This is a genomic window from Streptomyces plumbidurans, assembly GCF_019857225.1.
In the GTDB taxonomy this organism is placed as follows: Bacteria; Actinomycetota; Actinomycetes; order Streptomycetales; family Streptomycetaceae; genus Streptomyces; species Streptomyces plumbidurans.
In genome coordinates this window covers 54,931-143,760 of record NZ_JAFJSY010000028.1, presented here as the reverse complement: position 1 = coordinate 143,760, position 88,830 = coordinate 54,931, and the positions used below count along the sequence as shown (strand labels likewise).

The 88,830-nt window shown below is 71.5% G+C and carries 79 protein-coding genes, 2 pseudogenes and 1 riboswitch (1 of these 82 only partly in view); of the genes and pseudogenes, 46 read left to right on the top strand and 35 right to left on the bottom strand.

The features are described 5' to 3' along the window. The 6 genes and pseudogenes from JYK17_RS20040 to JYK17_RS20015 form a co-directional block, all read left to right on the top strand. A pseudogene (locus tag JYK17_RS20040) lies at nucleotides 1-295 on the top strand (hypothetical protein); the annotation flags it as partial. A gap of 73 nt (nucleotides 296-368) precedes the next feature. Beyond that, nucleotides 369-788: a phage holin family protein gene (locus JYK17_RS20035; protein ID WP_222810920.1), complete on the top strand. Its 420-nt coding sequence runs from the start codon at nucleotides 369-371 to the stop codon at nucleotides 786-788. Beyond that, nucleotides 785-1,306 carry a DUF3618 domain-containing protein gene (locus JYK17_RS20030; protein ID WP_108013578.1) on the top strand — a complete coding sequence of 174 codons (522 nt, stop codon included), beginning with the start codon at nucleotides 785-787 and terminating at the stop codon, nucleotides 1,304-1,306. The genes JYK17_RS20035 and JYK17_RS20030 overlap by 4 nt, the downstream gene beginning before the upstream one ends. Before the next feature lie 105 nt (nucleotides 1,307-1,411). Beyond that, complete coding sequence (locus JYK17_RS20025; protein WP_128803395.1) at nucleotides 1,412-2,113, top strand: antibiotic biosynthesis monooxygenase; 702 nt, start codon at nucleotides 1,412-1,414, stop codon at nucleotides 2,111-2,113. A 77-nt stretch (nucleotides 2,114-2,190) separates the two neighbouring features. Continuing rightward, nucleotides 2,191-2,802: an ArsR/SmtB family transcription factor gene (locus JYK17_RS20020; RefSeq protein WP_222810919.1), complete on the top strand. Its 612-nt coding sequence runs from the start codon at nucleotides 2,191-2,193 to the stop codon at nucleotides 2,800-2,802. Nucleotides 2,803-2,815: 13 nt separating this feature from the next. After that, nucleotides 2,816-3,550: an SRPBCC family protein gene (locus tag JYK17_RS20015; protein WP_128803397.1), complete on the top strand. Its 735-nt coding sequence runs from the start codon at nucleotides 2,816-2,818 to the stop codon at nucleotides 3,548-3,550. Between the two features lie 11 nt (nucleotides 3,551-3,561). Here JYK17_RS20015 and JYK17_RS20010 read toward each other — a convergent pair whose 3' ends face one another. Next, a complete protein-coding gene (locus JYK17_RS20010; RefSeq protein ID WP_222810918.1) occupies nucleotides 3,562-5,388 on the bottom strand; it encodes a DUF8508 domain-containing protein in 1,827 nt (608 codons plus the stop codon). A 278-nt stretch (nucleotides 5,389-5,666) separates the two neighbouring features. On the opposite strand from JYK17_RS20010, the gene JYK17_RS20005 reads away from it, so the two are divergent. The 5 genes from JYK17_RS20005 (at nucleotide 5,667) to JYK17_RS19985 (ending at nucleotide 12,422) form a co-directional block, all read left to right on the top strand. Continuing rightward, nucleotides 5,667-7,109 (top strand): hypothetical protein, encoded by a 1,443-nt coding sequence (locus JYK17_RS20005; protein WP_108013583.1) that lies wholly within the window; start codon nucleotides 5,667-5,669, stop codon nucleotides 7,107-7,109. 172 nt (nucleotides 7,110-7,281) lie between these two features. Beyond that, complete coding sequence (locus JYK17_RS20000) at nucleotides 7,282-8,724, top strand: alkaline phosphatase PhoX (RefSeq protein WP_108013584.1); 1,443 nt, start codon at nucleotides 7,282-7,284, stop codon at nucleotides 8,722-8,724. Between the two features lie 386 nt (nucleotides 8,725-9,110). Next, nucleotides 9,111-10,694 carry a TROVE domain-containing protein gene (locus JYK17_RS19995; RefSeq protein ID WP_222810917.1) on the top strand — a complete coding sequence of 528 codons (1,584 nt, stop codon included), beginning with the start codon at nucleotides 9,111-9,113 and terminating at the stop codon, nucleotides 10,692-10,694. A 46-nt stretch (nucleotides 10,695-10,740) separates the two neighbouring features. Next, nucleotides 10,741-11,385, top strand: coding sequence for a GntR family transcriptional regulator (locus tag JYK17_RS19990; protein ID WP_222810916.1), 645 nt, complete (start codon nucleotides 10,741-10,743; stop codon nucleotides 11,383-11,385). Between the two features lie 20 nt (nucleotides 11,386-11,405). Further along, a complete protein-coding gene (locus JYK17_RS19985) occupies nucleotides 11,406-12,422 on the top strand; it encodes a 1-aminocyclopropane-1-carboxylate deaminase (RefSeq protein WP_222810915.1) in 1,017 nt (338 codons plus the stop codon). Between the two features lie 79 nt (nucleotides 12,423-12,501). Here the strand turns inward: JYK17_RS19985 and JYK17_RS19980 are convergent, their stop codons facing one another. From JYK17_RS19980 to JYK17_RS19950, 7 genes are all read right to left on the bottom strand, one after another. After that, the gene (locus tag JYK17_RS19980) at nucleotides 12,502-13,689 is read right to left on the bottom strand and encodes a TerD family protein (RefSeq protein WP_222810921.1); all 1,188 of its coding nucleotides are present in this window, start codon (nucleotides 13,687-13,689) and stop codon (nucleotides 12,502-12,504) included. Nucleotides 13,690-13,780: 91 nt separating this feature from the next. Next, the gene (locus JYK17_RS19975) at nucleotides 13,781-14,770 is read right to left on the bottom strand and encodes a zinc-dependent alcohol dehydrogenase family protein (RefSeq protein ID WP_108013589.1); all 990 of its coding nucleotides are present in this window, start codon (nucleotides 14,768-14,770) and stop codon (nucleotides 13,781-13,783) included. Continuing rightward, on the bottom strand, nucleotides 14,767-15,624 hold the full coding sequence (locus JYK17_RS19970) for a carbohydrate ABC transporter permease (RefSeq protein ID WP_108013590.1): 858 nt from the start codon (nucleotides 15,622-15,624) through the stop codon (nucleotides 14,767-14,769). Before JYK17_RS19970 ends, JYK17_RS19975 begins: the two co-directional genes overlap by 4 nt. Continuing rightward, a complete protein-coding gene (locus JYK17_RS19965; protein ID WP_222810914.1) occupies nucleotides 15,621-16,559 on the bottom strand; it encodes a carbohydrate ABC transporter permease in 939 nt (312 codons plus the stop codon). Before JYK17_RS19965 ends, JYK17_RS19970 begins: the two co-directional genes overlap by 4 nt. Continuing rightward, a complete protein-coding gene (locus JYK17_RS19960) occupies nucleotides 16,556-17,926 on the bottom strand; it encodes an ABC transporter substrate-binding protein (RefSeq protein ID WP_108013592.1) in 1,371 nt (456 codons plus the stop codon). The genes JYK17_RS19965 and JYK17_RS19960 overlap by 4 nt, the downstream gene beginning before the upstream one ends. Nucleotides 17,927-18,005: 79 nt before the next feature. Beyond that, the gene (locus tag JYK17_RS19955) at nucleotides 18,006-18,785 is read right to left on the bottom strand and encodes a DeoR/GlpR family DNA-binding transcription regulator (RefSeq protein WP_108013593.1); all 780 of its coding nucleotides are present in this window, start codon (nucleotides 18,783-18,785) and stop codon (nucleotides 18,006-18,008) included. A 296-nt stretch (nucleotides 18,786-19,081) separates the two neighbouring features. Further along, entirely contained in the window at nucleotides 19,082-19,906 is an 825-nt protein-coding gene (locus JYK17_RS19950) for an NAD-dependent epimerase/dehydratase family protein (RefSeq protein WP_108013594.1), read from the bottom strand. 240 nt (nucleotides 19,907-20,146) lie between these two features. Between JYK17_RS19950 and JYK17_RS19945 the strand changes: the two genes are divergently transcribed. Beyond that, the gene (locus JYK17_RS19945) at nucleotides 20,147-21,085 is read left to right on the top strand and encodes a 5-dehydro-4-deoxyglucarate dehydratase (protein ID WP_108013595.1); all 939 of its coding nucleotides are present in this window, start codon (nucleotides 20,147-20,149) and stop codon (nucleotides 21,083-21,085) included. Further along, nucleotides 21,082-22,305 (top strand): hypothetical protein, encoded by a 1,224-nt coding sequence (locus JYK17_RS19940; protein ID WP_234547589.1) that lies wholly within the window; start codon nucleotides 21,082-21,084, stop codon nucleotides 22,303-22,305. Before JYK17_RS19945 ends, JYK17_RS19940 begins: the two co-directional genes overlap by 4 nt. A gap of 47 nt (nucleotides 22,306-22,352) precedes the next feature. Here the strand turns inward: JYK17_RS19940 and JYK17_RS19935 are convergent. Further along, nucleotides 22,353-23,429: pseudogene (locus tag JYK17_RS19935) on the bottom strand (MFS transporter); the annotation flags it as partial. A 131-nt stretch (nucleotides 23,430-23,560) separates the two neighbouring features. Here JYK17_RS19935 and JYK17_RS19930 point away from each other — a divergent pair. The 19 genes from JYK17_RS19930 to JYK17_RS19840 all read left to right on the top strand — a co-directional run bounded on the left by JYK17_RS19930 (nucleotide 23,561) and on the right by JYK17_RS19840 (nucleotide 44,379). After that, entirely contained in the window at nucleotides 23,561-23,968 is a 408-nt protein-coding gene (locus tag JYK17_RS19930; protein ID WP_128803404.1) for a DUF6010 family protein, read from the top strand. Between the two features lie 88 nt (nucleotides 23,969-24,056). Continuing rightward, nucleotides 24,057-24,650 (top strand): TIGR03086 family metal-binding protein, encoded by a 594-nt coding sequence (locus JYK17_RS19925; protein ID WP_108013599.1) that lies wholly within the window; start codon nucleotides 24,057-24,059, stop codon nucleotides 24,648-24,650. A gap of 136 nt (nucleotides 24,651-24,786) precedes the next feature. Then, nucleotides 24,787-25,443, top strand: coding sequence for a GntR family transcriptional regulator (locus tag JYK17_RS19920; RefSeq protein WP_108013724.1), 657 nt, complete (start codon nucleotides 24,787-24,789; stop codon nucleotides 25,441-25,443). After that, a complete protein-coding gene (locus JYK17_RS19915) occupies nucleotides 25,440-26,351 on the top strand; it encodes a dihydrodipicolinate synthase family protein (RefSeq protein ID WP_108013600.1) in 912 nt (303 codons plus the stop codon). The genes JYK17_RS19920 and JYK17_RS19915 overlap by 4 nt, the downstream gene beginning before the upstream one ends. Continuing rightward, on the top strand, nucleotides 26,348-28,069 hold the full coding sequence (araD, locus tag JYK17_RS19910) for an L-arabinonate dehydratase (RefSeq protein WP_164932278.1): 1,722 nt from the start codon (nucleotides 26,348-26,350) through the stop codon (nucleotides 28,067-28,069). Before JYK17_RS19915 ends, araD begins: the two co-directional genes overlap by 4 nt. Nucleotides 28,070-28,173: 104 nt before the next feature. Then, nucleotides 28,174-29,100 (top strand): carbohydrate ABC transporter permease, encoded by a 927-nt coding sequence (locus JYK17_RS19905; protein WP_222810912.1) that lies wholly within the window; start codon nucleotides 28,174-28,176, stop codon nucleotides 29,098-29,100. Next, the gene (locus JYK17_RS19900; RefSeq protein ID WP_222810911.1) at nucleotides 29,097-29,981 is read left to right on the top strand and encodes a carbohydrate ABC transporter permease; all 885 of its coding nucleotides are present in this window, start codon (nucleotides 29,097-29,099) and stop codon (nucleotides 29,979-29,981) included. Before JYK17_RS19905 ends, JYK17_RS19900 begins: the two co-directional genes overlap by 4 nt. A 109-nt stretch (nucleotides 29,982-30,090) precedes the next feature. Further along, nucleotides 30,091-31,233, top strand: a complete 1,143-nt coding sequence (locus JYK17_RS19895; protein WP_128803407.1) for a Gfo/Idh/MocA family protein — start codon at nucleotides 30,091-30,093, stop codon at nucleotides 31,231-31,233. Beyond that, a complete protein-coding gene (locus tag JYK17_RS19890) occupies nucleotides 31,233-32,078 on the top strand; it encodes a DUF6807 domain-containing protein (RefSeq protein ID WP_128803408.1) in 846 nt (281 codons plus the stop codon). Before JYK17_RS19895 ends, JYK17_RS19890 begins: the two co-directional genes overlap by 1 nt. Then, entirely contained in the window at nucleotides 32,075-33,574 is a 1,500-nt protein-coding gene (locus JYK17_RS19885) for a glycoside hydrolase family 43 protein (protein WP_128803409.1), read from the top strand. Before JYK17_RS19890 ends, JYK17_RS19885 begins: the two co-directional genes overlap by 4 nt. 49 nt (nucleotides 33,575-33,623) lie before the next feature. Beyond that, entirely contained in the window at nucleotides 33,624-34,961 is a 1,338-nt protein-coding gene (locus JYK17_RS19880) for an ABC transporter substrate-binding protein (RefSeq protein ID WP_108013607.1), read from the top strand. A gap of 113 nt (nucleotides 34,962-35,074) precedes the next feature. Further along, entirely contained in the window at nucleotides 35,075-35,881 is an 807-nt protein-coding gene (locus tag JYK17_RS19875) for a rhamnogalacturonan acetylesterase (RefSeq protein ID WP_222810910.1), read from the top strand. 17 nt (nucleotides 35,882-35,898) lie between these two features. Next, nucleotides 35,899-37,212, top strand: coding sequence for a pectate lyase family protein (locus tag JYK17_RS19870; RefSeq protein ID WP_108013609.1), 1,314 nt, complete (start codon nucleotides 35,899-35,901; stop codon nucleotides 37,210-37,212). A 97-nt stretch (nucleotides 37,213-37,309) separates the two neighbouring features. Beyond that, entirely contained in the window at nucleotides 37,310-38,440 is a 1,131-nt protein-coding gene (locus tag JYK17_RS19865) for a pectinesterase family protein (RefSeq protein WP_222810909.1), read from the top strand. 1 nt (nucleotide 38,441) lies between these two features. Then, the gene (locus tag JYK17_RS19860) at nucleotides 38,442-39,485 is read left to right on the top strand and encodes a pectinesterase family protein (RefSeq protein WP_222810908.1); all 1,044 of its coding nucleotides are present in this window, start codon (nucleotides 38,442-38,444) and stop codon (nucleotides 39,483-39,485) included. Further along, entirely contained in the window at nucleotides 39,472-40,629 is a 1,158-nt protein-coding gene (locus JYK17_RS19855; protein WP_222810907.1) for a dienelactone hydrolase family protein, read from the top strand. Before JYK17_RS19860 ends, JYK17_RS19855 begins: the two co-directional genes overlap by 14 nt. A 55-nt stretch (nucleotides 40,630-40,684) precedes the next feature. Further along, a complete protein-coding gene (locus tag JYK17_RS19850) occupies nucleotides 40,685-41,800 on the top strand; it encodes a right-handed parallel beta-helix repeat-containing protein (protein ID WP_108013613.1) in 1,116 nt (371 codons plus the stop codon). 109 nt (nucleotides 41,801-41,909) lie between these two features. Then, nucleotides 41,910-42,707: an HAD family acid phosphatase gene (locus JYK17_RS19845; protein ID WP_222810906.1), complete on the top strand. Its 798-nt coding sequence runs from the start codon at nucleotides 41,910-41,912 to the stop codon at nucleotides 42,705-42,707. Between the two features lie 220 nt (nucleotides 42,708-42,927). Beyond that, entirely contained in the window at nucleotides 42,928-44,379 is a 1,452-nt protein-coding gene (locus tag JYK17_RS19840; RefSeq protein ID WP_108013615.1) for an NCS2 family permease, read from the top strand. A 72-nt stretch (nucleotides 44,380-44,451) separates the two neighbouring features. Here JYK17_RS19840 and JYK17_RS19835 read toward each other — a convergent pair whose 3' ends face one another. From JYK17_RS19835 to JYK17_RS19815, 5 genes are all read right to left on the bottom strand, one after another. Continuing rightward, entirely contained in the window at nucleotides 44,452-45,900 is a 1,449-nt protein-coding gene (locus JYK17_RS19835) for a peptidoglycan D,D-transpeptidase FtsI family protein (RefSeq protein ID WP_108013616.1), read from the bottom strand. A gap of 62 nt (nucleotides 45,901-45,962) precedes the next feature. Beyond that, complete coding sequence (locus JYK17_RS19830; protein WP_108013617.1) at nucleotides 45,963-46,619, bottom strand: response regulator transcription factor; 657 nt, start codon at nucleotides 46,617-46,619, stop codon at nucleotides 45,963-45,965. 325 nt (nucleotides 46,620-46,944) lie between these two features. Continuing rightward, on the bottom strand, nucleotides 46,945-48,198 hold the full coding sequence (locus JYK17_RS19825) for a sensor histidine kinase (RefSeq protein ID WP_108013618.1): 1,254 nt from the start codon (nucleotides 48,196-48,198) through the stop codon (nucleotides 46,945-46,947). A 159-nt stretch (nucleotides 48,199-48,357) separates the two neighbouring features. Continuing rightward, nucleotides 48,358-48,828 (bottom strand): GNAT family N-acetyltransferase, encoded by a 471-nt coding sequence (locus JYK17_RS19820; protein WP_108013619.1) that lies wholly within the window; start codon nucleotides 48,826-48,828, stop codon nucleotides 48,358-48,360. Between the two features lie 31 nt (nucleotides 48,829-48,859). Then, a complete protein-coding gene (locus JYK17_RS19815; protein ID WP_128803414.1) occupies nucleotides 48,860-49,633 on the bottom strand; it encodes an IclR family transcriptional regulator in 774 nt (257 codons plus the stop codon). A gap of 139 nt (nucleotides 49,634-49,772) precedes the next feature. Here JYK17_RS19815 and JYK17_RS19810 point away from each other — a divergent pair, with 139 nt between their 5' ends. Continuing rightward, complete coding sequence (locus tag JYK17_RS19810; RefSeq protein ID WP_222810905.1) at nucleotides 49,773-51,302, top strand: aldehyde dehydrogenase (NADP(+)); 1,530 nt, start codon at nucleotides 49,773-49,775, stop codon at nucleotides 51,300-51,302. A 46-nt stretch (nucleotides 51,303-51,348) separates the two neighbouring features. Continuing rightward, nucleotides 51,349-51,957: a DUF1349 domain-containing protein gene (locus tag JYK17_RS19805; protein ID WP_108013622.1), complete on the top strand. Its 609-nt coding sequence runs from the start codon at nucleotides 51,349-51,351 to the stop codon at nucleotides 51,955-51,957. Nucleotides 51,958-52,184: 227 nt separating this feature from the next. Here JYK17_RS19805 and JYK17_RS19800 read toward each other — a convergent pair whose 3' ends face one another. Further along, complete coding sequence (locus JYK17_RS19800; RefSeq protein ID WP_222810904.1) at nucleotides 52,185-53,567, bottom strand: MFS transporter; 1,383 nt, start codon at nucleotides 53,565-53,567, stop codon at nucleotides 52,185-52,187. A 70-nt stretch (nucleotides 53,568-53,637) separates the two neighbouring features. Between JYK17_RS19800 and JYK17_RS19795 the strand changes: the two genes are divergently transcribed. The 6 genes from JYK17_RS19795 (at nucleotide 53,638) to JYK17_RS19770 (ending at nucleotide 58,825) form a co-directional block, all read left to right on the top strand. Beyond that, the gene (locus tag JYK17_RS19795; RefSeq protein ID WP_128804558.1) at nucleotides 53,638-54,621 is read left to right on the top strand and encodes a GlxA family transcriptional regulator; all 984 of its coding nucleotides are present in this window, start codon (nucleotides 53,638-53,640) and stop codon (nucleotides 54,619-54,621) included. Beyond that, nucleotides 54,618-55,124 (top strand): GNAT family N-acetyltransferase, encoded by a 507-nt coding sequence (locus JYK17_RS19790; RefSeq protein WP_234547583.1) that lies wholly within the window; start codon nucleotides 54,618-54,620, stop codon nucleotides 55,122-55,124. The genes JYK17_RS19795 and JYK17_RS19790 overlap by 4 nt, the downstream gene beginning before the upstream one ends. A 104-nt stretch (nucleotides 55,125-55,228) precedes the next feature. Then, a complete protein-coding gene (locus JYK17_RS19785) occupies nucleotides 55,229-55,945 on the top strand; it encodes a DsbA family oxidoreductase (RefSeq protein WP_222810903.1) in 717 nt (238 codons plus the stop codon). Between the two features lie 148 nt (nucleotides 55,946-56,093). Then, on the top strand, nucleotides 56,094-57,143 hold the full coding sequence (locus JYK17_RS19780) for an aminotransferase class V-fold PLP-dependent enzyme (protein ID WP_128803418.1): 1,050 nt from the start codon (nucleotides 56,094-56,096) through the stop codon (nucleotides 57,141-57,143). 40 nt (nucleotides 57,144-57,183) lie between these two features. After that, nucleotides 57,184-57,789: an RNA polymerase sigma factor gene (locus JYK17_RS19775; protein WP_108013626.1), complete on the top strand. Its 606-nt coding sequence runs from the start codon at nucleotides 57,184-57,186 to the stop codon at nucleotides 57,787-57,789. Nucleotides 57,790-57,823: 34 nt separating this feature from the next. After that, complete coding sequence (locus JYK17_RS19770) at nucleotides 57,824-58,825, top strand: maleylpyruvate isomerase family mycothiol-dependent enzyme (protein WP_222810902.1); 1,002 nt, start codon at nucleotides 57,824-57,826, stop codon at nucleotides 58,823-58,825. Nucleotides 58,826-58,866: 41 nt separating this feature from the next. Here JYK17_RS19770 and thpD read toward each other — a convergent pair whose 3' ends face one another. The 5 genes from thpD to JYK17_RS19745 form a co-directional block, all read right to left on the bottom strand. Continuing rightward, on the bottom strand, nucleotides 58,867-59,754 hold the full coding sequence (thpD, locus tag JYK17_RS19765) for an ectoine hydroxylase (RefSeq protein WP_108013628.1): 888 nt from the start codon (nucleotides 59,752-59,754) through the stop codon (nucleotides 58,867-58,869). Nucleotides 59,755-59,760: 6 nt separating this feature from the next. Beyond that, nucleotides 59,761-60,165 carry an ectoine synthase gene (locus tag JYK17_RS19760; protein ID WP_108013629.1) on the bottom strand — a complete coding sequence of 135 codons (405 nt, stop codon included), beginning with the start codon at nucleotides 60,163-60,165 and terminating at the stop codon, nucleotides 59,761-59,763. Nucleotides 60,166-60,248: 83 nt separating this feature from the next. Further along, nucleotides 60,249-61,520: a diaminobutyrate--2-oxoglutarate transaminase gene (gene ectB, locus JYK17_RS19755; protein ID WP_108013630.1), complete on the bottom strand. Its 1,272-nt coding sequence runs from the start codon at nucleotides 61,518-61,520 to the stop codon at nucleotides 60,249-60,251. 116 nt (nucleotides 61,521-61,636) lie between these two features. Further along, entirely contained in the window at nucleotides 61,637-62,152 is a 516-nt protein-coding gene (gene ectA, locus JYK17_RS19750; RefSeq protein WP_108013631.1) for a diaminobutyrate acetyltransferase, read from the bottom strand. A 442-nt stretch (nucleotides 62,153-62,594) separates the two neighbouring features. Beyond that, nucleotides 62,595-63,695 carry a pyridoxal-phosphate-dependent aminotransferase family protein gene (locus JYK17_RS19745; protein ID WP_222810901.1) on the bottom strand — a complete coding sequence of 367 codons (1,101 nt, stop codon included), beginning with the start codon at nucleotides 63,693-63,695 and terminating at the stop codon, nucleotides 62,595-62,597. A 199-nt stretch (nucleotides 63,696-63,894) separates the two neighbouring features. Here JYK17_RS19745 and JYK17_RS19740 point away from each other — a divergent pair, with 199 nt between their 5' ends. The 5 genes from JYK17_RS19740 (at nucleotide 63,895) to JYK17_RS19720 (ending at nucleotide 68,645) form a co-directional block, all read left to right on the top strand. Then, nucleotides 63,895-64,743 (top strand): transporter substrate-binding domain-containing protein, encoded by an 849-nt coding sequence (locus JYK17_RS19740; RefSeq protein WP_222810900.1) that lies wholly within the window; start codon nucleotides 63,895-63,897, stop codon nucleotides 64,741-64,743. Then, complete coding sequence (locus JYK17_RS19735) at nucleotides 64,740-65,573, top strand: amino acid ABC transporter permease (RefSeq protein WP_128803423.1); 834 nt, start codon at nucleotides 64,740-64,742, stop codon at nucleotides 65,571-65,573. Before JYK17_RS19740 ends, JYK17_RS19735 begins: the two co-directional genes overlap by 4 nt. Continuing rightward, nucleotides 65,570-66,379: an amino acid ABC transporter ATP-binding protein gene (locus JYK17_RS19730; protein ID WP_128803424.1), complete on the top strand. Its 810-nt coding sequence runs from the start codon at nucleotides 65,570-65,572 to the stop codon at nucleotides 66,377-66,379. Before JYK17_RS19735 ends, JYK17_RS19730 begins: the two co-directional genes overlap by 4 nt. Before the next feature lie 41 nt (nucleotides 66,380-66,420). Next, nucleotides 66,421-67,512 carry an amidohydrolase family protein gene (locus tag JYK17_RS19725; protein ID WP_222810899.1) on the top strand — a complete coding sequence of 364 codons (1,092 nt, stop codon included), beginning with the start codon at nucleotides 66,421-66,423 and terminating at the stop codon, nucleotides 67,510-67,512. Between the two features lie 233 nt (nucleotides 67,513-67,745). Further along, nucleotides 67,746-68,645: an SCO1860 family LAETG-anchored protein gene (locus JYK17_RS19720; protein WP_164932279.1), complete on the top strand. Its 900-nt coding sequence runs from the start codon at nucleotides 67,746-67,748 to the stop codon at nucleotides 68,643-68,645. A 332-nt stretch (nucleotides 68,646-68,977) separates the two neighbouring features. Here the strand turns inward: JYK17_RS19720 and cobC are convergent, their stop codons facing one another. Genes cobC through cobM form a run of 6 tightly spaced genes read right to left on the bottom strand, consistent with a single transcriptional unit; the run spans nucleotide 68,978 to nucleotide 75,283 of the window. Further along, entirely contained in the window at nucleotides 68,978-70,045 is a 1,068-nt protein-coding gene (gene cobC, locus JYK17_RS19715; protein ID WP_128803426.1) for an Rv2231c family histidinol phosphate aminotransferase CobC, read from the bottom strand. Then, a complete protein-coding gene (locus tag JYK17_RS19710; RefSeq protein ID WP_222810898.1) occupies nucleotides 70,035-70,958 on the bottom strand; it encodes a sirohydrochlorin chelatase in 924 nt (307 codons plus the stop codon). The genes cobC and JYK17_RS19710 overlap by 11 nt, the downstream gene beginning before the upstream one ends. Continuing rightward, nucleotides 70,955-71,545: a precorrin-8X methylmutase gene (locus JYK17_RS19705; protein ID WP_108013639.1), complete on the bottom strand. Its 591-nt coding sequence runs from the start codon at nucleotides 71,543-71,545 to the stop codon at nucleotides 70,955-70,957. The genes JYK17_RS19710 and JYK17_RS19705 overlap by 4 nt, the downstream gene beginning before the upstream one ends. After that, complete coding sequence (gene cobJ / locus JYK17_RS19700; RefSeq protein WP_222810897.1) at nucleotides 71,542-73,233, bottom strand: precorrin-3B C(17)-methyltransferase; 1,692 nt, start codon at nucleotides 73,231-73,233, stop codon at nucleotides 71,542-71,544. The genes JYK17_RS19705 and cobJ overlap by 4 nt, the downstream gene beginning before the upstream one ends. Further along, the gene (gene cbiE / locus JYK17_RS19695) at nucleotides 73,230-74,468 is read right to left on the bottom strand and encodes a precorrin-6y C5,15-methyltransferase (decarboxylating) subunit CbiE (RefSeq protein WP_222810896.1); all 1,239 of its coding nucleotides are present in this window, start codon (nucleotides 74,466-74,468) and stop codon (nucleotides 73,230-73,232) included. Before cbiE ends, cobJ begins: the two co-directional genes overlap by 4 nt. Then, nucleotides 74,465-75,283 carry a precorrin-4 C(11)-methyltransferase gene (gene cobM, locus JYK17_RS19690; protein WP_222810895.1) on the bottom strand — a complete coding sequence of 273 codons (819 nt, stop codon included), beginning with the start codon at nucleotides 75,281-75,283 and terminating at the stop codon, nucleotides 74,465-74,467. The genes cbiE and cobM overlap by 4 nt, the downstream gene beginning before the upstream one ends. 95 nt (nucleotides 75,284-75,378) lie before the next feature. Here cobM and JYK17_RS19685 point away from each other — a divergent pair, with 95 nt between their 5' ends. Continuing rightward, nucleotides 75,379-76,107, top strand: coding sequence for a ZIP family metal transporter (locus JYK17_RS19685; protein ID WP_108013643.1), 729 nt, complete (start codon nucleotides 75,379-75,381; stop codon nucleotides 76,105-76,107). Nucleotides 76,108-76,133: 26 nt separating this feature from the next. On the opposite strand, the gene cobI is transcribed toward JYK17_RS19685, so the two are convergent. From cobI to JYK17_RS19640, 9 genes are all read right to left on the bottom strand, one after another. Then, nucleotides 76,134-76,865: a precorrin-2 C(20)-methyltransferase gene (gene cobI / locus JYK17_RS19680; RefSeq protein WP_222810894.1), complete on the bottom strand. Its 732-nt coding sequence runs from the start codon at nucleotides 76,863-76,865 to the stop codon at nucleotides 76,134-76,136. Continuing rightward, on the bottom strand, nucleotides 76,862-78,247 hold the full coding sequence (locus JYK17_RS19675; RefSeq protein WP_222810893.1) for a cobyrinic acid a,c-diamide synthase CobB: 1,386 nt from the start codon (nucleotides 78,245-78,247) through the stop codon (nucleotides 76,862-76,864). Before JYK17_RS19675 ends, cobI begins: the two co-directional genes overlap by 4 nt. Next, a complete protein-coding gene (gene cobO, locus JYK17_RS19670) occupies nucleotides 78,247-78,846 on the bottom strand; it encodes a cob(I)yrinic acid a,c-diamide adenosyltransferase (protein WP_108013645.1) in 600 nt (199 codons plus the stop codon). The genes JYK17_RS19675 and cobO overlap by 1 nt, the downstream gene beginning before the upstream one ends. Beyond that, nucleotides 78,846-80,852, bottom strand: a complete 2,007-nt coding sequence (locus tag JYK17_RS19665; RefSeq protein ID WP_222810892.1) for a putative cobaltochelatase — start codon at nucleotides 80,850-80,852, stop codon at nucleotides 78,846-78,848. The genes cobO and JYK17_RS19665 overlap by 1 nt, the downstream gene beginning before the upstream one ends. A gap of 169 nt (nucleotides 80,853-81,021) precedes the next feature. After that, nucleotides 81,022-84,675 (bottom strand): cobaltochelatase subunit CobN, encoded by a 3,654-nt coding sequence (gene cobN, locus JYK17_RS19660; protein WP_222810891.1) that lies wholly within the window; start codon nucleotides 84,673-84,675, stop codon nucleotides 81,022-81,024. Then, a complete protein-coding gene (locus JYK17_RS19655; RefSeq protein ID WP_222810890.1) occupies nucleotides 84,672-86,183 on the bottom strand; it encodes a cobyric acid synthase in 1,512 nt (503 codons plus the stop codon). Before JYK17_RS19655 ends, cobN begins: the two co-directional genes overlap by 4 nt. After that, the gene (locus JYK17_RS19650; protein ID WP_222810889.1) at nucleotides 86,180-87,130 is read right to left on the bottom strand and encodes a cobalamin biosynthesis protein; all 951 of its coding nucleotides are present in this window, start codon (nucleotides 87,128-87,130) and stop codon (nucleotides 86,180-86,182) included. The genes JYK17_RS19655 and JYK17_RS19650 overlap by 4 nt, the downstream gene beginning before the upstream one ends. A 131-nt stretch (nucleotides 87,131-87,261) precedes the next feature. Further along, a riboswitch (cobalamin riboswitch) is annotated at nucleotides 87,262-87,401 on the bottom strand. A 138-nt stretch (nucleotides 87,402-87,539) separates the two neighbouring features. After that, the gene (locus tag JYK17_RS19645; RefSeq protein WP_108013650.1) at nucleotides 87,540-87,767 is read right to left on the bottom strand and encodes a hypothetical protein; all 228 of its coding nucleotides are present in this window, start codon (nucleotides 87,765-87,767) and stop codon (nucleotides 87,540-87,542) included. Nucleotides 87,768-87,797: 30 nt separating this feature from the next. After that, nucleotides 87,798-88,830, bottom strand: the 3' portion of a protein-coding gene (locus JYK17_RS19640) for an inorganic phosphate transporter (RefSeq protein WP_108013651.1). The gene runs 215 nt beyond the window's last position; 1,033 of the gene's 1,248 nt are visible here — the last part of the coding sequence; its start codon lies off the right edge, out of view — the gene reads right to left on this strand; the stop codon is at nucleotides 87,798-87,800.

Sequence of the window (88,830 nt, the reverse complement as noted above, 5' to 3'; positions counted from 1 at the left end):
CGACGCGGGCTGGGGCCGCCCCGGCTGGCGCGGGCTCGCGCCCTCCTGCGCGGGCTGCGTCCGCGCCCGTACGTCCCTCTCGCTCGCGGCGTTCGCCCGGCTGGCCGGAGAAGGGCTGCGGGTGGTGGCGCGCGGCGGCGACCCGGCCCGTACGGACGGTGCGCCCGGCGCCGAGGGGCTCGGCGTGCCCGAACTCGTCGCTGAGGCGGCCCTGTTGCAGGCGCGCCTCGACTGGTTCCAGACCCAGCTGGCCCGACTGGGCGACCACGGACCCGGCCGGGGCAGGCAGGGGTAGCGGGGGAGAGCCGGGGTACCCGTCGTGTTCCGAACGAGAGGCAGACGAGCGGAACACGACAGGAGGCGACGCCGTGACCGGGACCATGCACCCCGGGCCTGTGCACGACGAGCACCACTCGGTGGGCGAACTGGTCGGACAGGCCGCAGAACAGCTCTCCAGGCTCGTACGGCAAGAAGTGGCCCTCGCCAAGGAGGAGATGGCCGCCAAGGGCAGGCGCGCCGGACGCGGCGGCGGACTGCTCGGCGCCGCGGGCGCGTTCGCGTACGCGGGCCTGCTCGCCGCGGCCGGCACGGCCGTCGCCGCTCTCTCGCCGGCGCTGTCGGTCTGGGCCGCGGCACTCATCGTGACGGCCGTGCTGTTCGTGATCGCGGTCGTGCTCGCCATGACCGGCCGCGCCCAGTTGCGCCGGGCCACTCCCCCCACGCCGGAGGAGGCCCTCGGCAGCGTCAAGGCCGATGTCGAGGAGATCAAGGAAAGGGCACGCCGATGACGGACGAGACCGCGACGGGCGCCAAGGGGCCCGACGAGCTGCGCCGCCAGATCGAGCGCACGCGCAGCGAACTCGGCGCGACGGTGGAGGAGTTGGCGGGGAAGATGGACGTGAAGGGTCGCGCGCGGGCCCGGGCGGCCGACCTCATGGACAAGGCCGGAGCCATGACCGTGCAACTGCGCAGCACCGCCGCGCAGGCCGGTCACACCATGCAGGAGCGGGCCAACAAGGCAGGCCACCAGGTTCAGGACAGGGCCACCAAGGCCGGCCATCAGATGCACGACAACGCCACGAAGGCCGGGCACCGGGCGCACGAGCGGGCGCTGCGGACCGGCCACTCCGCCCAGGACACGGCGCAGACGACGGGGCACGAGGCGCAGCACCGGGCGGAGCACGGCATGCCGTGGCCCGCCCGGCCGGTGGTGCGCGCGGCGCAGCGCCATCCGCGGCCCACGCTCGTCATCGGCGCGGCCCTGGTCGCGGCCGCGGTGATCACCTGGCGCTATCCGAAGAGGTGATCACCTGGCGGCTTCCGAAGAAGTGAGACCAGGCTTGACCTGAATCGCGGTTGAGGTTGAAGGGTGGGCGGTACATCGATCGGTCACCGCCCACCGGAGGCTCGTATGACCCGCCGTACCGACGCCCATCCCGACCTCGCCGACCCGCGCGTCCAAGCACCCTTCTTCAGCATCTGGCGCGTGGGCACCCCGCTGCGTCAGCGGCAGACCGTCGAGGCGATCGACGAGGCCTGGCGAGGGCGTCCCTGGCCCGCGGACGGTCTGCTCGGCTATCACGTCTACACCGGCGACGACGCCTCCACACTGCTCCACCACTCGCAGTGGACCGACGAAGCGGCCTACGCGGCCTTCGTGAAGACGCAGCGTCAGGAACGCGTAGACGCCGTCGACACCGCGGTGCCCGGCATCGAACGGCTGGGACTGGGACGCTACCGGCGCTACCGCAGCGGCGTACGGGACGGCGACACGCGGGTCCCCGGCTGCATCGTGATCGTCGACATCGAGTTCGAAGGACCCGACCCCGAGCGGCAGCGCGCCTGGGTCGACGCCGTCTTCGAGGCGCTGGCCAGCGAGCCGACCCCGCATCCCGGCGGCATCTCCGCCCACTTCCATCTGAGCACCGACGGCACTCGCGTCCTCAACTACGCCGAATGGGAGAGCGCCCACGCCCACCTCGACGCTCTCGCCGCGCCCGGCGAAGGCATCGGCTCGTCCACGGAGCAGTGGCACCGCGTCCAGACCTGGCCCGGCCTGAAGAGCACCACGGTCAGCCGTTACCGGCATGCACTGGGCCTGATCCCCGACTGAGGCTCACCGCAACGGCAGGACTCACCGACAGACAGAACCGTCTGGACAAATAAAGTGTTCGGTGAGACGGTGGACGCATGCTGGACGTCACCGTGATCGAGGACCCCGAGACCGCCGCCGTCTCCCTGGACCCCATCAGGGCCCGGCTGCTCGCCGAGCTGGCGGCCGGACCCGCGTCGGCGGCGATGCTGGCCGGCCAGGTCGGACTGCCCCGCCAGAAGGTGAACTACCACCTCAAGGCGCTGGAGCGGCACGGCCTGGTCGAGCTCGCCGGGGAGCGCCGCAAGGGCAATGTCACCGAGCGGCTGATGCGGGCGACCGCCGCGTCGTACGTCATCTCGCCGCTCGCGCTCGCGGCCGTGCAGCCCGACCCCGACCGCTTCCGGGACCAGCTGTCCGCGCGCTGGCTGCTCGCCCTCGGCGCCCGCCTGGTGCGCGACGTCGGCGCGCTGATCACCGGCGCCACCAAGGCCCGCAAGCGGCTGGCGACGTACGCGCTCGACGGCGAGGTCCGCTTCTCCTCGGCCGCCGACCGGGCCGCGTTCGTGCAGGAGCTGACGGCCGGGGTCACCGCGCTGATCCGCAAGTACGACGCTCCCGGTGCCGAGGGCGGGCGCGCGCACCGGATCGTCGTGGCCGTCCACCCCACTCTCAAGCAGACCGAGCTCAAGCAGACCGAGCCGGAGTAGTCAGGAGCCCCCCATGTCCAAGGAATTCGAGATCGCCCGCGAGTTCGAGGTCGACGCCACTCCCGAGCAGGTGTGGGAGGCGATCACCACCGGAACCGGCGGCTATCTGTGGCCGATGGAGCCGCCGGAGCCCCGGGTCGGCGGCAGGGGGCCCTTCGGGTCCGAGATCACCGCCTGGGACCCGCCGCACCGCTACACCAACCGCGTCGAGGACGCCGAGGGCATCTCCGAGCAGACCCTCAACCAGCTCGACTACACGATCGAGCCCCGCGACGAGGGTCGTCGGGCCTGGGTGCGGTACGTGCACAGCGGCATCTTCGTCGACGACTGGGACAACCAGTACGACGGCGCCTCCAAGCACAACGACTTCTATCTGCACACCCTGCGCGAGTACCTGGTCCACTTCGCGCCCCGGCCGGTCGCGTTCGCCACCTTCGACGGGCCCGCGTCGTCCAAGGCGCCCGACGCGCTCGCGGTCGTCGGGCGGGCGCTCGGTGTCGGCGAGGACGTGGCCGCCGGTACGCGCCTGACGGTCCGGGGACCGGACGAGTTCGAGGCCGTCGTCGACTACCGCGACCCGTACTTCATCGGGCTGCGCACCGACCGTGGCCTCACCCGTGTCTTCGGGCGCAACCACTGGGGCCACCCGGTCGGCATCTCGCTGCACGACTTCACGCCGGGCACCGACATCAAGGAGTGCGAGGCCGCCTGGCAGGGCTGGCTGAACGGCGTGTTCAACCAGCCCTGAGCAAGCGGGAGTTACGGGCGGAAACGCAGCACCTGCGGGTCGTGGTCGCTGATCTGGTCGTGGAACTCCGAGTTGATGTGCACGGAGTCGTAGTCGAAGCCGCGGCCGCGGCGGATCGACGGGGAGATCAGGATCTGGTCCAGGACCTGCTGGTTGCCCTGGTAGTCGTAGGTGTAACGCTCGCTCCTGGGCAGCGACTTGATCGCCGACCACAGGGCGCCGTCACCTTCCAGGATCTTCGTGGTGCCGGAGAACTCGAAGTCGTTCATGTCGCCGAGCGTGACGACCTCCGCGTTCTTCTGGGCGTGCAGGATGTCCTTGACGAACGCGTTGACCACCGTCGCCTGCGCGTGCCGCTGGGTCTCCGAGCTGCGCGCCGGCGGCTGGTACGCCGCCGTCAGACCCTGGTCGCCGCCCTTGGAGTTCAGGTGGTTGCCGATCACGAAGACCGTCTTGCCGTGGAAGACGAACTCGGCGGCCAGCGGCTTGCGGCTGTCGGTCCAGGCGGAGTCCGCCGGGGCGACCCGGCCGGGCGAGGCTGTCAGCTGGGCCTTGCCGTGCACCTTGGTGACGCCCACCGCGGTGGTGGAGTCGCCGCCCGCGCGGTCCGTGAAGGACACCCGCTCGGGGTTGAAGAGGAAGACCTGGCGGATGTTGCCGCCGGGCTCGCCGCCGTCCTGGTCGTTGACCGGGTCGATGCCGCGCCATTCGTACCTCGGGCCGCCCGCCGCGACGATCGCGTCGATCAGCTTGTTCACCGTCACGTCGGCGGCGACCGTGCCGTCGTCCTTCGCGCCGTTGTTGTCCTGGATCTCCTCCAGGGACACGATGTCGGGCGACTTGAGGTTGTTCACGATCGCGGAGGCGTGCTGGGCGAACGTGTTGTCGGTCGGGTCGAGGTTCTCGACGTTGTACGTGGCGACCGCGAGCTCGCCGTGGGACTGCTTCCTCGTCGTCTCGCGCTGAAGACCGCCGCTCTTGAGGGCGCCGATCTGGTTCGCGACGAGGGTGTAGCCGCCGAACTGGTTGTAGTCCATCGGCCCTGCCGTGGTGCCGGTGAGCGAGTCGCCGACGTTCGCCACCGGGAAGTCGGCGGTCGCGCCCAGCGACTGGATCTGCAGCCGGCCGGTGTTCTGGTCGTCGTAGGAGCCGTAGAGCGTGCCGCCGCGGCGGGTCGGGTTCTCGTGCGGCTTCACCGTGACCCACAGCTCGGTGTACGGGTCGGTGCCGGTGACCACGCGGGCGTTGGCGACCTGGACGTTCATGCCCTCCAGGGACTCGTAGTAGTCCAGGGCGTACTTCTTCGGCTGCAGGGTCAGGCCGTTGACCGAGCCGTTCGCCGCGGTGTCGCCCGCGGGGGTGTAGCGCGCGGGCACCGACCTCGCGTCGATCACCGTCGGGGCGGGCACCGCGTTGCCGGTGGAGACGGTGGTGATCACCGGCTTGGTGATCTCAGTGACCGACTGGTTGCCGGACGAGGTGCCGCCGGGGACGTACTCGGAGACCGTGCCGGTGACCGTGACGGAGTCACCGACGGCGACCTTCGGGGTGGAACTGGTGTAGACGAAGACGCCCTCACTGGTGGCCGGGTCGTCGTCCGGGTTCGGGTCCTGGATCCAGAAGCCTTTGGAGGAGCCGTAGGTACGCACGCCGGTGACGATTCCGGCCACGTCCGTGACCTTCTGGCCGGCGTACGCGGAGGTGCGCGTGGCGCCCTGGATGTCATGGATGCGTACGGTGTCCGCGTGCGCGGGCGCGGTCAGGGCGACGGTGGACGCGGCGGAACAGACAGCGGCGACGGTGAGCGCGGCGAGACGCGCGGAAGACTTGCTCGGCAACGGAAATCCCTCCGGGGACGTGCGTGGGTGCCGGGACGAGGGTGGTGCGTGGACGGTCTCGCGGCCGCGACCGGTGGGGCGGCGGCGACGCGCGTAGAAATTCGGTGAACAGGTGTCCGTCGGATTTCTACGCGCGTCAATCTCCTGCGAGGTCACGCCACTTGTCAAGGTTTCGGCCATGTACGAACGCTGTCCGGGAGATGAACCGGGCGGCATGGGGCGAAACCCGTCTAGGCTGAGCGGCTGAGTGGTACGACACGCCCGAGGAGAACCAGCCGATGTCAGACAGCTCCCCCCTGCCGCCGGTGCGCCTGCACCCCGAAGCGGAACTGGCGCGGGACGCGTTGTCCACGCCGCTGCTCTCCCGCGCCGCGCGGCTCGCCCGCTGGGCCGGTCCCGAGACCCGGGTGGACGCCGGGGGCGGACTCGTCGACGAGCAGCTGCCGGCCGCGGCCGAGGTGCTCGGGCTGAGCGGCGACGACGCCGCGGCCCTCGCGAGCGAGGCATGGCGGGTCGCCCTGGACACGGGGCTCGTCCACGTCACCGACGAGGACGAGGGCACCGTCGCCGCCGGGGAGGATCTGGCGCTGCTCACCTCGGGCTCACCGCACGACGTACTGGCCGTCTGGCTGGAGGCCCTGGAGACGGTGCTCGCCGACGCGAGCGTGCCCGACCTGGAGGGGCTGGCAGGGCTGGAGGGCGCGCTGGACGAGGGCGGCGAGGTCGACCTGTCCCGGCTGGAGTGGGACCCGGAGGGGGAGGCCGAGTTCCTCGACGGCGTCCTCGGCAACCTGTACCTGCTCACCGTCAGCGAGGACGGACCCGGGGACGCGCCCGTGCCGCTGCCGGCCCTCGCCGCCTCGATGCTCGTGCCCAGCGACATGGGCGAGCCCACCAACGACGTTCTTGAACAGGTGTCGGACGCCATGATGCGGCTCGACGACCAGTTCCGGCTGCTGGAACCGGCGGGGCTCGTGGAGTTCCAGCCGGTCGACGAGGCGCTGATGGCGGACGCCGACAACACCGCCGAGGACCTCACGCCCCCGGACGACACCGACGTCGCGCGCTACGGCATGGTGCGGCTGACCCCCCTCGGCCTGTACGGGTTGCGCTCCCGGCTGCTGGAGGCAGGCTTCGCTGCGCCCGCGGTCGGCGACCTCGCGGACAAGGGGGCCGACGTCCTGCTCGACGGGACGGCGACGTTCCCCCAGCGGGCGGCGCAGGCCGAGACCGAACTGTGGATGGCGCGCCGCGAACCCCTCGCCGCCGCACGGGAGTTGCTCGCCGCGGCCCGGGGTGCGGACGGCGGGGCGCCGCTGCGCCGGCTGCGCTGCCAGCAGGCGCTCTCCCTCGTCGGCACCGAGGCCGAGCCCGCGCTGCGCGAGGTCCTCGACGACGCCGAACTGGGCGGACTCGCCCGCGTCTGGCTGACCGAGCACGGAGCGGCCGACGTACCGGCACCCTCCGAAGCGATGATCTTCTGGCTGACCATCGACACCATCGCCGCCCAACTGGCCGCCGAGGGCAACTCCGAGGAACTGCGCGCCCTGGTACAGGGCCTGGCCGCCCAGCACGGCGGCTTCTTCGACGCGGCCTGGCGAGTCGACCACCCCGCCACAGCAGACGTCCTGGAAGCCATGGGCCGCCTCCACCCCGACAAACGCATCGCGAAGGAGGCCCGAAAGGCGGCGTTCAAAGCGCGGTCGCAGCACGGGGGTTGAAAGTTTTCGCGGGGCGGGTTTTAAGTTTCCGTGGGGTCCTGCCTACGGATTCATGGAACCAGGTCCGCAAGTGTCGCCCTGCGTTCAAGCTCCGTTCAGGCGTGGGCGGGACGGTGGCGCCGAACCGAGGTCCGCCACCCTCCACGGCACACCCACCGTCTCAGGAGACACCATGTCGCTCACCCGCAGGGACTTCGCCAGAAAAACCGCGGTCACCGGTGCCGGGGTAGCTCTGGCGGGCAGCGTCGGCGCTCTCGCCACCGCCCCCAACGCCCTTGCGTCCACGGACACCGAGAGTGCCGACGGCAGGCCGGGACACGGCCACGTCGGGGTCGGCTACGGCCCGCTGCTGCCCGACCCGGACGGCATCCTCGCCCTGCCCGCCGGGTTCAAGTACCGCATCATCACCTACAGCGGCAGGACCAAGCTGGAGTCGGGCGAGTTCACTCCCTCCAACCACGACGGCACCTCCACCTTCGACGGCCCCCGCGGCGCCACCCTCCTGGTCAACAACCACGAGCTGGCCGGCCCCCGCGCCGACTGGCCCCACCCGGTCCCGCTCACCGAGGGCCTCGTCTACGACCCCGCCGCGGCCGGCGGCTGCACGGTCGTCGAGGTCCGCCGCGACCACGTGGCCGAGTGGGTCGGCATCGCCGGCACCGCCACCAACTGCGCGGGCGGCAACACCCCTTGGGGCACCTGGCTGACCTGCGAGGAGACCGAGGACAAGGCCGGCACCAACGGCTTCACCAAGGACCACGGCTACGTCTTCGAGGTCGACCCCGCCGACCGCCGCGCCAACCGCAACCCCAAGCCCATCAAGGCGCTGGGCCGTTACGCCCACGAGGCCGTCGTCGTCGATCCCAAGCGCGGCCACCTCTACCTCACCGAGGACGCGTCCGGCCCCAACGGCCTGCTCTACCGCTGGACCCCGCCCGAGCACTTCCACCACGGCCGCGGCAGGCTGCGCACCCTCGCCGACGACGCGGGCGTACTCCAGGCCTTCAAGTGCTTCGACTCCGGCGGCAAGTTCGTCGACGACCTCTCCCGCGCCACGAGGATCGGCACGGTCTACGGCGTCGACTGGGTGGACGTCCCCGACCGCGACGCGAAGACCACCTCCGTCCGCAAGCAGTTCACCGCGGGCCAGGTCACCCGCGCCCGCAAGCTGGAGGGCATGTGGTGGGCCGACGGCGGCACCTACGTCGTCTCCTCCTACGCCCGTGACGAGAGCCCCGTCCAGCACGACGGCGCCGTCTGGTTCTACGACCCGGGGCGCCGCACCCTGACCCTGAAGGTCCTCATCGGCGTCAACCCGGACCCGTCGAAGGAGGGCAACTTCGACGGCCCGGACAACATCACCGTCTCCCCGTACGGCGGCCTGGTCATCGCCGAGGACGGCGAGGGCCTGCAACACCTGTTCGGCGCCACCGACAGCGGCCGCACCTACCCCATCGCCCGCAACGAACTGAACCTCGGCACCGAATCGGAGCCCGAGTACAGCGAGTTCACCGGCGTCACCTTCTCACCCGATGGAAAGACCCTGTACGCCAACATCCAGACCCCGGGGATCATGCTGGCCATCACGGGGCCGTGGAAGCGTCAGAAGCGTTGACGCGTTAATTGGTTCGCGAGTTCCGCGGTCCGCCTCCTAGAGTGGGCAACGTCCAGGTGCGAAGGCAGGACCTACTTCCACTGATAATGGGGCGGCCGCGGGTTCGAATCCCGCCACCGGTACAACTCGCCGGTGTAGCTCAGGGGTTAGAGCACCTACGTCGGTTCCGCCGACTTCGATCTCTGGACACCTACAACTCCATGCACCTCCCGGTGCGCGGGCCGCGGCTACTTCTTTCGCAACAAGAATCCGATGCCGCCGCCGACTTGATCTCGGGAGGCGCAGTTCATGGTGTGTGTCCGGAGTGCGGGCTTGCTCTCGATTCCGGGCACCTTCCTTTTGCTGCGCCTCCCTCCGAAACAGCAATGAATTCGGGGGAATTCACCATGACGCGATTCAACCGCAAGGGCGCGAAGGCGCAGCCCGTTTCGCGGGTCACCTCCACGGGCCGAGTGCTCCGTACGTACGAGGGCGGCCGCGGCCGTGAGCGGGACACGCGTTCCGAGCTTTTTCTTCTCGCGGTCTCCAATCTCGTGTCGCAGCACACCTTTTACGAGACCGGCGACGACCGGGACGACCGCTTCGCGCGGCTCGTGCGCGCGCTCGCCGTCGAGGACCCGGACTGGACCGCCGGCCTGCTCCGCTGGCTGCGCGGCGAGGGCAATCTCCGTACGGCCTCGATCGTGGGCGCCGCGGAGTACGTGAAGGCACGCCTCGACGCGGGTGCGACGGACGGGCCGTCGAACCGGCAGGTCGTGGCCTCGGTGCTGCGGCGCCCCGACGAGCCCGGCGAACTGCTCGGGTACTGGACGGCGATGTACGGCCGCAGCGTCCCCAAGCCCGTCAAGCGGGGGATCGCCGACGCCGTGCGCCGCCTCTACAGCGGGACATCGCTGCTGAAGTACGACACCGCGTCCAAGGGCTACCGCTTCGGCGACATCCTCAACCTGGTGCACGCGGCCCCGGACCCGGACAAGCCGTGGCAGGGCGAGCTGTTCCAGTACGCCCTGGACCGCAGGCACAACCCGGACACCGCGGTGCCGCCCGCGTCGAGCCGTGTGCTCGCCGCGCACCGCGCGCTCATGGCGGTGCCGCCGGCGGAGCGGCGCGCGGTGGTGACGTCCGAGGACGGCGCCGAGCGGCTGGCCGCCGCCGGGATGACCTGGGAGGCGCTGGCCGGGTGGCTGCAGGGGCCGATGGACCGGGCGGCGTGGGAGGCGGTCATCCCATCCATGGGGGCCATGGCCTTGACCCGTAACCTGCGCAATTTCGACGAGGCCGGTGTGTCCGACGAGGTCGCGGCACGGGTCGCGGCGAAGATCAGCGACCCGGCGGAGGTCGCGCGCTCGCGGCAGTTCCCCTTCCGGTACCTCGCCGCGTACCGGCACGCGCCCTCGCTGCGCTGGTCGTACCCGCTGGAGCAGGCGCTCGGTCACTCGCTGGCCAATGTGCCGGCGCTGCCCGGCCGGACGCTGGTCCTCGTGGACCGTTCGGGCTCGATGTTCTACTCGCGGATGTCCGACCGCTCGGAGCTGACCCGGGCCGACGCGGCGGCGGTCTTCGGCGCGGCGCTCGCGCTGCGGGCGGCAAAGGCGGACCTCGTCGAGTTCGGCTCCACCAGCAACCGGATCCCGTACCGCAAGGGCGAGTCCGTGCTGCGGATCCTCGACCGCTTCGGCGACCTGGGCGGCACCGACACGACCGGCGCGGTGCGCGCGCACTACCGCGGGCACGACCGGGTGCTGATCGTCACCGACGAGCAGTACCACTACAGCCACCACGGCGACCCGACCGAGCAGGTCCCCGCGCGGGTTCCGGTCTACACCTGGAACCTCGCCGGTCACCTGGCGGGCCACGGCCCGTCGGGCAAGGCGAACCGGCACACCTTCGGAGGGCTCTCGGACGCGGCCTTCCGCATGGTGCCGCTGCTGGAGGCGGCCCGGGACGCCGACTGGCCCTGGGCGGCCTGAGCGCACCCTTGCCCGCCGGTACGGCTGACATCTAACATTTCAATTCATGGAGGCCATTCGACCCGTCCAACGCACCCTCCTCCGCGACCGGGCCTACGAGGTGATCCGTGACGCCATCGTCGCCGGGGAGCTCGCGCCCGGTGCGGTGGTGCGGGACGGTGAGCTCGCCGAGCGGCTCGGGTTGTCCCGGGCGCCGGTGCGGCAGGCGTTCTCGCGGCTGGTGGACGAGGGGCTGCTGGAGAGCAAGCCGCAGAGCTACACCCGCGTCACCCCGCTGGTCACCGCCGACGTACGGGACGCGGCGGCCGTGGTCGGCGCGCTGCACGAGCTGGTCGCACGGACCGGGGTGCCCCGGCTGTCCGCCGAGGGTGTGGGTGCGATGCGCACGGCCAACGAGCGCTTCGCCGCGGCCGTCGGCGCGGGGGACGTCGACGGTGCCCTGCGCGCCGACGACGCACTGCACGACGTCCTCGTCGAGGCCGCGGGCAACGGCGCGGCGGCCGCCACCATCGCCCGCTACACCCCCCTCATCCGCCGGCTGGAGCGACGGCGCTTCGGCGAGAGCTCCTGCCGTTCGGCCGGGCTGCACGATCGGCTGATCGACGCCTGTGCGGCCGGTGACGTGGAGGGGGCGGTCCGTGTCACCGCGGAGATCTGGCGCACCCTCACCGACCTCGCCGACGGCGACTGATCCCGACCCCGGGAGGACTCATGTCCCTTTCCTCGTACGAGCGTTACCCCCTCCTCTTCGGACCCTCGCCGGTGCACCCGCTGGAGCGGCTGACCGCGCGGCTCGGCGGTGCCTCGCTCTGGGCCAAGCGGGAGGACTGCAACTCCGGTATCGCCTACGGCGGGAACAAGACCCGCAAGCTGGAGTACCTGGTCGCCGACGCGCTCGCCAAGGGCTGCGACACGCTCGTCTCCATCGGCGGGGTGCAGTCCAACCACACCCGTCAGGTCGCGGCCGTCGCCGCCCGCGCCGGGCTCAAGTGCGTGCTGGTGCAGGAGAGTTGGGTGGACTGGCCGGACTCCGTGTACGACAAGGTGGGCAACATTCTGCTCAGCCGGCTGGCCGGGGCCGATGTGCGCCTGGTGCAGGCCGGGTTCGGCATCGGCGTCAAGGAGAGCTGGGAGCAGGCGCTCAGGGACGTCTCGGAGGCGGGCGGCACGCCGTACGCCATCCCGGCCGGCGCCTCCGACCATCCGCTCGGCGGCCTCGGCTTCGCCGGGTGGGCGTACGAAGTCGCTGAGCAGGAGCGGGAGTTGGGGGTCTTCTTCGACACGGTGGTGGTGTGTTCGGTGACCGGCTCCACCCAGGCGGGCATGGTCGCCGGGTTCGCCGCGCTGGAGGAGGCGGGCGGGCGGCCGCGCCGGGTGATCGGCATCGACGCCTCGGCGAAGCCCGCCGCCACCCGCGAGCAGATCGTGCGGATCGCCCGGAACACCGCCCGGCTCATCGGGGTGCGGCGTGAGCCGACCGAGGCGGACGTCGAGCTGGACGAGCGCTATCACGCCGGGGTCTACGGCATCCCGGACGAGACCACGCTGGCGGCGATGCGGCTGGCCGCGCGGACCGAGGGGATGGTCACCGACCCGGTGTACGAGGGGAAGTCGATGGCCGGGATGGTCGACCTGGTCGAGCGCGGCGAGATCGGCCCGGACTCCACGGTGCTCTATGCCCACCTGGGCGGCCAGCCCGCGCTCAACGCCTACAGCGCGCTGTTCTAGGCGTACTGCCCAGGGACGTGGCCCCTCCGCCGGTGTCGGTCGCTCCGGGCGGAGGGGCTGCGGGCGTGGTCGTGGTCGGCTAGAGGGTCTGTGCGGCCGGCTTGACCATGTTGCGGACCGTGCGGGCCTTGACGAAGTCGCCCATCGCGGTCATCTCCCACTCACCGGAGAACTGGCGGATCAGTTTCGCCATCATCACGCCCGTCTGGGCCTCGGCGTTGGTGAGGTCGAAGCGGACGAGTTCCTCGCCGGTGGCGGCGTCCAGGAGGCGGCAGTAGGCCTTGGCGACCTCGGTGAACTTCTGCCCGGAGAAGGAGTTCACGGTGAAGACCAGGCCCGTCGCCTCCGGCGGGATACGGCCGAGGTCGACCGCGATCACCTCGTCGTCGCCACCGCCCTCGCCCGTGAGGTTGTCCCCGGAGTGCTTGATGGCGCCGTTCAGGATGGACAGCTTGCCGAAGTAGCAGCTGTCGATGTGGTTGCGCTGCGGGCCGAAGGCGATGACCGAGGCGTCCAGGTCGATGTCCTTGCCACCGTAGGCCGGTTCCCAGCCCAGGCCCATCTTGACCTGGCTGAGCAGCGGGCGGCCGCCCTTGACCAGGGACACGGTCTGGTTCTTCTGCAGGCTGACGCGGCCCTTGTCGAGGTTGATCTTTCCGGCGCCGGGAGTGGGGGCCGCGGCGGCCGGCGGGGCCTGCGGAGGCGGCGGCGTGGTCGACATGGGCGGGGCCACCGGGGTCTGCGGCGGTGCCACGGGGGCGGGTGCCGCGGCGGGTTCCTCGACCGTGACCCCGAAGTCCGTGGCGATGCCCGCCAGCCCGTTGGCGTATCCCTGGCCGACCGCGCGGGCCTTCCACTGGCCGTTTCGCAGATAGATCTCGACGACCACCAGGGCCGTCTCCGCTCCGAGCTGCGGGGGTGTGAACGTGGCCAGGACGCCGTTGTCGTCCGCGCTGCGGATCGTGGCGGTCGGTTCGATGCCCTGGAAGGTCTGGCCCTGGGCGTCGGGGCTGGCGGTCACCACGATCTTCTCGATGCCCGCGGGGACGGCGGCGGTGTCGACGACGATCGCGTCGGGCGCCGTACCCCCGCCCGAGCGGTGGGTCACGCCGGGGCCGCTCGGCTGGTTGTAGAAGATGAAGTCGTCGTCGGAGCGCACCTTGCCGTCGCCGGTGAGCAGCAGGCCCGATACGTCGAGCCGCACCGGGGCGGCGACGTCCACCGTCACGCGGGCGGTGGGAAGAGGGATGTTCGAGCCGGGGGTCATAGCTGTCATGCCCCTTGAACGAGCGAGGGCGCTTTACCGTTCCCTTACCCTTCGATCATTCGGGGGAGCCGCACACCCCCGGCCCGGTCCGCTACGGAACCACCACGATCTTGCGGCCCACCCCGGACGCGAACTGGTCCAGCGCCTCGGGGTAGCGCTCCAGCGGGAGGCGGTCGCTGATGAAGACCTCCGGGTCCAGGACGCCGTTCGCGAACAGCTCGGCGGCGCGCTCGTAGCTGTGCAGCACGGCCATGGAGCCGGTGATGGTGATCTCCTGGTTGTAGATGCGGTACGGGTCGATCGTCACGCGCGTCGCGTAGTCGGCCACTCCGAACTGCAGGAAGGTGCCCGCCTTGGCGACGCGGTCCAGGCCGTCCTGGATCGCGGCCGCGTTGCCGGTCGCGTCGATGACCAGGTCCCAACCCTGGGGGCGGTCCAGCTCGTCCGGGGTGGCGGCGGACGCCGAGACCCCGAGCGTGCGGGCCGTCTCCAGGCGGGCCGGGTTCAGATCCACCATGTCCACGCTCGCCGCGCCCGTCCGCTTGGCGAGTTCCAGCATCATCAGGCCCATCGTTCCCGAGCCGTAGATCAGGACGTGCGCGCCGAGGCGGGACTGCAGGACGTCGTAGCCGCGCACGGCGCACGACAGGGGTTCCACCAGGGCGGCGTCCTCGGTGCGCACGTGCTCGGGCAGCTTCACGCAGTTGGCCACCGGCGCGACCGCGAACTGCGCCGCTCCGCCGGCCGTGGTCACGCCGATCGCGGCCCACCGCTCGCAGAGGTTGTTGTGGCCGGTACGGCAGTAGCGGCACTCGTAGCAGTACAGCGACGGGTCGACCGCCACCCGGTCGCCGATCGCGACCTCCGTGACCTGGGTGCCGACGCCGACCACCTGGCCCGCGAACTCGTGTCCGGGCACGATCGGCAGCTTCGGCGCGAACTCGCCCTGGAGGATGTGCAGATCGGTGCCGCACAGGCCGCAGGCCGCGACCTCGACGACGACCTCGCGGGGCCCTGGCGTCGGGTCCGGGACCTCGGTGACGACGGCGCGGCCCACGGACTCGATGACGGCGGCCTTCATTTGACGGCTCCAAGCGACAGGCCCTGGACCAGTTTGTCCTGGGCGGCGAACCCCGCGGCGAGCACCGGCAGGGAGATGACGAGGGACGCGGCGCACACCTTCGCCAGGAACAGGCCCTGGCTGGTGATGAAGCCGGTCAGGAACACGGGGGCGGTCTCGGCGACCACGCCCGTCAGGACCCGGGCGAACAGCAGCTCGTTCCAGCTGAAGATGAAGCAGATCAGCGCGGTCGCCGCGATGCCCGGAAGCGCGATCGGCGCCACCACGCGGGCGAGGATCGTCGGCAGCCGGGCGCCGTCGATCTGCGCCGCCTCGATCACCGCGACGGGAACCTCGGCGAGGAAGGACTGCATCATCCACACCGCGATCGGCAGGTTCATGGAGGTGTAGAGGATGACCAGCAGCCAGATGTTGTCGAGCATGCCGGTGTTCTTGGCGAAGAGGTAGATCGGCAGCAGGCCCGCCACGACCGGGAGCATCTTGGTCGACAGGAAGAAGAACAGGACGTCGGTCCACTTCTTCACCGGGCGGATGGACAGGGCGTACGCCGCCGGGAAGGCCAGCACGAGCACGAACAGGGTGGAGGCGACGGAGGCGGTGACCGAGTTGATGAGGGCCGGCCAGGGGTCGGCGCCGCCGCCCGCACCGAAGAACTCGCGGTAGCTGTCCAGGGTCAGGGAGGCGCCGAAGGACGGGGGATTGGTGGCGGCGTCCGTCTCGGAGTGGAACGAGGTCAGGGCCATCCAGGCGATGGGCAGGAAGAAGAGGATCCCGACCAGCCAGGCCACCAGGCCCAGACCTGTCCCGCCGCGCTTGCGGCGGTTGCTGCGGGCGCTTGCGGCAAGGGCGCTCATGCGCGGCCCACCTCCTCGCGGAACAGGGACGACACCACGCGCAGCGCGAAGGTGGCGATGATGATGGAGCCGATGACCACCACGACGCCGGCGGCCGAGGCGAGGCCGTTCTCGTGGGCCTGGTAGAAGCTCTGGTAGACGGTGTAGGGCAGGTTGGCGGTGCCCAGGCCGCCGGAGGTGATCGTGAAGACCGCGTCGAAGTTCTGCACGATGTAGATCGAGCCGAGCAGGGCGCCGAGTTCGAGGTAGCGGCGCAGGTGCGGCAGTGTGAGGTGGCGGAAGATCTGCCAGTCGCTCGCGCCGTCCACCCGTGCGGCCTCCAGCTGCTGGCCGTCGCGGCTCTGCAGTCCCGCCAGCAGGATCAGCATCATGAACGGCGTCCACTGCCAGACCAGCGATGCCTCCACCGCGAGCAGCGGGGTGTTGGAGATCCAGTCCGGCTGTGGGCCGCCCACGTAGTGCAACAACCCGTTGAACAGGCCGTATTCGGGGTTGTAGAGCACGTGCTTCCACAGCAGGGCGGCGGCCACCGGGACCACCAGGAACGGGGCGATCATCAGCGTGCGGACCACGCCGCGGCCGGGGAACTTCCGGTTGAGCAGCAGGGCGACGGCGAGACCGAGGATCAGGCTGACCAGGACCACCGTCACGGTCAGCAGGATCGTCGTCCACACCGAGTGGCGCAGGTCGGAGTCGCTGAGCACCTGGCGGTAGTTGTCGATGCCCGTGAAGTGGCGGTCCTTCGGGTACAGCGCGTTCCAGTCGAAGAACGAGATCACCAGGGTCGCCACGAACGGCAGCTGGGTCACCACGATCATGAAGGCCAGCGCCGGCAGCAGCGGTGCGCGGGTGGCCCACGCGCGCATGCGGTTCGACGGCCGGGCCGCCGGCCGCGCGGGGGCGGCGGCGACCCGTGGGGAGGTCGTGGCGGTCATGATCCCTCGTACTTCTTCGCGACGGCTTCGGCGAGCTTCTGCGACTTGTTCAGCGCGCTGTCCACGGACTGCCGGCCGGCGACGGCGGAGCTCAGCTCCTGGGAGACCTTGGTGCCCAGGTCGGTGAACTCGGGGATGTCGACGAACTGGATGCCGGGCGCCGGACGCGGCTGCACACCCGGGTCGTTCGGCTTGGCGCTGGAGATGGCGTCACGGGTGACGTCCGCGAAGGCGGCCGCCTCCTTGCGGTACTGGGGGATGTCGTACGTCGACGAGCGCTTGCCGGCCGGCACGTTGGCCCAGCCTGCCTTCTGGCCGACGAGGTTCTCGTAGCCCTTGCCGGACGCCCAGGAGATGAACTTCCAGGCGTCGCCGGCGTTCTTGGAGGCCTTCTGGATGCCCCACGCCCAGGTGTAGAGCCAGCCGGAGCTGTCCGTCTTGTCGACGGGGGCCGGGACGTAGCCCATCTTGCCCTTGACCGGGGAGCCGTTGGCCTCCAGCGAGCCCGCGCCGGACGTGGCGTCGTACCACATCGCCGTCTTGCCCTGCGTGGTGTCGTTCAGGCACTCGGCGAAGCCGGACTGCGGGGCGCCGGACTCGCCGTGCTTGCGCACCAGGTCGACGTAGAACTTGGTGGCCTTCTTGAACTCCGGGGAGTTCAGCTGGGCCTTCCAGTCCTTGTCGAACCAGGTGCCGCCCATGGTGTTCACGACGGTGGTCAGCGGGGCCAGCATCTCGCCCCAGCCGGGCAGTCCGCGCAGGCAGATGCCCTTCATGCCGGGCTCGGCGCCGTCCGCCTTGGCGGCCAGGTCCGCGACCTGCTGCCAGGTGGGCTTGGCCGGCATGGTCAGCCCCTTCTTCTTGAAGACGTCCTTGCGGTACATCAGGAAGGACGACTCGCCGTAGAAGGGCTCGCCGTAGAGCTTGCCGTCCGCGGCGGTCAGCGCCTGCTGCATCGGCTTGAGGATGTCCTGCTGGTCGAAGGCCGTGTCCTTCTTGACGTACGAGTCCATCGAGTGGAGCCAGCCGTTCTTGGCGTAGATGGGTATCTCGTAGTTGCTCAGGGTGGCGACGTCGTACTGGCCCGCCTGGTTGGCGAAGTCCTGGCTGATCTTGTCGCGGACGTCGTTCTCGGGCAGGACGGTGAAGTTCACCTTGATGCCGGTCTTCTTGGTGAAGTTGGCGGCGGTGAGCTTCTGCAGCTCCACCATCTGCGGGTTGTTCACCATCAGCACGTTGATGGAGTGGGACGAGGATCCGCCGCCCCCACCGGCGCCCGAGCAGCCGGCGAGAAGGGGGGTGATGAGCGTCCCGGCGGTGGCCGCGACGAACAGGGAGCGGGGGATACGGCGGCTCTGACTTCTCATTGGTGCTCCTGGACGTATGGGGAGATAAGGCGCGCCCGCGGGCGGGGCGTGTCGCTCGGGGGGACGGGTGTTCGGTTGGTCAGACGCGGATGACCTGCGGGCCTTCCAGCGCGTACCGGTGGGCTTCGGAGGACGGCAGCAGCGTGCTGGTGACGATGGCCTCCAGCGCGCCGATCTCGGCGAAGCGGCAGAAGCTGACCGCGCCGAACTTGGTGTGCACGCCCGCGAAGACCGTGCGGCGCGCGGCCCGGATGGCCTGCGCCTTCACCTCGCTGACGGCCGGATCGGGAGTGGTCAGGCCGTGCTCGCGGGAGATGCCGTTGGCGCCGATGTAGGCGAGGTCGATGACGAAGCCGGCCAGCATCTTCGTCGTCCAGTGGTCGACGGTGGCCAGGGTGCCGGAGCGGACCCGGCCGCCGAGCAGCAGTACGGAGATGCCGTCGGCCTCGGCGAGGGTGCCGGCCACCGGCAGGGACGCGGTGACCACGGTCAGCGGCCGGTCCCTGGGCAGTGCTTCGGCGATGAGCTGCGGGGTGAAGCCCTCGTCGACGAAGACCGTCTCTGCGTCCCCGAGCAGCTCGGCCGCGGCGGACGCGATCCTGCGCTTCTCGGGCACGTGGCTGGTGGCACGGAAGGCGAGCGTCGTCTCGAAGCCCGCGCTCTCCACGGGATAGGCGCCGCCGTGGGTGCGGCGGACCAGGCCGTGGTCCTCCAGGGCGCGCAGATCCCGCCGTACGGTCTCCTTGGCCACGCCCAGCTGGTCGGCGAGCAGGGTGACGTCGACGGAGCCGGTGGCACGCGCGACGCGCACGATCTCGCGCTGACGTTCTTCAGCCGTTTTCGCGTTGTTCGCCGTCATCGCCGCACCCGCCTTCCCTGCTCAGTGCCCGTTCGGGCCCAGGTCGGGCCCACGGGGGAAGTTTTACCCCCGGTGTGCCGCACTGACCAGGCTTGTTGCACGCCCGATGCTGCCCGTATCTGCCCGTTTGCGCAGCGGAGTGCCCGCCTCGGACCTGCGCGGCTGCGAGCGGCCGCGTGAGATCGGGCAGGCGTGGTGCCCGAATACGGCGGCGGGCGGGCCCGTTCGGTGCCCGCCCGCCGTTCGGAGGCGTTCGTTTTCCGCCGTTCGGCGGCGCCGGAGCGACCCGGCCGGGGTCAGTACGGCCAGATCGGCGGGTCGTTGACGAAGTGGCCGCCGAGGTGGGCGTGCGCGATGTTGTCCGGCTGCAGCTCGCCCTGCTCGGCGATGAGTTTCTCCGCGTACGGCTCGGAGTCGTCCTGCGGCGTGTAGCCGAGCGCCCGCGCGGTCGACAGGTCCCACCACAGGCGGGTGTTGGCCGAGGAGCCGTAGACGACCGTGTGGCCGACGTTCTCGGCGGTCAGGGCCGCGTGGAAGAGGCGGGCGCCGTCGGCCGGGCTCATCCACACCGACAGCATCCGCACGCTGGTCGGCTCCGGGAAGCAGGAGCCGATGCGCACCGAGACCGTCTCCAGGCCGTGCTTGTCCCAGTAGAGCTGGGCGAGGTCCTCGCCGAAGGACTTGGACAGGCCGTAGAAGGTGTCCGGTCGGCGCGGGGTGTCGATCGGGATGAGCGCGCTCTTGTCGAAGGGCGGCTCGCCCTGGGGGCGCGGGGTGAAGCCGACCGCGTGGTTGGAGGAGGCGAAGACGACGCGGCCGACGCCCTCCTCGCGGGCGGCCTCGTAGAGGTTGTACGTCCCCTCGATGTTCGCCGCGAGGATCTTCTCGAAGGGGGCTTCCAGGGAGATGCCGGCGAGATGGATGATCGCGTCGACGCCCCGCACGGCCTCGCGCAGGGCGTCGCGGTCGGCGAGGTCCGCGGTGATCGCGTCGGGCTCGCCGTCGATCGGGCGCAGGTCGAGCAGGCGCAGTTCGTAGCCGAAGGCGGGGAGCAGGTCCCGCATCAGGGTGCCGAGTCCGCCGGCGGCGCCGGTGAGCAGAACGGTGCGGGGAGCGGGCATCCTCGGGTCTCCTTGGGGTCCGCCGCCGATGACGGCCGCATGCGTGGACAGTATTCACATTCATGGACACGCTAAGGAGCGCGGCCCGACTCCGTCAAGTGTCGCGCGAAGCGGCCGAATCCGTCGATGTCTTGCGGGTTTGCGCGCTTGACCTGCCGCGAGTCGGCTCCATAGTGTGGCGATGTTCAGAAATATAGACACTGATCAGAAGAACGTACGCGCCTGCCACAGGGAGAGCCCGTGACGCCATCCCCCCTCGCCGCTCGACTCAGCATCCCCAGCGGGCCGCTGTTCTTCCCGGTCACCGCGTTCGGCCCGGACGGCTCGGTCGACCTCGACGTGTACCGCACCCATGTGCGCCGCGGGGTCGACGCCGGGGCCGCCGCGGTCTTCGCCTGCTGCGGCACCGGCGAGTTCCACGCGCTCGCGCCCGAGGAGTTCGAGGCGTGCGTACGGACGGCCGTCGAGGCGGCGGACGGGCGGGTGCCGGTCGTCGCCGGTGCCGGGTACGGGACCGCGCTCGCCGTGCGGTACGCGCGCCTCGCCGAGGCGGCGGGGGCGGACGGACTGCTCGCCATGCCGCCGTACCTCGTGCTCGCCGGGCAGGAGGGGCTGCTGCGCCACTACCGCGAGGTGGCCGCCGCGACCGCGCTGCCCGTGATCGTCTACCAGCGCGACAACGCCGTGTTCACGCCCGAGAGCGTCGTCGAGCTGGCCCGCACGGACGGCATCATCGGCTTCAAGGACGGCCTCGGCGACCTCGACCTGATGCAGCGCATCGTCAGCGCGGTGCGCACCGAGGTCCCCGGCGAGTTCCTGTACTTCAACGGCCTGCCCACCGCCGAGCAGACCCAGCTCGCCTACCGCGCCATCGGCATCGACCTGTACTCGTCCGCCGTGTTCTGCTTCGCCCCGGAGATCGCCCGGGCCTTCTACGAGGCACTGCGCACCGGCGACGACACCACCGCCCACCGCCTCCTCGACGGCTTCTACCGCCCCTTCGTAGAACTGCGCGCCCAGGGACGCGGCTACGCCGTCGCCCTGGTCAAGGCGGGCGTACGGCTGCGGGGACTGGACGCGGGCGAGGTGAGGGCCCCGCTGCACGAGCCCACCGAGGACCATGTCAAGCAGCTCGCGGCGCTGATCGAGCGCGGGTACGCGCTGCTGGAGGACAAGTGAGGGCGTCGGCTTTCGTCTACCCCTGGGACGTCAACGGGGACCCGGAGGCCGCGGAGCGCATCGCCGGTCTCGGGGTGCGGCAGGTGACGCTGGCCGCCGCGTACCACTCCACGCGCGCGCTGACGCCGCGCCACCCGCGCCACCGCATCGTCACCGCCGAGCACGCCGCCGTGCTCTACCCCACGGACGCGCGCTGGGAGGGGCGCGAGATCAGGCCGTACGCCGCCGGGGACTGGGCGCCCGGGGACGCGTACGGCGAGGCCGCGCAGGCGCTCGCGGACGCCGGGCTCGACGTGCACACCTGGGTCGTGCTCGCCCACAACTCCCGCCTGGGCGCCGAGCGTCCGGACACCTCCGTCGTCAACGCCTACGGCGACCGCTATCCGTGGGCCCCGTGCATCGCGCAGCCCGCCACGCGCGCGTACCTCGTCGAACTGGCCGCCGAGGCGGCCGTACGGCCGGGCGCGCGCGGCACCGAGCTGGAGTCCCTCGGCTGGTACGGGCTGCAGCATCTGCACGCCCACGACAAGACCGGCGGGGTCGCTCTCGGCGACGCCGGGACGTATCTGATGGGCCTGTGCTTCTGCCCGTACTGCCGGGAGGGGTACGGCGAACAGGGCTTGGACGCGGACGAGTTGGCGGCCGGAGTGCGCGAGGCGCTGGAGCCGCTGTGGCGGGGCGCGCCGGACGACGGGGGCTGGGCCGGGGTCGAGAAGCTGCTCGGCGGAGCGAGAGCGGCCGCCACGCGCGCGTGGCGCGACGAAACCGCCCGCACCCTGCAGGAGACGGCCGTCGCGGCGGTCCGCGCGGCAGCCCCCGAGGGCTTCCAAGTCCTTCTGCACGCCGACCCGGTGCCGTACCACGCCGGCGCCAACGCGGGCGTCGACCCCACCCACATCCTGTCCGTCGCCGACGGCGTGGTCGTGCCGTGCACCGCCGGCACAGCCCTGCTGCCCCCCTTCGCCGCCCAGCGCCGCCAGGGCGCCGTCATCGCCGCCAACTTCACCGTCGTCTCCGGGATGGGCGGCAGCCCGTCCACCTTGGCGGCGGACGCAGCCGCGGCGGGGGAGGCCGGTGCCACTGAACTGCGGTTGTATCACGCGGGGTTGGCGTCGGACGGCGATCTGTCGGTGGTGCGGGAGGCGCTCGCGCGGCTCTGGACCAGGGCCGCGGCCGTCCCCAGCAGCGCCGTGCCCAGGGCTGTCAGCAGCAGGCGGTAGTCGACCAGTTCGACCAGCGCCGCGCCCACCGCCAGACCGATCACGTTCGGTGTGAACATCAGGGTGTTGGCCGTGGCGGCCGTGCGGCCGAGCAGGGCGGTCGGGGTCTCGCGCTGTACGGCCGTCATCGCCGCGATCAGCACGCACGGCAGCCCGATTCCGCTCGCCGCGCTGCAGGCGAGGGCCACCGCGTCGGACTGCACCGCCCGTCCCGCCACCGCGCACGCCGTCAGGGCGATCCCGAACGCCGCGAACCGGCGGCCGCCCAGCAGGCGCAGCCCGGTGCCCGAGGTCAGTCCCAGCACGACAGAACCGGCGCCCTGGACGGCGTACAGCACACCGGCGTAGGCGGGGGCGTGCCCGAGGCCGTCGACGACGGCGTAGAGCAGCGAGCCGCTCAGGCCCGCGCAGAGCATCGTGGCGCCGCCCGCCAGGACCAGCGGCCGCAGCCGGGTGTGGGCCCACAAGAAGCGCGTGCCCTCGGCCGTCCGCTCCCACCAGCCGGTCGTGGGCGGCGCCGTCCTGTCCTCGCGGACCCGCAGCAGCGTGCAGACCCCCGCGGCCAGCACGAAGGTGACCGAGTCCAGCAGCGCCACCCCCGGGCCGCCGCAGGCCGCGTACAGACCCGCCCCCGCGAGCGGCGCCACCAGCTTCATGCCCTCGGTCGCCGTCATGCGCAGCCCGTTGAAGTCGCCGAGCAGGGACCGGTCGACCGCGGTGGCGACCAGGGCCGACTCGGCCGCGTCCTCGACGACGCCCACGGCGCCGTAGACGAACAGGACCGCGTAGAGCAGCCAGAGACGGCCGGGGGAGTCGACCGTGAAGAGGGTGAGCAGGAGGGCGGCCAGCAGCAGGTTCGTGCCGATCAGCAGGGGCTTGCGGCGCACGCGGTCGGCGAGGGTGCCGAGCAGGGGCCCGGCGAGCGTGGGCGTCCACATGGCCAGCAGGCACAGCGCCGCGAGGCCGTTCGAGCCGGTCAGGTCCTTGACCCACACGCCCGACGCCAGCCACAGCGCCGACGTCCCGAAGCCGGAGACCACCACGCCCACGAGATACAGCCCCGCGTTGCGGTCCCGCAGGACGCGCACCACCGCCCATGCCGGTGTCGATAGCGATGTCGTCATGCCTGGCCATCGTGGGTCTAAGTCCCCCGCTCAGGCATGGGGCAACTGCCTTAGAAAGGCGGCGGAAACCCGTGGGAAGCTGTCGGTAATCCCCATGGGACGCCCTTCGCCGCCGCCCTAGCGTCGGCACCATGAACTACGTCGCCCCGATCTTCATCGGCCTCCTCTACGTCCTGCTGATGTGCCTGGTCCGCGAGCCGCACCGGCGCAGGCTCAACGCCGTCATGGTCGGCGGGGCGGGCGCCGCCTATCTCAGCGGCGGCGGCCTCGGCGGCTGGGAGTTCGCCTTCACCGCGGTGGCCACCTATGTCGCCTACCGGGGCCTGGACTCCTGGACCTTCGTCGGCATCGGCTGGCTGATGCACACCGCGTGGGACGTCGTGCACCACGTCAAGGGCAACCCGATCATCCCCTTCGCCCACGGCTCCTCGCTGGGTTGCGCGATCTGCGACCCGGTGATCGCCCTGTGGTGCCTGGGCGGCGGCCGCACACCGGCCGAGCTGCTGCGCACCGTACGCCCTGAACCCGGGGTGCGATGAGTTTTGCGTCCCGGAACGGTCCAACCCTTGGAGAACCATTCGAGAACCTTCGAGAACCTTCGAGAACCCGGACCACAAGGAGCAGCGGATGACCGACACGACACTCGACCTCGGACCGCAGACGCGGGTCATCGCGAGGCTTGCCCAGGGGGTGCGCGAGGAGCACCTGACGGGTCCGACGCCCTGCCCTGACTACCCCGTGCAGGGCATGCTGGGCCATGTCCTCGGCCTGACCGTCGCCTTCCGCGACGCCGCCCGGAAGGACCTGGGCGGCACGACCGACACCGCCCCGGACCCCGCCGCCGTGCCCGGACTCGCCCCCGGCTGGCGCGAGGAGCTGCCCAAGGTCCTCGACGAACTCGCCGAGGCCTGGCGCGACCCCGCCGCCTGGACCGGCATGACCCGCGCCGGCGGCGTCGACCTGCCGGGCGCGGTCGCGGCCGCCGTAGCCACCGACGAACTGGTGATCCACGGCTGGGACCTCGCCCGCGCCACCGGCCAGGACTACGACCCCGACCCGGCCGCCCTGCGGATGTGCCACGACTTCCTCCTCGCCGCGGCCGACGACCCGAGCCGCGGCAGCATCTTCGGTCCCGTCGTACCGGTTCCGTCCGACGCGGGGCTGCTCGACCGGGCGGTAGGACTGAGCGGACGGACACCGGACTGGCGCCCGGAGCGCTGAAACTTCTTTTGTCAGAACCGTTGACGGACACCGCGCCCCCTCTTACCTTCATCGCGTCGTACTTCGTACGTCATATATGAGACGCGATACGCGAGATCGGATGCCCCAGATCTCACGTGACTTCCGAGAGGCGCGCATGACCTCTGTGCCCCTGCCGATCCCGTCCCGCACGCAATATGTGCTGGACGCGATCAAACACCGCATCCTCACCGGGCAGTTGACGCCCGGGCAGGCCCTGGTCGAGACCGACCTCGCCGCGCAGTTCGGGGTGTCCAAGACCCCCGTGCGCGAGGCGCTCAAGACCCTGGCCGGGACCGGGCTTGTGGTGATGAGCCAGTACAAGGGCGTCACGGTGCGCATGGTGGACGCGGACATGGCGCGCGAGGTCTACGACGTACGGCTGCTGCTCGAACCGGAGGCGCTGCGGCGGGCGGTCGGGCGAGGTGCCTCGCTCGACGCCGCGCGCGACGCCCTGACCCGGGCCGACGAAGCGGCCGACACCGCCGAACGCTCCCTCGCCAACCGGGAGTTCCACCGCGCGCTCTACCTGCCGTGCGGCAACCCGCTGCTCGGCCGGATGCTCGACGAGGTCCGTGACCAGGCCGCCCTGGTCTCCGCCGTGGCCTGGGCCGCCGACCCGTCCTGGGAGCGGGAGGCGGGCGAGCACCGCGAGATCCTGCGGCTCGCCCTCGACGGCGACGCGGACGGCGCTGCCCGTGCCCTGCACGCGCACATCGCGTCCTTCGTGCGGCGAGCGTTCCCCGAGGCCCAGGCAGAGGAAGGTCGGAAATGAGCAGCGCGGCGTTCGAGACCCAGCGGGCGGCCCTGGCCGACGTGGTGGCGATCCCGGTGACCCCGTTCGCCGAGGACGGCACCGTCGACCAGGACGTCCACCGGGCCCTGCTGCGCCGGCTGCTGGACGGCGGCGTCACCACCCTCACCCCGAACGGCAACACCGGTGAGTTCTACGCCCTGACCCCCGAGGAGCGCCGCCTGGTCACCGAGCTGACGCTCGACGAGGCGGGGGACCGGGCCGTGGTCCTGGCCGGTGTCGGTCTCGACGTGCCGACCGCCGTCGAATCCGCCCGGCACGCCCGCGAGCACGGCGCCCGGATGGTGATGGTCCATCAGCCCGTGCACCCGTACGTCTCCCAGGCCGGCTGGGTCGACTATCACCGCGCGATCGCCGAGTCCGTCCCGGATCTGGGCGTCGTCCCGTACATCCGCAACGCCCAGCTCACCGGCGCCCGGCTCGCCCAGCTCGCCGACGCCTGTCCGAACGTGATCGGGGTCAAGTACGCCGTTCCGGACGCCGCCAAGTTCGCCGCCTTCGCGCGGGACGCGGGCCTGGACCGGTTCGTCTGGGTCGCCGGTCTCGCCGAGCCGTACGCCCCTTCCTACTTCTCGGCGGGCGCCACCGGCTTCACCTCGGGGCTGGTGAACGTCGCCCCGTCCGTCTCGCTGAACATGATCGAAGCGCTTCGATCCGGCGACTACCCGGCCGCCATGAAGGTCTGGGAGCAGATCCGCCGCTTCGAGGAGCTGCGGGCGGCGAACGGCTCCGCCGACAACGTCACCGTCGTCAAGGAGGCCCTCGCCTCCCTCGGCCTGTGCCGCCGCGAGGTCCGTCCGCCGAGCAAGCCGCTGCCGGAGAGCAAGCGCGCCGAGGTCGCCGCGATAGCCGCGGGGTGGTCGATATGAAGTCACCCGAAGAGCTCAGAAGCCACCAGTGGTACGGCACCGAGGGCCAGTTGCGCACCTGGTCGCACAACGCCCGTATGCGCCAGCTGGGTTACGAGGACGAGGAGTACCAGGGCCGCCCCGTGATCGCCGTCCTCAACACCTGGTCCGACATCAACCCCTGCCACGTCCATCTGCGCGAGCGCGCCGAGGCGGTCAAGCGCGGGGTGTGGCAGGCCGGGGGCTTCCCGCTCGAATTCCCGGTCGCCACGCTCTCGGAGACGTACCAGAAGCCGACCCCGATGCTCTACCGCAACCTGCTCGCCATGGAGACGGAGGAGCTGCTGCGCTCGTACCCCGTCGACGCGGCGGTGCTGCTCGGCGGCTGCGACAAGTCGACGCCCGCGCTGCTCATGGGCGCGGCCTCGGCCGACGTGCCGTCCCTGTTCATGCCCGCGGGGCCGATGCTGCCGGGGCACTGGCGCGGCGAGACCCTCGGTTCCGGCACCGACATGTGGAAGTACTGGGACGAGCATCGCGCGGGCAACCTGACCGACTGTGAACTGCGCGAGCTGCAGGGCGGGTTGGCGCGCTCGCCGGGTCACTGCATGACGATGGGCACGGCGTCCACGATGACCGCGGCGGCCGAGGCCCTCGGCATGACGCTGCCGGGCGCCTCCTCGATCCCCGCCGTCGACTCCGGGCACGAGCGGATGGCCGCCGCCTCCGGGCGCCGCGCCGTCGAACTGGCCTGGAGCGGCCTCACGCCCTCGCGCATCCTCACCCGCGAGGCCTTCGAGGACGCCGTCACCACCGTGCTCGGGCTCGGCGGCTCCACCAACGCGGTCATCCATCTGATCGCCATGGCGGGGCGCTGCCAAGTGCCGCTCACCCTCGACGACTTCGACCGCATCGCGCGCACCGTGCCGGTGCTGGCGAACGTGCGGCCGGGCGGACGGACGTACCTCATGGAGGACTTCCACTTCGCCGGCGGCCTGCCAGCGTTCCTCTCCCGGATCACCGACCTGCTGCACCTGGACCGGCCGACCGTGAACGGCACGCTGGGAGAGCAGATCGAGGGCGCGGTCGTCCACCACGACGACGTCATCCGCACCCGCGAGAACCCGGTCGCCGCCGAGGGCGGGGTCGCCGTCCTGCGCGGCAACCTCTGCCCGGACGGCGCCGTCATCAAGCACATCGCGGCCGAGCCGCACCTGCTCGAGCACACCGGTCCCGCGGTCGTCTTCGACGACTACCGGACCATGCAACGCACCATCGACGACCCGGAGTTGAACATCACCGCCGACAGCGTGCTGGTGCTGCGGGGCGCCGGGCCCAAGGGCGGCCCCGGCATGCCCGAGTACGGCATGCTGCCCATCCCCGACCACCTGCTCAAGCAGGGCGTGCGGGACATGGTGCGGATCTCCGACGCCCGGATGAGCGGCACGAGTTACGGCACCTGCGTGCTGCACGTCGCGCCCGAGTCGTACGTCGGCGGACCGCTGGCCCTCGTACACACCGGGGACCTCATCACCCTCGACGTCCAGGCACGCTCCCTCCACCTCCACGTGGACGACGCGGAGCTGGAGCGGCGCAGGGCCGACTGGACACCGCCGCCCACCCGTTACGAGCGCGGCTACGGCGCCCTCTACAACGAACAGATCACCCAGGCCGACACCGGCTGCGACTTCGAGTTCCTGGCCCGCAAGGGCAAGGTCGCGGACCCGTACGCCGGCTGACTCCTTCAGCAGCAGAACCTCGCATCGCCACACCCGTGAAGAAAGCGCTTCCTGCACCACCGGAGCAAGCCGCACGCACGACGCACCGAGAACGGAGACCTGTCATGGCCCAAGCCGCAGCCGTGGTGAAACCACCCCGGCGGCGCCGTGCCTCCGCCACACCGCGCAGGCTCCCGTACCTGCTGATCGCACCGGCGGCCCTGCTCATGCTGGGCTTCATCGCCTACCCGGTCATCAGCGTCTTCTACTACAGCCTGCAGAACTACAACCCCACCAAGCCGTGGCGGAACGGCTTCGCGGGCTTCGACAACTTCGTCCAGATCTTCACCAAGGACCCGCAGTTCTGGGACACGCTGACCTTCAGCGCCAATTGGGTCTTCGTCGAAGTCGGTCTGCAGCTGCTCTTCGGCCTCGCGCTCGCACTGATCGTCAACCAGAGCTTCGTCGGCCGGGCGGTGGGCCGCGCGCTCGTCTTCTCCCCGTGGGCCGTCTCCGGCGTGCTGACCTCGGCGATCTGGGTGCTGCTCTACAACTCCCAGACGGGCATCACCCGTTACCTCGCGGACATGGGCATCGGCTCGTACGGCACCAGCTGGCTGTCGGACACCTCCACCGTCTTCCCGGCGGCGATCACCGCCGACCTGTGGCGCGGTGTCCCCTTCTTCGCGATCCTCATCCTCGCCGACCTGCAGTCCGTCTCGAAGGACCTGTACGAGGCCGCCGAGGTCGACGGGGCCAGCCGGCTCAAGCAGTTCTGGCACATCACCCTGCCGCACCTGAAGGACGCGATCGTCCTGTCCACGCTGCTGCGCGCGGTGTGGGAGTTCAACAACGTCGACCTGCTCTACACACTCACCGGCGGCGGACCGGCGGGGGAGACCACCACCCTGCCCCTCTACGTCGCCAACACCAGCGTCGACGCTCACAACTTCGGCTACGCGTCCGCCCTGACCACGGTGGCGTTCGTGATCCTGCTCTTCTGCTCGATCGTCTATCTGCGGCTGAGCAAGTTCGGAGGTGAGGGGAAGTGATCACCGAGATCGCTCCCGTGCCGGACCGCGTGACGTCCGAGCCCGCCCGGCCGAGAAGGAAGCGCCGCGCCTGGGACGAGGTCCCCCGCTGGCACATCTACGTACCGCTCACCCTCTATCTGCTCTTCACCCTCGTCCCCTTCTACTGGATCCTGCTGTTCGCGCTGCGCCCGGCCGGCTCGACCTCCCTCGTGCCCTGGCCGATGACCCTCGACCACTTCGACAAGGTCTGGAACGACCGTGCCTTCGCCACCTTCTTCCAGAACAGCGTGCTGGTCGGCATCGCGACCCTGGTGATGACGACGCTGGTCGCCCTGGCCGGCGGCTACGCCCTCGCCCGGTTCGACTTCCGGGTCAAGAAGGCCTTCATGCTGGCCCTGCTCTGCACCCAGTTCGTGCCGGGCGCGCTGCTCCTGGTGCCGCTGTTCGAGATCTTCGCCAAGCTGCAGATGATCAACTCCCTGGGCAGCGTCATCATCGCCGAGACCGTCTTCCAGCTGCCGCTGTCGATGATCCTGATCAGCGGGTTCATCCGGAACGTGCCGGCCTCGCTGGAGGAGGCCGCCTGGGTCGACGGCTGCAACCGGTTCACCGCCTTCCGCATCGTCGTACTGCCGCTGCTGCGGCCCGGGTTGATCGCGGTCGGCTCCTTCGCCTTCGTGCACGCCTGGAACCACTTCCTGTTCGCCCTGATGTTCCTGAGCGACCAGGGCAAGCAGACCATCCCGGTCGGCCTCAACACCCTGATGAGCGCGGACAGCGTCGACCTCGGCGCGCTCGCCGCGGGCGGCATCATCGCGGCCGTACCCGTCGTGATCGTGTTCGCCTTCATCCAGAAGTGGCTGATCACCGGATTCAGTGCGGGGGCGGTGAAGGGATGAGACTGCGTCGACTCGCGGTGCACAGCGGGGTGTTGGCAGCGGCCGACGTGCCGGTGCCCGCCGGTGCGCGCCACATGGGCCCGGACATGGCGGGCGCGGGGAGGAACCCATGACCGTACCCGTCGTCCTCGCGGGCGCCCGCGGCCACGGCCGCCGGCACCTGGACAACATCCGCCGCCTTGAGGACCAGGGCGTCGTCCGGCTCGCCGGGATCTGCGAGCTGACCCCGCTGGCCGCCGACGAGATCCCCGAAGGGCTCGGCACACCCGAGCAGTCCGCCGACCTCGGGACGCTCCTCGACGCCACGGGCGCCCGGATCGCGGTGATCTCCACACCGATCCCGACCCACACCGACCTGGCGCTGACGGCCGCCCGCAGGGGGGTGCACCTGCTCCTGGAGAAGCCGCCCGCACCGTCCTTCGCGGAGTTTTGCCGCATGGCCGACGGGGTCGCCGAAGCGGGTGTCGCCTGCCAGATCGGCTTCCAGTCGCTGGGCTCCCTGGCCGTGCCCGCGATCCTCGCGATGGCCGACGAGGGCGCCATCGGCGAGGTCGTAGGGATCGGCGGGGCCGGCGCCTGGGCGCGCGCGCAGTCCTACTACCGGCGCGCGCCCTGGGCGGGCAGGCGGCGCCTGCACGGCGCCGACGTGATCGACGGCGTGCTGACCAACCCCCTCGCGCACGCGGTCGCCACCGCCCTCGCCCTGGGCCGCTCCATCCACGACGAGGACGTCACCGGCATCGAGCTGGAGCTGCGGCGCGCCAACGACATCGAGTCCGACGACACCTCCTGCGTACGCGTCACCACCGCCCGGGGCGTCCCGGTCACCGTCGCCGCGACCCTGTGCGCCGAGCACCCCGGCGAACCGTATGTCGTGGTGCACGGCACCAGCGGCCGCATCACCTTCTGGTACAAGCAGGACCGCGTCCTGCTCCAGCGCGCGGGTCACGGACCCGAGGAGTACGCGTACGGCCGCACCGACCTGCTGGAGAACCTGGTCGGCCACCTCACCGACGGCACCCCGCTGCTGGTCCCTCCCGCCTCGACCGGGGCCTTCATGACGGTCGTTGAAGCGATTCGACAGGCGCCCGACCCGGCCCCGCTGCCGGCCGGGGCCTGGCACGACGTGCCCGACGAGGACCGCAGGGTCGTCGACGGCGTCGACCGGCTCGTCGCCGCCTGCGCCGACACCCTCGCCCTCTACTCCGAACTCGGCGCCACCTGGGCCCTGCCGAAAGAGGTGAGCACCTGATGACGACCAACGACTCGCCCGTGCTGCGCGTCGCGGGCCGCCCGGTCGGCCGCTGCGTCACCCGGCCCGAGCTGCCGGCCCGGCTCTCCCCGCGACCGTATCTGCACCCCGTGACCACTCTGGCCGGTACGGCGGTCACCGAGCTGAGCCCCGCCGACCACACCCACCACCTCGGCGTCGGTGTCGCCGTTCCCGACGTCGAGGGTCACAACTTCTGGGGCGGACGGACCTTCGTCCGCGACCAGGGCCCCACCGAGCTGGACAACCACGGCGCCCAGCGCCACACCTCCTTCCAGCTGCGCGAACCCGGCGGCTTCGTCGAGGAGCTGCGGTGGATGGCGTCCGGCGCCGAGCTGCTGCGCGAGCGCCGCACCGTGGCGGCCACCGAACTCACCGACACCGCCTGGGCGTTGGACTTCACCTTCTCCCTGACCAATGTCACCCCCGGCCTGCTCTCCATCGGCAGCCCCGCCACCAACGGACGCCCCGGCGCCGCCTACGGCGGCTTCTTCTGGCGGGCCCGCAAGGAGCAGTTGGCACCGCACGTCTTCACCGCGGACCGCGAGGGCGAGACCGAGGTGCACGGCACCCGGGCCGACTGGCTCGCGCTCGCGGGCAGCACCTGGACCCTGGTCTTCGCCGGGGCCACCGATGCCACCCGCCAAGACCCGTGGTTCGTGCGCGCCGCCGAATACCCGGGCGTGGGCTCGTCGTTGGCGCACGAGGCCCGGTTGCCGGTCCCGCCCGGTGAGACGGTCGTGCGGCGCGTGGTCACCGTGGTCGCCGACGGCGGCCTGGGCCCGGACGAAGCGGCGGCACTGGTGCGCAAGGCGGTGAACCAGTGACGTACACCAACCCCGTCCTGAACGCCGACTGGTCCGACCCGGACGTCGTCCGCGTCGGCGACGACTTCTACCTCGCCGCGTCGAGCTTCGGCCGCGTGCCGGGGCTGCCGCTGCTGCACTCCCGCGACCTGGTCAACTGGACGCTGATCGGCCACGCCCTGCAACGCCTCGAACCCGCCGCCGAGTTCAGGACCCCACGCCACGACGGCGGGGTCTGGGCACCCTCGATCCGGCACCACGAGGACCGCTTCTGGATCTACTGGGGCGACCCCGACCAGGGCATCTTCCAGGTCAACGCCCCCGAGATACGCGGCCCTTGGACCCGCCCGCACCTGGTCAAGGCCGGAAAGGGACTCATCGACCCCTGCCCGCTGTGGGACGAGGAGACCGGCGAGGCCTATCTCGTGCACGCTTGGGCCAGGTCACGCTCCGGCGTCAAGAACCGCCTCACCGGCCACCGGATGCACCCCGACGGCACCGAACTCCTCGACGAGGGCAAGGTGATCGTCGACGGCGACCGGATACCGGGGTGGTTCACCCTCGAAGGCCCCAAGCTCTATCGCCACGACGGCTGGTTCTGGATCCTCGCCCCGGCCGGGGGTGTCGAGACCGGCTGGCAGGGCGCCCTGCGTTCACGCGGCTTCTTCGGGCCCTACGAGGAGCGCATCGTCCTGGAGCAGAAGGACACCGACGTCAACGGGCCGCACCAGGGCGGCTGGGTGCGCACCCCGTCCGGCGAGGACTGGTTCCTGCACTTCCAGCACAAGGGCGCCTACGGCCGGGTCGTGCACCTCCAGCCTATGCGCTGGGGTGCGGACGGCTGGCCGGTGATCGGGAACGACGGCGCCCCCGTCGCCGCGCACGAGAATCCCGGGCTGCCCCCGCAACCGCCCGCCGCGCCCGCCACCGACGACGACTTCCCCGGCGGACGCTTCGGCCGCCAGTGGTCGTGGACCGCCAACCCCCGGGCGGGCTGGGCCACTCAGCACTCCGGCGACGGCCTCAGACTGACCTGCGTCCGCTCCGCCGACGCGCACGACCTGCGCCGGCTCCCGAACATCCTCACCCAACGCCTGCCCGGCACCCCGTCCGCCGTCGAGGTGGACCTCACCCTGCACAGCGAGGAACCGGGAGCACGCGCCGGACTCGCGGTAATCGGGGACGCGTACGAATGGATCGGGCTCCAGCGGGAGTCCGACGGGACGGTCCGGCTGGTTCACCGGTTCGCCGAGACGGTCGCGGAGCACGAACGGGACGCCGCCCATCCGCTGCCCGCCCCCGGGCACCGCGTACGCCTGCGCATCGAGATCGGCGCCGGAGCACGCTGCCGCTTCTTCCACGACCTCGGGGACGGCCCGCGCCCCTCGGGACCCGTGTTCGCCGCCACCCCCTGGCGCTGGGTCGGCGCCCTGCTCGGCCTGTTCGCGCTGGCGCCCACCGGGACGGGTCACGCCGGGGCGGCGACCTTCACGCACTTCGGCATCAACTCCCTGTAGCCCCCGACCACTTCGCATGTCCGTCCGTCCAGAAGAAGAGAGCCGACCAATGAAGAGCAGCATCCGCAGAAGCAGGCGCGCGGCCGTCGCCGTCGCCCTGGGCTCCGTGCTCGCGCTGACCGCCACCGCCTGCGGCGACGACGGCAGCGGAAGCGCGGGGGACAAGGGCAACGAGGGCTCCGGCAAGGGCGAGATCACCTTCTGGGACAACAACGGCGGTGTCCGCACCGACATCTGGAAGGAGATCATCGCCGACTTCGAGAAGAAGAACCCGGACATCAAGGTCAACTACGTCGGCATTCCCGCCGCGAGCGCCCAGTCCAAGTACGACACCGCCATCCAGGGCGGCGGGCTCCCGGACGTCGGCGGCGTGGGCACCGCGATGCTCGCCGAGGTCGCGGTGCAGGGCGCGCTGGAGCCGCTGGACAGCCGGCTGTCGAAGAGTTCGCTGAACGGCAAGCTCAGCCAGAACCTGGTGGACAGCAGCAAGGCCGCGGGCGGCGGCGACAAGCTGTACCAGATCCCCACCTCGTCGAACAACGGAACGCTGTGGTACCGCACCGACCTGTTCAAGAAGGCCGGTCTGGACGCGCCGACGACCTGGGACAAGTTCTACACGGCCGCCGACAAGCTCACGAACAAGGGCAAGAACGAGTTCGGGTTCACCATTCGCGGCGGTGAGGGATCCATCGCGCCCGCGCTGGACGCGGCGTACAGCCAGAGCGGGATCACCTCGTTCTGGAACGGGGACAAGACGACGGTCAATGACCCCAAGAACGTGGCCGCGTTGGAGAAGTACGTCGCGCTCTACAAGAAGGACACCCCGTCCGCTGACGTCAACAACGACTTCACCAAGATGGTCGCCCAGTGGGACAGCGGCACCATCGGAATGCTGAGCCACAACCTCGGTTCGTACCAGGACCATCTGAAGGCGCTCGGTGCCGGGAAGTTCCGGGGCCTGCCCAACCCGACGCAGGCCGACGGAACTCGGGTGCAGGTCTCCAACCCGGTCGACGGGATGAGCCTGTTCAAGTCCAGCAAGAACAAGGCGGCCGCCTGGAAGTTCATCGAGTTCGCCGTCTCGCACGAGGAGAACTCGAAGTTCAACGAGTCCGCCGGGCAGATTCCCGCGAACACGGATGCCGCAGGGGATGCGTGGATCCAGAAGTCGGAGCCCACGAAGCTCGCGGCGCAAGCGCTGAACGGTGACGGCACGAAGATCGTGCAGCTGCCGTACTACCTGCCGGACTGGAACACGATCTCCAAGTCCGACAACGAGCCGAACTTCCAGAAGGTGCTGCTCGGGAAGATGAGCGTGAAGGACTTTCTGGACACGCTCGCCGATCAGTTGAACAAGGCGCAGGGGGATTGGAAGCAGAACCACTGAGGTTGCGGGTGGTTGCTGATTGTGGGGGACTGCCGGTCGGTTGTGGCTGGTCGCGCAGTTCCCCGCGCCCCTAAGAGGCAAGCTCCTCCAACCTATGTTTGAAAGGTACTGGTGTGTCCCTTACTCGAAGACAGGTCGGCCTGGCGGCAGCCGCCGCTGTACCTCTCGCCCTTTCGGGCGTCGGCAACGCGCAGGCGGCGTCGCGCCGTCGCACGCTCTATATCGCCGGTGATTCCACCGCCGCGCAGAAATACGCGGATGCCGCTCCCGAGACCGGGTGGGGCATGGCGCTTCCGTTCTTTCTGCGGAAGGGCCTTGTTGTCGCCAATCACGCGGTGAACGGGCGCAGTTCGAAGAGTTTCGTGGACGAGGGGCGGCTCGATGCGATCCTCGACCTGATCCGGCCCGGGGACTTTCTCCTCGTGCAGTTCGCGCACAACGACGAGAAGAGCGAGGATCCGACCCGGTACACCGAGCCGTGGACGACGTACCAGGAGTATCTGCGGCTGTACATCGAGGGAGCGCGGGCGCACGGGGCCCGGCCCGTGCTCGCCACTCCGGTCGAGCGCCGCAGGTTCGACGCGGACGGGAACGCCGTACCGACGCATGGCGAGTATCCGGCGGCGATGCGTGCGCTCGCAGGGCGGGAGCGGGTGCCGCTGCTCGACATCGAGGCACTGTCGCTGGCGCTGTGGCAGAGGCTCGGGGTCGAGGAGACGAAGGTCTACTTCAACTGGACCGCCACCGAGCAGGACAACACGCACTTCAATCCGCCGGGCGCGATCGCCGTGGCGCGGCTCGTGGCGCGGGAGTTGCTGCGCACCCGGGTACTCGCGCCCCGCGACGTCGTCCGGCTGCACGACGAGATTCCGACGTCCTGGATCACCTGGCCCGAGGCGACCGACACACCGGCCGCGTAACCGAGGAGAGCCGCACAGTGCGTACACAGATATGTCATGGACGCGTCATAGCGTCGCTCGTGGGATGCACCGCCCTGGTGCTCGGCGTGACGGGCACGGCCGCCGCGCACGACCAGCACCGTGACCCCGCCCGGCAGGTGCTGGGCGCGAACGACGGCTGGGGGTCCTACGGCACCGGCACCACCGGCGGCGCGGCCGCCGACGCCGCACACGTCTACACCGTCACCGACTGGGACGGCTTCAAGGCCGCCCTGGCCGACGGCGGCAGCGCACCGAAGATCATCAAGGTGAAGGGCGTCATCGACGCCGACGGGCCGAGCTGCGACTCGTTCCAGGTGCCGGGCTACGACTTCGACGCCTATCTCGCCACGTACGACCCCGCGGTGTGGGGTCACGACAAGACCCTGGACGACGAGCCCGACGACAGCCCCGAGGGCCTGCGCCGCGCCTCCGCCGCCAACCAGGACGCGTACATCAAGGCCACCGTGCCCGCCAACACCACCATCATCGGGGTCGGCAGGAACGCCGGCTTCAACGGCGCCAGCCTGCAGATCAAGGACGTCGACAACGTCATCGTGCGCAACCTCGCCTTCGAGAGCCCGCTCGACTGCTTCCCGCAGTGGGACCCGACCGACACCGCCGACGGCAACTGGAACTCCGAGTACGACAGCGCGGTCGTCTACGGCTCCACGCACGTGTGGATGGACCACGACACGTTCACCGACGGCGACCACCCCGACAGCACGCTGCCGAGCTACTACGGGCGGATCTACGAGCAGCACGACGGCGAGCTCGACATCGTCAAGGGCGCCGACTACGTCACGGCCTCCTGGAACGTCTTCGAGGACCACGACAAGACGATTTTGATCGGCAACAGCGACAGCGCCTCCACGGCCGCCGTCGACCGCGGCCACCTCAAGGTCACCTTCCACCACAACCTGTTCTCCAACCTGGTGGAGCGGGCCCCGCGCGTCCGCTTCGGGCAGGTCGACTCGTACAACAACCACTTCGTGGCCAAGGACGGCTACGGCTACAGCTACGGGATCGGCATGGAGTCCCAACTCGTCGCGCAGCACAACGCGTTCACGCTGCCGGACGGGATCGGCGCCGGGACGATCCTCAAGCGGTGGAACGACTCGCCGCTGACCGCCGACGACAACTACGTCAACGGCAAGCGGGTCGATCTGATCGCCGTCCACAACGCCGAGGTGCCGACCGAGATCCTGCGGTCCGGCGCGGGCTGGACGCCGACCCTGCGCACCCGGATCGACCCGGTCAGGGCGGTCCCCGGGATCGTCGACCACCGCGCGGGCGCGGGCCGCCTGCACTGACGCAACCCCATCCGCACCGGCCGGGACACCCCCGTCCCGGCCCACCCCCCCACACGAGGACGTACCCGCACGAGCCGCACACCCAAGGAGCTTCAGCATGCCCGCACCCAGACCTCAACCACCCCTGCCCAGAAGGCGATTCCTCGTCGCGAGCGCCGGTGCGACCGCCGCGCTCGGCCTCGCGGCCGTCCCCGCACGCGCGGCCCGCGGCCCCCGCCCGTTCGGCCGCTACGGCTCCCCGAGACGCCGTCTCACCTCCGGCACCCTCTACGTCGACCCGCACGGCCGCGGCGACTTCACCACCGTCCAGGCCGCCGTGACGGCGGCGAGCGGCAGTGGCCGGACCCTCGTCCTCGCACCCGGCGTCTACCGGGAGACGGTCGCCGTCGACACCACCCGCACCGAAGCCACCTGGATCGGCGCCTCCGAGGACCCCCGCGACGTCGTGATCGTGTACGACAACGCGGCCGGCACGCCCAAGCCCGGCGGCGGCACCTACGGCACGACCGGGTCCGCCACCACGACCGTGCAGGCCGACGGATTCACCGCCCGCTGGATCACCTTCGCCAACGACTGGCTGCGCGCCCAGCACCCGGAGATCACGGGAACGCAGGCGGTGGCCGTCAAGGTGCAGGGAGACCGCAGCGCCTTCACCCACTGCCGCTTCCTCGGCCACCAGGACACCCTCTACGCCGACACCATGGCGCTCGGCACCTTCGCCCGCCAGTACTACGCCCACTGCTATGTCGAGGGCGACGTCGACTTCGTCTTCGGGCGGGCGACCGCGGTCTACGAGCAGTGCCACTTCCGCACCCTGGACCGCACCGACCTGGCCGCGCCCCCCTACGGCTTCGTCTTCGCGCCCTCCACGGCGGTGGCCGATCCGCGCGGCTACCTGGTGACGCGGAGCCGGGTGAGCAGCGAGGCCCCGGACGCCGCCTACAAGCTGGCCCGCCCCTGGGTGCCCAGCTCCGACACCACCGCCCGCCCGAGCCTCGTCGTCCGTGACACCCACCTCGGCGCCGGGATCGACGCGGTCGCGCCCTACACCAACATGTCGGACGCGTACCCGTGGCAGAGCCAGCGGTTCGCCGAGTACCACAACACCGGCCCCGGCGCCGTGATCACGGTCCCGGAGAACCGGCCCCAACTCACCCGCGAGCAGGCCGCGTCGGCCACCCGCGCCGCCTACCTGGGCGACTGGACCCCATGGAAGGGGGCCTGCTGACATGCGCCGGCGCACCCTGCTGGCGGGCCTCGCCGCGGGCCTCACCACGGCTTCGACCGCGCTCGCCGCCGCTCCCGCCCTCGCGGGCACCCGCCGCCCCGTCCTGCACGTGCGCCCCGGCGACTCCGTACAGGCCGCCGTGGACGCCGTCGACGGTCCCGGCCGGACGATCGTCGTGCACCCGGGCATCTACCGCGAGGTCGTCAACGTGCCTGCCGACAAGGCCGAGTTGACGATCCGCGGCGCGAGCCGACACCCCAGCGACACCGTCATCGTCTTCGACCACGCCAACGGCACGCAGAAGCCCGACGGGACCACCTACGGCACCGCGGGCTCCGCCACCTTCACCTCCGCGGCCCCCGGCCTGACCGTCCGCGACCTGACCCTCGCCAATGACTGGCTGCGCGCCGACCACCCGGACATCACCGGCACCCAGGCGGTGGCCGCCTACACCTACGGCGACCGCACCCGCTTCGAGAACGTGCGGCTGTCGGCCCACCAGGACACGCTCTTCGTCGACACGACCGCACTCGACACCTTCGACCGCCAGTACTTCCGGCGCTGCTACATCGAGGGCGACGTCGACTTCGTCTTCGGGCGGGCGACCGCGGTGTTCGAGCAGTGCCGCTTCCACACCCTGCAGCGGGACGTCGACTTCACCCCCAAGGGCATGGTCTTCGCCCCCTCCACCGCCCGCGCCAACCCGCACGGCATCCTCGCCGTCCGCTCCCGCATCACCTCCGGCGCCGAGGACGCGGCGTACAAGCTGGCCCGGCCCTGGGTGCCGACGTACGAGACGACGGCCTGGCCGTCCCTGGTCGTCAGGGACACCTGGATCGGTCCCGGCATCGACCCGGTCGCGCCGTACACCAACATGCGCGACGCCTACCCCTGGCAGTCCATGCGCTTCCGCGAGTACCGCAACGCGGGGCCCGGCGCGGTGATCTCCGTGCCGGAGAACCGGCCGCAGCTGACGACGTCGGAGGCCGCCGCGCACACCGCGCGCGCCCACCTCGGGGACTGGAGGCCGTATGAACTCCCGTGAACCGGTGGGACGGCGGGCCTTCGTCGTGGGGGCCGGGGCGGCGGCGCTGCTCGGCGGGGCAGCGGCCCCGGCGAGTGCGACGGTCGTGGACGGACCACTGCCCGACTTCTACCAGGCGCTCAAGGACGATCTGAACTTCCCGCTGGCCTGGGGCACTTCACCCGTACGCGACTTCGGGATCTGGCGGCGCGCCGCCCGCGCCGTGGTCGAGGGGCACCTGCTGGTCGACCGCCAGGACGGGACGCCGTACGCGCCCGAGTTCACCGCCCGCTCCCAAGGGGACGCATACACACGGGAGTTGGTGACCGTCTCCCTCACCCGCTACGAACGCGTCCGCGGTGCACTGCTCACCCCGGACGGCGACGGCCCCTTCCCGGCCGTACTGCTGCTGCACGACCACGGCGCCAAGTTCGACATCGGCAAGGAGAAGCTCGTCCGGCCCTGGTACGACGACACCCGGCTCGCCTCCGCCGAGGCCTGGGCGGACAAGTACTTCAGCGGCCGCTTCGTCGGCGACGAACTGGCCCGGCGCGGCTATGTGGTGCTCTGCCTGGACGCGCTCGGCTGGGGCGACCGCGGGCCCGTGACCTACGACCAGCAGCAGGCCCTCGCCGCCAACTTCTACAACCTCGGCTCCTCGCTCGCCGGGCTCATGGCCCGGGAGGACGCCAGGGCCGCCGCCTTCCTCGCCGGGCTCGACCGCGTGGACGCCCACCGCGTCGCGGCCGTCGGCTTCTCCATGGGCGCCTACCGCGCCTGGCAGACCGCCGCGCTCAGCGACCACGTCGCGGCCACCGCCGCCGTGTGCTGGATGACCGGCCTGAAGGAAATGATGGTGCCCGGCAACAACACCCTGCGCGGGCAGTCCGCCTACTACATGCTCCACCCCGGACTCGCCCGCCATCTCGACATCCCCGACGTGGCGAGCATCGCCGCTCCCCGGCCGATGCTGCTGCTCGACGGCGAGCAGGACCCGCTGTTCACCGCCGAGGGTGTCCGGGCCGCCTACGCCAAGCTGCGCGCCGTCTGGCACTCCCGCCACGCCTCGCAGCAACTCCGCACCGAGATCTGGCCGGGGCTCGGCCATGTCTTCACCGCGCCCATGCAGGACGAGGTCTTCGGCTGGCTCGACTCCGTCCTGTGAACACCCCCATCAAGAACCCGTGAACCACCCCGTCAAAGAAGGGACTTGTACACTCATGCGACGCATCAGCACCTCCCTCACCGCCCTCGCGGTCGTCACCGCGGGTGCCGGCCTCGCCGCCTTACCCACCCAGGCGCAGGCCGCCACCGTCGTCGTCAGCAACACGACCGACCTGAGCAACGCCATCAAGAACGCCACGGCGGGCACCGTCATCCAGGTCCGCGGCGGCACCTACTACCCGACGGCCACCCTCCAGTCCACGGCCAACGGCACCTCCTCCTCACCGATCACGCTCACCGCGTACGGCTCCGAGACCGTGAAGATCGACGGCTCGGACCTCCCCGACGGCGACTGGATCTTCAAGCTGACCGCCGACTACTGGAACGTCTCCAACATGACGTTCCAGAACTCCCCGGACAGCGCGGTCGTCTGCCAGTCCTGCACCGGCACCTACTGGAACAACATCAAGACCATCAACGGCGGCGACTCCGGCTTCACACTCACCGGGGACGGCACCGTGAACAACACGGTCAAGAACATCGACTCCTACGGCAACTACGACGCCGCGAACCACGGCGAGAACGCCGACGGGATCGCCGTCAAGTTCGGCTCCGGCAGCGGCAACCTGGTCACCGGCGCCCGCCTCTACAACAACTCCGACGACGGGATCGACTTCTGGTCCTTCTCCACGCCGGTCACCGTCGAGCACACCTGGTCCTTCGGCAACGGCGTCAACCGCTGGTCCGACTCGTCCTTCGCGGGCGACGGCAACGGCTACAAGCTGGGCGGGGACGGCGAGGTCGTCGCACACGTCGTCAACAACTCGGCCGCCTGGGGCAACGCCGGCAACGGCTTCACCGAGAACTCCAACACCGGTGCCATCGTCATCAACCGCACCACGGCCTACGCCAACGGCAACTGGGGGTACTACTTCGCCACCAGCTCCGCCAGGCTCGGCAAGAACCTCGCCGTCAGCAACGGCAGCGGCTCGGTCACCAAGGGCTCCTCGGTCGTCTCGGCCGGCAACAACTGGGACTCGGGGATCTCCACACCCGCCTTCATCTCGACGGACGCGAGCAGCACCTACAACGCCCGCAGCTCGAGCGGCACCCTGCCCGCGACCACGTTCCTGACGACGGGCAGCACCACGATCGGCGCGACGATGAACTGAAACGGAGCTGTCCGGTCCGGGGCGCTTGACCCGTTTTTTACCCGACACTGAGATATCGATCGGGCAACGGGTCTCGCACCCAGCCGCGTGACGCGCGTAGAAACCTGTCATGCATAAGCCACTGCGTATCGCGGCGATCGCCGCAGCATGTGCTCTCGCCGGCGGTGCTCTCTACGGCGCCGGTGCGGCCACGGCCGGACAGTCCACGGCCAACTCCACCCACGAGCCCTACAACATCGGGCTCCTGGTGAAGGACATCGACACCTACTACGGCACGACGGCGGACGCCGACGGCGTGTACCAGGCGTCGCCGACCAGCCCGTACGCCAAGGACCTGGCGCGCATCGACTCCGCGGCCAGGAGCTACATCGACAAGGCGGCCCACAAGGCCCGCCACCACGGCGAGAAGCCCGCGGTCGTCTTCGACATCGACGACACGCTGCTGCTCAGCCTCGACTACGAGAAGCGCTACAACTACACGTACAACTCGGCCTCGTGGGCGGCGTACGTGAACCGCGCCGACCGGCCCGAGGTCTTCGGCAGCCCCGAACTCGTGCGCTACGCCGAGAAGAAGGGCGTCGCGGTCTTCTACAACTCGGGCCTCACCGAGGCACAGCGCTCGGCCGCCGTGGAGAACCTCAAGAAGGTCGGCGCCGACGTCAACCTCGACGCCGCCCACATGTTCCTCAAGGACGCGGCCAACCCGCCGGCCTATCTGAGCGCCTGCGCCACGCCGGGCACCTGGACCTGCACGACCGTGCAGTACAAGGCCGGCACCCGCAAGCACATCGAGAAGGACCTCGGGTACGACATCATCGCCAACTTCGGCGACCAGTACTCGGACCTCGACGGCGGCTACGCCGACCAGAAGTACAAGCTGCCGAACCCGACGTACTTCGTCAGCTGAACCCCGCGCAAGCGGCCCGCGGGCCGAGGGGGGCTCGGTCCACGAGCCGCCCTCGGCGGTTGCGCGGGCGCAGCTCCCCTTGCACGGATGGAACGTCGAACGCGGTCTGGCGGCCGGCCCGGATTCCGTAACACCGGGAAAACCTGAAACCCCTTGCGACGGGGGAACAATCCAGCCAGCATCCGCACACTGATCCATCCGGCCCCGAGGAGCACCCGCCATGACCGACACCGAGAAGACGGCCGACCGGCCAAGTGCCGCACCACCAGCGGCGAACGGAGTCGACCGGTTCTTCAGGATCTCCCAGCGGGGATCCACCTTCGGCCGGGAGATACGCGGCGGCTTCGCCACGTTCTTCACGATGGCCTACATCCTTGTCCTGAATCCCATCATCCTCGGCAGCGCGAAGGACAAGTTCGGGCACACCCTCGACACCGGTCAACTCGTCACCGCCACCGCCCTGGTGGCCTGTGTGATGACGGTGATCATGGGCGTCGGCGGCAATCTGCCGCTCGCCATCGCGGCGGGCCTCGGTCTCAACGCCGTGGTCGCCTTCCAGCTCGCCCCGATCATGAGCTGGCCCGACGCGATGGGCCTGGTCGTCATCGAGGGCATCGTGATCTGCATCCTGGTGGTCACCGGGCTGCGCAAGGCGATCATGGACGCTATCCCGCAGCAGCTCAAGCAGGCCATCGGCGTCGGCATCGGCCTGTTCATCGCCTTCATCGGCTTCGTCGACGCGGGCTTCGTCAGCCGTATCCCGGACGCCGCGGACACCACCGTGCCGGTGCAGCTCGGCTCCGTCGGGCGGCTCACCGGCTGGCCCGTGCTGGTCTTCTGCGTCGGCGTGCTGCTCACCATCGCGCTGCTGGCGCGCAAGGTGAAGGGCGCGATCCTGATCAGCATCGTGACGATGACCGTCGTCGCGATCGTCATCGACGCGGTCGCGGACATCAAGAGCTGGGGCCTGACCACCCCGCACGTGCCCGACAAGATCGTCTCCACGCCCGACTTCGGACTGGTCGGCCACTTCAGCCTGTTCGGCGGCTTCGCGAAGGCCGGGATCATCACCGCGGTGCTGCTGGTGTTCACCCTGATCCTGTCGGACTTCTTCGACGCCATGGGCACCATCGTCGGCATCAGCGCGGAGGCCGGGCTGCTCGACGAGCAGGGCCAGGTGCCGGGGATCGGCCGGGTTTTGTTCATCGACGGCGCGGCGGCCGTGGCCGGCGGTCTGGGCTCCGCCTCCTCCAACACCGCCTACATCGAGTCCGCCGCCGGCGTCGGCGAGGGCGCGCGCACCGGCTTCGCCAACCTGGTCACCGGCGCCCTCTTCGGGCTCGCGCTCTTCCTCACCCCGGTGCTGACGATCGTCCCGCTGCAGGCGGCGGCGCCCGCCCTGATCGCCGTCGGCTTCCTGATGATGACCCACGTCAAGCACATCGACTGGGACCGCTACGAGATCGCCATCCCGGCGTTCCTCACGATCGCCGCGATGCCCTTCACCTACTCCATCACGGACGGCATCGGCGCCGGCTTCCTCGCCTACGTCGTCATCAAGACGGTGCTCGGCAAGGCGCGGGAGGTGCACTGGCTGCTGTGGGGGGTTTCGGTGCTGTTCCTCGTGTACTTCGCGATCGATCCGGTGGAGCAGATTCTCGGTGTGAAGTGAGGAAGACGCTGCGCGGCCGGCCGCGGGTTCGTCGTGGCCGGTCGCGCAGTTGCCCGCGCCCCTTCGGGGCGCTCAGCGCAGGGCCGCTTCCATCACCGCCTTGGCCACGGGGGCGGCCAGTCCGTTTCCGCTGACCTCGGAGCGGGCCGCGTCCGACTGCTCGACGACGACCGCGACCGCGACCTGCTTGCCGCCCGCCTTGCCGTAGGACGTGAACCAGGCGTACGGCGTCTTGCTGTTGTTCTCGCCGTGCTGGGCGGTGCCGGTCTTGCCGCCCACGGTCACGCCCGCGATCCGCGCGTTGGTGCCCGTGCCCTTCTCCACGACCGTCCGCATCGCCGACTGCAGCTGCTCGGCGGTGGAGGAGCTGACGATCTGCTTCGTGGTCGTGTCGTCGTCGTAGTCCTTCAGCACGTCGCCGCCGCTGTCGGTGGTCTGCGCGACCATGTGCGGCGAGCGCAGCTTGCCGCCGTCGGCGATGGCGGCGGACACCATGGCCATCTGCAGCGGGGTCGCCGTGACGTCGTACTGGCCGATGCCCGTCAGGGCCGTGGAGGACCGGTCCATGTCCGAGGGGTAGACGCTGGTGTACGCCCGCACCGGCACATCCTGCGTGGTGTCGTTGAAGCCGAACTTCTCGGCCATCGCCCGCACCTTGTCCTGGCCGAGGTCGACGGCCATCTTCGCGAAGACGTTGTTGCAGGAGTACTGCAGGCCGGTGCGGATGGAGGCGTTCTCGCAGGGCGCGCTCGGGTTCTCGTTGGACAGGTCGCGGGTGGTGCCCGGCAGGGTGTACGGGTCGGGGCTCTTGGTCCTCTGGTCCACCGAGGAGTACAGCCCGTCCTCCAGCGCGGCGGCCGCGACGACCAGCTTGAACGTCGAGCCCGGCGGGAGCGGCTGGCGCAGGGCGCGGTTGGTCAGCGGCTTGTCCGCGTCGGCGTTGAGCTTCTTCCAGGCGGTGCCCGCGGTGTTGGCGTCGGTCAGCGACGACGGGTCGTAGGACGGGGTGGAGACGACCGCGAGGATCCTGCCGGTCGCCGGGTCGATCGCGACGGCGGCGCCCTTCTTGTCGCCGAGCGCGTCGTAGGCGGCCTTCTGCACGTCGGGGTCGATCGTGGTGATCACGTTGCCCGGATCGGCGCGCTTTCCGGTGACCGTGTCCATCACGGTGCCCAGGCTGGTGTCCGTGCCGTCGAGGAGGTGCTGGTAGATGCCCTCCAGCTGGGTGGGGGCGTAGGCCTGCGAGGCGTAGCCCGTCACCGCGGCGTACAGCTTGCCGTCCTTGTACGTGCGCTTGTACTTCAGGTCGCTGTGCTTCGTGGGCGCCGAGCCGGTGACGGACCGGCCGCCCACGATGATGTTCCCGAGCGGCTCCGCGTACGTCCTGATCGCGTTGCGCCGGTTGTTCTTGTCGTCCGCGAGGGCCTTGGCGTCGTAGAACTGCACCCAGGTCGCCCTGACCAGCAGAGCGATCACCAGGAGCAGTGTGAAGACGGAGGCCCGCCTTATCGTCTTGTTCATCCCGCCTGGAGGACGAGCGAAGCCGGGCGGATCGTTCCCGTCCGCCGCGATTTCTCATCTTCTCATCGCGTGCTCATGAATCCCGCCTCGTAGGCCGCGATCACCGCCTGCGTACGGTCCCGGGTGCCGGTCTTCGCCAGCACCGCCGCCACGTGCGACTTCACGGTCGCGGGGCCGACCCCCATGCGGCGCGCGATCTCCGCGTTGGTCAGCCCGTCCGCCATGTGCCGCAGCACCTCGCTCTCCCGGGCGGTGAGCCGTGCCACCCAGGGCGGAGGCGTGGCGTACGCGCGCGCGTGCTCCTCGGCGAGCGCCCGCACCGCCGACGGGAACAACAGGCTGTCGCTGCGCGCGACGAGCCGTACCGCCTGTACGAGCGAGTCGGCGTCGGCCCGCTTGAGCAGAAACCCGGCGGCTCCCACGCGCAGCGCGTCGTACACGTAGGCGTCGTTCTCGAAGGTGGTCACGACGACGATCCGGGGCGGCGCATCGACCGTGCCGAGGATCTCCTCGGTGGCCCGGATCCCGTCCAGCTCCGGCATCCGCACATCCATCAGCACAACATCGGGCCGCACGTTCTGCACGACCCCTACCGCCTCCACCCCGTCGGCCGCCTCCCCGACCACCTCCAGATCCGCTTCGGCGGAGAGGATGGCCCGGAGGGCGGTACGAACCATGCGTTCGTCGTCGGCCAGGACTATGCGGATGGGGGTGGGCATGCGGGGTCCTTCAGGGGGAGGCGTTCTTTATTTGGGGGGAGGGGCAGGCGCCGGGGGTTGTTGTGGGCGGGGTGCGGTTTGGTGGTGAGGGGTGGCCCGGGGGGTGCGGTTCGGGGGTGAGGGTGGCCCGGAGGGGGGCGGTTCGTGCGTTCGTCGTCGGCGAGGGTGGTGCGGATGGGGGTGTGGGCTGCGGGTTCCTTTGGAGGGCGGGCGTGCAGGCGCCGGGTGTCGCCTTGGGGCGGGGTCCCGGTTCGGGGACGAGGGTGGTCTGGAGGGGGACTGGCCGTGCGGGGGGCGTCGGCGACGGTGACTCGGGTGACCGTGGTCATGTGGGGTCCTTCAGGGGGAGGTGGGCCTGTAGGCGCCAGGTGTTGTTGTGGGTCGGGCCCGCTTTTGCTGTGCCGCCCAGGAGGCGGGCGCGGTCTGCTAGGCCGGGTAGGCCGTGGCCGCCGGTGGGGCGGTGGGTGGTGGCGGTGCCGAGGGGGTTGTCGATGGTGATGGTCAGGTGGTCGTCGGCCGTGGTGATGCGCAGGGTCAACGGTGTTCGGGGGTCGGCGTGCTTGAGGCAGTTGCTCAGTCCCTCCTGCACGATGCGGTAGGCCTCGCGGGACAGGACGGGCGGCAGCGTCGCCGGATCGGCGGCGACGGTGGCCGTGACCCGCAGTCCACCGGCCCGGACCCGGCGCAGCAGGCCGTCGAGGTCGTCGGCGAGGGTGGGGGCCGGGCCGGTGCCGGGGGCGTCGCCGTCGCGCAACACGCCCAGTACGGCGTCGAGTTCGCCGACCGTACGCCGGGTGGTGTCCTCGATCGCGGCGAGCGCCTCGCGGACGAACTCCGGGTCGCTGCCGAGGACCCGGCGTGCCGCGCTCGCCTGCAGGGTGACGGCGCTGAGCGCGTGGCCGACGGAGTCGTGCAGCTCACGGGCGAGCCGGTTGCGGACGGCGAGGTCGGCGGCCCGCGCCTCCGCCGCCGCGAGCCGGTCCTCCGGGGCGGGCCCGAGCAGCCGGGGCGCCCAGTGGGCCAGCAGCGCCCCGGCACCGGCCGCGCACACCGCGAGCGCCAGGAGACAGGCCAGGCCCGCTACCGGCGAGAGCGCCAACGCCCAGGAGTGGTCGAGGACTTCGGGCAGTCCGAGCCGGTCGTCGCGCACCCACGCGAACAGCGGCAGCGCGATCAGCACGCCCGCGAACGGCGGCACCGCCAGCGACATCCCGGCGATCACCCCGCCGAACCCGAGGTGCAGCGTGAACCAGGCCGCCGTGCGCCCCTTCGCCCTCCGCGCGCGGGCGGGACCGTAGACGAGCCGCTCCGCGTCCACCCCGCACAGCCAGCGCACGGCGCTCGACTCCAGCGGACGGGTCAGCGGGAACAGCGAGGTGACGGCGGCCAGCGGCAACGCCACGGCGAAGGACAGGAGTTGCAGCCCGAAGTCCCCGAAGACGTTCTGCGAGCCGGTGAGCGGGCCGACGGCGGTCGCGCCGACGAAGACGTACGGCATGGCGAGCGCGCCGCCGAGGATCAGATGGACCCACCGCAGCCGCGCCCGCCGCCCGAGCAGCAACCGGACGAACTCCCTCACCCGGACCGTTCCCCCTGCACCATGGGCCCACGTTCCCGCACCCGCGCCGGTGCCCGCGTCCTGCCCGGCGACGATCCCGGTCCGCCTCAAGGCGGAGAACGGCGGAGCCTGAAGGCGTACGGAACGGGGAGACGTACGGACCGGGGGCGGCCGTAGGGCTCACGCCTGAAGCGTCAGCACCGCTTCCTCGATCTCCGCGCCGCGCGCGTTCGCATACCCCGACGCCCGTGCCGTGAGGCGGAAGCCGCACTTCTCCAGCACCCGCAGCGATCCGGCGTTGTCCGCCGCCGCGCGGGCGTACAGCGGGCGCTCGGGCACCTCGGCCAGCAGCGCGCGCAGTGCGGCCGTCGCCACGCCCCGCCCCCAGTACGCGCGGTCCACCCAGTAGGTGACCTCGCGCTCGCCCGGCTCGCCGTACACCGCCGCGCTGCCCACCACATCACCGTCGACCAGGACGGTCCGCGTCACGGCGTCCGAGGCGAGGATCCGTTTCCACTTCGCGTCGAAGGCGTCCCGGTCGGCCGGGTCCTCGGGGGTGAAGGCCGCCATGCGCACGGCCTCCGGATCGTTCATCTGCCGGAAGAAGACCGGCAGATCGCTCTCGTGCACTTCGCGGAGTACGACATCCATGAGGCACGAGCCTAGAACCCCGGGCCGGGAGTCAGAGCCTGCGGGTCGCCAGGGTCAGGCGGTCACGGGCGTCGAACAGCGCGTCCTTCACCATCTGTTCGTGCGCCGGCGTCAGCCGCGCCACCGGCACCGAGCAGCTGATCGCGTCGCGCGCCGGAGTGCGGTACGGGATCGCCACGCCGAAGCAGCGCAGTCCCAGCGTGTTCTCCTCGCGGTCCACCGCGAAGCCCTGTTCGCGGACCTGGTGCAGCTCCTCGATGAGCTTCTCGCGGTCCGTGATGGTGTTCTCCGTCAGGCCCGGCAGCGTCTCCGGGAGCATCTTGCGCACCTGCTCGTCGGAGTACGTGCTCAGCAGCGCCTTGCCGAGCGAGGTGGAGTGCGCGGGCAGCCGGCGTCCCACGCGGGTGAAGGGGCGCAGATAGTGCTGCGACTGGCGCGTGGCCAGGTACACCACGTTGGTGCCGTCCAGGCGCGCCAGGTGGATCGTCTCGGTCGTGTCGTCCGACAGCCGGTCCAGGGTCGGCCGGGCCGCCGCGACCGCCTCGTCGCCGTCGATGTACGACGTGCCCACCAGCAGGGCCCGCACCCCGATGCCGTACCGCGTGCCCGTCGCGTCGGTCTCCACCCAGCCCAGCTCCACCAGCGTGCGCAGCAGCATGTACAGACTGGACTTGGGGTACCCGACGGCCTCCTGTACCGAGGCGAGCGAGTGCATGCCGGGGCGACCGGCGAAGTACTCGAGCAATTCAACGGTCCGTACCGCGGACTTGACCTGCGCCCCGCCGCCTGCCTCGACTGCCGACATCGCCCTTGACCCTTCGTTCGACGAGACACTGAAGTTATAGTCTCCAACAGCATATTCATCATCAGAGACAGCGTTCAGTATATCGAACGACCCTGGTGAATGACCGGCGAATGACCCGGCTATACCTGGAGGGACCGCGGTGGCAGCAGCACCAGTCTGGAGTGTCGACCCCCGAACCGGGAAGCAGCGTGAACAGGTTGCGGTGGAGGCCACAGCCCAGGAGGTCGACGCCGCCGTCCGGGCCGCGCACGCGGCGCGCGCCTCTCTCGCCGACCGCGCGGTCCGCGCCGCCTTCCTGCGCACCGCGGCCGACCAGCTCGAGGCCGCCAAGGACGGGCTCGTCGAGACCGCCGACGCGGAGACCGCGCTCGGCCCGGTCCGGCTCACCGGTGAACTCGCCCGCACCTGCTACCAGTTGCGCGCCTTCGCGGACATCGTCGACGAGGGCGCCTTCCTCGACGTGATCATCAACCACCCCGACGACACCGCGACCCCGCCGATCCCGGACCTGCGCCGCTACAAGGTGCCCCTCGGCGTCGTCGCCGTCTACTCGGCCTCCAACTTCCCCTTCGCCTTCTCGGTCGCGGGCGGCGACACCGCGAGCGCGCTCGCCGCCGGCTGCCCCGTCGTGGTCAAGGCGCACCCCGACCACCCGGCCCTGTCCGAGTACGTCGCCAAGGTGCTGCGCCGGGCCGCCGCCGCGCACGGCATCCCCGAGGGCGTGGTCGGCCTGGTGCACGGCTTCGAGGCCGGCATCGAGCTGGTCCGGCACCCGCTGGTGTCCGCCGCCGGCTTCACCGGTTCCGTCAAGGGCGGCCGGGCGCTGTTCGACGCGGCCGCGGCCCGTCCGGTGCCGATCCCGTTCCACGGCGAGCTGGGCTCCCTCAACCCCGTCGTCGTCACCGAGGCCGCGGCGGCCGAGCGGGCCGAGACGATCGGTGCGGGCCTCGCGGGATCGATGACGCTTGGTGTCGGGCAGTTCTGCGTCAAGCCCGGCCTGGTGCTCGCGCCGTCCGGCGACGCGGGCGACCGGCTGCTGAAGTCCCTGACGGACGCGGTCAGCGACACCGACGCAGGCGTCCTGCTGGACCACCGCATGCGCGACAACTTCCTCGCCGGGGTCGCCGAGCGCACCGCGCTCCCCGACGTCGACTCCCCGGTGACGCCCGGGGCGGGCGGCGAGCACACGGTCAGCGCGGGCTTTTTGACGGTGGCGGCGGACAAGCTGGCCGCCGAGGGGGCCTACGACCTGCTCCTGGAGGAGTGCTTCGGGCCGGTGACCGTCGTCGTCCGCTACGAGGACGATGACCAGGTGCGGTCCGTACTGTCCCGGCTGCCCGGCAACCTCACGGCGACGGTGCACCTCTCGACCGAGGAGGCGGCGGGCGAGGGCCGGGGCGCCGAACTGCTGGCGGAGCTCACCCCGCTCGCGGGCCGGGTCCTCGTCAACGGCTGGCCGACCGGTGTCGCGGTCGCCCCGGCCCAGCACCACGGCGGCCCGTACCCGGCGACCACGTCGACGTCGACCTCCGTGGGCGGGACGGCGATCGAGCGCTGGATGCGCCCGGTGGCCTACCAGGGCGCACCCGAGGCGATCCTTCCGCCGGAGCTGCGCGACGACAACCCGCTCGGGCTGCCGCGCCGCTACGACGGCCGTCTGGAGCGCTGAGGACCCCAGGCCCGCATCGCCCGCCCACAGGTGCCACACTCACGGGATGGACGTGGAACTCCCCGAACTGCCCTTCGCACTGCGCACGTACGGCCCCGAGGGCAACTGGTCCTACGAGGACGGCATCCTCACCGGCTGGGCCGGTCCCCGGCAGGACCGGTTCGTACCGCCCACCGGCGAGGCCCTGGAGCCCGCCTCGGACGCGCCCCGGCTGCTCGGGGCGCCCGAGGGCGACTTCCAGCTGATCGCGCGGGTCACGGTCGGCTTCGCCGGGGCCTTCGACGCGGGGGTGCTCTACGTCCACGTCGGCGAGCGGGCCTGGGCCAAGCTCTGCCTGGAGTACTCCCCGGACGTACCCACCGTGTGCACGGTGGTCACCCGGGGCCACTCCGACGACGCCAACTCCTTCACCGTGGACGGCAGTTCGGTCTGGTTCCGAGTCAGCCGCACAGGCCGCGCCTTCGCCTTCCACGCCTCCCGCGACGGCCACCGCTGGACCTTCGTCCGCCTCTTCACCCTCGGCACCGAGAAGGAAACGGGCGACGCCCTCATCGGCTTCATGACCCAGTCCCCGATGGGCGAGGGCTGCGTAGTCACCTACGACCACCTGGAATACCGGCCCACGTGGCCGAGCGACCTGCGAGACGGGAGCTGAGGGGTCGCCTGCGACGGGCGGTCGCCTGCGGCGGGTGGTCGCCTGCAGCGGGCGCGGGCCGGGGTCTGACGGGCGGGGCTGCGGGACGGGCTGATGGGTCGCCGGTGGCGGGCGTGGGCGACGGCCCGGTGTCCGGCTTCGGGTGGCCGCCGCTGAGTCCGTCCTGGCTGCCGGGACTGTGAGTCGGTGCGGGGCTGTGAAGGCGCCGGTCAGGACAGTTGGCCGCGCTACGTGGCCGGGCGACCTGCGAGACGGGAGCTGAGCGCGGCCGTCATGGCCAGTAGGGCTGCGCCCACCAGCAGGCTCAGGCGTAGCCCGGACTCGAAGTCGTCGGCGACCAGGCCTCCGAAGACCGCGATGCCGAGGCCGCCCGAGACCTGGCGGGCCGCGTTGAGGAGGCCCGCGGCGACGCCTGCGCATTCGGCGGGGACGGCGTCCATCAGGGCGGCGGTCAGCGGGGGGACCGTCAGGGCGCAGCCCACGGCGAGGGGGATCAGCAGCACGGCCACCAGGGCCGGGGGCGTGTCGGCGTCGACGCAGAGGAGGACGAGCAGCGCGACGGCGGCCAGCGCCTGCCCCACTGTCATCGGCAGCCGGGGGCCGTAGCGCCCGGCGAGCTTGCCCGCCACCACGTTCGTCACCGCGATCAGGCCCGTCATCGGCAGGAACAGCAGCCCCGCGAAGAGCGGTGAACGCCCCTGAACCTGCTGGAAGAAGAGCGAGAACACGAACACCATGCTGTAGAAGGCGACGCTGACCGCCGCCCCCGCCGCGACACTCACGGCCACGGTCCGGTCGTGGAACAGGGCGAGGGGAACGACCGGATGCGACCCGCGCGCCTCGACGCGCAGGAAGGCGGCAGCGGCGACGACGGCCACCCCCAGCGCCGCCCACCCGGCAACCCCGCGCTCGATCGCCGCGAAGGTCAGCGCCGTCAGGCTCACCACTGCGGTCGCCTGCCCCGCCAGGTCCAGCGGTGCCGGACGCCGCTCGGAGCGGGGAGCGCGGGCCGCCAGCAGCAGGATCGCCGCGCCCACCGGCACGTTCACGAAGAAGATCGCCCGCCAGTCCCAGGCGGTGGTCAGCAGCCCGCCCGCCACCGGCCCGAGCGCCACCGCGACCGAGCCGCCCGCCGCCCACACGGCCACCGCCCGCGCCCGCCGCACCGGATCCCCGTACGCCTGCCGCACCAGCGCCAGCGACGCCGGCAGCACCACCGCCGCCGCGACCCCCTGCACCACCCGCGCACCGATCAGCGCGGGCAGCCCGGGCGCCAGCCCGCAGACCACGGAGGCGAGCGTGAAGGTGGCCGTGCCGAGGGCGTACGCACGGCTCGCCCCCGCCCGGTCCGAGAACGCGCCGGTGGACAGCATCAGCGCCGCGAACGGCAGCGTGTAGGCGTCCACCACCCACTGCAGCCCGGACATCCCGCCGCCGAGCGAGTGGCCGATCGAGGGCAGCGCCACGTTCACCACGGACGCGTCCAGGCAGATCAGCGCGAACCCGAGCAGCGCGGCGAGAAGGGTGAGCGCGGGAGAGGGTCTCTTGGGTGCCAACTCGCGCTCTTTGACGGGGAGTTGTTCGCTCTTGAGGGTCTGTTCGGTCGACATGGCTCCATGCTCCGGACCGCCGGGGCCGTACAGTAGTGGCCTGAATGCCATGCACCCGGAGGTTCTGGCCATGCCCGCGCACCGCATTGCCGTCATCGCGCCCTCGCCCGTCTCGATGTTCAACCTCGCCATCCCCGAGCTGATGTTCAACAAGGTCGAGGTGGACGGACGCCCCGGCTACGAGGTCGTCATCTGCGCCGCCGAGCCTGGCCCCGTCCCCACCTCCGGTGGGCTCGACCTGTACGTGTCCCGCGGGCTCGAAGCGGTGCGCGAGGCGGACACGGTCGTCGTCGCGGGCACGGGCGCGCCCTACGAGCCGGACCCCCGCATCGTGGCCGCCCTGCGGGAGGCGGCCGACGCCGGCAAGCGGATCGCGTCGCTGTGCACCGGCGCCTTCCAGCTCGCCGAGGCGGGCCTGCTGGAGGGCCGCCGGGCCACCACGTACTGGGCGCACGCCCAGGAGCTGCGCCGCCGCTACCCGCAGGTCGACCTCCAGGGCGACGTCCTCTACGTCCAGGACGGCCCGTACGTCACCGCCTCCGGCTACGCCGCCGGAATCGACCTGTGCCTGCACGTCATCCGCACCGACTACGGCGCCGCCGTCGCCAACGAGGTCGCCCGCCTCGCCCTCGTCGCGCCCGTGCGCCCCGGCGGCCAGACCCAGTTCACCCACACCCCGCTGCCGCCCGAGCGCGGCACCTTCTGCGCCGACACCCGAGGCTGGGCCATGCGCAACATGGACAAGCCGCTCACCCTCACCGACCTGGCCCGGCACGCGGGCGTCTCGGTGCGCACCCTCACCCGCCGCTTTCACGCCGAGAGCGGCGTCAGTCCCCTGCAGTGGCTGCTCCACCAGCGCATCGAGCGCGCCAAGGAGCTGCTGGAGACCACCACCCTGCCCATGGACCAGGTCGCCCGCGCCTGCGGCCTGGGCACCGCCGACTCGCTGCGCGCCCACGTGGTCCGCAGGACCGGCCTGACTCCGAGCGCCTACCGGGCGCAGTTCACGCGCCTGGGAACCGAGGCCGCCGAGGACACGTCCTCCGCTGCATGATCGCAGCGAACCGGACCCTCGACCCCGTGATGATCAGAACAGCCCTGCCCGCCGAGGCCGCGGCCGTCGCCCAGCTGCATGTGCGCGCTCGCTCCACCTACTACCCGGACGGCCTCCCCGACGACGGCCGGGACTGGCCGGCGCTGTGGGCACAGACCATCGAGCGCCCCGACGGCCATGTCCTGTGCGCGGTCCGCGACGGCAGCCTGGTCGGCATCGCCTCCTTCCGCACCCCGGAGGGCGCTCCCGCGAAAACGGTCAAGCTGTTCCAGTTCCACGTCGACCCCGACCACTGGCGCACCGGCGTCGGCACGGCCCTGCACACCGCCTGCGTCGAGCAGTGGCAGGCCGACGGCAGAACGGCGGCCGTCCTCGACGTGCACGTCGACAACCACCGCGCCCAGGCCTTCTACGCCCGCCAGGGCTGGGTCCCCGACCCGGAGAACCCGCCCGCCGAGGACGACCACCACCTCTTTCTGCGCTTCGCGGTGCCGGGGGAATGACCGGCCCTGCTTGAACGTTCACGCACTGAGGCGGAGGGCGTCTCCGAAGTGCCGGTGTATCCGAAGTGCCGGTACGTCCGTACGAACGGGAGCGAGCGAAGCGCATGAAGGTCGAGATCTGGTCGGACATCGCCTGTCCCTGGTGCTACGTGGGCAAGGCCCGCTTCGAGAAGGCCCTCGCCGCCTTCCCGCACCGCGACCGGGTCGAGGTCGTGCACCGCTCCTTCGAGCTGGACCCGGGGCGCGCCAAGGGCGATGTGCAGCCGGTGATCACGATGCTCACCAGGAAGTACGGCATGAGCGAGGCGCAGGCCCGGGCCGGCGAGGAGAACCTGGGCGCGCAGGCCGCCGCCGAGGGCCTCGCGTACCGCACCCGCGACCGCGACCACGGCAACACCTTCGACATGCACCGGCTGCTGCATTTCGCCAAGGAGCGGGGCCGTCAGGACGAGCTGATCCAGATCCTCTACCGGGCGAACTTCGCTGAGGAGCGCTCCGTCTTCGCCGAGGGCGACGAGCGGCTCGTCGAACTCGCCGTCGCGGCCGGACTGGACGCCGACGAGGCCCGCACGGTGCTCGCCGACCCCACCGCCTACGCCGACGAGGTCCGCGCCGACGAGCGCGAGGCCGCCGAACTCGGAGCGAACGGCGTGCCGTTCTTCGTCCTCGACCGCAAGTACGGCGTCTCCGGCGCCCAGCCCGCCGAGGTCTTCACCCAGGCGCTGACCCAGGCCTGGGGCGAGCGGCCGCCGCTGCAGCTGATCGACGAGGGCGGCGCCGAGGCGTGCGGCCCAGACGGATGCGCGGTCCCGCAGCAGTGACCCCGTGACCCCAAGGCCCCATGACCCATGGCCCGGTGACCGGCGGTCCGCAAAGCCGCAGGTGACGGCCGATCCATAAGGAACGCTTGGCGATACCACGTAGAAATCGGCAATGGACCGCGGGTTCCGCGGGGCCCACAGTGGGTCCATGGAGACCTTCGAGAGCCGCGTCCGAACCGAGTTCGCCCCGAAGAACACCTACCTGAACACCGCGAGCACCGGCCTGCTGCCCGACCGCACCGTGGCCGCCCTGCGCACCGCCGTCGAGGCGGCCGCCGCCGGGCAGCCCACCGACATGTTCGCCGACGTCGAGGCGAGCCGCGCCTCCTTCGCGCGGCTCGCCCGGGTGCCCGTCCGCCGGGTCGCGGCCGGGGCCTCGGTCGCCGTCTACAGCGGACTGATCGCCGGCTCCCTGCCCGAGGGCGCCGAAGTCCTCACCGCCCAGGGCGACTTCAGCTCCGTCGTGAACCCCTTCCACGTCCGCTCCGACCTCAAGGTGCGCACCGCGCCGCTGGAGCGCCTCGCCGAGTCCGTGCGCCCCGGCACCGCCCTGGTGGCGGTCAGCGCCGCGCAGTCCGCCGACGGACGCGTCGCCGACCTGCCCGCGATCCGGGAGGCGGCGCGCGAGCACGGGGCGCGTACCTACGTCGACGCGTCCCAGGCCGCCGGATGGCTGGACCTCGACGCGGACGCCGACGACTACACCGCCTGCGTCGCCTTCAAGTGGCTCGTCTGCCCGCGGGGCGTGGCCTTCCTGGTCGTCCCGGAGGACCTCGGCGGACTCACCCCGCTGTTCGCCGGCTGGGTCGCGGGCGAGCACCCCTGGGACGCCTGCTACGGCCCCATCGACGAACTCGCCCACTCCGCACGGCGGTTCGACGAGAGCCCCGCCCTCTTCTCCTACGCCGGCGCCCGCCGCTCCCTGGAACTGCTGGAGGAACTCGGCGTCGACACGGTGCGCGCCCACGACCTCGCGCTCGCCGACCGCTTCCGCGCGGGCCTGGCCTCGCTCGGCCACGAGCCCGTCCCGTCACCCGATTCGCCCATCGTCTCCGTGCCCGCGCTCGGCCACCGCCAGACCGAGCTGAGCAGCGCGGGAGTGGAGGTCTCGAACCGCGCGGGCAACCTGCGGGCGGCCTTCCACCTGTACAACACGGACGCCGATGTCGACCGGCTGCTCGACGTTCTGTCCGCCTGAAGCACTGGCGCGGTGCCTGCGGGGACGCTAGGAAGGGCACGTGGAGTCCACGGGCGAGACCTCCGCGCGGCAGCCCGCAGACGCCGAGCTGCACCGGCGCCTGGTGTACGGGGACGAGACCGCGCTGGCCGAGGCGTACCGGGCGTACGGGGCTCTGGTGCGGCGCGTCGCCGTGCGGGTCACCCGCAGCCCGGGCGCCGCCGAGGACGTGGCCCAGGAGGTCTTCGCCCACCTGTGGAGCAGGCCCTACGCCTTCGACCCGGACCGCGGGTCGCTGCGCACCTGGCTGTCCATGCTGGCCCACCGGCGGGCCGTGGACTGGGTGCGCAGCGAGGCCAGGCACCGCAAGGACGCCCACGCCGACGACGCGGCGCTCAATGCCATCCCGGACGCCTCGCCCGGCCCGGACGAGACGGTCGTCGACCGCGAACGCTCCCTGCTGCTGCACTCGGCCCTGGCCGAACTCCCGCGGCCCCAGCGGGAAGTGGTCCATCTGGCCTACTTCGCGGGCCGCACCTACCGGCAGGCCGCCGTCGAACTCGGCATCCCCGAGGGCACGGCCAAGACACGGCTGCGCACGGCTTTGCGATCCTTGGCCGAGTCTTTGGCCGACCCGCCCGATCCGGCGCTGGAACGGGGCGCATGATGGCGACACGGCACGCCGGGGAAGGAGGCACGGGATGACCGATCACGACGCCGTACGCGATCTGCTGGCCGCCTGGGCCTTCGGCGCCCTGCCGCCGGCCGAGGAGCAGGCGGTTCCCGCGCACCTCGCCGAGTGCGAGACCTGCGCGGCGGAGGCGGCACGCCTGCGCGAGACGGTACGGCTGCTGGACGGACCGGCCGTGAACGCCGCACCCCCGTCCGCCACTTCCGAGGTCCTGTCCGCCGCCCTGAACGCCCGCCCCGCGGCGCCCCGGGTCGCCGCGCACGCCGCCCCGTACGCGGCCGCCGTCGCCGGGGTGAAGGCGCTGCTGCCCCAGGCCGAGGGCCGCTGGGGCACACCGGTGGTGCACGACTGGGACGTGCACGCGACCGTCGCCCATCTGCTCGCCGCCGACGAACCGCTCGCCGGACGGCTCGGCATCGCGGCCCGCGTACCGGCCACCCCGGAGCCCGAGGGCGTGAGCTGGGGCGATGCCTGGGACCGCCGTACCGCCGAGGTCATCGCGCACGAACACGCCCGTACGCCCGCCGAGACGGTCGCCGACTGGGCGGCGCAGGCGGCCGCCCTGCTCGCCGCACCCGAGGCCCGGGTGCCCGAACTGGCGGCCCGGGCCACGATGTTGATGGGGGTACGGCTGCCGATCGCCGACCACTACGTGGTGCGCGCCTTCGAGACGTGGATCCACAGCGACGACATCGGCCGCGCCCTCGGTCTCGCCGTCCCACCGCCACCGGCCGGGCACTTGGGGCAACTGGTGCGCCTCGCCGTACGTGTGCTCGGCCTCGCCCTGGGGCCCGCCGCGCCGCCCGTGCTGTTCGCCGTCGACGGGCACGAGCAGTGGGTGCTGGGCTCCGAGGACGAGCCGGTGCACGGCGAACTCGCCCTGGACCCGGTGGAGTTCTGTCTGCTGGTCGGCGGCCGGCGCACCCCCGACGAGGTACCGCACCGCGCCGCGGGGGACGAGGGCGCGGTCAGGAACGTACTGGAGCGGGCGGCGTCACTGTCGTGGCTGTGAGACCACGACCGTGACGCCGCCCGCTGTAGTTGCCAAGTCGGTCACTTCACCGGAGTGAAGTCCCGCGCCCCAATGAACTCGGGACGCCGAACGGGGGCCGCGAACGGCTCGACCGCCTCGTTCTCCACGCTGTTGAACACGATGAAGACGTTGCTGCGCGGGAACGGCGTGATGTTGTCACCCGAGCCGTGCATGCAGTTGCAGTCGAACCAGGTCGCCGAACCGGCCTTGCCGGTGAACAGCTTGATGCCGTAGTCGCTCGCCATGGCGGTCAGCGCCTCGTTGGAGGGCGTGCCCGCGTCCTGCATCTGCAGCGACTTCTTGTAGTTGTCCCGGGGCGTCTCGCCGGCGCAGCCCAGGAACGTCCTGTGCGACCCCGGCATGATCATGAGGCCGCCGTTGGTGTCGTAGTTCTCGGTCAGCGCGATCGAGACGGACACCGTGCGCATGTTGGGCAGGCCGTCCTCGGCGTGCCAGGTCTCGAAGTCCGAGTGCCAGTAGAAGCCGCTGGCGCCGAAACCGGGCTTGACGTTGATCCGCGACTGGTGGACATACACGTCCGAGCCGAGGATCTGCCGTGCCCGGCCGACCACCCGCTCGTCGCGCACCAGTTGCGCGAACACCTCGCTGATCTTGTGCACCTCGAAGACCGAGCGGATCTCCTTGGACTTCGGCTCGACGATCGAGCGCTCGTCCGCGCGGATCTGCGGGTCGGTGACGAGCCGCTCCAACTCCTGTGCGTAGAGCGGGACCTCGTCCGGGGCGATCAGCTGATCGATGGCGAGGAACCCGTCGCGCTCGAACCCCTGCAGATCGGTCGCCGAGATCGGGCCCGGGGTGTCGGGCGAGCCCCAGACGACCGGGTCCTTGCGCGGGACGGACACCTCTACGGGGCCGCGGCTGGGATAGAGATCAGTGATGGTGGTCATGTGATGTCACACCTCCTCGGGCTCGGTGAGCAGCGGGTAGACGCCGTTCTCGTCGTGGTCCTCCCGTCCGGTCACGGGCGGGTTGAAGACACAGATGCAGTGGAAGTCCTCCTTGACCCTGAGCGTGTGCCGCTCGTGGCCGTTGAGGAGGTACATCGTGCCGGGCGTGATGTGGTACGTCTTCCCGGTCTCGCGGTCGGTCAGCTCGGCGTCGCCCTTGGTGCAGACGACGGCCTCGATGTGGTTCGCGTACCACATGTTCGTCTCGGTACCCGCGTACAGGATCGTCTCGTGCACCGAGAAGCCGACCCTCTCCTTGGCGAGGACGATCCTTTTGCTCTCCCAGGTGCCGGACGCGGACTTCACATGCCGGTCGGTGCCTTCGATCTCCTTGAACGAGCGGACGATCACGGTGGTGCCTAGCCTCCTAGTTGATGCCCAGAGTTGGGCCTTTCCGGGTCTGTTCAGGGTTGTTCGGGGTTCTTCAGCGCCGTTCAGGCGGTCTCGCGCACGGCGCGGGCGAGGACGCTGAGGCCCTCGTCCAGTTCCTCGGCCGTGATCGTGAGCGCCGAAAGGAGTTTGACGACCTCGCTCTCCGGGCCCGAGGTCTCGATGAGCAGCCCCAGTTCGAAGGCGCGGCGGGCGATCCGGTTCGCGCGCTCCTTGTCGTGGAACTCCATGCCCCACACGAGACCGCGGCCCCGGTACTCCTTGACGGCGTCGGGGTTCTCCTCCGAGATGGCGACGAAGGCCTGCTCGACCTGCTCGCCACGGGCGCGGGTCTGCTTCTCCATCGCGGACCCGTCCGCCCAGTACGCCTCCAGCGCGGCCGTCGCCGTGACGAAGGCGGGATTGTTGCCGCGGAAGGTGCCGTTGTGCTCGCCCGGCTCCCAGATGTCCAGCTCGGGCTTGAACAGGCACAGCGACATGGGCAGTCCGTAGCCGCTGATGGACTTGGACACGGTGACGATGTCCGGGGTGATGCCCGCCTCCTCGAACGAGAAGAAGGCCCCCGTCCGCCCGCAGCCCATCTGGATGTCGTCGACGATCAGCAGCATGTCCTGGCGCTCGCACAGCTCGGACAGCGCGCGCAGCCACTCCGGGCGCGCGACGTTGATGCCGCCCTCGCCCTGCACGGTCTCGACGATCACGGCCGCGGGCTTGTTCAGGCCGGAGCCGTGGTCCTCCAGGATCCGCTCGAACCACAGGAAGTCGGGGACCTGGCCGTCGAAGTAGTTGTCGAACGGCATCGGGGTGCCGTGCACCAGCGGAACACCGGCACCGGCCCGCTTGAAGGCGTTGCCGGTGACGGCCAGCGAGCCGAGCGACATGCCGTGGAAGGCGTTGGTGAACGAGACGATGGCCTCGCGGCCCTTCATCTTCCGCGCCAGCTTCAGCGCCGACTCCACGGCGTTGGTGCCCGTCGGACCCGGGAACATGACCTTGTACGGCAGGTCGCGCGGCCGCAGCACCAGGTCCTGGAAGGTCTGCAGGAAGGCGCGCTTGGCCGTGGTCGACATGTCGAGCCCGTGCGTGACGCCGTCGCGCTCCAGGTAGTCGATCAACGCCCGTTTCAGCACGGGGTTGTTGTGTCCGTAGTTCAGCGAGCCGGCCCCGGCGAAGAAGTCCAGGTACTCATGCCCGTCCTCGTCGTACATGCGGCTGCCCTGCGCACGGTCGAAGACGGTGGGCCAGCCGCGGCAGTAGCTGCGCACCTCGGACTCGAGGGTCTCGAAGACACTGAGGTCGGGCTGGGTGATGGTCACGACGATTCGCTCCTCGTTGCGTGGGGGAGTGCGTGGGGGTCGTCAGGGGGTCTGCAGAAGGCTTCGGTGACTTCTTCAGAGGGAGGTCGAAGGGGTTCGGAGTCTTCTTCGGATGTTCAGAAGGAGAGGGGGCCGATGCGGTACAGGACCTCGGGGTCGTGCGGCCCGTCGGGGAACAGGCCGGTGTCGAAGAGCACCTCGCGCTCCACGTCGGCGCCGTGCCGCTCGGCGAACGAGGTGAACAGGCGCTCGGAGGCGGTGTTGCCGGGCGAGATGGTGGTCTCGAGGGCGGTGATCCGGTGCTCGCCGGTGCTGCGTGCCACGAGTCCGTCGAGAAGCTTGGCCGCGAGTCCGCGTCCGCGGTACGCCTCGTCCACCGCCACCTGCCAGACGAGCAGGGTGCGCGGGCGGTCGGGCCGGATGTAGCCGGTGACGAAGCCGACCGGCTCCCCGCGCCCGTCGCGCGCCACGGCCGTGGTGCCGGCGAAGTCACGGCACCACAGCAGATAGCTGTACGACGAGTTCAGGTCGAGCGTCCTGGAGTCGCGGGCTATCCGCCACAGCGCGGCTCCGTCCGTCACCGATGGACGGTCGATTTGGAGTTCTGCTCGGTCTGCTTGTGCGGCAGTCATGCAAATTGAACTTACCGATGGAAAATCAAAAATGCATGGCCGGATGGGGTTACGTGTGCGGGCCGTGTGTGTTATCGCGCGGGCGCGAGAGCGGGTGAGCTGGCTCGACGAAAGGTCCCATTTTGTGCGGGAAATACCGCCCGAACCGGGCAGGATGTGTAACGCGTCACAGCCGTGGAACCCGCACGAGATCTGCCCGAAATACACCCGTTGGTGTTCGCGGAATCTTTGCGTTTAGGACGGGAAAAAGCGGGCAGAAGAATACGGGAAGCTGCCCCCGATAAACTCCTGAAAATCATACCCGAATAGCGCTGAATTCAGGCTCCGGTTACTCCGTCGATACGCTCGCGCAGGATATCCGCATCCTGCTCCGGGGCGATGGAGGATCCGCCCTCCTTTACTCGGCCCGCTCCCGCACCCGCCTGCAAACCAGTCCGTGCGCCTACGCCCAGGCCTCAGCCACGGCCCCCCGCGCTGCTTCCAGGTCCACGGTCACCCCGTTCTCGGTCAGTGCCGTGCCCAGTGCCGTAAGGCAGGAGCGGACCGCCTCCGGGGTCGCGTCCGGGCCGTAGTGGTTCACGCGGATCATTGAAGCGGCCAGCGCACTCCCGCCGGCGGCCAGGGGGAGTGCCGGGTCGGTGGTGAGGGCCTGTGTGACCAGGTCCGAGGCGATGATTCCCTGAGGTGTGCGTAGTGTCGTGGCGACGGGGGCCGCCTCGTGGGCCTCGTGGACGTACGGTTCGAGGCCGCCGCCGAGCGCCAGCGCGCCCGCGCGTGTGGCAGCGGCGGCGGAGGCGTGGCGGGACATCACGGCCGCGAGCCCCACCGTCTCGATCCGCTCCAGGCACGCCTCCAGCGCCAGCATCTCCAGCTGCGCCGGCGCGTGCAGCAGCGCCCGGCGCCCGCCGTCGACCCAGCGCTCCTTCCAGTCGAGCAGCGACAGGTACGACCTGCGCGGCGCCCCCGGATTCGCCGCCATCCGCGCCCACGCCCGCTCGCTCACCGACACCGCCGACACGCCCGCGGGCCCGCCCATCGCCTTCTGCGCCCCGATGACGCACAGGTCCACACCCCACGCGTCCGGCAGCACGGGCTCGGCGCCGATCGAGGCGACCGCGTCCAGATAGAACAGCGCCCCCTGCTCCCGTACGACCTCCCCGATCTCCGCGACCGGATTGGTGTTCCCGGTGGCCGCCTCGGCGTGCACCAGCGACACGAAGTCGATCTCGGGGTGCTCGGCGAACGCCTCCCGGATCTGCGCGGCGCTCACCGCCGTGTGGAACGGCACCGAGAGGTCGATCACCGTCGCCCCGCAGTCCCGCAGCCAGTTCCCGAAGGTCTGCCCGTACGGCCCGGTGACGACGTTCAGCGCGACGGTCCCCGGCCCGGCCGTCCCCCGGATCGCCCCCTCCAGCGGCAGCAGCGCCTCCCCCTGCATGATCACCACGTCCTGCGCGGTGCCGAGCAGCTTCGCCACCCGGTCCTCGATCGAGGCGAACTGCGCGGCGCTCATCGGGGGCAGATCGAGGAGGGGGTGGTTCACGGCGTGCTCTCTTCGCTCACGAGTGTTCGACTTGCGTCGAGGGTATCCGCCAGGTGACCCGCCCCTCATGGCCCACCCACCACATGCCCACCACTTGAGACTTCGTAGGCCGGACACCCTCACAACCATCGGTTTGGTTTGAGAGACCCAAACCTCTCCTTATAATCGGAACTCACAGTTCCCCCTCAGGAGGCCACCCGTGAAGACCCCCTCCGGGCGCCGGACCCGCATTCTGGCCGCCATCACCGCGACGGCCGGGCTGGTGCTCGTAGCCGCCTGTACATCCAGCGACAACGGCGGCAGCGGCAGCAAGACGGCCGCCGGCGGGGTCGAACTCGTCAAGGCCGGACAGCTCACCACCTGCACCCACCTGCCCTACCCGCCGTTCCAGTCGGAGATCAACGGCAAGGTGCAGGGCTTCGACGTGTCGATGATCGACCTCGTCGCCAAGAACCTCGGCGTCAAGCAGCAGATCCTCGACACGCCCTTCGAGAACTTCAAGACCGGCGCGTTCCTCAACTCCGGCGAGTGCGACCTGGCCGCGGCCGGCATGACCATCACCGCCGAGCGCAAGAAGAACGTCGACTTCTCCGACCCGTACTTCGACGCCACCCAGGCCCTGATGGTCGGCAAGAACAGCGGCATCACCTCGCTCGCCGACGCCAAGGCCAAGAAGGTCAAGCTCGGCGCCCAGGCACAGACCACCGGCGAGGACTACGCGAAGAAGCAGGGCTTCGACCCGGTCTCCTTCGAGTCCTCCGACGCCGTCCTCAACGGCCTGCGCACCGGCCAGGTCAAGGCCGTCGTCATCGACTACCCGGTGGTCCAGGGCTGGCTGAAGGACAAGGCCAACGCCGCCTACAAGGTGGCCGGCCAGATCAACACCGGTGAGCAGTACGGCTTCACGGTGAAGAAGGGCAACACCAAGCTCCTCGCCGCCATCAACAAGGCGATCAAGGACGCCAAGGCCGACGGCACGTACAAGAAGCTGTACGAGAAGTGGATCGGCCCCTACAACGCGGCCGCGGCCTCCCCCTCCGCCTCATGACGGCATCCGACGTACGACTCCAGCCCCGCAAGAAGGGCCTGACCCGCACCCAGAAGCGCACCCTGTCCCGCGGCGCGCAGTACGTCGTCTTCGTCGCCGCCGTGATCGCCTTCGCGGTCTCGGCGGACTGGGGTCGGCTGAAGAACCAGTTCGCGCAGTGGAGCATCGCCAAGCAGATGTTCCCCGACGTGATCACGCTGGCGCTGAAGAACACCGTGCTGTACACGCTGTCCGGCTTCGTCGTCGGACTGGTGCTCGGCATGGTGATCGCGCTGATGCGGCTGTCCTCGGTGGGTCCCTACCGCTGGCTCGCCGGCATCTACATCGAGATCTTCCGCGGCCTGCCCGCCCTGCTGATCTTCATCTTCATCGGCGTCGCGGTGCCGCTCGCCTTCCCCGGCACGGAGATCGTCGGCGGCACCTACGGCAAGGTCGCCCTCGCGCTCGGTCTGGTCGCCGCCGCCTACATGGCCGAGACGATCCGCGCGGGCATCCAGGCGGTGCCCAAGGGGCAGCTGGAGGCGGCCCGTTCGCTCGGGTTCTCGCCCGCCCGCGCCATGATCTCGATCGTCATCCCGCAGGCGTTCCGCATCATCCTCCCGCCGCTGACCAACGAACTCGTCCTGCTCTTCAAGGACTCCTCGCTGGTGCTGTTCCTCGGCGTCACCCTGGAGGAGCGCGAACTGTCCAAGTACGGCCGCGACCTGGCCAGTACGACCGCCAACTCCACGCCGATCCTGGTCGCCGGGCTGTGCTACCTGCTGGTGACCATCCCGCTCGGCTTCGTCGTGCGCCGCATGGAGGCGAAGGCCCAGGAGGCCGTGAAATGAGCGAGACGCCACCCGCGGCGGGTGCGGAGATCGAAGTACGCGGCCTCCACAAGTCGTTCGGCGACAACGAGGTGCTGCGCGGCATCGACCTGGAGATCGGCCGGGGCGAGGTCGTGTGCGTCATCGGACCGTCCGGCTCCGGCAAGTCGACGCTGCTGCGGTGCGTGAACCTCCTGGAGGAGCCGACCAAGGGGCAGGTCTTCGTCGGCGGCACCGAACTCACCGACCCCGACGTGGACATCGACGCCGTACGGCGCCGAATCGGCATGGTCTTCCAGCAGTTCAACCTCTTCCCGCACCTCACCGTCACCCGCAACCTCACGCTGCCGCAGCGCCGGGTGCTCGGACGGGACAAGGCCGAGGCCGCGCGGGTGGCGGCCGAGAACCTGGCGCGGGTGGGCCTGTCGGAGAAGGCGGACGCCTATCCCGCCTCCCTCTCCGGCGGCCAGCAGCAGCGCGTGGCGATCGCGCGGTCGCTGTCGATGGGGCCCGAGGTGATGCTGTTCGACGAGCCGACGTCGGCGCTCGACCCGGAGCTGGTCGGGGACGTGCTCGCGGTGATGCGCATGCTCGCCGACGAGGGGATGACCATGATGGTCGTCACCCACGAGATGACCTTCGCCCGCGAGGTCGCCGACCGGGTCGTCTTCATGGACGGCGGGGTGATCGTCGAGCAGGGCGACCCCGCCCAGGTCATCGGCAACCCCGCCCACGAACGCACCCGCCACTTCCTCTCCCGCCTGCTCGACCCGGCGATGGCCGAGGTGGAGGAGGGGACACCGGAGCAGCCGGCCAAGAGCGACTAGGGCGACTGGGGCGGCCCCGGCCCGGTCATTAGGGTGCTGGCATGAGTGATCGCGCGGTGCTGCACGTGAAGGGCCGGGTCCTGGCCGGACCGGACGACGTCCGGGACGAGCTGTGGGTGGTCGGCGGCCGGATCTCCTACGACCGCCCCGCCGGCGCCCGGGACGTCCGTACCGTCGAGGGCTGGGCCCTGCCCGGCCTCGTCGACGCCCACTGCCACGTCGGGCTCGGCCCCCACGGCCCGGTCGAGCAGGACGTGGCCGAGAAGCAGGCGCTGACCGACCGGGACGCGGGCGCGCTGCTGCTGCGGGACGCCGGTTCGCCCTCGGACACCCGCTGGATCGACGACCGCGAGGACCTCCCGAAGATCATCAGGGCCGGCCGGCACATCGCCCGCACCCGCCGCTACATCCGCGGCTACGCCTGGGAGATCGAGCCGGAGGACCTGGTCGCCTACGTCGCCCAGGAGGCCCGCCGCGGCGACGGCTGGGTCAAGCTGGTCGGCGACTGGATCGACCGCGACCTCGGGGACCTGTCCCCGAGCTGGCCGCGCGGCGCCGTCGAGGCGGCCATCGCCGAGGCCCACCGGCTCGGCGCCCGGGTCACCGCGCACTGCTTCGCCGAGAACTCGCTGCGGGACCTGGTCGAGGCGGGCATCGACTGCATCGAGCACGCGACCGGCCTCACCGACGAGCTGATCCCGCTGTTCGCCTCGCGCGGCGTCGCGATCGTCCCGACCCTCGTCAACATCGCCACCTTCCCGCAGCTCGCGGACGGCGGCGCGGACAAGTTCCCGCAGTGGGCGGCCCACATGCGCCGGCTGTACGAGCGCCGCTACGACACCGTGCGCAACGCCTACGACGCCGGGATCCCGGTGTACGTCGGCACCGACGCGGGCGGCCACCTCGGCCACGGGCTCGTGGCGGGCGAGGTCGCGGAGCTGGTCACCGCGGGCATCCCGCCCGTCGAGGCGCTGTCGGCGACGGCCTGGGGCGCGCGCGAGTGGCTCGGCCGGCCGGGACTCGACGAGGGGGCGCCCGCCGATCTCGTCGTCTACGAGGAGGATCCTCGGGTCGATGTACGTGTACTCGCCGCACCCCGGCGGGTAGTGGTCAACGGGCAACTCGTCGGCTAGCCCGCACGGCGGGTTGACGCGGCGTGCGCCGTCCGGTGCGCCGGAGCGGCGGCCGTCGTACACCCGCAGGAGGCGGTGCGGCGGTGAAAGAGTGGAACGCTTGTGCCGCGCGATTCGAAAATGTTCACGGAGAACGCACGATGGGGTGAAGTGGCGCCGGAATGCCGCCAGTTCACTCCTGGTGCGTAATTCTTGGCGGGTCCCGAGCACGTCTTCTCCGAGGGGTCCCCACCTTGAACGGCAAGAAATTCCGCCTGCCCGCACGCCGTCTCGCCACCGTCGCGACGGCCACGGCCCTCGCCGCAGGACCCGTGGCCCTTGCGGGCGCGGGCACCGCGCACGCGACCGGCGACCAGGGCCACGCCGGCGCCGTGGTCCTGCGCACCGGGCTCGACGTGTCCCTGCTCAACAAGACCGTGAACGTCCCGCTCGCGGTCTCGCTCAACCAGGTCGAGGCGCCACGGAGTGCCGAGAAGACGGCGCTGTCCGCCACGCTGGACGGCGTCGACGGCGGCAAGCCCTTCAACGTGCTTTCCGCGCAGGCGGCTTCGGCGAGGGCGACCGTCACCTCCGGTCGCGCCGAGGGCCGCACCAACCTCGTCCATGCCCGCCTGCACGTCCCCGGACTGCCGCTGCTGTCGCTCGTCGAGATCGAGAAGGTCACCTCCCGGGCGACCTGCGCGGCCGGGAAGACGCCCGTCGCCGAGTCGAACCTGCTCGGCTCGGTGACCGTCCTCGGCAAGAAGGTCACCCTGACGCCCGGCGGCACGACGGACGTCAAGGTGCCCGGCGTCGGCGAGGTCCGACTCGACCTGTCGAAGAAGGAGACCACCTCCCGTACGGCGGCCGCCACCGCGCTCCAACTCAAGGTCTCCGTCAACCCGTTGAAGCTCAACGTCGCCGACGTCGAGGGCGAGGTGACCCTGGCCAGGGCGACCTGTGAGGCCCCGGCCGCCGCCGAGCAGTCCTCGGCGCCGACCACGGACCCCGGTGACACCAAGGCCCAGGGCGCCGAATCGGGACTCGCCGAGACGGGCGGCAACTCCATGACGCCGTACATCGCGGGCGGCGCGATCGCACTGGTCCTGGCGGGCGGCGGAGCGGTGGCACTGGCCCGCCGCGGCCGCAACTGAACCGAGGGCCCCGGCGGGCGAGTTGACGGTCGCGCGGTCCCGCGCGCCAGCCGCGGCAGCGATTGGCGCCGTGCACGGATTCCGTGGCGCCAAGGTGCGGCGCGCCGAGTCGGGGCACGCGGGGACGGGCCGCGCGGCCCCGGCAGGCGCTTTCCCGGACAACGCCCTGGCGTCGCACCGCCGTTCCCGCGCACCAGCCGCGGCAGCGAATTGGCGCCGCGCACTGGCTCGGTGGCGCCGAGGTGCGGCGCGGCGAGTCGGGGCGCGCGGGGAGGGCCGCGCGGCCCCGGCAGGCGTTCCCCCCGGACAACGCCCTGGCGCCGCACCGCAGTTCAGTCGTGCGACGTCAGGGTCAGGGCCCGGTCCAGTGCCTGGAGGAATGAGTTGACGGTTGTCCGGTCCCGTACCGCCAGGCGTAGCCATTCGTCGTCGAGGCCCGGGAACGTGTCGCCGCGGCGGACTGCGAAGCCCAGGTCGCGTAGGTGGCGGCGGACGGCGGCTGCGTGGGGGAGTCGTACGAGGACGAAGGGGCCCTCGGCCGGCTCCACCAGTCGCAGTCCGTCCGTGGCGAACTCGCTGAGGCCGGCGAGCAGATGGGCGCGGTCCGTGGCGATGCGGTGGGCCGCGTGTGCGGCCTCGGCCAGGGCCTGCGGCTCCATGCAGGCCTCGGCCGCCGCCAGGGCGGGCGTGGAGACGGGCCAGAGGGGCTGGGCGCGCTCCAGGCAGGCGATCGTCGCGGGCGCGGCGAGGACGTAGCCGATCCGCAGTCCGGCGAGTCCCCAGGTCTTGGTCAGGCTGCGCAGGACCACCAGACCCGGCACGTCCGTGCGCCCGGCGAGCGCCTCGCGCTCGCCGGGCACCGCGTCCATGAACGCCTCGTCGACCACCAACGTCCGCCCGGGACGGGCGAGTTCGGCGATCGAGTCGGCCGGGTGGAGGACGGACGTGGGGTTGGTCGGGTTGCCGATCACCACCAGGTCCGCGTCCTCGGGGACCAGCGCCGCATCGAGGCGGAAGCCGTCCTCCTCGCGCAGCAGCACCCGGTCCACCGAATGCCCCGCGTCCCGCAGCGCCGCCTCCGGCTCCGTGAACTGCGGGTGCACCACGACCGGTCTGCGCACCTTCAGGGCCCGCGCGAGCAGTACGAACGCCTCGGCCGCGCCCGCCGTCAGCAGCACCCGCTCCACCGGCAGCCCGTGCCGCGCCGCGACGGCCGCCCGTGCGGCCCGCCCGTCCGGGTAGGCCGCGAGCGAGCCCAGCGCACCGGCCAGGCGCTCGCGCAGCCACACCGGAGGGGTGCCCGTGCGCACGTTCACGGCGAGGTCGACGAGCGCCGAACCGTCGTCGCGCACCTCCGCGTCCCCGTGGTGACGCAGATCGTGCCCGCGCTCAGTGTGCATGGGCGTGCCCGCCGTGGTGGTGCCCGTGGTGATGGTGGCCGTCGTCGTCCGGATGGAAGTGCGGCTGCTGCGGCAGACCGACCTTGTCCTCGAAGCCCGGCAGCGCGATGCGGTACACGCACGAGTCGCAGTTCATCCGCAGATCGCCCTTCACCGCCTCCTCGTAGCGCTCCATCACCAGATCCAGCAACTCCGGCTCGGGACCGATGACTTCGGCGGAGCGCACCTCGGTCTGCGGGTGTGCGGCCGCCCACTCCTCGGTCTGCCGGCGTACCCGGTCCGGCAGGACGCCGGTGAACAGGAAGTACGGCAGCACGACGATCCGCCGAGCGCCCAGCTTCGCGCACCGGTCCAGGCCGCTCGGCACGTCCGGCGCCGCCAGCGACACGAACGCCGTCTCCACGCCCGCGTATCCGCGCCCCTCCCACAGCAGCCGGGCCGCCTTGTGAACCTCGGCGTTTGCGTCCGGGTCGGTGGAGCCCCGGCCGACCAGCAGCACGGTCACCTCGGCACGCTCCTCGGGGGTACGCGCGGTGCCGCCCAGCGCCTCGTCCAGGCGCCGCTCCAGGACCGACAGCAGCGAGGGGTGCGGGCCCAGCGGACGCCCGTAGGTGTACGAGATCCCCTGGTGCCGTTCCTTCTCGCGGGACAGCGCCGCCGGGATGTCGCCCTTGGCGTGCCCGGCGGAGACCAGCATCAGCGGCACGGCGGCGAACCGCCGCACCCCCCGCTCCACCAGCTCGGCGACCGCGTCGCCCAGCGGTGGCGGGGACAGCTCGATGAAGCCGCCCGCGACGGGCAGTTGGAGGTGGCGCTGCGCCAACTGCCGTACGAAGTCGCGGAACGCCTCGGCCCCGGCGTCGTCCCGGGTGCCGTGACCGGCGATGAGCAGGGCGGGCGGCGGGGTGGTCACGATGGCTCCTCGGGGTGTGAAACGGGGTGGTACAGCAGGGCGTTGAGGGCGGCGGCGGCGACCGCCGACCCGCCCTTCTCGGACACGTTGCTGACGGCGGGCAGTCCGCTCGCGCGCAGTGCCGCCTTGGACTCGACCGCGCCGACGAAGCCGACGGGCAGCCCGATGACGAGCGCCGGGTCCGCGTCCAGGGTGAGCAGTTCCTCCAGGGCGGTCGGCGCGTTGCCGATCACCCACAGGGCGCCCGGGCCGACCTGTTCGTGGGCCAGCCGTATGGCGTGCGCGGAGCGGGTCAGACCCGGTTCGGCCACGGCGTCCCCGAGGCGGCAGACGGTCTCGCGCCGGGTGATGCCCGCGCCGACCATCTCGACGTCGACGACCACGGGCGCCCCGCCGTGCAGCGCGGCGTGCGCGGCCTCCAACTCGCCCTCGTCCATGACGAGATCGCTCGCGTAGTCGAGGTCGGCGGCGGAGTGGATGACCCGCTCCACCACCGCGCGCGTGAGCGGCGGCAGATGCGAGGTGTCCAGGCGGGCGCGCAGCCGCCGGTACGACTCCTCCTCGATGGGGTGGACCACACGGTTCACCTGGCACCCTCCTGCCAGCGGTACCCGCGCGGCGTCACCATGCGCCCCGCGATCTCACGCGTCGCCGTGTTGCCGACGGTCACGACCGTCATCATGTCGACGGTCGCCGGGTCCAGCGAGGCCAGCGTCGTCACCCGGGCGGCCTCGTCCGGCCGCGAGGCATTGCGTACGACCCCGACGGGCGTCGCCGGCTCCCGGTGCCCGGCGAGGATCGCGAGCGCCTTCGGCAGCTGCCAGTCCCGGCCCCGGGAGCGCGGGTTGTAGAAGGTGACCACGAGGTCCGCCTCGGCCGCCGCCCGCACCCGCCGCTCGATGACCTCCCAGGGGGTGTGCAGGTCGGAGAGGCTGATGGACACATGATCGTGGCCGAGGGGTGCGCCCAAAATCGCCCCGGCCGCGAGCGCGGCGGTGACGCCGGGCACCCCGATCACGTCGATGTCGTCGGAGGCCTCGGCGAGCGCGGGGGAGGCCATGGCGTACACGCCGGCGTCCCCGCTGCCGATCAGCGCGACGGCCTGTCCGCGCCGGGCCTCGGCCACCGCCGTGCGCGCCCGCTCCTCCTCGGCGCCTAGCCCCGACGCGAGGATCCGGGTGCCGGGCCGCAGCAGATCGCGGATCTGGTCGACGTACTGGTCGAGGCCCACGAGCACGGAGGCGCGCCGCAGTTCGGCCCTGGCGCGCGGGGTGAGCAGGTCGCGGGCGCCGGGTCCGAGCCCGACCACCGCGAGCCGCCCGCGCGCCGGACGCCGTACGACGGCACAGGTCGCCATCGAGGCATGGCCGTCCGCGCGCGCCGACTTCCGCTTGGGGACGAGGAGTTCACCGCCGCGGGCGAGCGCGGCGGCCTCGGCGACCGACGGGGTGCCCACGGCGGCCAGCGGGGCACCGGACGGATTGGGCACCTCGACCTTCGCCAACTCCTCGGCCGGATACGTCAGTACGGGCACCCCGAGCCGCGCCGCCGCCGCCACGATGCCGGGCTCGTCGCGCTTGGCGTCCACGGTGGCGAGGGCGGCGACGCTCCGCGGGGACAGGCCCGCGTCCTTCAGGGCGGCCTCGACCAGTTCCAGCACCTCATCCGTGGGGACGCCCCGGGAGGCGCCGACGCCGACGACGAGGGACGGCGGACGCAGCAGCACCTCGCCGCCCGCCGCATGGCCCGCCCGGTCGGTCAGCCGGACGGTGTGCGCGCCCTGCGCGGCGAACGGCAGCGGCGGCAGCGGCCACGGCACCTCGGCGTCCAGCGCGACCGGCTCACCGTCCAGCAGGGCCCGGGTCACCCCGGCGACGTCGCCCTCCACGGGCAGCCCCAGCGTGTCCAGACCGGCAAGTCCCACGGCATCCGTCGCGGTGGTCACCACGGGCTGGGCACCCAGCAACTCGCCCACTTCCACGGCGAGTTCATTGGCGCCGCCGCCGTGCCCGCCGACCAGCGACACGGCGAACCGCCCGCCCTCGTCGACGCACACCACACCCGGGTCGGACGCCTTGTCGCCCAGCAGCGGCGCCACGAGCCGTACGACCGCGCCGGTCGCCAGGAAGCACACGAGCTGCTCGCACTCCGCGAACGCGGCCCGTACGGCGTCCCCCGCCAGGCCCTCGTACACGCGCGTGCGGTCCGGCCATGCCGCTGCCAGCCGGTCGCGTGCCGCCGCCCCCGCCGCGGTGGCGGAAATGAGGCCGATCACAGAGCAACTCCCTTGTCAGCGAAGGCGTGGGGCCGTACGCCCCACAGCAGGAAAACCGGATTGGTGGCCGAAAGCCGGGTCACGTCCCCGGGCAGCGGCGCGAGCCGTGACGACTGCAGCAGCACCCCGTCGCAGCCGAACCCGGCACCGGTGAGCGCCGTACGCACCGCGGGCACCCGGTCCAGGGCCGCCAGGGCGACCACGACCGTGCGCCGGGCCCGCCGGGCGCATGTGCCGACGATTTCGGGCAGTTCGCGCCCGCCGCCCCCGACGAACACCGCGTCGGGTTCGTCGAGTCCGTACAGCGCGGCCGGGGCCTCGCCGTGCACCACATGCACGTCGACGCCGTGCGCACCGGCGTTGGCCTGGATCCGCTCCACCCCGTCGGCGGCCTTCTCGACCGCGCTGACGGCGGCGCCCAGCCGTGCGCACTCCACGGCCACGGACCCCGAGCCGGAGCCGACGTCCCAGACCAGGTCGCCGGGGCGCGGTCCGAGCCGGGCCAGCGCCAGGGCCCGTACCTCGAACTTGGTGATCATCGAGTCGCGATGCGCGAAGTCGGCCTCGTCCAGCGCCCATCCGGCGGGCCGGACGGGTCCCGTGAGCGTGCGGACGGGGCCCAGTACGCGGGTCTCGTCCAGGCACAGGACGACGTTCACCGCCGTACCCCAGTCGCGGCCCGCGGCCTCGGCGGGGGAGACCCGCTCCACGCGCTCCCGCCCCGAGCCCAGTGCGGAGGCGACGACGAGGACCCGTCCGGGTGCGGTGCGGGCGAGCGCGGCGCCCAGCTCCGCCGGACCGGCGCCAGGCCCTGTGAGCACGGCGACCTTGGGGTGCGCGCGGCACACGTTGACGGCGGTCCGCGGATCCCGCCCGTGCGCGCTGACCACGACCGCGTCGTCCCAGACCAGCCCCAGCCGCGCGAACGCGGCGGCGACGGAGGGGACACCCGGCCGTACGTCGAGATGCCGCGCACCGAAGCGCTCGGCCAGCGCCCGCACGATCCCGAAGAACCCCGGGTCACCGGAGGCCAGCACCACCACCCGCCGCTCCTTGGCGACGTACTCCCCGATGGCGTCCAGGGCGGGCGCCAGCGGCCCGAGCACGATCCGCTCGGCGGACTCGGGCAGCCGTACGGCGTCCAGATGCCGGCGCCCGCCCACGACGAGCTCGGCGTCCGCCACCGCGTCCACGGGGACCGGCGCGCCCGTCCCCGTGCCGAGGACCGTGATCACGTACTCGCCCCCCGCTCGCGCAGCGCCCGCCGGGCCTCGGGGTCCGCCTTGCGGTAGCCGTGGAAGTGGCCCGGGTGGTACAGGTGCGAGCGGGTGCCCTCGGCGCCCAGCGCCGGGCCGACCAGGAAGAGGGTGTGCTTCCAGAGCTTGTGCTCCTTGACCGTCTCCTCCAGCGTCCCGATCGTGCACCGCACGAGCAGCTCCTCCGGCCAGGTCGCCTGGTACGCCACGACGACCGGCGTGGACGTCGGATAGCCGCCCTCCAGCAGCTCCCGCACCAACTGCCCGCTGCGCGCCGCCGACAGGAAGATCGCCATGGTGGTGCCGTGCCGGGCGAACTCGCGCACCTCCTCCCCGGGAGGCATCGGCGTCTTGCCGCCGCCGAGCCGGGTGAGCACGACCGACTGCGCCACCTCCGGGATGGTCAGCTCGCGCTGTGCGAGGGCGGCGACGGCCGAGAAGGCGGAGACACCGGGAACGACCTCCGTCTCCACCCCGAGCCGCGCGCACCGGTCCAGCTGCTCCTGCGTGCCGCCCCACAGGGCGGGATCGCCGGAGTGCACCCGGGCCACCCGCAGGCCCTCGGCGCGGGCCCGCTCGTAGACGGCGACCACGTCCTCCAGCGACATCGTCGCCGAGTCGAGGATCTCCGCGTCCTCGCGCGCGTGCTCGAGGACCTCCGCCTGCACCAGGCTCGCGGCCCAGATCACCACGTCGGCCTCGGCGATGGCGCGCGCGGCCCGGAACGTCAGCAGGTCGGCGGCGCCGGGGCCGGCACCGACGAAGGTCACCTTGCCGGTGGGGGCATCGGCCATGAAAATCGGTCCTCTCTGGACAAAAGGTGTTACGGGTGGTGCCGGTACGCCCGCCCGATGTGCGCGAACGGCCGTTGATCGGATAACAAGGCCCCATGGCGGTCTTCGTCGCGCTCGGCGCGTTCCTGATGACGCTGGCCGGCGGCTGGACGGCACAGCGTGTGACCGACCGCCGCCATCTGGTCCTGGGCCTGGCCGGCGGGCTGATGCTGGGGGTCGTCGGCCTGGACCTGCTCCCGGAGGCGCTCAAGGCGGCCGACGGCGAGGTCTTCGGCGTGCCCGCGGCCCTGCTGCTGTTCGTGGCCGGATTCCTCCTGGCCCATCTGGTGGAACGCCTGCTGGCCGCACGGCAGGCCGCGCACGGCGGCGAGGAGAGCAACGGCCGGGCGCCCGAGGTGGGCCTCACGGCCGCCGCGGCGATGGTCGGCCACAGCGCGATGGACGGCGTGGCGATCGGCGCGGCCTTCCAGGTCGGCGGCGGCATGGGCGCCGCGGTCGCACTGGCGGTCGTCGCCCACGACTTCGCGGACGGCTTCAACACGTACACGATCACGAGCCTGTACGGGAACGCCCGGCGCAGAGCGCTGACCATGCTCTTCGCGGACGCGGTGGCACCGGTCGTGGGCGCCGCCTCGACCGCGTTCGTCACCATCCCGGAGGGCCTGCTCGGCGGCTATCTCGGCCTGTTCGGCGGCGTACTGCTCTACCTCGCCGCCGCCGAGATCCTGCCCGAGGCACACCACGAGCACCCCGCCCGCTCGACCCTGCTGTGCACGATCGCGGGCGCGCTGTTCATCTGGCTCGTGGTGGGCCTCGCCGCCTGAGCGCCCTGCACCTGCGCGGGACGTCGTCACAACTTGCCGCCCCGCCCGCCCTCGCGCCGCGCGGGCGCGATGAGCGTGGAGAGATACGGCAGCGGGGCGCCGTCCAGCTCCGCGGCCGGCCGGATCGACTCCGTCTCCAGGCCGAGCGCCGAGCCCCACACCGCGTCGTCGAGCCGCCCGGTCTCGCGCAGCGCCTCGGCGACCTCGCCGGCCTGCCTGCCGAACTTGTACGCGACGACGGTCCCGGGCCCGGCCAGGGCGTCCTTGAGCACGGATGCCCCGGCGGTCACCGGCACCAGGGTCAGCGGCTCGGTCCCCTCGGTGAGCACGGCACCCGAGCGCGCCGCCAGATCCTGCATGGCGGTGATCCCGGGCACGGTCTTTACGACGGTGCCCGGGACGAGCCCGGCGACGGTCTGCGCGAGATAGGTGAACGTCGAGTACACGTTGGGGTCGCCGATGGTGGCGAACGCGACCGTCCCGCGCTCCCGCAGCAGCTGCGCCACCCGCTCACCGGCCGCGTCCCAGGCGGCCTCGCGCCGCGCCCGGTCGCTCCGCTCGTTCAGCGCGAACACGACCCGGACGACCTTCTCGCTGGGCACGTAGTGCAGCACGGTCGCCTCGGCCCGCCCGCGCTCGCCGCTGTCCATCACCGGTACGACGACGACCTCGGCGGCCCGCAGGGCATTGACCCCCTTGACGGTCACCAGCTCGGGATCGCCCGGACCCACGCCGACTCCGATCAGCCTGCTGCTCATGACGTGCGGCACCTCTCCACGAACCGACGGGCCGCACCGGGCTCGGACGCCCAGTGCGTGTGCAGATAACTCGCGTGCACACCTTGTTGTACGAAACCTTCGACGCGCAGCTCAGGGGCGCGCACACCCCAGGCGGGAGCCGCCCCGGCCCCCGGCTCGACGACCGTGCGGTGGAACTCGTGGCCCCGCATCCGGGTCCCGGCGGGCGCCAGCACGCTGTCACCGAGGGCGACGGCGTCCCGGTACCCGAGCGTGAGCCGCTCGCTCATCCGGGCCGTCGCGTCGATCACCCCGCACATCGGCATTCCGTCCAGTTCCCGGCACAGATACAACATCCCGGCACACTCGGCGGCGACGGGAGCGCCGCTCTCGGTGAGGGCGGTGACGGCCTTGCGCAGGGGTTCGTTGGCGGACAGCTCGGCGGCATACACCTCGGGGAAGCCTCCCCCGATGACCAACCCGCTTGTCCCGTCCGGCAGTTGCTCGTCGCGCAGGGGATCGAAGGAAACCACCTCGGCACCGGCCGCGGTCAGCAGCTCGGCGTGCTCGGCGTAGGAGAACGTGAACGCGCTCCCGCCGGCCACGGCGACCACCGCACGCGTCTGCACAGTTGTCCGCGGTGGTTCCCACGGCGCGCACGGCAACGCGCCCGCGCCCCGGGCCAGCCCCATCAGCGCTTCGAGATCGCATCCCCGCTCGACCTGCGCCGCCATCGCCGCCACGGCCTCCACCGCCGCCGCCTGCCGCTCGGCGACCGGCACCAGCCCCAAGTGCCGGGAAGGCGTGTCGACTTGGGAGGCCCGTCGCAGCGCGCCGAGGACCGGCACCCCGGCCTGGTCCAGGGCCTCGCGCAGCAACTCCTCGTGCCGGTCGGAGGCCACCTTGTTCAGGATGACGCCCGCGACCCGCACCTCCGGGTCGAAGGAGGCGAACCCGTGCACCAGCGCCGCCACCGACCGCGACTGCGAGGAGGCGTCCACGACGAGCACGACCGGCGCCCGCAGCAGCTTGGCGACCTGCGCGGTGGACGCCAACTCGCCTTCCCCCGCGGCCCCGTCGAACATCCCCATCACACCCTCGACGACCGCGACGTCGCACCCGCGCGCACCGTGCGCGAACAGCGGCCCGATCAACTCCGGCCCGCACAGGTACGCGTCGAGGTTCCGCCCCACCCGCCCGGTGGCCAGCGCGTGGTAGCCGGGGTCGATGTAGTCCGGCCCGACCTTGTGCGGGGACACGGCGAGCCCCCGCGCGGCGAACGCGGCCATCAGACCCGTGGCCACGGTGGTCTTGCCGCTGCCGGACGACGGCGCGGCGACGACCAGCCGGGGGACGGTGACGGGTACGGGTACGGGTGCGGGGACGGAGTCGGAGGAGGACATCACCACTCGATTCCCCGCTGGCCCTTCTGGCCCGCGTCCATCGGGTGCTTGACCTTGGACATGTCGGTCACGAGATCGGCGAAGTCGACGAGCTTCTCGGGTGCGTTGCGCCCGGTGATCACCACATGCTGGGTCCCGGGCCTGTTGCGCAGCACGTCGACCACCTCGTCCGTGTCCACCCACCCCCAGTGCATCGGGTACGCGAACTCGTCGAGCACGTACAGCCGGTACGTCTCGGCCGCAAGGTCCCGCTTGACCTGCTCCCAGCCCTCCCGCGCCTTCTCCTCGTTGTCCAGCTGCGCGTCCCGCTGCACCCAGGACCAGCCCTCGCCCATCTTGTGCCAGTCCACGGTGCCCCCCTCGCCGGAGGCCCCGAGCACACGCAGCGCGTTCTCCTCGCCGACCTTCCACTTCGCCGACTTGACGAACTGGAACACCCCGATCGGCCACCCCTGGTTCCAGGCCCGCAGCGCGAGCCCGAAGGCGGCGGTCGACTTGCCCTTGCCGATCCCGGTGTGCACGACCACGAGCGGCCGGTTGCGGCGCTGACGCGTCGTCAGCCCGTCGTCCGGTACGACACTCGGCTGCCCCTGCGGCATTACGCGGCCCTCCTCGAAGTTCCCTGCACGTCCTTCACCAGCCCGGCGATCGAGTCCGCCCGCAGCTCGTCCAACGTCACGGCCGTACCGCCGAGTTCACCCGCGAGCTGTCCCGCGAGCCCCAGCCGTACGGGCCCCGACTCGCAGTCGACGACCACCGAGGCGGTGCCCTCGGCCGCGAACAGCCGTGCCGCACGCCCCGCGAACGCCACCGGCTCCGGGCCGCCCGTGGCCCGCCCGTCCGTCACCAGGACCACCAGCGCGCGCCGCGCCGGATCCCTGAGCCGCTCAACCCGCAGCACGTCATGGGCCTTGAGCAGCCCGGCCGCCAGCGGGGTGCGCCCGCCGGTCGGCAGCGACTCCAGGCGGGCCGCCGCCGCGTCCACGGACGAGGTGGGCGGCAGCACCAGTTCGGCCGCCGACCCCCGGAACGTCACCAGCCCCACCTTGTCCCGCCGCTGGTACGCGTCCAGCAGCAGCGACAGCACCGCGCCCTTGACGGCACTCATCCGCTGCCGCGCCGCCATCGACCCGGAGGCGTCCACGACGAACAGCACGAGGTTGCCCTCGCGTCCCTCCCGGGTCGCCTGCCGCAGATCGTCCCGGCGCACCACGAGGCCGCGCCCCGACCGCCCGCGCGCCCGCTGGTGCGGGGCGGCCGCCTGCACGGTCGCCGCCAGGTGCAGCTTGGTCAGCGCGCCCTGCGGCCGCCGGGCGCCCGTGGTCCGCCCGTGCTCGGTCCGCGCCCGCGAGCGCCGCCCCGCGGCACCCTCACCGATCCCGGGCACGCTGAGCACCTTGGTGCGGAAGGGCTCGGCGGCCCGTACGGGGGACTGCTCGCCGGCACCGGAGGCCCGCGGCTCGCCGTCCTCACCGGCCTCGGGACGTGCGCCCGCGTCTCCGTCCTGCGGCCCGGCGTCCGGCTCCGGCTGCCCGCCGCCACCGCCGCCACCGCCCGGACCGCCGTCCGGGTCCGGGTCGTCGTCGTCCTCCGGCTCGGCGAACTCCTCCAGCGTCTCGTCCAGCTTGTCCTCGTCCAGGCCCGGCGCGTCGAAGGGGTTGCGGCGGCGCCGGTGCGGCAGCGCGAGCAGGGCCGCCTGCCGTACGTCCTCGGCGAGCACGTCGGTGCGGCCGGCCCAGGCCGCGAGCGCGGTGGCGGTGCGCGCCATCACGATGTCGGCGCGCATGCCGTCCACCTCGAAGGCCGCGCAGGTTGCCGCGATCTGCCTCAGCGCCCCGTCACCGAGCCGCACCGACGGCAACAACTCCCGTGCCGCGACGATGCGTTGACGCACCGAGGTTTCCTCGCCCGCCCAACGGGCCGCGAAACCGGCCGGATCGTCGTCGTAGGCGAGCCGCCGCCGTACGACCTCCACCCGCTGGTCCGGCTCGCGCGAGGCCGCGACCTCGACGGTCAGGCCGAAGCGGTCGAGCAACTGCGGGCGCAGCTCGCCCTCTTCGGGGTTCATGGTGCCCACGAGCAGGAAGCGGGCGGCGTGCCGCACGGAGACGCCCTCGCGTTCGACGTACGAGGCGCCCATCGCGGCGGCGTCCAGCAGCAGGTCGACCAGGTGGTCGTGGAGGAGGTTGACCTCGTCGACGTAGAGGATGCCGCGGTGCGCGTCGGCGAGCAGGCCGGGCTCGAAGGCCTTGACGCCCTCGGCCAGCGCCCGCTCGATGTCCAGGGCGCCCACGAGCCGGTCCTCCGAGGCGCCGACGGGCAGTTCGACCATCCGCGCCGGCCGGGTCTCGAACGCCCCCGGCTCGTGCGGGCCGTCCGGGCAGGCGGGGTCCGGGGCGTCCGGGTCGCAGGAGAAACGGCACCCGGCGACGACGTCCAGCTCCGGCATGAGCGTCGAGAGCGCCCGCACGGCCGTGCTTTTCGCGGTGCCTTTCTCTCCTCGGACCAGGACTCCACCGATTGCGGGGCTTACGGCGTTGAGAAGCAAGGCCAGGCGAAGATCTTCCTGACCCACTACAGCGGTGAAGGGGTAGGGCGTGCTCACGCGGTGATCACTCCTTCGGGTGACTCAAGGTGGATCAGCCCGAGGTGAGGCCGATTGGCTGTCAATTTGGTGGCGTAATCCCCGCACACGCGGGGATGTTCCGGGCACTGCCAAGTCGACCGCCGTTCGTGCACTGTGCTCCCCGCACCCGCGGGGATATCCAGGGAGATCACGCATCTCCCTCCAGATCTTCCTCAAGCTCGAGGTAGGTCGCCCGGAGCCGGTTCAGCGTGTCCGCGTCCGGCTCGGCCCACAGCCCCCGGTCCGCGGCCTCCAGCAGCCGTTCGGTGATCCCGCGCAGCGCCCACGGATTGGACTTCTTCATGAACTCTTGGTTCTCCGGGGCGAAGACGTACTCGGCGCTGAGCTTCTCGTACATCCAGTCGTCGACGACCCCGGCCGTCGCGTCGTACCCGAAGAGGTAGTCGACGGTCGCCGCCATCTCGAAGGCGCCCTTGTAGCCGTGCCGCCGCATCGCCGCCATCCAGCGCGGGTTGACCACCCGGGCCCGGAAGACGCGGTGCGTCTCCTCGCCGAGCGTGCGGGTCTTCACCTGGTCGGGGGTGGCGGAGTCGCCGACGTACGCCTCGGGGCTCTCGCCCGTCAGATGGCGCACCATGGCGACCATGCCGCCGTGGTACTGGAAGTAGTCGTCGGCGTCGACGAGGTCGTGCTCGCGGGTGTCGACGTTCTTCGCCGCGACGTTGATCCGCCGGAACGCGGTCTCCATGTCGCCGCGCGCGGCCCGCCCGTCGAGGCCGCGGCCGTAGGCGTAGCCGCCCCAGACCGCGTACACCTCGGCGAGGTCGGCGTCGGAGCGCCAGTTACGGGCGTCGATCAGCGGCAGCAGCCCGGCGCCGTACGCGCCCGGCTTGGAGCCGAAGATGCGGGCGGTCGCGCGCCGCCGGTCGCCGTGCTCGGCGGTGTCCTCGTCGGCGTGTGCCTTCACGAAGTTCCCGGCGGCGGGCTCGTCCAGCTCGGCGACCGTCCGTACGGCGTCGTCGATCAGCCCGACCACGTGCGGGAACGCGTCCCGGAAGAAGCCGGAGATGCGGACCGTGACGTCGATGCGGGGACGGCCCAGCTCCTCCAGGGGCACGACCTCGAAGCCGGTCACCCGGCGCGAGGCGTCGTCCCACACCGGCCGGCAGCCGAGCAGCGCCAGGATCTCGGCGATGTCGTCGCCCTGGGTGCGCATCGCGGACGTGCCCCACACCGTCAGGCCCACGGACTTCGGGTACGCGCCGGTGTCCTGCAGATACCGCTGGACGAGCGAGTCGGCCAGCGACTGCCCGACCTCCCAACTCAGCCTGGACGGAATGGCTTTGGGGTCGACCGAGTAGAAGTTGCGGCCCGTCGGCAGGACGTTGACCAGACCGCGGGTCGGAGATCCGGAGGGACCCGCGGGGATGTAGCCGCCGTCCAGCGCCTTGAGGATGTGGCCGATCTCGTCGGTGGTGCGGGCGAGCCGCGGCACGACCTCCCGGCAGGCGAACCCCAACACCGCGACCGCGTCCGGGAGTTCGGTGCCGAGGACGTCACGGACCAGCGCCGGGACGGCCGTGGCGTCCCAGCCGCGCTCCTCCATCCCCTCCGCGCACCGACGGCACAGCTGCTCCAGCAGGTCGATCGCGTCGGCGGCCGTACGCGACGGCCCCCCGACGAGGTCCGTCAGCTCCATCGGCACCTTCACCCCGGCACCCGGCTCGGCCAGCAACTCCTTCTCGTTGAGCCCGAAATGGGCGGCCAGCGAAGCCCTCAGCCCCGGCAGCGCGTTCGCCTGGCCGCCCCACACCTGCGAGGCGCGCAGCACGGCGAGCACGAGGTTCACCCGCGGCTCGCCGACCGGCCCGCCGCCGAGAATGTGCAGGCCGTCGCGGATCTGCACGTCCTTGATCTCGCACAGATAGCCGTCGATGTGCATGACGAACGAGTCGAACTCGCCGTCGTCCGGCTGCTCGTCCACATGCAGGTCGTGGTGCAGCTCGGCCGCCTTGACCAGCGTCCAGATCTGCGCGCGCACCGCCGGCGCCTTCGTCGGGTCCAGGTCGGAGACGAGCGCGTACTCGTCGAGCAGCTGCTCCAGCTTGGCGAGGTCGCCGTAGGTGTCGGCGCGGGCCATCGGCGGTACGAGGTGGTCGACGACCGTGGCGTGTCCGCGCCGTTTGGCCTGGGTGCCCTCGCCGGGGTCGTTGACGATGAACGGGTAGATCAGGGGGAGTTCGCCGAGTACGGCGTCCGGCGCGCAGCCGCCGCTGAGCCCGAGTCCCTTGCCGGGCAGCCACTCCATCGTGCCGTGCTTGCCCATGTGGACGACCGCGTCGGCGCCGAAACTGTTCTCCAGCCAGCGGTAGGCGGCCAGGTAGTGGTGCGAGGGCGGCATGTCCGGGTCGTGGTAGATCGCGATGGGGTTCTCGCCGAAGCCGCGCGGCGGCTGGATCATCACGACGACGTTCCCGAACTGGAGACAGGCGAGCACGATGTCGTCGCCGTCGACGTACAGCGAGCCCGGCGGCTCGCCCCACGCCTCGGTCATCGCCTCCCGAAGTCCCGGGTCGAGCCTGTCGAACCACGCTTGGTAGTCGGCCAGCGGCACGCGCGCGGGCGCCGCCGCGAGCTGGTCCTCGGTCAGCCACTCGACGTCGTGCCCGCCCGCCTCGATGAGCCGGTGGATCAACTCGTCGCCGCCGGACGGGTATTCGGTGACGCCGTACCCGGCCTGCTTGAGCGCGTCGAGCACCCGCACCGCCGAGGCGGGCGTGTCCAGGCCGACCGCGTTGCCGACGCGGGAGTGCTTGGTCGGGTAGGCGGTGAAGACGAGCGCGAGCTTCTTCTCGGCGTTCGGCTTGTGCCTGAGCCGCGCGTGCCGTACGGCGATTCCGGCGACCCGCGCGGCCCGCTCCGGGTCGGCGACGTACACCGGAACGTCGTCGGGGCCCTGCTCCTTGAACGAGAAGGGGACGGTGATCAGGCGCCCGTCGAACTCCGGGATGGCGACCTGCATCGCCGCGTCCATGGGGGACAGGGCGGCGTCCGACGCCTCCCAGGCGGCCCGCGACGAGGTGAGGCACAGCCCCTGCAGCACGGGCACGTCGAGGTCGGCGAGCGCCCCGATGTCCCAGGCCTCCTCGTCGCCGCCCGCCGACGCCTGCGAGGCGTGCGTGCCGCCGGCCGCGAGGACGGTGGCGACCAGGGCGTCGGCGCCGGCGAGGATCTCGTACAGGCCCGGGTCCGCGCCGCGCAGCGAACCGCAGTACACGGCAAGGGCGTTGGCGCCGCGTGCCTCGATCGCGTCGCACAGGGTGTCCACGAAGGCGGTGTTGCCGCTGAGTTCGTGGGCCCGGTAGAAGAGCACGCCGACGGTCGGCCGCCCCTCGACGCGCGTACGCCCGCCGTGGACGCCGTACTCCGGCATCTTCTGCGGCTCGGCGAACCCCTCGCCGGTCAGCAGCACGGTGTCCGACAGGAAGCGGGCCAGCTCGGTGAGGTTGGCGGGCCCTCCCTCCACGAGATACCTCAGCGCCTCGGCCACCACGCCCGCGGGCACGGTCGACTCGGCCATCAACTCCGCGTCCGGGACGGTCTCCCCGCCCAGCAGCACGGTCGGGACACCGGATGCCTTGAGCGCCGCGAGCCCGTCCTCCCAGGCCCGCTTCCCGCCGAGCAGCCGTACGACCGCGAGGTCGGCGCCGTCCAGGAGCGCGGGCAGCTCGTCGGTGACGTCGATGCGGGTCGGGTTGCCGATGCGGTAGTCGGCACCGGAGGCGGCCCGCGCCGCCAGCAGATCCGTGTCGGCGGTCGACAACAACAACACTGTGCTCATGCGGGTGCTCCCGGTGGAATGAAGGGCAGTCCTTGCGGCGCGCCGGACTCGATGAGCCGCCACAGCGCGTCCGTGTCCGCGTGCTGTTCGATCAGGTCGCCGAGCCGGTCGAGCTGCTCCTCGCGCAGCGCGGCGAACGAGGTGTCGGGGGCCGGTACGAAGCGCCGGCCCGCGGCGGCCGCCACCTCGCGCAGGAAGGCCCGCCGGAATCCGTCCGACTCCAGCGAACCGTGCCAGTGCGTGCCCCAGGTCTGTCCGACGCGGCAGCCGTCCAGGAAGGGGGCGCCGCCCTCGACGGAGGCGACGCCGTGATGGATCTCGTACCCCTCGACCCGCTCGCCGAGGGCCGCACCCACCGGGCGGGTCAGGGTCTTCTCGCGGGCGAACCGCACCCGCACGGGGAGGATTCCGAGCCCCGCGACCTCACCGGCCCGCGACTCGACCTCGTCCTCGATGCGCTCGCCGAGGATCTGGAAGCCGCCGCAGATGCCGAGCGTGGGCCGTTGTTCGGCGGCTCTGCGGACCAGGGCCTGCGCAAGACCCCGCTCGCGCAGCCACTCCAGGGCCCGCACCGTCCCCCGGGTGCCCGGCACGACGACGAGGTCCGCGTCGGCCAGTTCCTCCGGCCGGTCCACGAACCGCACCACGACGCCGGGTTCGGCGGCCAGGGCGTCCACGTCGGTGAAGTTGGACATGAGGGGGACGGCGCACACGGCGACGCGCAGGACGTCCGCGCCGACCGGCGGCGCGACGTTCGACTCCCGCACGGTCCCCCGCAGGGAGACCCGCAGCCCGTCCTCCTCGTCGATGCCGAGACCGTGCCGGAAGGGCAGCACGCCGTAGGAGTGCCGACCGGTGAGCCCGTGCAGCATGTCGAGCCCGGGCTCCAGAAGACTGACGTCCCCGCGGAACTTGTTGACGAGGAACCCGGCGACCAGCGCCTGGTCCTCGGGCGAGAGCAGGGCGACGGTCCCGAAGAAGGAGGCGAACACGCCGCCGCGGTCGATGTCCCCGACGACGACCACGGGCAGCCGCGCGTTGCGCGCGATCCCCATGTTCACGATGTCCGTCCGCCGCAGATTGATCTCCGCCGGACTCCCCGCCCCCTCACAGATCACCGCGTCATACGTGCCCCGCAACTCGGCGAGACAGTCGAGAACCGTCCCCAGAAGCTGCTCCTGCCGCCCCCCGTGATACCCGCGCGCACTCATCTCGCCCACGGGCCTTCCCATGAGCACGACCTGACTGCTCTTCTCGCCACCGGGCTTGAGCAGCACGGGGTTCATGAGAGCCGTCGGCTCGACGAGACAGGCCTGCGCCTGCATCGCCTGGGCCCGCCCGATCTCGGCCCCTTCCTTCGTCACGAACGAATTGAGGGACATGTTCTGCGCCTTGAAGGGCGCGACCTTCACCCCCTGCCGCACCAGCCAGCGGCAGATCCCGGCGGTGACGACACTCTTGCCGGCGTCGGAGGTGGTGCCGGCGACGAGGAGACCTCCGCCGTTCATGAGCGGTGCCCTTTCAGGTGCCCTGCCAGGAGGCGCGCGGCGGCACCGACGCCGAGCGCGAGGATCCCGACCCGCCGGGAGAGCCGTACGGCCCGCTCGATGTCGGGGACGGTGACGGTGCGCCCGTGCGCGTTGAGGACGGGACGGTGCTCGACGCGCCCCGCGTACGACAGGGTCCCGCCGAGCCGTACGCCCAGTGCGCCCGCGAACGAGGCCTCCACGGGACCGGCGTTGGGGCTCGGGTGCCTGCCCGCGTCGGCCCGCCAGACCCGCAGCGCCGCACGGGGATCGCCACCGGCGAGGGTCGCCAGTACGGCGGTGAGCCGGGCGCCGGGCCACCCGGCGACGTCGTCGAGCCGCGCGGAAGCCCACCCGTACCGCAGGTACTTGGGCGACCTGTGCCCCACCATCGCGTCGAGCGTGTTGACCGCGCGGAAGCCGAGCAACCCCGGCACCCCGCCGACGCCGCCCCACACGAGCGCCCCCACGACCGCGTCGGAGGTGTTCTCGGCGACGGACTCCATCACGGCACGCGCGATCCCGTCGGCGTCGAGCGCCTGCGGATCCCGGCCGCACAGATGCGGCAGCCGCGCGCGGGCGCCCTCGACGTCCCCGCGCTCCAGGGCGTACGCGATGCTCCGCGCCTCGCGCGCGAGCGACGTCCCGCCGACCACGGCCCAGGTGGCGGCGGCGGTCAGCGCGACGGAGGCGGCGGGGGAGGTCCGCACGGCCCGCTGCGCCATGGCACCGAGCGCCACAACACCCCCGACGCACACGGCGGTGTGCAGCGCGCCCCACCCGCGGTGGTCCCGCCACAACACCTTCTCCACCGCCCCGGCGGCCCGCCCGAACGCGGCGACCGGATGCCCACGGCGCGGATCGCCGAGGAGATGGTCACCGAGAAGCCCGGCGGCGGCGCCGTACGCGAAAACGCGACCGGCACGCATCGGCTCAGCCGGCCGCGGTACGAAACAGACTTCGGACGTCGACCGGGACGGCCCGTGGGCGCACCCCACAGGTCCTCAACAGGCAGCCGCGCATGGCGATATGTCCTCACTCAGGGTGTCCACGCCCTGGTTCGACGAGACCGGCGGTGAGAGTTCCTGGCTCCCGGGGCTACCTACCCCGGTGACAGTGGCGGGACCGCGCCGGACTTCCACCGGCTTCCTCTCGCGCCGCCGTACATGGCCCCGGAAGTCCACCACGCCCCCGGAAGAACCGTCAACTTGCCGTTGACCTGCGACGGGAGAGTGTGCTCAGGCCCACACGCCGGGAGTCGCGGGGGACACAGAAACGTGTGGTGCCGGGACGGATCACCGTCCCGGCACCACAGGTACGCCGGCCTTCGGCCGTGACTCAGCTCTTGTTCATGATCAGCGAGATCCCGTACGCCACCGCCGCCACGCACCCCGCGAAGGCCACGTACGCGCCGGTGAGCGCGAGGGTCGCCGAGTTGCCCTGGGCTGCCGCGCGTTCGCGGCGGGAGAGGCCCATGACGCCGAGGGTGAACAGGGCGACGAGGCCCACGGTGACCGCGAGGCTGACGCCGAAGACGGAGCCCAGAGCTGCCCAGTCGATCTTCATGCTGCTTCTCTTCCTTCGGGCCGGGTGGGCTCAGACGGTCGCGGCCGGCGGGGTCGCCGACTCGGGGGTGGCGGGCGTGACCGGGGCGGGGAGGGTGGCCGTCAGCTCCTCGGTCACCGCGGTTGCGGGCGGCGGGGTCACGGCGGCGATCGCCGTGGTCACCACGCCGGCCGGCTCCTCGGCGGCGTTGACGTTCGTGGCGTCGACGACCTGGCGGCGGGACAGCTTCCAGATGGCGGCACTGGCGGCCACGAGGAAGACGACCACCACGGCGGTGCCCCAGTCGCCGAGGTCCGTCACGGATTCCGCGCCCGCGCCGACCACGGCGGCGGCCGGAAGCGTCAGCACCCAGGCGACCAGCATCCGGGTCGCGGTCGACCAGCGGACCACGCCGCCCTTGCGGCCGAGACCCGCACCCATCACCGAACCGGAGACGACATGCGTGGTGGACAGGGAGAAGCCGAGGTGCGAGGAGGCCAGGATCGCGGTCGCCGCACTGGTCTGGGCGGCGAAGCCCTGCTGCGGCTGAAGCTCGGTCAGGCCCTTGCCCATCGTGCGGATGATGCGCCAGCCGCCGATGTAGGTGCCGAGCGCGATGGCGAGGCCGGCGGAGAGGATGACCCAGGTGGGCGGGTCGGAGTCGGGGGCGACGACACCGCCGGCGACCAGGGCGAGGGTGATGATGCCCATCGTCTTCTGCGCGTCGTTCGTGCCGTGGGCCAGGGAGACCAGGCCGGCGGAGGCGATCTGCCCGGCGCGGTAGCCCTTCTCGGCGGCCTTGCCCTCGGTCTTCCCGCCGATTCCGTACGACAGCCGGGTCGCGAGCATCGCGGCGAGGCCCGCCACGATCGGGGCGGCGAGCGCCGGCAGGAGCACCTTGGTGACGAGTACGTCGCCGTGGACGGCGCCCAGGCCGGCCGAGGCGATGGTGGCGCCGATCAGTCCGCCCATCAGGGCGTGCGAGGAGCTGGAGGGGAGTCCCAGCAGCCAGGTCGCCAGGTTCCAGAGGATCGCGCCGACCAGCGCCGCGAATATGACCTCGGGACGTATGCCGGCCTCGTCG

Coding starts and splice junctions, on each gene's coding strand:
- JYK17_RS20030 (WP_108013578.1), top strand. CDS start 785: ATGACGGACGAGACCGCGACGGGCGCCAAGGGGCCCGACGAGCTGCGC.
- JYK17_RS20025 (WP_128803395.1), top strand. CDS start 1,412: ATGACCCGCCGTACCGACGCCCATCCCGACCTCGCCGACCCGCGCGTC.
- JYK17_RS20020 (WP_222810919.1), top strand. CDS start 2,191: ATGCTGGACGTCACCGTGATCGAGGACCCCGAGACCGCCGCCGTCTCC.
- JYK17_RS20015 (WP_128803397.1), top strand. CDS start 2,816: ATGTCCAAGGAATTCGAGATCGCCCGCGAGTTCGAGGTCGACGCCACT.
- JYK17_RS20005 (WP_108013583.1), top strand. CDS start 5,667: ATGTCAGACAGCTCCCCCCTGCCGCCGGTGCGCCTGCACCCCGAAGCG.
- JYK17_RS20000 (WP_108013584.1), top strand. CDS start 7,282: ATGTCGCTCACCCGCAGGGACTTCGCCAGAAAAACCGCGGTCACCGGT.
- JYK17_RS19995 (WP_222810917.1), top strand. CDS start 9,111: ATGACGCGATTCAACCGCAAGGGCGCGAAGGCGCAGCCCGTTTCGCGG.
- JYK17_RS19990 (WP_222810916.1), top strand. CDS start 10,741: ATGGAGGCCATTCGACCCGTCCAACGCACCCTCCTCCGCGACCGGGCC.
- JYK17_RS19985 (WP_222810915.1), top strand. CDS start 11,406: ATGTCCCTTTCCTCGTACGAGCGTTACCCCCTCCTCTTCGGACCCTCG.
- JYK17_RS19980 (WP_222810921.1), bottom strand. CDS start 13,689: ATGACCCCCGGCTCGAACATCCCTCTTCCCACCGCCCGCGTGACGGTG.
- JYK17_RS19975 (WP_108013589.1), bottom strand. CDS start 14,770: ATGAAGGCCGCCGTCATCGAGTCCGTGGGCCGCGCCGTCGTCACCGAG.
- JYK17_RS19970 (WP_108013590.1), bottom strand. CDS start 15,624: ATGAGCGCCCTTGCCGCAAGCGCCCGCAGCAACCGCCGCAAGCGCGGC.
- JYK17_RS19965 (WP_222810914.1), bottom strand. CDS start 16,559: ATGACCGCCACGACCTCCCCACGGGTCGCCGCCGCCCCCGCGCGGCCG.
- JYK17_RS19960 (WP_108013592.1), bottom strand. CDS start 17,926: ATGAGAAGTCAGAGCCGCCGTATCCCCCGCTCCCTGTTCGTCGCGGCC.
- JYK17_RS19955 (WP_108013593.1), bottom strand. CDS start 18,785: ATGACGGCGAACAACGCGAAAACGGCTGAAGAACGTCAGCGCGAGATC.
- JYK17_RS19950 (WP_108013594.1), bottom strand. CDS start 19,906: ATGCCCGCTCCCCGCACCGTTCTGCTCACCGGCGCCGCCGGCGGACTC.
- JYK17_RS19930 (WP_128803404.1), top strand. CDS start 23,561: ATGAACTACGTCGCCCCGATCTTCATCGGCCTCCTCTACGTCCTGCTG.
- JYK17_RS19925 (WP_108013599.1), top strand. CDS start 24,057: ATGACCGACACGACACTCGACCTCGGACCGCAGACGCGGGTCATCGCG.
- JYK17_RS19920 (WP_108013724.1), top strand. CDS start 24,787: ATGACCTCTGTGCCCCTGCCGATCCCGTCCCGCACGCAATATGTGCTG.
- JYK17_RS19915 (WP_108013600.1), top strand. CDS start 25,440: ATGAGCAGCGCGGCGTTCGAGACCCAGCGGGCGGCCCTGGCCGACGTG.
- araD (WP_164932278.1), top strand. CDS start 26,348: ATGAAGTCACCCGAAGAGCTCAGAAGCCACCAGTGGTACGGCACCGAG.
- JYK17_RS19905 (WP_222810912.1), top strand. CDS start 28,174: ATGGCCCAAGCCGCAGCCGTGGTGAAACCACCCCGGCGGCGCCGTGCC.
- JYK17_RS19895 (WP_128803407.1), top strand. CDS start 30,091: ATGACCGTACCCGTCGTCCTCGCGGGCGCCCGCGGCCACGGCCGCCGG.
- JYK17_RS19890 (WP_128803408.1), top strand. CDS start 31,233: ATGACGACCAACGACTCGCCCGTGCTGCGCGTCGCGGGCCGCCCGGTC.
- JYK17_RS19880 (WP_108013607.1), top strand. CDS start 33,624: ATGAAGAGCAGCATCCGCAGAAGCAGGCGCGCGGCCGTCGCCGTCGCC.
- JYK17_RS19865 (WP_222810909.1), top strand. CDS start 37,310: ATGCCCGCACCCAGACCTCAACCACCCCTGCCCAGAAGGCGATTCCTC.
- JYK17_RS19860 (WP_222810908.1), top strand. CDS start 38,442: ATGCGCCGGCGCACCCTGCTGGCGGGCCTCGCCGCGGGCCTCACCACG.
- JYK17_RS19855 (WP_222810907.1), top strand. CDS start 39,472: ATGAACTCCCGTGAACCGGTGGGACGGCGGGCCTTCGTCGTGGGGGCC.
- JYK17_RS19850 (WP_108013613.1), top strand. CDS start 40,685: ATGCGACGCATCAGCACCTCCCTCACCGCCCTCGCGGTCGTCACCGCG.
- JYK17_RS19845 (WP_222810906.1), top strand. CDS start 41,910: ATGCATAAGCCACTGCGTATCGCGGCGATCGCCGCAGCATGTGCTCTC.
- JYK17_RS19840 (WP_108013615.1), top strand. CDS start 42,928: ATGACCGACACCGAGAAGACGGCCGACCGGCCAAGTGCCGCACCACCA.
- JYK17_RS19835 (WP_108013616.1), bottom strand. CDS start 45,900: ATGAACAAGACGATAAGGCGGGCCTCCGTCTTCACACTGCTCCTGGTG.
- JYK17_RS19830 (WP_108013617.1), bottom strand. CDS start 46,619: ATGCCCACCCCCATCCGCATAGTCCTGGCCGACGACGAACGCATGGTT.
- JYK17_RS19820 (WP_108013619.1), bottom strand. CDS start 48,828: ATGGATGTCGTACTCCGCGAAGTGCACGAGAGCGATCTGCCGGTCTTC.
- JYK17_RS19815 (WP_128803414.1), bottom strand. CDS start 49,633: ATGTCGGCAGTCGAGGCAGGCGGCGGGGCGCAGGTCAAGTCCGCGGTA.
- JYK17_RS19805 (WP_108013622.1), top strand. CDS start 51,349: ATGGACGTGGAACTCCCCGAACTGCCCTTCGCACTGCGCACGTACGGC.
- JYK17_RS19800 (WP_222810904.1), bottom strand. CDS start 53,567: ATGTCGACCGAACAGACCCTCAAGAGCGAACAACTCCCCGTCAAAGAG.
- JYK17_RS19795 (WP_128804558.1), top strand. CDS start 53,638: ATGCCCGCGCACCGCATTGCCGTCATCGCGCCCTCGCCCGTCTCGATG.
- JYK17_RS19790 (WP_234547583.1), top strand. CDS start 54,618: ATGATCGCAGCGAACCGGACCCTCGACCCCGTGATGATCAGAACAGCC.
- JYK17_RS19785 (WP_222810903.1), top strand. CDS start 55,229: ATGAAGGTCGAGATCTGGTCGGACATCGCCTGTCCCTGGTGCTACGTG.
- JYK17_RS19780 (WP_128803418.1), top strand. CDS start 56,094: ATGGAGACCTTCGAGAGCCGCGTCCGAACCGAGTTCGCCCCGAAGAAC.
- JYK17_RS19770 (WP_222810902.1), top strand. CDS start 57,824: ATGACCGATCACGACGCCGTACGCGATCTGCTGGCCGCCTGGGCCTTC.
- thpD (WP_108013628.1), bottom strand. CDS start 59,754: ATGACCACCATCACTGATCTCTATCCCAGCCGCGGCCCCGTAGAGGTG.
- ectA (WP_108013631.1), bottom strand. CDS start 62,152: ATGACTGCCGCACAAGCAGACCGAGCAGAACTCCAAATCGACCGTCCA.
- JYK17_RS19735 (WP_128803423.1), top strand. CDS start 64,740: ATGACGGCATCCGACGTACGACTCCAGCCCCGCAAGAAGGGCCTGACC.
- JYK17_RS19730 (WP_128803424.1), top strand. CDS start 65,570: ATGAGCGAGACGCCACCCGCGGCGGGTGCGGAGATCGAAGTACGCGGC.
- JYK17_RS19725 (WP_222810899.1), top strand. CDS start 66,421: ATGAGTGATCGCGCGGTGCTGCACGTGAAGGGCCGGGTCCTGGCCGGA.
- cobC (WP_128803426.1), bottom strand. CDS start 70,045: ATGCACACTGAGCGCGGGCACGATCTGCGTCACCACGGGGACGCGGAG.
- cobM (WP_222810895.1), bottom strand. CDS start 75,283: ATGGCCGATGCCCCCACCGGCAAGGTGACCTTCGTCGGTGCCGGCCCC.
- JYK17_RS19685 (WP_108013643.1), top strand. CDS start 75,379: ATGGCGGTCTTCGTCGCGCTCGGCGCGTTCCTGATGACGCTGGCCGGC.
- cobI (WP_222810894.1), bottom strand. CDS start 76,865: ATGAGCAGCAGGCTGATCGGAGTCGGCGTGGGTCCGGGCGATCCCGAG.
- JYK17_RS19675 (WP_222810893.1), bottom strand. CDS start 78,247: ATGTCCTCCTCCGACTCCGTCCCCGCACCCGTACCCGTACCCGTCACC.
- cobO (WP_108013645.1), bottom strand. CDS start 78,846: ATGCCGCAGGGGCAGCCGAGTGTCGTACCGGACGACGGGCTGACGACG.
- cobN (WP_222810891.1), bottom strand. CDS start 84,675: ATGAGCACAGTGTTGTTGTTGTCGACCGCCGACACGGATCTGCTGGCG.
- JYK17_RS19655 (WP_222810890.1), bottom strand. CDS start 86,183: ATGAACGGCGGAGGTCTCCTCGTCGCCGGCACCACCTCCGACGCCGGC.
- JYK17_RS19650 (WP_222810889.1), bottom strand. CDS start 87,130: ATGCGTGCCGGTCGCGTTTTCGCGTACGGCGCCGCCGCCGGGCTTCTC.
- JYK17_RS19645 (WP_108013650.1), bottom strand. CDS start 87,767: ATGAAGATCGACTGGGCAGCTCTGGGCTCCGTCTTCGGCGTCAGCCTC.